The organism is Bremerella sp. JC817, from assembly GCF_040718835.1.
GTDB lineage: Bacteria > Planctomycetota > Planctomycetia > Pirellulales > Pirellulaceae > Bremerella.
The window spans coordinates 57,672-173,014 of record NZ_JBFEFG010000266.1 but is presented as its reverse complement, the minus strand read 5'-3'; the positions used below and the strand labels follow the sequence as shown (position 1 = coordinate 173,014).

Genomic DNA, 115,343 nt, shown 5'->3' with positions numbered 1-115,343 from the left:
GGCGCCGTGCTGCCCTCCAATTCACCAGGGGTGCATACCCTGTGGATCCCGGCCGTCGCGCTTCAACTTGGTCTGGTTCTGAAACCAGGTGGAAAGGAGCCATGGACGCCGTACCGGATTTTCTCTGCCATGGTCGAAGCAGGTTTGCCTGCGGAAGCCTTCAGTTTGTACCCTGGTGCCGGTGGCGATGTCGGCTCGGCGTTGCTTTCTTCGGTCGACCGCTCGATGGTTTTCGGTGGCCAGCAGACAATCGATCAATACGCCGGCAACCCAAAGGTTCAGCCACACGGTCCTGGCTTCAGCAAGATCCTGCTGGGGGACGACGTCGTGGACGATTGGCCGCAGTATCTCGACCTGATGGTGCAGAGCGTGTTCGCGAATAGCGGCCGAAGCTGCATCAATGCATCGGGCATCTGGGCTTCTCGCCATACCAAGGAAATCGCTCAGGCCATCGCCGAAAAGATCGGCCCGACCGAGATCAAAGATCCAACCGACGACGAAGCGTCGCTCGCCGCGTTCACGATGCCAGGCATGGCTCCGGCCGTCTGGAGCATGATTGAATCGGACCTGGCTGAAGATGGCGTCACCGATTACACCGCACCCTACGGCGATCGTCTCGTTCAGATGGAACGCTGCGATTACTTGAAGCCGATGGTCATCCACGCTGAAAACCCTGAGAAGCAGGTCGCCTCGAAGGAATACATGTTCCCCTTCGTGTCGGTCGTCGAATGCCCTCAGGAAGAGATGATCAAGAAGATAGGCTACTCGCTCATCTGCACCGCGATCACGGCGGACGAAAAGTTCGCTCGTGATCTGGTCAACGCGACACACATCGACCGATTGAACATCGGCCCGATTCCAACGCACAAGGTTGACTGGCTGCAGCCACACGAGGGGAACATCATCGAGTTCCTGTTCCGCAGCCGAGCCTATCAGGCCGCTCCGGTTCAAGTCGCGGCAACGTAGATCGACAATTGGCCTCTTGCCTCGGTCGATGAGCCTATTCCGCCTGTCGACCGTAGTAAGAGGGAGCGCGGGCGGAAAGTTCACCCCCTCATCCTTCCCCTCCCCTACGCGGACGTTGGCGAGGGAACCGGTTTGAAACAGGATCTCGAGGCATGATTCCATTCGACTTCCAGCCACGCACACGGATTGTGTTTGGTCCGGATAGCCTTCAGCAACTCGGCCCGTTGGCTCGCGAGCTTGGCGCATCGACCGCCCTGGTGGTCAGCGATCCAGGCGTGATTCATGCCGGACACACCCAGAAGGGTCTCGACTGCCTGGAAGAGGCCGGCGTGCAAGCCGTGCTATTCGATGGCGTTCAAGAGAACCCCAGTACGGTCAATGTCGCCGCCGGTGTCGCCTTCGCCAAGGAGCACAAACCTGACCTGATTGTGGGCTTGGGGGGCGGCAGTGCGATGGACTGTGCCAAGGGTATCAACTTTCTGCTGACCAACGGCGGAGAGATGAAGGACTACTGGGGCGTCGGCAAAGCGACCCAGGAAATGCTGCCGATGATCGCCGTTCCGACCACGGCGGGAACCGGAAGCGAAGCTCAATCGTTTGCCCTGATCACCGATGCGGAAACGCACGTGAAGATGGCTTGCGGCGACAAGAAAGCGGCGTGCCGAATTGCCCTGCTCGACCCTCAGCTCACGATCACGCAGCCTCGGACTGTGACCGCGCTCACCGGGATCGATGCGATTAGCCACGCCCTGGAAACGTTCGTCACCAAGAAGCGGAACGAAGTCAGCCTCGCCTTCAGCCGAGAAGCCTGGCGACTGCTGGCCGCGAACTATACCAAGGTTCTAGCCGAACCAGAAAACCTGGAAGCTCGTGGAGCCATGCAGCTGGGAGCCTGCTTCGCCGGGATGGCCATCGAGAACTCGATGCTGGGTGCCGCCCATGCGTTGGCCAATCCGTTGACAGCCCACTATGGCATCGTCCATGGTCAGGCCGTCGCCGTCATGTTGCCTTCGGTGATTCGTTACAACGGCGAAGCCTTCAACGTGATGTACCGCGACTTGTTGTCGGTTCCGGTCGATGTGCCGGGGTATCCCTCCATCGAACAGGGGGCGTACGGTTTGGCAGATCTGGTGCAATCGTGGGTCGATCAGGCAGGGCTGGCAACCAATTTGGGTCAACTGTCGATCAATGGCGAGAAACTCGCAGCCATGTCGACCGATGCCGCCAAGCAATGGACCGGGCACTTTAACCCGCGTGAAGTCGATGCCGGAGAGTTTTCGAAGCTATACCAGGCGGCCATGCATTAACGAGCCAAAGTGTGCCTTCGGCCACGTCCCTGAGTAGAATAGGGGCAACCGTATTCCATGTTCCTCCTTCCCAAGGCCATTTCCATGAACCGCATTTGGATGCCAGCGATTGCCGCTTTCGGTTGCATGTTGCTCGCAGTTGCCGATGCCCGCGCGGACTGGCCTTTGTATCGTGGCGATCCGCTCGCCCAGGGTGTTGCTAAAGAAGCCCTGCCGGACGACCTGGAAGTGAAATGGGAGTTCACCGTCCCGGACGGAGCGTTCGAGGCGACACCGATCGTCGAAGCCGGAATCGTTTACATCGGCGACCTCGATGGCCGCGTCTATGCCTTGAACCTGAAAGATGGCTCGAAAGTTTGGACCTACGAAGGCAACGTCGATCAGTTGTCTGGTTTCATGGGTTCGCCTGCGTTCCGCGACGGGCGAATCTATGTCGGCGACATCGATGGTGTGCTGCACTGCCTCGATGCAAAGACGGGCGAGAAGCTCTGGGAGTTCGCCGCTGGTCTCGAAATCAACGGCAGTGTGAACTTCTACAAAGACAAGATCTTGATTGGCTCGCAAGACGCCAATCTTTATTGCCTGAACCTGGATGGCAAGCTGGCCTGGAAGGTTCAAATCGACGATCAGATCCGCTGCATGCCGACCGTGGTCGAGAACCGCGGTTTTGTCGCTGGCTGCGACAGCAAGTTGCACGTGATCGATCTTGATAAAGGTGAAGCGATCGGCGCGGTTCCGATCGACGGCCCAACCGGGTCGGCTCCGGCTGTTCGCGGCGACGTTGCTTACTTCGGTACCGAAGCAGGCTCGTTCTTCGCGATCGACTGGAAAGAGCTGAAGGTTCTGTGGCAGTATCAAGATCCACGTAACCGTCAGCAGATTCGTACCAGTGCCGCAGTTTTGCCCGACCAGGTACTGTTCGGATCGTTCAGCAAGAACCTGGTTTCGCTCGACCTTGAAACCGGTAAAGAACAATGGACCTTCAAGGCCCGCGGCAAGATCAACAGTTCCCCGGTCGTTGCCGGCAAACGCGTTTACTTCGGCTCGGCCGATAGCCGCGTGCGTGCGGTCGACCTGGCCAGTGGCGAGGAAGTCTGGCAATACGAAGCCGCCAGCGGATTCCCAGCCGGCCCAGCGGTTTCAGACGACTGCTTGTTGATCGCCACCGAGCGAGGTGTGGTTTACTGCTTCGGTAAGAAGAGTTAGCTATGCCCTTCGTCGAAGTTCCCTTGTACACGATTCGTTAGAAACACCCTTTCGCTAAAGCCAGCCAACGGCAAGTTTCCCTTAGCAGAAAGCAAGACAGATTCATGGCGACCGAGTCCACCAAGACCGAAGTCGGTAGTTATTTCATCTCGAACTATCCTCCCTTCTCGCAGTGGAGCGAAGACTACGCGGACGATCTGAACACCGCGATGCACTCGGCCCCGCGCGAAGGGGTGCCATTGGGCTTGTACCTACACGTTCCTTTCTGCCGGAAGCGTTGCAAGTTCTGCTATTTCCGCGTCTACACCGACAAGAATGCCAACGAAGTCGAAACGTACGTCTCGGCCTTGGTGAAAGAAATCGAACTGGTTAGCCAGACCGAAGCGATGGGGGGACGACCTTTCCGCTTCGTTTACTTTGGTGGCGGTACCCCGTCGTTCCTCAGTCCGAAGCAGTTGAAGCGATTGGAAGATCGCCTGCGAACGAGCATCAGTTGGGATCAAGCGGAAGAAGTTACTTTCGAGTGCGAACCAGGTACGCTGCGTGAATCAAAAGTCAAAGCCCTGCGCGATATGGGCGTGACTCGCTTGAGCCTGGGTGTCGAAAACTTCTTCGATCACATCCTGGAAGAGAATGGCCGTGCTCACCTTTCCAAGGAAGTTTATACCGCTTGGGAATGGATCGAAGCCGCCAACTTCCCCAACGTCAACATCGACCTGATCGCCGGCATGGTGGGCGAAACGTGGGATACCTGGAAAGAGAATATCCGCAAGGTGCTCGAGTTCTCGCCAGAAAGCGTGACCATCTACCAAATGGAATTGCCGTTCAACACGGTCTATTCGCAAGACATCCTGGGCAACAAGATCGAAACGCCTGTCGCCGATTGGCCGATGAAGCGGGCCTGGGTCAGCTATGCCTTCGACGAACTGGCCAAGGCTGGCTACAGTGTTTCCAGCGCGTACACCATGGTCAAAGACCCAAGCAAGGTAAACTTCAGCTACCGCGACAATCTGTTCGGTGGCAGCGACTTGCTGGCGACTGGTGTGGCCAGCTTCGGCCATATCAGTGGTGTTCACTACCAGAACAAGACCGAGTGGGGCGACTACACCAGCTCGCTGTTGGAACACAACGAACTGCCGCTCAAACGTGCCTATCGTCCGACCCCAGAACAGTTGCTGATTCGTGAAACGATCTTGCTGATGAAGCGAGGTTACCTCGAAGCCGATTACTTCCGTCAGAAGTTCGGGGTCGAGATCTTGGATAAGTGGTCCGACATCTGGAAGCAGTACCAGGAAGAAGGTCTGCTGACGGTCGATGGCGACCGAATCGACTTGACTCGCGACGGTTTGTTGCGGGCCGACGGTTTGCTGCCGCCATTCTTCGAACCCCAATTCCAGGGCGTGCGATACACCTAATGAGCGACTCTCTGGTCTTCATGATGGGGAAATTTGAAGCCAAATTCCCCACCGATCGGCAGTACACAAAGAACCACTGCTGGGCCATCCCCAGTGGAAATGGCTATCAGTTTGGCTTTACGGCTTATGCTGTACGTCTGCTGCAGGATGTCTATTTCCTCGAGTGGCAGGTTGACGAAGGTGCTACAATTGCGGAAGGTCAAGAGATCGGCTTTATCGAAAGTAGTAAGGCCGAAAGCGAGCTCTACCCTCCGATTCCCGGTGTTCTGTCGCGGTTGAACCCCGAGTTGATGAGCGACCCTTCTCGAATTAACGTCGATATGTACGGCGAGGGTTGGCTTTACGAGATCGAGGGAAGTGGCGAAAAGCTGCTCGATCCCGAGCAATATATCGAACACCTCGCGTCGGTCTGGGAAATTACCCAGCGGACCATCAAGGGACAATTGAACGAGTAACCCCATGCCCAAACGTTTGACGGTCGTCGTCAGCCAAGGCCAGAGCAACAATCCCGCCAAGCGCAAGCTGGAGGAGGATATCGTTGCCGCGCTGCTGTTTGAGCCCGGGATCGAAGTCACGATCGTTCCGCATCTGTACGACTTGAAAAACGATGGCCCCGGCATGCTCGGTCTGCAGGCCATCACCACCGACTTCGTCGTGCTGAGCTGGCTGTACGAACGCGCCACGCGTTGGACGCTCGATCGCAACAACATCCGCGGCAAGGCAGGTACTTCTCTGCTGGTACACGAGTCGGACGAAGATGAAGACGACCTCCTCGATGAGCCAGAGGACAGCGACAAGCTGCGTGTTCTCGATAGCCGACCGATTCCCAACCGGATGATCTACTGCGTCGACCTGCGAGTCTCGAACAAGCTCGAAGATTACGTCGACGAAGTGAAGCGAATTCATCGGGAAATCTCGACCCAAGTCGTCGAACTGGGCGGCCTCGGCGGGTCCCCTTCCCCCACGCCACAACAGTTGGCACGGGTCGCCAATCCGACCAACGACACGGCGCTGAAAGAAGGTGGCGAACTCGAAAAGCCGATCGATATCATCGAGCCGCTGCGAATCGAGGAAGATGCCAAACGTCGCTGGTATCCGGTCATCGATTACAGCCGTTGCACGAACTGCATGGAGTGCATCGACTTCTGCTTGTTCGGTGTTTATGGCGTCGATGGAGTCGAGACCATTCTGGTCGAGATGCCGGACAACTGCCGTAAAGGTTGCCCTGCGTGCAGCCGTGTCTGCCCAGAGAATGCCATCATCTTCCCACAGCACAAAACGCCAACCATCGCCGGCAGCGATGAAGTGGCAGGCGGTGGCCTGAAGATCGATCTGTCGCAACTCTTTGGCAAGCCGAAGGAAGACGACAAGTCGATCGATACGGCCGTTCGCGAACGAGACGAACAACTACTGCTCGCCGGTCGAGAAGCGGTCGGCACCAACGTTGGCGTGCCGAAACGCCAGGCCGACAACGACGATCGCGAGAAAGACGAACTCGACAATCTGATCGACGCCGTCGACGAACTCGATATCTAAACTCGGCCCCTGCAAGCTGTTTCGCGGCCCCACCACTCTGCGCAAGGAACCAAGCTCAGAATTCCTCCGAGCTTGGCCGTTTATTCAGAGCATTCCCAGGGAAACCTCGGAGGCATTTCCGATCCCACCCGATACTTGCTGGTTCGAACTGCCGGTCGCCACGGCCATCCGTCATATGCTGAACCTCAGCTTTTGTGTGCTATTCAACAGACTCGCGAAGCCGAATGACGGGTGCAATGTACCAATAAGTAGATATTGGACGAGCGCGGGCATCTTATTGCCCTCTTGAAAGAAGACGACCTTTCAGTTCAACTTTAAACTGGAAACGGGCAAGCAGAAGCTGGCAGTTGCTAGTTGCGGTAGTCGTTGTGGCATGCCGAGCACGACGCTTTCACCTTCTTGAGCGTGGCCGTTGCCTCGCTCTTTTGGCCAGCTTCGATTTGCTGCTTCAGCGACTTGGCCAGGTCCTCGGACGCGGCGAGCATCTTGCGAAACTTCGCGTCGTACTGATCTTCGTTCAACAGTCGACGCGTCTCGTATAAGCCTTCTTGTAGCAGCAGTGCCTGCTGTGCCGGTGCCAGATCTGCGTGCTCGGCGGGAGCTTCCCAGCCGGCCTGATCGCACAGCACGAGGCTATCGTAGATTCGATCGAGCTTGGCCATCGCCGCGGCGACCGATTCGACTTCTGCGACTTCCACCAGCATCGGCAGCGGAGTCGACTCAGGGATCGGCTGGAACTGGGTGATCTCTTTCCAAAGCCCACCATAGTCGGAACTTGTCCCGGCGCTCCGCATGAAGTCGAGGGCCTGGTTCTCGGTCAGTTCTTCCGCTTCATAGCAGGCAACCGCCGCGGCGGCGGGCCCGCGATGTTTGCCATGGTGGCAATGGAAGAAGATCTTATCCTGCTGGAAGTCATTCATCACTCGCTTTAATGCGGCCTGGGCATCGTCGGAGATGCCGTCGTAACCGATCGGCACATGAACGTAACGCATTCCATATTTGCGAGCGGTCTCAACATCGGGGATCGCCCCATCCACCGAGACAATCACATTGATGCCCAATTCCTTGAGCGTCTTGAAACCTTCTTCGCCATGTGGCTGACTTCCGCTGACGACATGCGGTGTGACCTTCAGCACGTTATCGATGCCGGGCATATGTTCGCCATGCGGTAGCTTCGATGGATCTTGAGCCCACAGATTGCTGGCGACGAAGAAAAGCAGAAGAGAGACAGCCAAACGCATCAAATCATTTCCAACAAGCGAAGAGCAGGCCCGGCAGTGGCATCACGAATCGAGCTATGCCGGTCATCGCCTGCGAACGCTCTCAGTCTAGTAAGAGCGTTGGCGTGAAGCAAACCAAAGAGGCAGCGTTCACAACACGACGTCATGCCGGTGGAAGCAACCGCAAGATTAGTTCGGCGCGTCGACTTTCAACTGCACAAGGTTCGCCGGAGCCGCCGACGCATCGGCACCTTCGGCCGGAATGGTGGGCTGCCAGTTTTCCATTTGAAAATGCTTCGTGTAGGCACCGTAGTCATGGAAGGCGTATTTCTTCAACAGCCAATAAACCCAGCTTTTCTCAGGGATCTCGTTGCCGGGATTGTACTGCGATGGATTCGACTTCAGCGCGTCGAGTTCCTCGTACGCTTCTTTGCGGACCGTGGTGTCTTTCGCTTCATGCCCTTTGGCGAAGTCGGAAAGCAAATCAGGTCGTTCGAGAATGATGCAGCCGCGCGTATTCTTCGCGGCCAGTTCGCGGAAGTCGCGTAGGTACTCCGACTCATTGAAGACCTGACGCAACGGTCGTTCGTCGTGGATCGATTCCTTAGCGAACTGAATCACCGGGCAAGGTTCGATATCGCCATACGGGCTGATATGATGCGTGAAGCCAGTCGCGGCCGGGCACAACGCGTTGCCGTCGGCATCGTGATACGCGTCAATGATCGCAATCGGTTTCTTGACACGCATTTCGACCACAAACTTGCGGACCGCCAACTGCTGCTGCGGCGTAAGAGCGAGGTCTGGGTTCGGCACCGGACCGACCACGCGGTAACCGTGGTACCAGCAATAAAACACGCCCATCTCGATCAGCCGATCGATCCATTCCTCCCGCAGCAGATCGTCAAAATTCGATTGGCACAAGCTGGTACACACGCCGGTCAACAGCTTGTTGTTGACGCAGTTGTGGATCCCTTCCATCGACTTGCTGTAAACGCCGCCGCGGCCACGACGGACATCGCTGATGATCTCGGTACCTTCGATACTGATCAGCGGCGTCACGTTGCCCAGCTTGCGGAGCTCTTTGGCGACTTCGTCGGTGATGAAGTGCCCGTTGGTGAAGACCTGGAAGTAAGCGTCCTGATGCCGGCGGAAGATCTCCAGAATGTCGGCATGCATGAATGGTTCGCCGCCGAGGATCCCGAAGAACGCGTTCCCCATCGCCTTGGCTTCGTTCAGCATCCGATCCATCGCGTCGAGATCGATCTTCGACTGCTTGGCCGAAACATCGACCCAGCATCCCTGGCATCGCAAGTTACAGCTATTGATAACCGAGATGTAGAGGAACGGAGGAAAGAACTCGCCCCGCTTCAGGCGAGCCTTGTGCTTTTGAACCGATCGCAATCCCTTGAATCCCATCAGCCACATGAACTTGGCGACGAGTCGTTTGTCGGTTTCCAGGAGAGCTCGTTTCGCGAGGCGGAGATACATGCAGGTACCTTGGGAGGTTCGGTCGGTGACTGGCAGCGTATTATTCTAACCGACTGGACGGTAAAAGTCAGCGGAAAGGGTCGATCGGATGGACACCCCGCGCCCTCCCATTTAGTATGCACAGACCAGCTTACGACCTCTGTGAAGCCGAAATTGACTCTGCATGATCGATCCTGCCCGTGTCCGACATTGCTATGAACTAGCCAAGCAAGACTTGCTCAGCGAGCGAGATCCTTCGGGGCACTGGATCGGTGAACTCTCGACCTCCGCCCTTTCGACCGCCACAGCCGTCAGTGCGTTGCAGTTAGCCCTGATCAACGGCTCGGCATCCAGCAATGCTGATGCGTCACTCATTCGCGGGGGTGTCGATTACCTGCTGGCGAACCAAAACAGTGATGGCGGCTGGGGTGATACGGACCTCAGTTACTCGAATATTGCCACCACAATGCTGGCGGTCGCGGCCCTCACTTTGACGGGCGATGCCGAGAAACACCCAAGTGTCCTGTCGGCAGCCAAGGCGTACATCGACAAGAAAGGTGGGATTCCCGGATTGCGTGCTCGCTACGGGAAAGACAAAACATTCGCGGTCCCCATTCTGACCAACTATGCCTTGGCGCGGCTGGTCAGTTGGAAGAAGGTTTCGCCCCTCCCATTCGAAGCGGCCGTTTTCCCACAATCGTTTTACAAGTTCATCAAGCTGCCGGTCGTCAGCTACGCGATCCCTGCCCTGGTCGGCATCGGCCAGGCCAAGTTCTATCACGATAAACCTTGGAACCCGCTGATCCGCGGCATTCGCTCGGCCGCCTTCAAGCCAGCGGCAAAAGTGCTGACGAAGATGCAGCCGGAAAGTGGCGGTTACCTGGAAGCGATCCCGCTGACCAGCTTCGTCGTGATGAGCCTCGCCGCGACCGGTCGGGCCAACAGCGAAGTCGCCCAGAATGGCTTGCGGTTCATTCGCGATTCGGTCCGACCTGACGGCAGTTGGCCGATCGATACCAATCTGGCGACCTGGGTTACGACCCTTTCGATCAACGCTCTTTCGGTGCTGGACGACGACAACAGCCATCTCACGCCGGAATGCCTGGACTGGCTGCTCGCGTGCCAGACCAAGACGATTCACCCCTTCACTGGAGCCGCCCCAGGGGCTTGGGGCTGGACCGATTTAAGTGGCAGCGTTCCCGATGCCGACGACACGCCAGGAGCCTTGCTGGCCCTCAAATATTTTTACGAGCGTGGCGACTGCGACGACGCGACCAAAGAGCAAATCTTGCAGGCAGCCCGCAACGGATGTCGCTGGCTGATGGATCTTCAAAACAGCGACGGCGGCTGGCCCACCTTCTGCAAAGGCTGGGGCACTCAACCATTCGATCGCAGCGGCAGCGACATCACCGCCCACGCAATGCGCGGACTGGCGGCGTGGGCGAGCGATCTGCCCGAAGCGCAGCGGCGACTAGCCAAAGGTCAAAAGTACCTGGCCCAGATGCAGCACCACGACGCATGGCTGCCGCTGTGGTTTGGTAACCAGGATCGAACCGAAGAAGACAATCCGATCTACGGCACCGTGAAGGTGCTGAACTACTTCCGCGATATCGCTGCTTCCCCGGTCAATATTGGCGAATCAGATCGCCAAGCCGCAACAAAGGCTCTCAAATGGCTTGCGAGCCAGCAGAACCCCGACGGTGGTTTTGGTGGCGGAAAGGCGATTTCTGATCGCACCCAGGGGCAGTACGAGAGCAGCGTCGAAGAGACGGCGCTGGCCATTGAGGGCTTGCTCTGCGACAATAAGGGAACGGAAAACAGCCCTGCCTGGGAAAATGCGGTCGATTGGTTATGCCGTCGAGTGGAAGAAAATTCCCATGTCGAATGTTCTCCAATTGGTTTTTACTTCTCTAAGCTGTGGTATTATGAAAAGCTCTACCCGCGAATCATGACGGTCAGTGCTCTGGCCCATGCTTGTCGAGCGATAGAATCTTCAGTGCGCGAAAATCCCACCAGCGTCAGCGGAAACAGAGACTGAGATAACTAGCGTTGCCTATGCCTTCCCACTCCCAGCCTGAATCGGACCGCGGCGACAAGAAGCGCGTTTCCCGTCGTCGCAAAACGGCTCATTTGAAGCAAGTTCCCGATCGTCTTGCCCTGCGCGAAGAGATCCGTGATCGCTGCTACCAGATTTGCGAGAACCTCGACAAATCACGTCCTCTCTCCAAGGACGAAATGGAGCAGCTGACCCGGGCCCTGCTGCAAGAGATGAACCTGCCCGAGTCCTATATTGGCTGGACGATGGTGATGATGACCTCCGCCTTCTGGCGTGACCAGGTCTCCGCGATTCCGCCTGAACGTCGCCTCTTCCTGCTGCCTCACTGCTTGAAGCATGCCGAAGGGTGCCCGGCCGAATACGACCAGTTCGGTCTCGACTGCAAAACATGTGGCGCATGTAGCATCGCCGATTATCGGGGTCAGGCCGAAGAGCTTGGCTACCGCGTGCTCGTCGCGGAAGGTTCTCCGATCGTGATGAAGATCCTGGTCAGCGGCTATGTCGACGCCGTGGTCGGGGTCGCCTGCTTGAACGTGCTGGAAAAGGCGTTCGACAAGATCTTGCTGGCCGGCATTCCCTGCATGGCGGTTCCGTTGCATTCAAGCGATTGCCGAAACACGTCGGTCGACGAGAAGTGGGTCTTCGACATGATCCACCTGCCGCATCGTGAACCTCAGCAGAAAACGGCGACCTATGTTCATCTGATGCGTGCCGCTCAGGACATGTTCGCGCCGCAGAACTTGAACCGTTTGATTGCCCCGCAGCGACAAACGCCCGAGACCGCCGAAGCGAACCTTATCGACCTGCCAAACCTCGATCCGATTGCCGCGACTGAGCGTCTGGCGATCGACTTCGTCGGACGTGGCGGTAAGTACTCGCGGCCTTTCACCACGCTGGCCGTTTACGATGCGTTAACCGGCGGACATGGGACTACTGCCGAAGGTGCGGCCCATGTCGCGGACTATTCCGACTCCGTCAAACGCGCGGCCCTGGCGATTGAAACATTCCACAAGGCCTCGCTCGTTCACGACGATATCGAAGACGACGACGAGTTCCGCTATGGCGAGCCAACCGTGCATCGCCAGTTTGGTGTTTCCACCGGGATCAACCTGGGCGACTACATGATCGGTCTCGGCTATCGCCTGGTCAGCCGCGAAATCAAAACGTTGGGCGCGGAAGTGGTGGCGAAGATTGTCGATCAACTGGCCGAAGCTCACATGCGTTTGTCCGAAGGGCAAGGCGCCGAACTGATGTGGCGTGACTCGACCAGCAAAGAGTTGACTCCGATCGACGCCCTGAAAATATATGCCCTGAAGACTTCGCCGGCGTTCGAGGCAGCCTTGCACTGCGGTATCGCTTTGGCTCAAACCAAAGACGATTACCGCGATCAGATGCGCAAGTTTGCCCGGCACGTGGGGGTCGCTTTCCAGATCTTGAACGACCTGAAGGACTGGTTCGGAGACTCCGACAACAAGCTTTCCGCCGGCAACGACATCATCGGCGGACGACCGACCGTGCTGTGGGCCCTGGCACTGCAAAGCCTGAAAGAAGATCGCAAAAACGAACTCATTCAAATTGCGAACGATCCAGACCTGACCGCGACCGCCAAGATCCAGCGAGTGCGAACCCTTTACCTCGAAGGAGGCGTTTTCGATGCCGCAGAGCAGCTCGTAGAAAAATATCGAGCAAAAGCGGAAGAAATCGCCGATGAAATCGAACCGGAAGCCTTCCGACGATTGTTGTATTATCTGGTGGATTCCATTCTGGAAACCGCTGATGATCACAAGCCGACGATTGTCATCCCGACAACTTCGTTGGAATTCCCGATAGCCGCGCCAACTTCGTAGCCCCACCGTTCGACCAGTCTGTTGGCCACCTCAAGTGACTTCCCTTTTCATGAAAAAGGATTTGATGTGGATCCCTGTCGCCATACGATGCCTGAGCTTAGCGAACTGATTGCCCTGTTCTACGATCGGGCAGAAGAACTGGGGCAATTTGAAGAGGTCTCGGCCCAGCAGACCCCGCCCCCTTTCCATCAGTTGCTGGCTCATAACGAGCACATGACCGTCACCGTCGAGCAGTTTCATGGCTGCAACGTCGACGTGAAGGTGCTCGAAAAACGAACCGACGGCCAGTATTACTCGCGGAAGATTTTGCTCACGCGGCAAAGCGACGGCAAGGTCGTTCAGTACGGAATCGTTCGCTTGAACTGCGAGTTCCTCGATGACGAACCGGCCAACGAAATCAAAAGCGAACGCATTCCACTGGGACGTGTCCTGATCGAGCACAACGTCTTGCGAGAAGTACAGCTGACTTGCCTCTGGCACGTTCAGCCCGCAGGCGAACTGCAAGAGTTGCTGGCCCTCGAGCCGAACGAAACCGTTTATGGTCGAACGGCTTTGATCTATTGCAACGGCGAGCCTGCCGTCGAACTGCTGGAAATCGTCACGCGCGACTAAGCCACCGGCTTTCGCAGCGATTGCAGTTTTTCTGAGACTCCCTTCCAGGCGACATCCTGGGGGAGGCAACCCTCTTGTGCGGCCAAAGCCGATGTAACGCCGGCCGCTTCTCCCATGGCGACCGCGTTGCCAGTCACTCGATAGCTGGCATGCGCGAAGAAGTCGCCACTGATGCAGCGTCCGGCCATCATCAACCCATCGACATCGGCGGCAATCAATGCCCGCAGCGGAATGTCGAACGGCTTTGCTTTCACGCCCCCAGAACCGTAAGCCGCTTTCTTGTTCGCTTCCTTAGTCGCGGCATGAATATCGACACTGAATTCGCTACGGCAGATCGCATCTTCATGCCGAGCCCCTAGCCGAACGTCATCGACCGTCACGAAGTAGCGTCCCTTGATGCGGCGACCATCTCGCACGCCGATCTGCTCGGCTGTCGTTACGAGGCGACAATCGCTCCACGCTCCGCCCAGGTTCTTCAGTCCTTGGCAGATTTCGTACAACTCGCGACGTGAACGAATCGTCGCGGCGGTGACTTCCGCGGCATCGAACGGGCGGACCCCATACTCGTGATTCATCATCACCGCGGCAACACTTCCCCCCATGTACCATAGCGTTGGCTTAGCATAGGAAGGATCGTGACCTGCTTTCTGAATGAATGCCCGGAACTCGTCTTTGGTCTGGCCACCCTTCAAACGATCGAACTGCTGCAAGGCTTCCGGACTGGCGGTGATGATTCCCATCATCGACATCGGCTGGCAAGGACAATCCTGATCGCGTCCGAATTCCCAACCGCAGCCTGCCAAGGCGCCGACATCGCCATCGCCGGTCGTATCGACAACCGTATGGGCCCGCCACGCCTGACGACCTGACTTCGACTCGGTGATCACGCCACGCACACGATTCGAGGCATCTTTCTCGACCGCCACGATCCGCGTGTGATACTGGACCTTGATCTTGTTTTCGTCGCACATCTGTTCGAGCAGCACTTTCATGCTCTCGATGTCGTAGATGTAGTTCTTCGGACCGCTCGGGCGAAAGGCGTCCATCTCTTCGAGACGCCGCGGAAGCTCGGCATTCAAACCAGGCTTCTCGGCATCCATCACGTATGAAAGCATCCCACTGGTCCACACACCCCCGAGACAGCCATGGGCCTCCAGGATCTGCACCGAAGCACCGGTTCGGGCCGCGCTGATGGCGGTTGCAATCCCAGCAGGTCCACCACCACAAACGATAACGTCGGTGGTGCCCGCGACCGCTGTCGTTCGCTCTGGTTCGGTTACTTGTCCTGGCGTCTCCGCTTGGCGGTCGGCAGCATGAAGCGCAGTCGGCAGCAAAACACCGGAAACAGAAGCAGCCAAGAGCTGACGACGGGAAAGCGAATTCGACATGAGGAGCCTCGCGGAAAGGTCGGTAGGAGCAGGAGCAGACTTGTTAGGAAGGAATTGCAAAAACGCTGTGTTTTTAGTGTACCACCACCAGCGTGATTTCTCCAATGAAACCTGTGAAGCAAGGAACGATTCGATACCCCGCGAAAAGTTACTGCATCTCGTATGGCATCGCGCGAAAGAGACGTTTAGAATAGGCCCAATAGTTGTTCAACCAACTGTCTTTTCAACGTGTTTTGCCCGCCCCACTCAAGCTCGAAGGCCGCAAACCCATGAGATACATGGTCTGGCTACTGGTTGTAGCCCTTATCATTCTCCGCCAGGACCTCTGGCTCTGGGACAATGGCACCTTGGTGTTCGGATTCATGCCGATCACGCTGCTGTGGCAAGCCGGCATTTCCATCGGTGCTGCCATCGTCTGGTTTCTGGCCACTATTTTCGCCTGGCCAACCGACTTGATTGAAGAAGCAGAAAAGCAAGCGGAGGGAGGCGAGTAATGGTTCCATTGATTGTCATCTGTGTTTATCTCGCCCTGCTATTGGGTTTGGGGATCTTCGCGAGCACCTTGTTTCGCGGTTCCAGTAAAGACTACATGCTGGCCAGTCATTCGATTGGACCGTTCCTATTGTTGATGAGCCTGTTCGGCACCACGATGACCGCGTTCGCCCTGGTCGGTTCGACCGGCGAAGCGTATGCGGAAGGTGTTGGCGTGTATGGTTTGCTGGCTTCTTCCAGCGGTATCATCCACTCGCTTTGCTTCTTTGTGCTGGGCATCAAACTGTGGTCGCTTGGTAAGAAGTATGGCTACACGACGCAGATTCAATACTTCCGCGATCGCCTCCAGAGCGACAAGATCGGCATCCTGATGTTCCCGATCCTGGTCGGTCTGGTCGTTCCTTACCTTCTGATCGGCGTGATGTCGTCCGGCACCGTCGTTAGCGCGGTGACCCAGGGCGCATTCCGCAACGATTTTTTCGCCACCCACGATTACGGCGTTCCGCCGGCACTGGGCAGTTTGGTGATTTCGATCGTTGTGCTGGTCTATGTTTTCTTCGGCGGTATGCGAGGAACAGCCTGGGCCAACGCATTCCAAACGATGGTCTTCATGGTGCTGGGTATCATCACCTTCTGGATCATTTCGAGCGAGCTGGGCGGGCTGCAAGCGGCTTCCCAAGCAGTCGCCGAAAAGCATCCATCGAAGCTCATCCGCGACGTCGCCCAGCAAGATCTGGACACCTACGAGTCGGACCTCGCCAAATGGCGTTCGCTGGCGGAATACAACTACGCCGCCAACGAAACAGGCACGTTGAAGCTGACCGACGAGCAGAAACAAGAAGCCGAGGCTGCCTACAAAGGGTCGAAGATTGGCAACTGGAAGGCTCGTGCGGAAGCCACCTTCGCTGCTAAGAACAACCTGCTGAACCTGTCGACCTTGGACAAAAACAAGGCGTACGTGATGCAGGACGACCGCTTCATGCCGGAAGAAGTTCCTTCTTCCTGGAGCGTGGCGATTCTGTCGGGTGAAGAACTGAATCATGTTCCTCGCAACGAAGCCGCCTCGGAGCGTGCATTCACCGACGAGACCTATAGCAAGAACATCGGCCACCCCGATGACGACCTCGACCCGAACGATCCGAGCAAGGGCAAGAAGTGGACTCGCAAGCGTGCGGAAGGCGTTTACAAGGCTACCAAATGGTCGCCTGAGAAGCCTCACGGCATGCACTACCTCGAGTTCATCTCGTACATGTTCGTTCCGCTGTCGGTCGGCATGTTCCCGCACTTGTTCCAGCACTGGCTGACCGCCAAAAGTGCTTCCAGCTTCAAGCTGCCAGTGGTGCTGCACCCGCTGTTTATTGCAATCGTCTGGATTCCTTGCGTGCTGGTCGGTGTCTGGGCGACGTCCGCCATGAACGGCCCTGCCCCGATGATTCCTCCGCACTTCAACCAAAATGCGGTGCTCTCGAAGATGGTGAGCGACATGAGTACGCCGCTACTCTCTGGGCTGCTGATCGCAGGCGTGTTGGCGGCAATCATGTCGTCGCTCGACAGCCAGTTCCTTTGCATCGGTACCATGTTCACCGAAGACATCGTGGTCCATTACGGCGGCAAAGATCGTTTCACCGACAAGCAAGTCGTGATCATTGCTCGCTGCTTCATCATCGCGATCGTGGCGGTGACGTACGGACTCAGTTTGCTAGAACCGCGAAGTGTGTTCTCTCTCGGCGTTTGGACATTCGCTGGGTTCTCGAGCATGTTCCCGCTAGTCTTCGCTTCGCTTTACTGGAAGCGGCTGACCAAGCCAGGGGCTTACGCTTGTGTGATCTCGGCGTTCGCGATGTGGTGCTACTTCTTCTACGACTCGGACTTTGCCGGCAACACCCAGTACACGGTGTTTCACATGAACCCAGCCGCAACGATGGTGATTGGCTCGGCCATCGCCATGGTGCTGGTTTCGCTGGTTACCCGACCACCAAGTGAAGAGCATCTGAAACGCTTCTTCCCCGAGAAGAGCTAAACCTCAGGCCGACGCTTTATGACCACCCATTACCAGCGAGAACGCCTGTCTGACTTTCAGAGTCGGGCAGCGTTCTCGCTCGGTAATCTTTCTCAGCATACCGGTGGTTACGGCCGATATCTTCCGATTCATCCGTTTGCCGATGACGCCGACCTTCTAGCGGAACTCGATCTCACTCCCGCCGATTGCCGCAATGTCGATGCCTGGTGGGAACTTCACGAAGACGCCTGCCTGATTCAGGCGTATACATTCGGTCATGTCACGCCGGCAGCCCCAGGCCTTTATGCCTATCGCCAGAAAGCTCCGCCCCACTTCGTCACGCTGATCGTGGTGCTGGAATGCCAGTCGATCGATCGTGCCATGCTGGAGCAGACCATGGCACGCATTGCGAAACTTGGCTTCCCGAGCGATCCAATGTTTGAGCTCTCGCCGGGCAGCGCCCCGATTCGGATCGAGGCGTTTTAGCGGTCGATGGCTAGACGCGACTCACGGTCATGTTGTCGCGATGGATGATTTCGTCGTAGGGATGAACTCCGAGAATCCCTTCGATCTGATCGCTGCGGCTTCCGAGAATCTGCCCCACTTCTTCCGAAGTATAATTGGTCAGCCCCCGAGCGATCTCTTGCCCTTGGGCATTGCAGACGCGGACAACGTCCCCTTTGCCAAACGAACCGCGAACTTCGGTCACGCCGATCGGCAGCAGGCTCTTACCCTTTTCACCCAGGGCACGCGCGGCGCCATCGTCGACCATCAGATCGCCGCGAGGTTGAACCGAATAGCCAATCCAACGCTTGCGAGGCGTAACGGCTTTGCCTTGAGCCAGGAACAGCGTGCCGATCTCTTCACCAGCGATCAATTTAGTCAGTACGTCCGGGATTCGCCCCGAGGCAATGATCATGTTCTCGCCGGTCGAGGTCACCATGCGAGCCGCTTCCAGCTTGCTGGCCATGCCCCCCTTCGAGTGACCGGTCTTCTTGTCGCGGGCAAACGAAAGAACTTCTTCGTCCAGCTTCGGCACCACCGACAGCAGCTTCGATTCGGACAGTTCCGGCGAACCGTTGTACAAACCCTGCACGTCCGAAAGCAAAATCAGCAAAGGGGCACGAATCAAATTCGTAACGCGTGCGGCCAAGCGATCGTTGTCGCCGAAGGTGAGCATCAGTTCTTCGACCGCCACGGTGTCGTTCTCGTTGATGATCGGAATGGCACCGAAGTCGAGCACGCTCAGCAGTGTGTTGCGAATGTTCAAGTAGCGCGTGCGATCGTCGAGATCTTCAGCGGTCAGCAGCACTTGGGCCGCATGCCGACCGTTATCACGCAGGGCCCGGTCGTAGATCTCGATCAACTTGGCCTGACCGACGGCGGCGACGGCCTGCAGCCGAGCAAGGTCGGTCGGCCGCTTGGTGAGCCCCAGCTGGCTCATCCCGGCCCCGACAGCCCCACTTGAAACCAGCACGACCCGGCGACCCGTTGCCGCAAGTTCGGCTAACTGCCTACCCAGTTGGGTGATTTGGTCTTCGTTTAAGACTCCCTGATCGGTCGTCAGGACGCGCGTCCCAACTTTGACGACGATGGTATGAGCGGAAGTCGTGATTTCCTGCCGCAGCAAGTCGGTCATAGTGGCGAGGTTTCAAGGAAAAAATGAGAGGGCCAGTACGGATATCTTAGAGCCTGACGGTCAGCTTGCCATGGGGGATTGCCGCTAGAGCCCCTGAGAGACCGCCTGACGTAAGTTCAGGCCATAAAGTCGTTGGTAGCGGTGCCATCGGTCATAAATCAGCACCCATCGTGATGGGGGAATCCGAGAGTTCGAATAGTTGACGGTTGAGGATTCAAGGATGCGTCTTTACAATATCTTCGTGCTTGCTGTTTCCGGCCCACGCCCCTCTCGCATCCCAGTGAGGTTGCGAGTCTCTGCAAACTCGGCAGGATTGAACTGAGATTCTATGAGTGAACTCTTCCACGAATGTGGTATCGCGGCGATCTATCACCTTCCTGGCCTTGGAGAAAGCCCTCTCTGCCCTGATCAAGGACCGGAAGAAGTTTCGCGAATCATGCCGCGAATGCTTTTGGATATCCAGAATCGAGGGCAATTGGCGGCTGGCTTCACGACCTTCAATCCCACACGAAACCAACTGATCACGACTCACCGAGACATCGGTACCGTCCAGGAAGTGTTTCGATTGTCGCATCGCGGCAAGAGCGAGTCGCTGATGCGGGAATTCGCGGGCCGTGCTGCCATCGGACACGTTCGCTATGCGACCTGTGGCCAGGACGACAAAAGCTACGCTCAGCCTTTCGAGCGGCACCATCTGGTGAAGCACAAGTGGTTCAGCTTCGCATTCAACGGGCAGTTGTCGAACTATAGCGAGCTTCGCGACCGTCTGCTGGCTGACGACGATCATCACCTGAGCCGCGAAACCGACACCGAAATCATCATGCACGAGATCAGCCGGGAAATGACCGGCGAGAAACGAATCTCGATGCTCGAAGCCTTGCGTCGTGCCGCCCCCCGTTTCGATGGGGCCTACAGCATGGTCATGCTGAACGCCTATGGCGAGATGCTGGTCGCTCGTGATCCTTACGGCATCAAGCCGCTGTGCTACGCCGTCCAGGGATCGCTGTTTGCCGCCGCGAGCGAAAGTGTCGCCCTGATCAACATTGGCTTCGAAGAAGACGAAATCAAAAACGTCGAGCCAGGCCACGCAGTCACAATCACTGATGGTAAGGTCGAAGTTCACGAGTTCATCGAACCAAAGAGAACGGCTCACTGTTTCTTCGAGTGGATCTACTTCGCCAACGTCGCCAGTACGCTCGACGGGCAAAGTGTCTACGTCAGTCGAACCAACCTGGGCGAAGAACTGGCGGCCATCGAACAGGAACGAAACGAGATTCCACTCGACGATGGCGATACGATCGTTGTCCCGGTGCCGGACACCAGCAAGGCAGCTGCCGACGCGATGGCTTTCAAGCTGGGCATTCCTTCCCGCGAAGGCCTCATCCGCAATCGCTACTCCGGCCGAACCTTCATCGAAAGCGGCAGCAAACGCCGTCGGGCCGCGGAAATCAAATACACGCCGCTGCGAGAAGTCCTGGAAGGCAAGCGCATCTTTCTGGTGGAAGACTCGATCGTGCGTAGCACCACGATGAAGGTGCTGATCAATCGTCTGCGGGAACGAGGCGGTGCCAAGGAAATCCACGTACGCGTCGCATGCCCGCCGATTATCGCTCCGTGTTTCTACGGCATCGACATGTCGACGATCAGCGAGTTGTTCGCTCCCAAGTTCATGGGAGACAGCTATTTGCTGACTGAAGAGATGCAAGACGCCATGGCCGAGCAACTCGGTGCGGACTCGCTGCGGTACTTGCCGGTCGATTCGATCGCTCGAGCGGTCAACTTCCCTGGCGACAAGCTTTGCCAGGCCTGCATTACCGGCGAATATCCAACGCCAGGTGGCGAACGCCTTTACCAGATCGCCCTGGAATCGAAGGACGAAGTCGTCGAAGAAGGCAGCCGAACCTACGAACGCCGCCAGGAAGAACACGCCGCGACTTCGACCGGTGCCTAACGCATTGCGTTAGCAACACGCTGACAAACCAAGAGCCCAGGCCGTCGATCGACCTGGGCTCTTGTTGTTTCGAATGAGAACGGGTGGCAGTCGCTAAGCGACTGGTTCCTGCTTCACAAACTGGCTGCGGAAGACATCCATCTCGTTCTTCCGCATGCGTCGCTCGAAGTGGGTTCGATAGTCGAGGTCGTGTTCGGCTGGCGATTCGTCGACGTCGATCGGTCCTTGAAGCTTCGTCACCTTGTGCAGGGACTCGACCGCCATCTCGAAGTAATCGAGCACGTCGGTCCAGAAATGCAGCTTGCCACCAACTCGCAGCACACGTTCGATCTGCTGACAGAATTCTTCGTTCATCAACCGCCGACGGTGATGCCGAGCCTTCCACCAGGGATCTGGAAAGTACACGTGGACCGCTTCCAAAGATTCGGCCGGAATCGTTTCGCGGAAGATCTTCTGCCCATCGCCATGGAACATGACGGCGTTGGTCCGCCCTTCCTTGGCCAGCTTGTAGCCTGCGAAGCGAGCATACTTGAAGGCGATTTCGATTCCCAGGAAGTTGTGCCCCGGCGTCATGCCCGAGGCATTCTTCATGAACAAACCCTTGCCGGTCCCCACTTCCACTTCCAGCGGTTGCTGCACTGGAAAGTAAGACTGCAGGTCTGGCTGCGTCTCGAGCGCCTCTGGCGTGAAAAAGTGCTTCGAGAAATCGACGTCAGGATTCAGTTTCGGAAGTGCTTTACGGCCCATGACAATTCGTGAAATAAGGGTCTAAAAACGGAACTCGTCGCGCTGCCGGGGATCGAACTGGTAAGCTCGCTCTCGGGCCAGAATCGCAGAGTAGGTTGTATCAGGAATAATGCGGGAAAGCAGAGCCATCACGGCCATGCCAAACAGGAAACCGCCGATATGTGCCCACCAGGCGACACCGGCGTCCATTCCCAAGTGCAGTGCGCCGATGCCTTCGATCACCTGCCAGCCAATCCAAATGCCCAGCACCGCAATCGCCGGTAAATCGACCGTCATGAAGATGATAATCAAGAACAGGACGCAGTGGATATGTGCTCGTGGGTATGTCACCGCATAGGCTCCCAGCGTCACGGCAACCGCTCCGCTGGCCCCCACGGTCGGAAGCAGCGCACTAATCCCACTGACTGCCGCCCAGTGAGCCAACGCCGCACACACGCCACCGAACAAATAAAACAACAAGTACGGCACATGCCCCAGGCGATCTTCGACGTTGTTGCCAAAGATCCACAGGAACCACATGTTGCCCAGCAGATGGGCAAAACCAGCGTGGAGGAACATCGACGTAAAGATCGTGGTCGTCACCGCCGACAAATTGGCCGACAAGTTCACACGCGTTTCGACGCCACTTTGCTCGAGCACTTCTCGGGCCTCGGGGGAATCCCCCAGAAGGTCACGCAGATCGAGATCGATTGCAGGGCCACCTTGCACTGCCGATGTAAACCGGGCCGGCACGAAGCCGTAGCGAGTGAACGCCAGGTTATGCTCGACCGGATCGAGCCCCAGCATCGCCAGAAAGATAATGCTGTTCACCACGATCAAGCCGACGGTCACGATCGGCCAGCGGCGCGTCGGATTTTCGTCGATCAGCGGGAACAGCATGGGGATTTACCAGCGGAGATTCGGCTAAGCAGTCGAGGCCGCACCCCAGCGTGTGCTAGATCGCATCCGGAAGTGGAATGCCCCGAATCACCCCTTCGGCCACCATCGTGGTACCGACGAAGCTCTGGAAGTTGCAAACCAGCATGCGGTTCGGACGGTAGCGAGTCTGCTTCAGAATGCAAACCAGGCGATCGCCCGGGCGGACGATGCCACGGAACTTAACTTCATCCAGTCCGCCAAAACCCATCCGCTTGCCTGGCATCAGATCGTGCGTGACGACATACCAGGTACTGACCTGGGCTGCCATTTCGCACATCAGTACGCCCGGCATCAGCGGCATACCCGGCATGTGCCCCCGTACCCAGAACGCATCTTCGGCGATATCGAGGTAGCCAGCGCAGATGCCCGCTTCCCCGTCGTCGTAAACGATGCCGGAGAGCTGTTCCATCTCGTAGCGTTGAGGATTCGTCTTGCGCACCCCTTCGAGGTCTGCAACTACGTTATCGAAATCGATCGACGCAGGATCGAGAATCAAGTCTTCTCGCGCCACCGTGAATCCTTCAACTACCGATAAGGAACAATTGGACTTTGCCAAAACAAACCGACCCGTTCATCCGGGCCGGCAACAGCGAACTTGTCGATCAAGACGATTAGGTCTTGATACCCTTACGCTTGTTCTTGCGAGCCTTCGCATTCGCAGGACGGGCACCGTGATTGGCTTTCTTCAGCTTACGATGTGGCTTGGCCATGGTTCGATTACCTTATGCAGGGTATTTCAGTGAATATTTCAGAGCGAACCGTAGGGTCCGCGCCGGATTGTGAAGCACAATCTATTCAGTATAGCGATTTAGGGACGGTCGAAAAGCCCTAATGGGTTTCGCAGCGGACGGCAAGACGGGATTAGACAATCCCCCGCAAGCTATTAAACAGCAACAACTTAGCGTCCGTGAAACGTTTCGTCGCGGGCTTCTTTCGATTGGGGAGCCTCGCGCGGCGATTCCTTCAAGGGGTTCGATTTCGGCTCGTCCGGGATGGAAGAGAGCTTTCGCCCCCGAGGCCGTTCACGCGGCTTGGCAGGCTCGTCATCGACTTCTGGCACTGTTTTGCGGAAATAGGCCACCAGCTTTAGCAGACACGGCAGCACCACCAACGAGGTAAACAAACAGCAGGCCACCCCGATGGTCAGCACCCGGCCGAGGCTGGCCAAACCGCGATGCTCGGCCAGCATCAGCGCTCCGAAACCAATCATCGTGGTCAACGACGTGATGATCACCCCGGTCGCGGTCGAAGCCCCCAGCAGGTATCCCTTCCCTTGCCGGCGGAAGTCGTGCACCACGTGGACGCCGTCGTCGATGCCGATCCCCAGGATCAGCGGTAACACGATCATATTGGCAGGGTTCAACGGAATGTCGGCGAACCCCTGAATCCCAAACAGCATCAGCATCCCGAACGCCACCGGCGTCAACGCCAGCAAGGTATGCGTCAGGCTGCGGAAGTCGATCAACAGAATGATCATCACCGCGATCAGCGAGTAGATCGCCGCATGGATGTAGCTCAATTGCATCTGCCGCGAAGCGTGGAATGTCTGCAGCGGCTGGCCGGTCACCTTCGGATCGACCGATTCGACCTGGCGAACGAACCCTTCCAAGGCATCCATATCCCAGATACTGGCATTGGGATAGATTCGCAGCAAAAGCTGGTTGTTCTTCCCAACGAAACGGGTGACCAAGGCCTCGGGCAAATCGCTCGCCGTGGGAGGATCCGGGTTCGAGATCGCCGCCAGCGAGTGAAGCCACTGCAACAGTTCGCCTGCGTTTCGTTGCTGGAACTGCGAGATGATCGCTCGGTACTTCGGCTCCGGCATCCCTCGCAGCAGTTCGCGAATCTGAGCGATCCGACGATAGGTATGCTGCGACGATGGTTCGTCCGGGGAAAGCAGTCGCTGCGAGTCGGCCAACACCTGGCCCAGGTGAGCGGCTTGTGGGACCGAGATGTTCGGGACGTTTTCAGGAATTTGCTGCAAACGATGATTCAGGTCGCCAATGATTTCGAGCTTTTGCGGCGAGCTGTCGGGCATCAGCGAGGCAATTTCTTCGACGCGATTCACCGTCGGCAAGGCCTCGAATTCCTTCTTTCGCTCGAGCAGCGTCTCGCGATCTTCGGCGATCGACAACGCAAACCAGACGCTACGATCGGTATCGCTCAGCAGCTTCTCTTCCCACTGAACGCTTTCAAGCCCCTTCGGTTGCAGGTTCAACAGGTTGTGATCGTAGCGCAGCTTCGGCACGCCTACGGCAATCAGGCCGATCCCAATCAGCGAGACGAGCAAAGTCATCTTCGGCGTCTTCAGCAGAGGCAATACCCACCAGTCGAGATGTAGCGGTTTGGGTAGCTGAAAACGGCTGCGATGGCGATCGGCCAGGTGAATCGAGGCCGGCAGCACCGTCATCGAGGCGACCAGGCAAACCAGCAGACCACCGCCGGCAATGATGCCCAGTTCGGCGACACCCGTGAAGTCGGTAAGCGAAGCGGTAAAGAACGCGACCGCGGTGGTTAAACCACCAGTGACGATCCCAGGACCAATGTCTCGGGCCGTCTGCACGAGGGCTTCGCCGGTCTTCTTATCTTCGGCTTCCTTCAAGTAGCGAGCCACGTAGTGCACGCCGAAGTCGATCCCAAGACCAATCAGGATCACGCCGAACGAGACGCTCAAGATATTCAAATGCCCGACGAAAAGCGTGGCGAAGCCAACCGACATGGCAATGCCGATCAACAGCGCGACCACCGCCAGCAGCGGATGCCGGAGGCCACCGAACGAGGCCATGAACAGGAAAGCGACCCCCACCAGGCTGATGACACTGGCCTGGGTCATGTCGACCTGGCTGCGTTCCATTTCGTCGTTTTCCATGACGGGAAGTCCGGTCAGCCCGAACTTCAGTCGTGGGTATTTCTTCTGGAAGCGATCGAGGATCGAACGCAGTTCAGCGATCGCCTCTTTGCCCTGGGCCAGCTCGGACTGGTTTTTCACGAGCCGCAATAAGATCAGACCAAGCTGGCCTTCGTTCGCCAGAAAGTAGTCGGAGTCGATCTGGCTCATCGCGCTCAACGAGTCGTTCGGCGGAACGAGCATCGAGCCTTGGGCTTCCCCCTGCCCCATCGCGGCCAGGAGATTGCTGGCCAGCTTGTCGAGTTGTTGCCGGGCATTCTCCGCCATCATCTGAGCCTGGGGGGCTTCCGGCTGTCGCGAAGCAAAGAGAAGCTGCTGATTCAGATCGTACGCCATCTGGGCGACGCTGATTGAATCCCATTGTCCCTGCATCAGCGGCCACATGCGATGCAACTGCTGGTCGATCTTGGACAGATCGGCTTCCGGCAGGAAGTGGAGCCCTTTCTCGCGAACCTTGCTCAGGCCTCGCTCGTGCAGCACGGCATAGAACGACTGGTTCTCGGCCGAGAGCTGGGTGTAAAGATCTTCCAAAGCCGGCACGATTTCTTCACGGCCCGGACCTTCAATGATGACCACGACATCGTCATCAGCGCTGAACTGGTCGAGGTATTCGCGCCAGAGCCGGTTGAAACTGCTGTGCTTGTTGATCAGATCGAGGCGACTTGTTTTGAAGCCGAGATGATTGGTGGCGTAGAAAACGCACGACCCCGCGACGAGGAAAGCCACCAGCAGCACCACGATCGGATACCGCACAACAAGACGCGTGCCCCAAGCCAACGGCTTGGACATCAGCGACTGTTCGTCGGACGTTTCAGTATGAGAAGGCATATGCCTGATTGGCAGCGTGCCTCGTAACGATGCACGTCCACCCGCTTTATTTACGTAGGGAAATGGTCAGGGGTCGCGGAATCTTACGCAAACCGATAATCGGCGCTAAGAGCGAAGGAGAGAATCGATGCCTGCTAGCACTAGCAGTGCCAGCACGACGGCAACAAGCGGTCGGTCACTTCCCTGAAAGCCCGACCGCGCAGTTCGCCGGCCCAAAGACCGGCCAGCGGCTAACTAAGGCCAAACCACTTCGAGATCGAAGGGCCGCTGAAAGAATCGAGTGCGGACTTCTCGTCCTTGTGAATGTCGATCACTTTGCCGATCTTCATGATCTGGAAAACTTCCAGAATGTTGCCGGTCACATTGCAGACCTTGAACTTGATCTTGGCGTTCTTGCAATTCTTATTCAGCAGGATCAGCTTGCCGATCATGGCCGAAGACATGTATTCGATCGCGCGAAAGTTCAAGATCAGCTTCTTGGCCGTGGCGGCCTCGAGGATCAACTGTTCGAATTCCTTTCCAACGCGATCGATCGCGGTTTCGTCCAGGATAGAAGACTGGATAAACTCGGCAACGACCACATCCTGGACGTCGCGAACTTTGAGGTAATGGTATTTGATCGCCATTGCGTGGGCTTTCTAGATATCGAGCGATGATAACGAATCGAAATATGGGAATCCCTAGGGGTATAGATAAGAACCGCCCGTGAGGTCCAAAGAGCTAGCCCTCTCCAGATTTACCGATTATCCCTGTCTCTTCCGGGAAAGCAAAGCATAATCTGAGTGGCCAATCGCTTTATGGCCCGATCGGAGGGGTCCGAGCCGTCCGAATCCATAAAATCAATCCCCCGACGGTCGCCGCCAGGGCACAGCCAGCCAGCCCCAAATAGGCCGACTGTAAATCGGAGTTCTCACCCACCAATCCGGCGGCGAGCGCTCCGATACCATTTCCCATGGCAAACGAGACACCGTAGCAAAGACTTCGGCGAGATCGCGGCGTGTATTTAGCAATCAAGCTATTAAATACTGGCTGATGCATAAAAAAGGTCATCACCCAGGCCGCCACGCACCACCACTTCCACTCGGGCGAAGCAAAACTCATCCCGATTAAGAATGGGATCGTCCCGGCGCAGATGATTGTGAGTTGCAGTTCCAATCGATGGGGCTTCGCGATCTGCCCGGCCATGAACTGGCCGAAGCACCCCAAAATCAGCGAGCTGGCCGCCAAAACGTTCCCGCCAATCTCACCTTCGGTATGAAACCCCAGAACCTGGGCATCCGACAGAAAGCGAGGCAGAAAGCTCATCACGCCGTGGTATGAAAGGCCAATGCAGCTCGAAATGACCAGCAGTACCCCGAAGCTTCCCCATTGCCCCTGATCTTCCGCAGTGGGCTGGCCGGAACGCGTGAAGACTCGCTCGGGCGATTGAAGAGTCAGATAGACGAACACGGCCCCGATCGAAAACGACATCGCCGCGAGCACGCCATAGAAGACCTGCCACGAGTGCGTCAGCGAAAGAACCGCGGCGGCGATCAGCGGGACACCACCAATCCCCAGCGAACCAAACACGCCATGCCATCCCAACACCTTGGGCAGTGTCTGCGGGGTTGTTTCATGGGATAGAAGCGCCAGGCCGGCCGGATGATAGATGCTTCCCATCACCCCCATGAAGAACATCGAGACGAACAGCATCGACAGCCCGGGCAAAGAAATTGCCATAAGGCAGGTCACGCCGCCACCGATCAGGTAGAGGGCCAGCATCCGCTTGGCACCGATGTGGTCGACCAGCCAACCGGCGATCAGCGCTCCGACACCCCATGGGAAGCGCCAGACGGTTTGCAACCAGCCAGTGGTCGCAGGACCAACGTCGTACTGGGTAGCAATCGACTGCTCGACACAGGGGAGCGAACCTTCCAGCACATGCACCATGGCATGCGCGGCACAGACCGCCAGGACTAGAACCAGGAACGTACTTCCGACACGCTTCACCCGGCGCTAACCTCTGCCAGGCGAGCCAGCGTCTTTTCCGCGGCTCCGCTATCGATGGCAATTTCAGCCAATCGAGCGCACTCGCTTAACGAATCGTTCTTGCCAATGGTCCACAAAGCTGCGGCAGCGTTGACCACCACAATGTCGCGTGCCCCGCCCTTCTCGCCCGCGAGAACTCGGCGAATCATCGCCGCACTTTCTTCGGGTCCATCGACCAGCATATCCTCTTTGCCGCGACGCTCGATGCCGAACTCTTCCGGCTGCCATACAATCTGTACCAGACCGGCCGGGGTAGCGATGGTAACGTCGGTCGCGTCGCTGATCGTCACTTCGTCCATGCCATCGCGGCCGGTGACAAAGACCGCCTTGGTCGTCCCTAACTTGTGCAGGGCACTCGCCAGCAGTTCGCGGTATTCCGGACGACCGACCCCAAGCAGTTGGTAAGGAGCATTGGCCGGATTGCAGAGCGGGCCAAGCAGATTGAAAATTGTTGGCACACCAAGGCTCTTGCGCACGCCAGCCACGTGCTTCATCGAGCCATGCATCAGCGGGGCGAAACAGAAGCAGATGTCGACTTCCGCCAAGCAGCGTTCGATGGTCGCCACATCGGCTTCGATATTCACGCCAAGTCGCGAAAGCACGTCAGCACTACCCGACTTGCTGGTCACGCTGCGGTTGCCATGCTTGGCAACCGGCACCCCAGCCGCGGCAATCACCAGGGCAGTGGCGGTACTGATATTGAAGGTCCCGCTCCGGTCCCCCCCGGTTCCACAGGTATCGATGAAGTCGGCGACCGGAGCCTTGATTTGAACCATGTGGTTCCGCATGGCGGTTGCCGCGCCGGCGATTTCGTCGACGCAGGGCCCCTTGTCATTAAGCGCCAACAGCAGCGCGGCGATGTCGTCGTCTCCCCAGGCCCCCTCCATCATCTGGCCAATGGCAGACGCCATTTCTTCCAGTGACAGATCGTTTCCGGCCTGAACTTTCGTGATGACTTCTAATTGCGACAACCGACTCACTCCCAGAGCTTGATTCTGATGCCCGACACAAACCGGCTTATTTTAGTCGCCAACGCCCCTGGGTCCTACCCACGATGCATCTGCCGCTGGAAGACGAAACTTGCTATAACAACAGGGGATATCGATCGATCTTGGCTCATCGACGCTTGCCGGTTGGCTTTACAGGATCGAGAACCCCACGGGGCACCCGATTTGGTCCAGGGATTCCGCTTTAAAAAAGGTTAGCCCAACCGACCCGGCGTATGCCACCCAAGTTCGTTGCACACACCTTGAAGGCCAGGAGGTCCCGCCCATCATGTCCAGGAAGGTAATTATCGATTGCGATCCAGGGATCGACGATGCTGTGGCACTGATGATTGCCCTGTTCGATCCTCGCCTGGACGTCCTTGCGGTAACCTCGACCGCCGGCAACGTTAACGCGGACCAGGCCTTTACCAATCTTCAGGCCCTGATCGAGTGCCTCGATCCCCCGCGTCGCCCTCGTATTGCCATGGGCGCCGGGCCCCGTTCCGCTCCACCGGTCGACTCGACCTTCCTGCATGGCAGTGATGGACTCGGCGAAATCCATCTCGATGTTGCCAAGCTGCATCAAACCCATCCGGCGGAAAAACTGATCGGCGACGAAGTCCGGGCCTATCCCGAAGAAGTAACCATCTTGTGCCTCGGTCCGATGACCAACGTGGCCAACTGTCTGCAGCGCGATCCCCTGTTCGCTTCGCAGGTAGGACAAATTGTCATCATGGGCGGTTCGCTCAGCGGCGTCGGAAACGTCACGCCTTGTGCTGAGTTCAATTGCCACTTCGATGCCGAAAGTGCTCGACGGGTCCTGCACTCGAAGACCACCAAGACCTTGGTCCCGATCGATGTCACCAGCCAGGTAACCTTCGGAATCGACCTGCTCGAAAACATTCCGAAAGGAAATTCGCGCGTCGCAAACCTGCTGAACCAGATTCTGCCTTACTCGTTCCGCTCGCATCGCCGACATCTCGCCCAGGAAGGGATCTGCCTGAACGACGCGGTGGCCCTGGTCGCCCTGCTGCAGCCAGAACTTTTTGAGACCATTCCGCTGGCTTGCGACGTGGAAACGCAAGGTGATTTGACGCTGGGTGCGACCGTGTTCGATCGTCGTATCGTACGGACGTGGACTCCCAACATGGAAGTCGCCAGCACGGTCGATGTGAACAGTGTGAAAGATTGCATCCTCCGCGGCATCATTCAGGCCGCGCGCGAAACAGCCGAGTAATCGCTTACTCGGCTGTTATCGATGCTTGAACGGGAAGGCGATTGCTTAGTTCTCGAACCGGTTTCGAGCAGCGAGGCGAACCGACTTTTCGATGAACTTGCCATCGCGATAGATCTCGACCCGGATGTCTTCATCCAACGGGCAGAGGCTGACAATATTGATCAGTTGCAGGTCGTCTTCCACTTCCTGCCCATAGAACTTGGTGATGATGTCGCCGACCTGGATCTTGGCCGCTTCGGCCGGCGAACCTGCCGTAACACCACTTACCTTGGCTCCGCGAGCGCGGAACAGGCCAATCTTGGCGGCAGCGGCGGCATCAAAATCGGCGTCCATCCGGACACCAAAGAACGCCCGAGCGACCTGACCTTTCTCGATCAGTTGTTCGGCGACGCCCAATGCAGCGTGGATTGGAATCGCGAAGCCGATACCATCATTTCCGCCTGAGTTGCTGGCGATGGCGGTATTCAAACCGATCACTTCTCCGCGAAGATTGATCAGCGGTCCGCCGCTGTTACCAGGATTGATGGCGGCATCGGTCTGAAAGAAGTTCTGGAGCTTCAAGCCCTGACGTCCCAGTTGGAGGTTCCGTCGTCCCACCGCGCTGATGATGCCATAGGTAACCGTCTGGCTTAAACCAAAGGGGCTTCCGACGGCAAAGACCTTTTCGCCGACTTCGACCATCGAGCTGTCGCCCACTTCGGCCGGGATCAAACGTTCGGCAACCACTTCGACCACCGCGACGTCGGTATCGCGATCGGTAAGAACCCGTTTCGCTTTGATCGAGCGGCCATCTTCCAGGTAGATCTGAATGCGTTCCAGCGGAGCCTGGTTGATGACGTGACGATTGGTCATCACGAAGTAGCTGTCGTTATGCTTGAAGATAATGCCCGCCCCCGCTTCATCCACCTCGCTCGAAGCGGAAAAACCATTGCCGGCGGTGGTGGTTTCAATATGGACGATCGACGGGCGAACGAAGCGAACAACCTTCTTCAGGTGGTTCAGCTCGCGCTGCAGCATGTCGGCTTCCGCCAGGATTTCGTCTCGCATCGCCGATCGATCGGAATCGAACTGGGCCAGGTCTTGCCCGGCGACGGCGGTACTGATCAGCAAGAGTAGCGAGAGAGAGAACAAAGGTCGCATAGCATCGATACCAAAACCGGGGGAGTTGTGGTGATGCGAACCATCATGGCACGCACCTCACTACTTAGATCGTGCTAGCACCATGGGTGATAAAAGAAAAACGGGACGAGTTTTACCTCGTCCCGTGGAAAGTATGCGGGTTGTGACGACCGTGCGTTAGTTAACGGCTTGCGTGTCGTCGGTCTGGGCCCAGCTCACGCCATCAGGGCCGAGCTCTTCCAGTTCGCGCTGGCACTTGATGCACAGCGTGGCATAAGGAAGGGCCTGCAGACGGGCAATCGGGATCGAGGTTGTACAACCTTCGCATTCACCGTACTTGCCTTCTTTGATTCGCTCCAGAGCGGTGTCGATGCTGGCAAGTTCGCGACTTTCGACTTCGGCCAACTGCGAACTGAGTTCGTCCTGAACCGAATCGAGAGCAAAGTCGACGACGTCACCTGAGGTCTGCTCGAGTTCTTTCAACAGACTCAAGTCCCCAGCGAGGGCCTTGCGGAGCGCATCTCGACGACGAAGGAGAATCTCCTTCATTTTGCTGATAAACTCGTCTCTTGACCGTGCCATGTTGTCACCTTGAGAGCAGGAAAGTCGTATTTTTAGCGATTCGTTTCGCCCCTGCCTAGTATTTGAATGGACCGCATATTTCGCGATGAAATCCGAAACCGTCGGCCCCCCTGATCGGCGGGCAAACTCTACCTTTGTCTGACGTAACGAAACTATAGTACGCTGCCAGGATAGTTACGAATAAAAATTTCCACAGATTACGGATACCCATACCCGTTATAGAAATTACCCTAACTTAAACTGACATAGCAACTTATCAACTGCCGCAGTGCAGCTTGCAATTCCGACAGCCCCTTCGGAAGCCCCTCTGTTTTTCATCTTAAGACACTTTCCTCTTGCGAAAACCAGGTTGACACGCTTAACGCGAGCTTTCTGCGGCGCAATCCGATCATCGACATTTTCTGGGTAAAACCCTATCCAATTTGCATGGGTGAGCTCTTTTTGACCCTGCAAAAGTACCGCGGAAGAACTTTGACCGCCGGGCGCCTGTGACCTATATCCCTTAGCGAAATAGGCGATTACCTACGGGCAGCTTGGATAGGTGTGCGCCAGATAGCAGGCTTTGATATGGCCTTGTCCCGTTGGTGATCTCCACGAAATCGAAATATTGCTATGGTCCAAAACAACCTCGCCCCCCCTTCCAAACGCGACTCCAAGCTCTTGGGGAAGACCAGCACTCCGTTGGTCCTGAAGGTGGAAGGTACGGAACGTGACGGTCAGATCATCCGTGTCCATGCGCCCAAGTGCCTGGTCGGGTCAGGCGAAGACTGCCAACTGCGTCTGATCGCGGCCGACGTTCAGCCGAAGCACTGCGTCATCTATCGCGGACCGACCGGGATGGTCGTCAAATCGTGGACCCGCGACACGCGTGTGAACGGCACGACCATTTCCGAAGCCTGGCTCCGAATTGGCGATCAACTGAGTCTGGGCAGCTTGAGCTTTCAGGTTCTGGCCGATCAGCTTAACGAAACAACCACGCCGGCCGAGGCCGCGCTACCGATCAGCCAGTCGCATAAAGCACTCCGCCGCCGCTCGAATCGCCGGATTCGCAACCTGTTGGATATGGTTCGCCAGCAGAAAGACTCGTTCCAGTCGCTGCAGGCAAAGTTCGACGAAGCCCAGAACCTGGTCGATTCGTTGCTCGCTCGCGAGTCGGAAACCGAACAAACTTCGCTTTTGCAAAACGAACAGCTTCGGGCCGATCGCCGTCAGTTACGCCTGACCAAACACAATCGCGTTCGCGGATTGCTGTCGCAGGTCCGAGAACTGACGCAAGGCAATGGCAAGCTGCAAGCCGAACTGCGTGAGCAACTCGAGATCAAGCAAAACCAGCTCAACGAACTTCGCCAGCAATTGGCGGCGTCGGACGATGCCACCGAAGCGGAACGCTCGCAGCAGCGTCGCCTGGAAGCCGATCTGGCCGAAGCGAAGCAGATGATTGGGCATCTCAAAGAACAAGCGACCGAGTTGACCGCTCGCGAAGATCAATTGCGTGGCCAGTGGCAATTGTCGCGGAAGCACGCCAATGCCCGCGTCAAATCGATCCTCGCTCACCTGCGTCAGACACGCGAACAAATCGCTCAAGCATCGGAAGACGAAGAAGATGGCAATGGTGCCGTGTCGCGTCTGACCGAGCTTCGCCTGGCTTACGATGAAGCTTCGCGCGAACTGCAAGAGAATCGGAGCTCGCTGAAAGAAGCCGAAAGCGAACTCGCCTGGTCGCAGGAAGAACTGCAGGACCGCGAAGGTCAGGTCCAAGAGCTGAACAGCAAAATTGCCGAAATGGAACTGCAGTTGGCGAAAGCGCAACAGGCCTGCGAACACGCGGAGAATCAGGAAGAGACTTCCCAGTTCGAAGGCGAAGTCACCCAGTTGCAGCAACAACTGGAAGACGCCTCGCTCCGCGGCGACAACCTGCAGAGGCAACTGGATGAACTGCGTCAACAGAACCAGGAACTTCACGAGACAATCGTTCAGCAGAAGCAAATCGAAGCCGACTGGAAAGATCAACTCGAAGAGGCTCGCCAGCAGTGTCTTGCGATTCGTCGCCAATTGGAAGAAGAACGTCGTAACGCGTCCAGCCCGCATTCGGCGGACGAAGCGCACACGCACGAAGAGCAAGAAGAAGCGGCGATGGATCACCTTCGTTCGATGGGGATCTTGCGTGAAACGCCAAGTCACGACGAGTTCGAGCGGCCGGATCCTCAGCCATCGCGTGATGAACGAAAAATCGATCCGAAGACCGGCCTGACCAGTTATCCAAACTTCCAATTTCCTGAAGAGGACGAACTGGAAGAGTCGGATGACGAGCCAGCCTACGCTCCCCCTCAACCTCCTAAGCAGGTAGCTCACTCCGACGACGACGTCTCGATCGATGACTACATGCAAAGCTTGCTCGCGCGAATGCGAGCCAAGCATTCCGGCGAACCGGAATCGCATTCAAAAGTCGAAGCCCAAAAGAAGTCGGAGACAAAGCATGTACCGGTGGAAGAAAGGGTCGAAGAAGACGTTTCGCTGATCACCAGTGAAGAGTTCATTCCTTCGCGATCCGCTCCGGAACAAACGTCCGACATTCGTCGCCTGCGCGAACTGGCCAACGAACAAGCCAAGGCCGCCATCGACTCCGCCACACTCAACCGCTGGGAATTGCTGTGCAAATCGAAGCTGGCCGTTTCGCTGGTCGCTTTGATGGCCGGACTGTTCTTGAACTACCTATCGCCAAGCTACCTCAGCACGGCATTCGCCGGAGCATGCCTGGCCTATGTGGTGACCGTTTTCTGGTGGCTGCAATCGGCAGTCATCTACCAGCACGTGAAGAAACATCGCCGCGACCGAATGGAAAAACGACTGAGCGACGAAATCGTGTCGTCGCACGAGTTGGCCCATCATGGCGAGTTCCAACTTCCGTCAGCGCCAACGAAAGAAGACCACGCAACCTGACGCGAAGCGATCCTTCAAAACTGAAAGCCGCCCATCGAGGCGGCTTTTTTGTTGGGGCTTTCGAGCGAATCCAGCGTTCGCCAAACTAGGTTCCGCGGGCGAAGCCAAACCATTCGATCTGCTTTCGCTGGCACAACTGCAACTGATGCTCTTCCGCCCAAGGCTGCAGCCATACGCCGATCGTTTCAAGTTGCTGCTGCTCGATCCCTTGCGGCATGACGAACACTCGGCTGCGATCGAGTTGCGGCAATCGGTCGAGGTAGGCCAGCACTTCGTCGCAATCAGGCTGCCGATCGATCACGAACTTCAACTGATAAGGGAACTCGTCGAGAAGCCGGCGAACGACATCGATCTGGTCGCGAGTCTGTTCGTGACGACGGTGCCACCGCGGATGCTCGTCTGGGTTGGGCGCCGAATTGGAAAGCTTCGGGCTGATCGACATCAAGTCGCATGGCAGCGGCAAGTGAAGCGTGCCGGCCGTTTCGATGGTGATGTGCCGCCCTGAGTGACGAATCCCCTCGCACAGCGGAATCATTTCCGCGAACAGCATTGGCTCGCCACCTGTCAGCACGACATGGTCGACATGTAGCAGTTCGATCCGACCGAGGATCTCAGCCACGGAAAGGTCTTCCCCTTCCGGGTTCCAGGAAGCATGGGGCGTATCGCAGAACCAACAGCGCAGATTGCAGCCACTGGCCCGGACGAAGGTACTGGGCACTCCGGTGAGCAGCCCTTCCCCTTGGATCGATCGATAGATTTCAGCAATACGCACGCAAACTAACCGAGACGCAACTCTGCTTGGGGCCGACTTTCCCTTTCAGGATGCTCTGACCGCGAGATATACGAAGCTTCGCCAGGCCCCTGGTACGATGCCGGTGCCTGGCGAGAATCTCTCAGAATACCCATAAAGAGCCCCCAGCGCAGGTCGAGTTCGGCAGACCGTAGGCGGAATTGATGAATTTCCGCGCGAAATCGGCCAGGAAACGGCCGTTTGACAACCGGCTCTAGCCTTCGCTGGGATTTGCCCCCAAAATAGCAGTTTACCAATCAGCCAGGAGTTGAGACCGTGTCAGAAGAGAATCGCGGGCTTCTCGAAACCTTCGAGAACCAGCACCCCCAACGAGACTACGAAATCGAAATCAGCGTGCCTGAGTTCACCTCGGTCTGTCCGAAGACTGGTCAGCCCGATTTCGGCACGATCACCATCACGTATATCCCGGAAGCATTGTGCGTCGAGCTGAAAAGCCTGAAGATGTACATGCAGGCCTACCGCAATCAGGGGATCTTCTACGAAAACGTAACCAACGTGATCCTGAACGACCTGGTAAGCTGCCTCGAACCACGCTGGATGCAGATTCGAGCCGAGTTCACGCCGCGTGGCGGTATCAGTTCGACAATCACGGTCGAGCACTACAGCGAAACGCCACCAGATGAACTGACCGTCATCTAGGTGAATGGCAAATCCTGGCCCTTGCTTGTCCATCGGGAGAACACCATGAAACACGCGAATCGCAGTTGTCGAATGTGGATCCTCTCGATGGCCTGCTTGCTGGTCGGTTGCCAACAAACGTCTCCACAACAAAACTACGCCACCGAAGCGTTGGGCCTGACCAGCGAACTGACCGAAAGCGGCATGCGCTGGGGCCAAGAGATGCGCCCCTGGTTCGAGGGAGAAAAGGTCGACATCGAGTCGGCCAAACGTGCTCATGAAAAAGCGTTGCAAGATGTCAAAAATGTGCGGCGGAAAATCAACACGCTGACCGTTCCGAGCGACCCAGACTCGCAAGCGTTCGCTCAGAAGCTGCAAGCTTATCTCGACTGGCAAGTCGAACTATTCGATACCGAGTTTCGCTCGTATTGCGAGGCAGCCGAGCAGGAAAACCCAGGCTCGCCAGAAACTCGACAAGAGATCGCCATGCGTTTGACGTCAGTTTATCAAGACGAACTGCAACGCAAACAGCAACTCTCGGCAGCCGTTCGGAAACTGGGCCTGAACATCAGCCCATAATTGCCTGATTTTAGCCCTACAGCGATGCGTTCGGCACACGATGTCAGGCGACATCATCTTCCCTCAGGGCTCTTGCGACATGCCGACGGGGCATTCACAATACGACTTGCCGTATAAAAAGCATTAACGCCCTAGAGAATCTTTACGCGACACGAGCTGGAATAGCGCCATGACTGCCAAGCCCCAAGTTATTTTGACCGGTTTCGCTGACGAATCTGCCAACCAGAAGACCGCCGAACAGCAGTTCAGTGCCTTCGCAGCGCTCGGTCTGGAATACTACAGCATCCGCTTCATCGACGTCGGCAATGGCATCAAGAATGTCATGGACCTGACCAAGGCAGAGATCTCGAAGCTGCGAACGATGGAAGGCGAGTATGGCCTGAACGTTTCGTCGCTCGGTTCTCCGATCGGTAAGGTCAAGCTGCAGGATGTCGAAGACGGTACCAAGAACCGCTACGTTCCGTTCGAGAAGTACCTGGCCAAAGACGTGAACAAGGCCTGCGAACTGGCGCATGCATTCGAGACCAAGCTGATCCGCGGCTTCTCGTTCTATCACCCGAAGGGAACCGATCCGAAAGACCACATCTCGCAGGCCGTCGATCAACTCGGCCAGATTGCCGAAGCTTGCCATCGCAGCGACCTAACCTTCGGTCTGGAAGTGGAAGCGAACCTGATCGGTCAGAACGGCGACATCCTGGCCGAGATTCACAAGAAGGTGAATCACCCAGCGATGATGCTGATCTTCGACGCCGGCAACCTTGTTTGCCAGGGCTACACGCCAGACGAAGTGTATGACCAGTACATCGCCATGAAGCCAGGCATGGGCTGGATGCACGTCAAAGATTACAAGATCACCAAGCCAGTCGGCGAAAAGGGTCACATTGACGAAGACGCTCTGAAGAACTTCGTTCCTTCCGACCTGGGCGACAGTGCTTACGAACGCATCATGCGTGACTTCGCTTCGTCGATTCCGAAGCTCGAAAAGAAGCTGAAGAAGCGTGGCATCCCAGGTGTGTTCGTCGACCTCGAACCACACGTCAAAGGTGGCGGTCAGTTCGGTGGTTTCAGCGGACCAGACGGTTTCGGCGTGGCTCTGCGTGGCTTCTGCCGCGTGCTCGATTTCGCTGGAGTCGATTACCACCTTCGCGATTTCGACGACATCATCGCTGCCCGTGGTTTTTAGTTCGCGATGCTTTGCGAAGTTTGACAACTCACGAAGACAGGTTCCCCGGGAGCCTGTCTTTTTTTTCAGCAGCAGAAAGGGCCTGGAATGTCTCGCGAGCGAATCACGATTGGTGGCTGTCCGAAGTGCGGATCGGATCTGCTGACTTGCCAGCACAATCACTTCCAGAATGATGAACTCGAAATTCATTCGTGGGAGCACAAGTGCCCCGACTGTGGCTTTCGGCAAACGGAAGCGTTCCGCAGCGACGACGAAGACGAACCATTCGATCCGGCGGAAGCGAGCCATTGCCCCTTCTGTCAGCGCGTCGCCAGCGATTCGCCAGAGGGCTAGTTCTTGAGCGTTCGACTAAGTAGCCAACCGCCAATCGCCAGCAACGCAACATTGCCTAGCCAGACCGCGCTGGCAGGCCACTGGCCATCTTTCGCCCGATCGACCCCCAGGGCCATCAGCGGGTAATACAGCAGCAACACCGGTAAGAATGCTGCAAAGAAGCTGGTGATGAAATCGCTGCTACGTTGGCGGATCGCCAGGGGAATTCCCAGCATTGCAAAGAACAGACAGCTAAAGCCATTCGCCCAGCGACGATGGGGCTCGGTCTTGAGACGATTGATCTGCGAGGCAGACCAGTTCTTTTCCTTCGACCAATAGATCCACGTCGGATCGTCCTCGGCGGGTGCCTGACCGGTCACCAGGCAGGCCGCTCCTTTCGCAGCTAAGACCTGGGCGACCTGGCGATGATAAGTCGCCATCTTCTCGCGCCAGTAGGGAAGGCGTCGCATCGGTTGATGCGACGCATCCCGAATCCCTTCCACCGCAGTCGCGTCGTCCAGTGGAATCGAGGTAACGAACTGCCCTGGATGCTCGAATCGTTTTCCTTCCGGTCCAGTTGAATTGATGCAACTGTCGGTCAGCGTTACCACGACCCGTTTGTTTTCAGGATCGGACTTTAGCTTGGCACTCGTGGCCGAGATAGTCACCATGCCCTGTTCACCAGGATTGTTAATCGAGATCTCAGGGCGTATCAGCAGATCCCCTTCGACATCACGGACGAGAATCGAAAACTGATCGCTGTGGAACGACTTCTTGGTATTCAGCACTCCATAGACGATTTCGTCGATCGATTGCATGACGACTCGTCGCAGTCCAAGGTGCCCCCACGAAACGGCCACGTCGTTTAGCCAGACACAAAACAGAGACAGCACCAGGGCAATGAACAAGCCCGGTGCAATCAACGACATCGGCGAGATTCCTGCCGCTTTGATCGCGTTGAACTCGTTGCTAGCACTCATCCGTCCATAAACATTGCAGACGGCGAACAGCATCGTGCCGGGGATGGCGAATCGCAGAGCGTTGGGCAGCAGATAGGGAATCGCTTTGAGCAGCGGAACGAGCCCGAGCCCTTCTTTGACCGCCTGTTGCCCGAGACCGATGAACAGCAGCAGCCCAGTCAGCGAGCAGAGGGCCAGTAAAAAGACCTTTACCAGCTCTTCGACGACATAGCGTTGTAGTATACCCATCGCGATCGAAATCCATTTCGATCCGGTCCCGACACCATGCCGGGGTAAGAATCGGCCCATACTGTAGCAATATTGGCCAAATGGGAAAACGACAATCGCCGGCGGAAGCCCGTACGCGTCGCGAAAGCCTTTACGTCAGGTCGACGCGAGAATCGTCTTCCAGAGGGTTCTTCGACCCTTTCTGCCCTCGAATCTGCGACATCAGCGAGCCGATCGACATCAGGAAGTGCTTCGAGGAACTGTAGTATTCCCCTTTCTTCATCTCGCTGTCTGCTCGTTCGCCCAGTTGTCGAACGCTCTCCCAGTCGATTGTCCATTGATTCGACTCGGCCGCGTCGCAAAGCTCGTCGTACATGATCTTGAGATTCAGGGACGTATTCGAGTCAGCCTGACAGGTGGTCTCGGAGTAAGGACCTTTGCCAAAGCGAAACCGCTTCTTGACCGGCAGTGGAACCAGTTCGCCGGTGAACTTGTAGACCAGTGATAGGATGGTGACCATCACACCGACCAGGGCCGAGGCCAACGCGTACAACGGCTGCTCCAGGAAATGAGCCAGTCCGGCTCCGGCGAACAGCAGGAAGATTGCCAGCAGCAAAGTCCGGGGGATCTTCCGCACCTGACGTTCGACCGGCGGAGGGGGAAGGTCTTCTTCTTCGATCAGCGGATCGTTCTTACACGGATCGTTCACCAACTTCTCGTCGGTTACCTTCGCCACGATCACCGTAATATTGTCCGGGCCGCCCCGTAGGTTGGCGAGGTCGATCATCAGTTGGGCAGCTTTGGGGGGATCGAGCGAGTGCAGGATCAAGGCGATCTCTTGGTCGGTCACCGGTCCCGAGGCACCATCGCTGCACATCATGAACGTATCCCCCACTTCCAGAGGAAATGCTCCTTCCAGGTCGACTTCGACTTCAGGCGAAGGGCCCAGCGAACGGGTAATGACGTTCTTCGGAATCGCCGCGTAGACGTCCGACGAGTATTCCTTGCCGGCGGTGGCCGCTTTGATTTCCCATGCCATGCTGTGATCGAACGTCAACTGCTCGAGCTTGTCGCCACGCAGGCGATAGATCCGGCTGTCCCCCACGTGCCCGAGCACGGCCCCTTGGGGAAGCAGAAGCAAGCAACTGCAGGTCGTTCCCATCTTATGGAACGCCGCGTTGGACTCGCCTCGGCGGTTGATGATCATGTTGGCTTCTTCGATGGCCGAAGTGAGGGCCATCGCAGGCTTCTTGTCGAGATACTTCTTGTAGAGATGCCGGACCTGCTCGACCGCGATTTCGCTAGCAAGTTCGCCGGCGGCGTGGGCCCCCATGCCATCAGCAACGATAAACAGGTGACCGCGTCGCTGCCAGTCTTCCCAGGTTTGCGAGAGTGCCACCCCGAAGTGGTCTTGATTGTTGGATCGGCGCATACCGATGTCGCTCATGGCGGCGACATGGAGACATCCGGCCCAGTCATGCTTTTCACTCTGGGGCATACCAGCAGAAACCTACTCGATTCTCGTTTGATGGGGTCAAATCCACGAGATCCGTCGCGCAACACAGGTCGGCGACGTTCCTAGTCTTCCCTAGATTCTTCGACGCCGCGTGGGACAAGCCTGCACTAACGTCAACAAAGTTGTTTAAGGAGCCTTCGATAATAAACGCCGCCGCTAGCTGGGGCAACTTGGCAATGGATAAGGAATTATGGATTTCTAAGCGGAAACGATCCACCCTCACTACGGATTCGCAACTACCCGAAATTTTCTGCGCTGGTGGTCGGAAAATGGCCTGGGGAAAGCTATCTGGCCATGGATTTAAGAGATCGCTATACTCCCGCCCCACAACTTCCCCACGATTCAGGATAGCTCATGGGGCCATTTTTCCCACTAAATACGACCGTTTTTCGACACATCGGTGTGCTGGCATTGCTAATTGCGATTCTTGCCTCGCCTGGCTGTGTGCGCCGGCGATTCAGCGTTCGGACCAATCCGCCTGGGGCCGTGCTGTACGTCGATAATCAGGAAATTGGCGTCACGCCGGTAGCGACCGACTATACCTATTACGGGACACGTGAAATCCGTCTGGAAAAGGACGGGTACGAACCAGTCGTCCAATTGCACGAATTCAAGACACCTTGGTATCAGTACCCAGGACTCGACTTCGTGAGTGAGAACCTCGTCCCTTGGGAAATTCGTGACCAGCGCGAGCTCGATTTCGAGATGGTTCCCCTCCGAATCATTCCACCAGAGGAACTACGTGCCCGGGCCGAACAGCTGCGAGCCAACGCTCAAGCTGGCTACATGACGCCCCTCGCTCCACCGCAGCAAGCTCCGGTCCCATCGATGGTTGTCCCACCAACCTCGCAACGCGTTCCCTACTGGGAGCAACCAGGGCAAACGTTGCCACCCCCAGCCGAGCAAGTTCCGCCACCAAGTTCTGGCATGAACAGCTTGCCTTCCGGTGGCTACGAACTGCCGCCACTCCCCTCGTCTGGCTACTAACCGGCTTGAAGTTGACGGCATAACATCGAACCAACCTCGTCAGCCAGGGCTCAGCACCCTGGCTTTCTTCATGCTAGGACTCAGCCGCGGCCAGTCCCCTGCCCTCTGGTGTCCGAGATCCGAGGCGGTGAGATCCAAGAGAAGCGGGTCTGCCCGCTTCTCGTTGAAGTGCAACGTCAGATGCCGATGCGTGACGCTTGCAAGATAGGCAATCCATCTCCTAGGCCATGGATTGCCGCCGCCAGAGTTCGAATCAGGCTTATTTGATGCCAGACTGATTGCGGTTCAGAGCACCCTTCACGCCGATGCGACCTGGGTCGCGGGCGATCTTGTCGACAAACACGCGGGCATCTTCCACGATCGGACGCAGCCGAACCGAGAGTTCCCGAATGTTGGCTGCCGCATCGTTCAGGTTCTGATACAGATGCGGATCATTGATCAGTTGGCCCAGCGAGCCTTCCGATTCATTGACCTTCCGCCCGAACTGAGCGAGTTGCGCTACCAGGATGTTGAGGTTCTCGGTGCTGTTCTCGAGGTTGGCGACCAACTGTTCGCCACGTTCACCCAATGGCTCGGTAAAGCCTTCCAGGTTCTCGAGATTGCGATCGGCCCGACTTGCGACGACACGCAGTTGGTCGATCAGCTTACGCGACTCCTGAATGGTAACCGGCAAGCCTTCGAGGGCTTCTTTCAACTGATTGTTCAACTGCTGATCGCCCACCAGGTTCTGCACCCCGGCCAAAGCTGAGTCAAACCGATCGAGGGCACCTTCGGTTTTCCCCATGATGCGCCCTACCTGATCGTCGTTTTCTTCGATCAAGCGATTCGCGTTGGCGGCGAAGCGACTGACATTGCTGCCGGCATCTTCCAAGGTCGCGATCGCGGAAAGCAACGAGTCTTCCAGATTGACCAGCACCTTCAGCGGATTCGAGGCAACCGAACCGTTGATCTTGGCTCCGTCCGGCAGTGGCTGATTGGGCAGCCCTGGTCGATCGGTCGGCACAAATTCAAGCGCTGCGTCGCCGAGCAACGATTCCGACACGATGCGGCAAACTTCGTTCTCGTGCGGCATGTATTCTTGTTCGACCTTCAAGGTGACCAGCACCTTGCGATCGTCTTGCAGTTTGACATTGCTGACGCGGCCGATCAGGATCCCGCTGGTTCGTACCGGCGTATCGATCGTCACGCCCGGTGCCGTATCGAAGACAACGTAGACCGTTTCTTTATCCGACAAGAACTGCGGCTGCTCGCCCAGCAAAAAGAAGAGGATCCCGGTCAGCAGCATTGCCACCAGCATCACAAATCCGACTCGAAATTGGAGTACGCGGTCGTCCATGACACTTGCTCACTTCGGCTAGTCGCCGATGAAGGCTCCCATTTCTTCGATACGTTGGCCCGCTTCTCCCCGGACGAATTGAATCACGCGTTGATCGGAACAATCTTCGACATCTTCCGGCCGTCCGTCGTACAAGATCTGCGGTTCGGCTTCTTTCAGCCGCGTGGCCGGATACATCATGATCATCCGGTCGGCGACCTTTTGGGCCGTTCGCATGTCGTGCGTCACGACGATACTGGTCACCGGATACTTGCTGCGGGTTCGCAAAATCAACTCGTTAATCACGTCGCTCATGATCGGATCGAGACCGGTGGTTGGTTCGTCGTACAACACGACGTCTGGCTTCAAGACCAGTGCCCGAGCCAAGCCCACTCGTTTTCTCATCCCGCCAGAGAGTTCCGCCGGCTTCTTCCAAACCACCGACTCTGGCAAACCAACTTCACGCAAACGGTTAAATACAATCTCGCGGATCTCGGACAGCGGTTTGTTGGTGTGCTGCTTCAAAGGAAACGCCACGTTCTGACCGATGGTCATGCTGTCGAACAGAGCCGCATTCTGGAATACGAATCCAAATCGAATTCGTTCCTGGGTCATCTGCTTATCGTTCAATGTATTGATGTCGCGGCCATCGAAGATCACTTCGCCTTGAGTTGGCTGGATCAATCCGATCAGCGACTTCAGAAGCACCGTCTTGCCGCAACCACTCTCGCCGATCAGGGCCAACGTTTGCCCGCGAGGAATGCTGAGGCCAATGTCGCGCAGCACGGTTTGCCCGCCGAACTGAACGAGCAGGTCGTTCACTTCGATCAAGGGTTGGGCATCGTCGGCTTCGAGGCGGGCATGCATCATTTAGCCACCTCCAATCGAAACCATCTGGTCTGGCCAAAGCGTCATGTAAACGCGCTCGAGGCCAATGTTCAGCACCAGGTCGATGATCAGGATCATCACGAACGAATACACAAAGGCCGCCGTCGCCGCTTTGCCGACCCCTTCCGCACCGGCGGTGCAGTAGAAGCCTTGATGACAACTGACCAGCGCGATCACGCCGCCGAAGAAGATGCTTTTGAACAGCCCGCAGAAGATATCCCACGAGCCGACGAAGATCTGCGAGTTGTACAGGTAAAAGTGCTTGTCGATACCGATGATGATGACGCTATAGAAGTAGCCGCCGACGAACCCCATAAAGTCCGCCATCACGGTTAATGCCGGTATCAATAACAGCATTGCCAGAACGCGTGGTACCACCAGGTAATGGATCGGGTTGGCCCCCATCGAGGTCAATGCATCGATCTGCTCGGTAACGCGCATCGTGCCCAGTTCAGCCGCCATCGCGCTACCGACTCGGCCTGCCAGCATCGTGGCTGCCAGCACCGGACCTAGTTCGCGGACGAGCGACATGTTGATCACGGCACCGAGGCGGGTTTCGAGCCCCAGCTCGCGGAACTGGTAATAGCTTTGCACTGCCAGAACCATCCCAATGAAGGTACCGGTCAGGGCAACTACCGGCAGGCTCATCACGCCGACCTGGTAGAAGCTAGGCAGCAAGGTTTCTCGTTTCGGCAAGCGACCGAACGTCCACAGAATCGTCCGCCACGCGAACAGCGTCAACTCGCCAATCGAGGTGACACAATCGATCGCTACACCACCCCAATCAGCCAGCCAGTTGAACATGGCCAATTGAAGGGCGGCCAGCGCCGAATCTGGTTCGTGCTGCTGATCGTCGTTCGAGTTGGGAACTGTCCCGGATGCCAAAACCGCGTCTCTTTCCGTGCTAGCAAGCAATGCGCAGCTATTCCGTGCCGCGTCGTCATCTTCTTCATCGTCGTTACCACCCCCGAACCTTCAGTAAGTTGTAACGATTAGAGAAAATATTCGCACGTAGACGCTGGTAAATGTGCTAGCAGGCCGAAGCCCAGTCGGGCTCAGATCGCGACGTCGTCCAGGGCCAGTTCGTCCGACATCTTCGGGCGAAAGATCATCGTGATCTCGTTGCCGACGTCGTTGAAGGCGACTTCATCCATGAACGTCTTGATGAGAAACAAACCTCGTCCGCTCGGTCGGGTGAGCTGAGCGGGATCGTCGGGGTCGAAGTACTGCTGCCCGACATCGAACCCATCACCTTCGTCCCGAATCACAAAGCGGACTTCATCGCGGCGACAGGTCAGCGTGAAGTGGACAACGCGATCTTTGAACGGGGCGATTTCCTGGCGGCGATGGGCCTCGAGATAGAACCGCTCGGGATCGGCCGCCCACAGGTCCGATTCCAACTGCAAGTTGCCGTGGAACATCGCATTGCGAAACGCTTCGTCCAAAGCAACGCCCAGTCGCACCAGTTCGTTTTCCGAGACATGGCGAAACTTCTGCAGGTAATTCTGCACGTGGCCGGTGACTGCTCCGATCAGGTTGGCATCGTTGGCCAGCGTGAACTGCGAGGTGGTCTCGTTCCAGCACTCGTCGAAACGACGAGCCATCCGATCGTGATGTGCCGACGAAAGAACATGAATCAGCGTCGACGCCAGTTTGTGGATCAGATCTTTCTTCGGGACGAAACTGGAGGCTCCGTTTCGCAGGGCTTCCGCGGCGATCTCTTCGCTACCGTGGGCGGTCATCAGCACGCAAGGAATGAAGGGGTAATCGACCTGCATTGTCTTCACCAGAGCGAGACCATCCATGCCTGGCATTCGCAGGTCGGTCAGCACGACGTCGGGGTCTTCGCCGGCAATCATCTCGAGGGCTTCTTCACCACTTTCGGCGAAGTGAACCGTCAAGTTGCCGCAGTTGTTCTTCTGCAGAACGCCCCCGACCAGCGCACGGTCTACGGCCGTGTCGTCGACGACAAGGATCGTGATTTCGTCGTACCCCGAAACGAAGATTCCTCCGCTGCGAGGCTGGGCTGTTTGATCAGAAAAAATTGGCACGGTCTCCGCCAACAGCTTGTCTTTCCATTCAAAGTGGCGACATCATGAGCCCGCGCCTGTCGAAAAGAAAGAGGCGTCAAGGCTAAGCTGCTAAGGCTATCGTTGACCGATGCAAGCTATGTTCAGAGTGTGTAAATTTCCGATGAATCCAGCTTAGAACGAGACACTGGCGCGGATCAGGAACGTGTCGGAGGGCTTGAACTTCGAGCCATCCGACTCGTATTCCAATTCCCGGCCAAAGACGTAACCAGCTTCAACCGAGGGACTAAAGCCGCCTGGGTTGCGACGTTCCCAACCCAGCAGCAGGCGAAAGTCGCGAAGCGTCAGCTGATCGCTGGTTCCGTTGCGGTCGACCCCGTACGTACCGCCGCCGAACTCGCCGGCAACATAGGCCCAATTTTCGCCGAGGTTTGGGAACCATTGCAGGCGGTGGGCGATCCGTGGTCGAGGTACCGACGCTTCAATCAGCCAATTGTCGTTCGGTTTCCAGGTGAAGCCAACGGCGGGCAAGATCGGTATGTCGTCGCGACCGGTCGCCGCGATCCCCAACTGCCACGAGAACTTCTCAGAACGCTTCCAGTTGTACATCCCAAATGCGTTGAACTGAAACGCATCACTGGCATCGGAATGGCCATCGGTCGCGAAGGTTGGCGAGATTCCGATCACCAGCTGAGAACCGTTTTCAAATGGCTTGATAAAACCGAGGCTCAGCGATCCTCGATACAAATCCGACGGCAGATCGAAACCGCTGGGCCCATCTAGTGCATTCCAACTGAATCCTGGCGTAAGGCTTCCGTACATGCCACCCCAGATTGGCAACGGGGCCATAAAGCTGGCGGACGTATCGATCGAGGTAATCCCCAGACCATCTTCGCCACCGCCACCCAGGTACGTGAACGTCGCCGCTCCTTTACGTGGAACCAGCAGTTGCCAGATGCCGGAACTGACAACCGACGGCGGAGCGTAGTTGCTGGGGACTTCCGTTTCGATATAGGGCCCACCTTCTTGCACTTCGATTTCGCCTTCGGCTGGACGGTACCCAACTGGCTCAGCTTGTGGCTGGCCATTGCCTTGAGCAAACACCGACGAAGTCGAGGCCATCGTCAGGCAGCAGAAGAGGATTGTGCGAATGGTCATGTGGGGCTCGTTCGTCGTTGTTGGCTTAGGGAATGTCCCCGAATGCAAGTGGATTTGCATCTCCGTGGGCCTGGGTTGCCATCGCTTTCCAAATCGCCACCTCCCAGAGATGGCCTGCTAGCAGACATGGTATCGGCACACGGATGGGGCCTTCTACGAAATCGGCACAGATCAGATCAAGGTGAAATCCAAGGAATTGGATCACAATCACTATCCCTGAGCTGCAGTTATCTGCCTGAACTGCGCATATCCCCTCTGGATAACATACCGCCGCTAGAATTCATGAAATGCGGGATTTTCGGCTATGAGACAAATTGACTCACAATTGGGACGGCGGATGCCTCCCGGCGACAGAGTGTGACCTAAGCTTTTCGCGTGCTATCGCAGGATGGCATACCCACCCGAAATCAACCACTTCCTCGCAAAGGCTCTACACCATGTGCAACTCGCAACCCACTTCGCGACGCACCTTCGTCCAAAACGTAGCCATGGCAGCTGGCGCGGTCAGTTTGAGCCCGTTTGCTTCGCTGGCCGGTGCCGCCGAACCAACCGACCGTGATCCGAATGCCATCCTCGAGCAGTTAGTTGCCGGCAATCAGCGTTTTGTCGAAGGGAAGACCAAGGTTCCACCACGTACGCCAGAAGAATTTGCCCGCCATGCTCAAGGCCAGGCCCCTCCAGCGATCATCCTGGGCTGTGCCGATTCGCGTGTTCCGCCAGAAATTGTCTTCGATCAACCGATCGGCGGACTGTTCGTCTTGCGTGTCGCCGGCAACATCGTCGGTTCCGGTCCAATCCTGCTGGGTAGCGTCGAATTCGCCGTCGCCGAACTGGGTGCGAGCGTGGTCGTGGTGATGGGTCACAGCTCGTGTGGTGCCTGCCGTGCGGCGATCGACCACATCGATAACAACGACGCCCTGCCCGGGGCAATCGAAGGCATGGTCGATTACATCCGCCCTGTCGTTCGCGAAGTGAAGGGCAAGCCAGGCGACAAACTGGTCAACGTGACCAAGGCCAACGCACTCTATAACGCCAAGAAGCTGGCCAAGACCGGCGAGATTCTGCCGGGCTTCGTCGAAAGCGGCAAGGTCAAGATGGTCGGTGCTTACTACGACCTGGCCAGTGGCAAAGTCGAATTCCTCGGCTAAGCCTCGCCGGCCGCTGATATCTGAAAAACAACGAAGTTGGGAACCGCTAGGCTGGTTCCCAATTTCGCATATTGCGATGCAAAATGTCGCACTCCAGATACTCTTCGCCATACGGTTTGAATCCGTACTTCGCATAGAAGCCGATCTTATCGACTTGGGCATGCAGAAAGACTTTCGTCCGTCCCTGGGCGGCCAGATCTTTCATCACAAAGTCGCACAAGCGCCCCCCGACCCCGCTGCCACGCAGCGATCGACGCACCGCAAACCGCGATAGTCGCGACTCTTCTTCGTACCGCAGCACGCGTGTTGTGGCGACAACACATCCCTCGCAGACCACTACGTAATGATCGGCAGTCGGATCGTGGATGTCGTATTCCTCGGAGTCTGGGACGTTCTGTTCCACCACGAACACTTCGCGCCGCAGCGCCATCGCCAGGTTAGCAAGGTCGCTAAAGAAAGGAACTCGCAGAATGATCTCGCTGGGCAAAACGTTGACCCTCCTCAGCACACCGTATCGTTGTCTTCTCGAACGATTCAGTGTAACGCCAAGTGGCCCCGCAGACAGCCTGCGGTCGGGCTACTTCGTCAGCTCCAGGTTGACCAGATTGCTGCCGGCCTCGACCTCACTGGTCAGCTCGCTGGTGGTTGGTCGACTGTATTTCTCTGGCAGCAAATGCTTGCGAGTCACTGATTTCGCCGACGCATTCGGATTGTAGTTGGGATCGTCTTCGGTCAACGAACCTCCCTCGGCCGCTTCCCGCTTCACCACAGTTATGGTGTAGCTGCCAGGCTCGGTACCGCCAGGGATCTTCGACGAACTGAGGTGATAGACACCTTCCGCATTCGTTTTTCCGACCGCGGCAAAGCCCGACCTCGATCGAAAGGTCACCGTGGCACCTTCGACCGGGCCACCATCGTACGTAACGGTTCCTTCCACGGCGGCGGCACCAGAGGGAAGGCTATTCGCATTGCAACCAATCAGGGCAATCGCGACGATAAACATCCAACGGGATGCGGAGAGAATGGAAGTGTGCATGGTGAGCCCTTGGGGAAAGATTCCATCGGATACCCTGGCAAGCCGAGCACTCGCCAGGGCATGAATAAGACCGCTGTGAAGAAGCTTAAGAACCGGTGTTAGTCTCACCGCCCGCTTTGCTTCCCAGGGCACCCCAGACCCCGTAAGGGCTTTGACCTCCAGTCGATTCGGCCAGGCTCAAGTCGCCCGTGTCGATCGTTTCAGCAACAAAGTGGGTCGAACCATCGGCTCGCAGCGTCATCACCCCGCCAGGATGATTGCTGTTGGGCGAGATCAACGACGTCACGCTGTCGCCACTGCCGTTGCTTCCTTCGACACACGCTGGCGAGTTCGGCGGCAACACAGTATGGAAACCGGCTCGCTCGGCCTGACCGTCAGCAAACCACCAGCCACCACGCCCCTTCACCGAACCTGCATCCAGGTAGAAACGGCCGTCCGACTCGGCCAGGCAGTTCAGTGGGCTGGTCGAAAGATCGCTCACGCCGGTGGTCACACCTTGCGTCACGGGAATCTGCCCGCCACGCGTGCCCAGGTCGAACTCGTTCACTTTGCGTTCGCTCATAGCGATCGTGTTGCTGGTGCCGTCGGTGATGTCGCGGAACGAGCTTCCATCGCGCTTGGCAAACAAACCTCGCACGCGCGTCGCATTGATCGTGTTGGCAATCGAGTCGCCCAGACTGAAGCGGTAGTTGAACGTATTGCGTCGCGACCCGCTGTAGTTGTCGGAAGGACAGCTATAGGCGACCGGGGCGACTTCCCACGGACCCCAGACTTCCCAGGTATTGCCGCCATAAGGAGGCTTCGTCGAGTCGCCCGACGAGATGGCATCGAACATGGCGTTTTGCTCGATGAACGGCAGCAGCGGAATCAAACCGTTCAAACGCCCATTATTCTGCGTCGAACCTGAGGTCGTCCCCGTCGCGCGTGGCACGAAACTGCCATGAGTGTCGTGGTAGTTATGCAGCGCCAGGCCAATTTGCTTCAGATTGTTCGAGCAATGCATACGTCGGGCCGCTTCACGAGCTTGCTGGACGGCGGGCAAAAGCAAGGCAATGAGAACGCCGATGATCGCGATGACGACCAGTAATTCAACGAGAGTAAACGCAGTTCGAGCCTGTCGCATGGATGGATTTCCTGAAGGCGGGGTGATCGGGGGGGGACTGGCGACGAAGAAATAAATCAGAATTACTTAGAATCTTGTCGCATTCCAATCTTAGCCTTCCATTGGACTGACTCAAGCATAAATGCCGCAATATAGGTAGCTAATCTGCACTAATCCCATTTTTGGCGATTTTCATTGGGAAGGATCGCAGCGTGCCCCCCACGTCGCGGCAAAGAATCGCAGCGATTGCCGATTTCCTTTGCAGACTAAGGATCCGCACCGCTACTGCCGGGGGAAGCGGCCCCAAGTGAACACTTAGGCGAGGGCTGACTTCAACTGGGCAACAACCGCCCCTGGGTCGCTTGCCTTGGCAACGCATCCCGAAACAGCAATCCGTTTGATACCGGCCTCGGCGACCTGCGCGGCGTTGGTGGGATCGATGCCGCCAATCGCGAACCCTGGCAAGGTAATATGGGCGGCGATCTCGCGAATCAGATCGAGACCTGGGAACTGCTCGAATGACTTCGTCGTGCTCGGAAAGGTGGGGCCGATGCCGATATAGTCGGCTCCGTCGCGCACCGCTTGCTGAGCCTGGGCGAGAGAATGGGTCGAAACACCGACAAGCTTGCCGGTTCCCAACACGGAACGAACCTGACTGACGGTCAATTCTTCCTGCCCAACGTGCACACCATCGGCCCCGGTCACTTTCGCCAGGTCGGCGCGATCGTTGAAGATCATCTTGGTCGCGGTGTTCGCCGTTCGCTTTCGCAGTAATTCGCCTCGCGCGACTAACGTTCGGTCGTCAATCGATTTATCGCGAAGCTGAATCACATCGACGCCGGCGTCGACCAACGCCCCTGTTAAACGATCGAATGCATCAACACTCGCTTGCCCATCGATCAAAACGTAGACCGATGGTTCCGCAAACTGACTGGCTGCGGTGATGGTGGTCAGCACCATCTTCTCGAGCGAGTACGAAAGATAACGAGCCCGCTCGAACGAAGCGGCCGCATTGCCATCGATCAGCTTGGCATGTTCTTCCAGGCTGCGAAGTGCTTGTTGCAATCGCTTGAAGTTCGCCGTCAGCAAGTCGCTCCAATCGTGACGGGCATGCTCGAGTTTGCCTTGAATCGTCGTGCCGACATCGCCGAAGGTGTCGCGTGATTGAATCGATGCCAGGCGATCGAACTTCTGGAGGGTACTGTCTAGCTCGTGCCGCAGCGATTTAAGCTCCGCCGTGAGGAAGCGATCGTTCTGCCCATAGCGGACGAAGTCTTCGATGACACGCAAACCTTCGCTAGCTCGATTGGCAGCCGCGTCGAGCGTTCTTCCAAGCGAAATGTCCATCGATGGTGGTAAGCCGCGATCGTTCGGATTGTGGGAGTCGGACATGAAATTGCCGATCGTAGGGATTATTCAGGTCGAGCTAGCAGTGTCGTTTATGCTGGTTTTTGGGCCGATCCAGCGAGCTTCTTTCGTAGAATGACCGGCTGGTAACGATTGCCGGATGAACCCAGTTTATCTAAGTGAAAGCACTCTGCCGACTTACCTTGCTCCACCATGTTTCTGAAGTTACAATTCCCCGGCGTTTCCTAGCGGGGGAGTGCGTGATCTCACAGCTGCTTACCGCACCATCAGGAATAGTAAGGATGCTATCAACGCCATGGATTACCTGCCTGTGGCCTGGGCTCAGCGAGCTTTGGGTACGTGGGCGCTGGACTGGGCTGGTCTGGGCTCTAGGATTCACGTTGCTATTGAATGCGGCGTTGGTTTCCAAAGGAGTCTGGCCGGAGCTAGGAAACGTCTGGATCCGTAGCGGACTCTGGTATTTGGCCCTTGGCTTCTGGCTAACGAATAGTGTTTGGATGGGGATCCGAATTGCCTCGGGCAGCTTGGATGCCATCGATACCTCGATCGACCAGCTCTACCAAAGCGCCCAGACTGCCTATTTAAAAGGTCAGTGGTACCAAGCCGAGGCAGTTTTATTGAGGCTACTCCGGCGCGAGCCGGGCGACGCAGAGGCGCTGCTCATGCTGGCAACGCTTAAGCGACATACGAAGCAATACGACGAAGCGCGAGAGGCCCTCGACAAGCTCGAGCGACTTGATGCCAGCCGACGCTGGTGGTTTGAAATCCACCGCGAGAAGCAGCTTCTGACAGAAAGAGAAGAAGCGGAAACGGAAGCCCAAGCCACGTCATCCAAGACGAAGGCAGACAACCTGGGTGAACAAAACGCGGAGAGAGGCGGACCCAGCCTACCGGAAGCCGCGTAATTGTGAGACAACATAGAGTTGGTAGGACAGTAGGTGATGCAGTCGCCAACTCGATATGAGGACGGATGACCATGTACGAACGATTTACAGATCGTGCTCGCAAGGTGATGCAGCTGGCCAATCAAGAGGCTCAGCGGTTCAACCATGAATATATCGGAACCGAGCACATCCTCTTGGGACTGATCAAAGAGGGTAGCGGTGTCGCTGCCAACGTTTTGAAGACGTTGGAAGTTGACCTGCGGAAGATTCGACTCGAAGTCGAAAAGCTCGTCCAGTCTGGTCCCGACATGGTGACCATGGGCAAGCTTCCGCAAACCCCGCGGGCCAAGAAAGTCATCGAATACTCGATGGAAGAGGCTCGCAATCTGAACCATAACTACGTCGGCACCGAGCATATCTTGCTGGGCCTGCTCCGCGAACAAGAAGGCGTCGCCGCCCAGGTTCTGATGAACCTTGGCCTGAAGCTGGAAGACGTTCGCGAAGAAGTCCTCAACTTGCTTGGCCACGGCATGGAAGGTGACAGCAGCCGAGAAGGCCGCGGCGAACCAGGCGGAGTTTCCGACCCAGGTGGTGCTTCGGGCAAAGGCAGCAAGAGCAAGACCCCTGCCCTGGACAGCTTTGGTCGCGACCTGACCGAACTGGCCAAGCAAGGCAAGCTTGATCCTGTCATCGGCCGCCAACGCGAAATCGAACGAGCCATTCAGGTTCTTTGCCGCCGTACCAAGAACAACCCGGTTCTGCTGGGTGAAGCTGGTGTCGGTAAGACCGCCATCGTCGAAGGCTTCGCACAGCGAGTCATCGACGGCGACGTGCCAGAACTGTTGGCCGAAAAGCGAATCGTCGTGCTCGACCTGGCGATGATGGTCGCTGGTACCAAGTACCGCGGTCAGTTTGAAGAACGTATCAAGGCCGTGATGAACGAAGTTCGTCGTGCCAAGAATACGATCCTCTTCATCGACGAGCTTCACACCCTGGTGGGTGCCGGTGGTGCAGAAGGTGCGATCGACGCCGCCAACGTGTTGAAGCCAGCATTGGCTCGTGGCGAAATCCAGTGCATCGGTGCGACCACCCTCGACGAGTACCGCAAGTACATCGAAAAGGACGCCGCCCTGGCCCGTCGTTTCCAAGAGATCCAGGTCGATCCTGCCTCGAAGGAAGAAACGGCCGAGATCCTCAAGGGTCTGCGCGATCGTTACGAAGAACATCACAACGTTCAGATCACCGACGACGCCATTGTTGCCGCGGCCGAATACTCGGATCGCTACATCACCGGTCGTTGCTTGCCGGATAAGGCCATCGACGTGATCGACGAAGCTGGTGCTCGCGTGCGGCTTCGCGTGATGACTCGTCCGCCAGATCTCAAAGAGATCGACGAAGAAGTCGAAACACTCAATCGCAAGAAAGAGCAGGCCGTTGCCGACCAAGACTTCGAAAAGGCTGCTTCGCTCCGCGATCAGGCCGACAAGCTGAAGAAAAAGAAAGAAGACATCGTCAAAGAATGGCAGGCCAAGAGCCGCCAGAAAGATGGCGTTGTCGACGAAGAAGTCATCGCTGAAGTTGTCAGCAAGATGACCGGCATTCCGCTGACCCGTATGTCGACCGAAGACAGCATGCGGCTGATGCAGATGGAAGCCGAGCTGCATAAGAAGGTCATCAGCCAGGACGACGCCATCAAGGCAGTCTCGAAGGCTGTCCGCCGTAGCCGTAGCGGTCTGAAAGATCCGAAGCGCCCAACCGGCTGCTTCGTCTTCGCAGGTCCAACCGGTGTCGGTAAGACCTTGCTGGCCAAGGCCCTCGCCGAATTCATGTTCGGTGATGCCGACGCCCTGATTCAAATCGACATGTCCGAGTACATGGAGAAGCACAACGTCAGCCGTCTGATCGGTGCCCCTCCCGGATACGTTGGTTACGAAGAAGGTGGTCAGCTGACCGAAAAGATCCGACGTCGTCCGTACGCCGTGGTCCTGCTCGATGAAATCGAAAAGGCTCACCCGGACGTCTTCAACATGCTGCTTCAAGTGATGGAAGAAGGCCGCTTGACCGATAGCTTCGGTCGTAACGTCGACTTCCGGAACGTGATCTTGATCATGACCACCAATGCCGGTGCGTCGGCGATCAAGAACGAATCGGCTTTCGGTTTCCAGGCTCCCGACGAAGGTGCCGAGTACGAAAGCATGAAGCACCGTGTCCAGGAAGAAATCGCCAAGGTGTTCCGACCGGAATTTATCAACCGTGTCGACCAGACGATCATCTTCCATCACCTGACCAAGGACGACCTGAAGGAAGTGATCGACCTGGAACTGTCGAAGGTTCGCGAACGTCTGGAAGAACGAGGCTACAACCTGGTTCTGACCGACGCCGCCAAAGAGCTGATCATCAAACGCAGCCATCAGTCGGACAAAGACCAAGACTTTGGTGCTCGTCCGCTGCGTCGTGCGATCGAAAACTCGATCGAAGATCCGCTCTCGGAAGAACTGCTCAAGGGCGAGTTCCAAGGCATGGATACGATCACGGTCGACGCGATCATGAACGACGAAGGCAAAGCTGTTCGCCTCGACTTCAAAGGCTCGCTCCAGCAGCCTGAAGCCGAAGAAACCGTCGGTGCCGGTAGCGGTGGCGAAGGTGAATCGAGCGAAGAAGCTTAGTCGCGGATCGTTCGGAATCTGAAAAACGAAAAGCCCTGCGTTGCACGACGCAGGGCTTTTTTTGTGCCTACAACCTAAGACAAGCTGTCACCGGCATGGCCTTCACGGGCGAACGTTGAACGGCCCGATGGTGTCATTTCCCCTTAGTTTTCGGGCGTTTCTTCCGAAGATGAAATCGATTTTATCTTCGCTTCAGGGGCAGTTTAAGTTGGCCGCTTACCTTGAAAGCACACACGATCAATTACCGTGCTTTGAAGGAGAAAGCCATGTTCCAATTAATTCCTGTCGTGCATGCCATCGCTTTTGCTACCGGGGCCATTCTGATCCTGCTGAGCGCGATGTCGGTATCACATTCGTCCGCCAAACCAGCGCGACACCAATCGCTGACAGGCCAGCTGTTCAGCAAAGAGCTATAATCGACTACGGCTGTGCCGCTTTTAATTCAGCTTCGAGGAAAACTCGCGTGCGTGGTAGATCGTCGTTAAGATAGCCAACGGCAGATATTGCTCATCAGAACAAGACCTGATCACGCATGACCTCGAATAACCCATTTCAGTCGCCGACACCTACTGCCGAGCCTGGCCCCAAGGGGAATAGCTCGCGTCAGTCGGCATTGGTCTCGCTTCGCTTGGCGATCGTCATGCTGACCGCGGCAGGCCTGGTGAACTATCACGCGTACGATGCGATGGCCATAGGGCCGCACGTCGCGGTTTACGGCCTGATCATCATAATGCGTGTCTTTCAACTGGTGCTGATTGGCTTGCTGGTCATCGGTTGCTGGCTATTGTTATTGCCGACGCTGGAAGTGATCGCAGAACGCCTCAGAAGCTGGTTTGCGAAGCATGTCGACGCGGAGACATGGAACGACGCCCTTTACCGCAGCCTCGCCCCAGCGGCGATCCTGGCCCTGCCAGGAAGCATCTTGTGGATCGTCTGGGTGATCGGCTTCTATTACCTGAAGGCACCGTTCCTGCTGATCTCGTACGCCGTCGGAATTCCGGCCCATCTCTTGGCGGCGTGCATCTACGTGCCGCTTCTGTATCGCTGGTATCATCTCTGGCGAAACCAGCCAGCCCCGTCCGAGAGCGCTTCGGTCAGCTAACGGAAAGAACGACTCAGGGACGGCTCACTCGTTCGACGAGTCCAGCAAAATCCCTCGCAGACCTAGCAGACCAGACATATTGTGCTGGATGTAATCGATCCGCACTTCCCATTCTTCGAGCCCGCGACGAAAGCCGCCCCAGGCCTGTTCCGGGCATGGCAGAAAGATTGCATTGTCAGGCGTCACCTGGCAACGCTGCTGAAACGAAGCCATCCGCTTCAAAGCCGCCAGGTACTCAGCCGTATCAAGCTGCTTGAACTGTGCCAGGCGAATCATGGCGGCCATCGCTTCGGCTCGGCATCCGGTCGGCGTCGAACGAGGTGGATCGTAGAACGAGCCAATCCAGTCATCGTAGGCGGCTTCCTTCTTCTGCAGTGCGCAAATCGAATTCGCAATTCGCTGGGCATGCTTCAGAAACTTCGGTTCGTCCGTTTGTGGAGCCATTTCTTCCAGCCCCATCAACAGCCAGTGATCGTGCGGCAAGTCGGCATCCGACTTATCAGCGTCGCGGACATCGATCAGCCAGTTGGTGCCACGCTTGGCCGTTTCGAGCCAAGGTCCCTTCGGATCGACCTTCGCCAGGCGAGCCAATGCCAAGATCGCTTCGCCCGGGTAATAGATCGATTCGTGCGGAAACGGATCAGGCTCGCCGTAGTAGTACTGCGAGATGAAGTGCCCATCCGGCTCTTGCAGAAAGACAAGAAAGCGAGCGTAAGCCCGGGCCTCGTCCAGAATCTGCTCGTCGCCGGTCACCTCGTATTCACGCAGTAGCGACAACACCATTAGCGCGGCCCCTCCGAGCTTCGCGCCTTCGTCTGGTTCAACGATGGCGAGGAAGTCGGCAGCCTTATCTTTTTCGAGTGGTCCGCTTGTGTGGTTCTTCCGCAAGTAATCGATCGCCCGCCGGGCACCTTCCAGATAGATCTGCGACTTTGGCAGCTTGCCGGTGGTCCGCATCGACTCGTCATTGACTGCCTTCTGCAGTTCGAGCATCGCGATGCAGGTTCCGGCGTGTCGCAGCAAGTTGTAGTCGTCGTTATTACGGTTCAGCTCTGGTTCGTAGCTGTAGTCGAACATTCCGTTCAGCTTCATGTGCCGCATCAGGAAGTCGCCGCCTGCCTTGGCAGCAGCCAGCAGTTCTTCCGGAGAAGTCCCCAATGTGCGGCGATTGCCGAAGTAAAGCTCAACGGGCGAACCATCTTCCGCTTCGATCCAGCTTTGATAGTCGTACGGCCGAACGCCGCTCGTCAGCGATTCCGCGTCGTGATCCCCTGCCCCATCGAGAAAACCAGCAGGCATGAACAAGACCGAGTCTTTCGCGAACCAAGGACCATACGGCAAAGCCGCCACCCGTAGCGGATGGGGATTATCGATCTTGGCCGGATCGGTTTCGGTAGTGGCGATGTCGATCCGCAATCGGCCGGCGGCCAGTTCGGCAAAAGTGGCTTTCGATCGCAAGTCGTCGGCCGCTGCTATCGCTGCCTTCTCAACACTCTTCGCGTGCCCAATGCCCATCAAGGCTGGCAGCGTCGGTCGCGTTAAAGCCAGGAAGACGATGGTCTGCGGCTCGGTGTCGGAATCTGCTGGTTCCGAAGCAACGTCGCCGGAGGTGATCTCCGACAAACGCTCCCGGGCCATCTTTAGCAATGTGCCTGCCTGGGCCGAGCGATCGTTCGGTGCGGAATCAGCCTCCGCCGAGGCCCAATTGGCCAGAAACGAGACAAGCACCAGGGAACCGATTCCCATCCACCAGGCAGTACGATTTCGCATGTTGAAGGTCACTTTCCTGCTTGCTGGCAGCTGATGATCGGCCGCGGGCTTGCTTCGGAAATATCGCGTTATTGAAGTGATAAAGACGTATCCACCTGACTGTAGGTTTCCCCACTGTCGGCACGTCCGTCGGCGATCGATTGCCGGGAGAATGGCCCCAGTCCTAGGCCAGTATAAGCCTCACAATCGTTACGATCGCTACCAGAATCGCTCGAACGACGTCGCATCCCTGGCCAGAACCGACTTGCGCTCTTCGAAAAAGAAATCGCATCGAGATCCCTTGGACCTCGATGCGATTGGGTAGTTTGCCGGCGTGAAAGGTCTCAACGCCAGGTTATGGCAGAGCGACCGTCTTCAGGACGGTTGGCTGACCTTCGGCCTGGGTGATGATGACGGCCGACTTGTCATTCAGCTTGTCGAGCTGGACAACACCTTTCCAATCCTCGATGGTTTCGTACTGCTGACCAGCAACGCCACCACCACGGACTGGCTCGGTGAGACCATCTTCGCGTTCGATGTCTTCGGTGCTGACCTTCATCACGCCACGAGCACTGTTGGCCAACAACAGATACTGCTTGCCACTCTTTTCGTAAACGATCATGTCGAGCGGACGATTGCGGTTACCCAGCTCGGCGACGGTGGTGCCGCGATACGCTTTTTCCTGTGGCTTGGTGACAGCCGACAGTGGGAACTTGACCAGAGGCGTGCAGGTGAAGCCGGCCAACAGGTGAGGTTCGCCATTGATGGTGAAAGGCACGAAGACCCGAGCGACGGCGTCGTCTTCATAGCGACCATGGGCCGCATGATAGATTTCGATTGGCATCGCCACGCCAGATTCCTGGAACGGATAGGCAACCGAGTGGACGGCGGCCGAGGCTTCGCCGGTGGTACGACCGGTCACGATGACCTGGTTGTCGACATAGGCCAGGTCGGTGATCGATTCGTCACGTGGATTGCCACGACGACGCCCTTCACCCACTACCTTGTCCTCCGGAGCGTTGGTCAGCGTGGCGGTTGCTCGCGAAACCTTATCCAGCGCCACTGGCGTCAGCTTGTCCCCATCGACGCGGAAGATCTTGCCTTGGCCGCCCTGCGATGCGGAAAGGTAGATCACGCCGGTATCGGGATTCACGGCCAGGTCGGCAACTTGAATGTCGTCAGGAATGGTCAGCGACAAGTTGCTGGGGGTTTCAACCTTCTGGCTGTCGACCTTGATCGCGACCAGCGTCGCGGCCTTGGGGTCGCCGACAATCAGCACATTATCAGGGGCGAAAGCCAACGGGCCAGCCGATTTCAAATTTACTTCGCCCATCGAGAAACCGGGCAAATCAATCGCATAAACAGCACTGGCACAAAGCGTGATCGCTACACTGCATGCCGCAACCAACGACGAACGTCGCATGAGCATCTCCTAGTTCGGATATAGACGGGGGGACGGACAGATCCTAAATCCGCGCAACCTCTAGTTGAACGGGTCGCCGGAAGAGATGCAAGGAGATTCGCCGCCGTCCTTCCCAGAACAACCGCGAATGCATCGACCGGCGGTGATTCGTTTGCCGAACAAGCTGGATAGAAACTAGCCTTCGGCGTCGCTCGAGAACGTACCGACCAGTTCGCCCTGGGTCACGGTGAACGAAAGGTTGGCGTCTTCCATACTTGCCGCCGGGACCAGTTGCTCGTCGACTTGTTCCAGCAAGATTCGGATGCCAGCTTCGTCGGTCACCTTGGCCTGGACCAGAAACAAGTTGCCCGCGACGGTGCCATCGGCTAGGAAATGAAGATCGAGCATCCCCATCTCTTCGCCGATCAAGTCTTGCAGCAGAAAGCGTTCCGAGCTGGCGGTGCGGAAGATACGGATGAACTTTGCATTCATGGGGAAATTGCCTTTACCAGAACGATTCTTTTTTGGTCAGTTTCTTTGTGGGCTTCTTCTTAGGTGCTTCGTCGGCCGCATCTTCCGCCGTCTCGTCGCCACCAAACCATTGGTTCCACAGCCCCGAGAGCGACTTGGTCGACTTGTAATACCGAGCCCCAGTCCCAGGCACGCTGGCTGAAACATACTTCCGGCCATTGGAACTCATGCCGGCTCGCAGGCCTTTCATGCCAAAAGAAAAGCCGACGCCTGACTTGCTCAAGTTAATGCGCAGCGGTCCGAACGTGTACGACTTGCGAAATGAAAACCCCATGACGAGTTCTCCTGGAACGATCGACGATGCCAGCATGCCACGCTTGTCAGCATAGCCCGATCACAACGTGGTCACAATCACCGCGATATGCGGGCCACAAACAGGAAACGAAGTTGCCTTTTTCCAGCGAACAAGAGAGGATGTCGCTACGCCGCTTCCTTCTATTTGGCCGTGAACAACGCGAGAGAACTTCGATGCGATTTTCTACTTCCTGGCTGGGGTTCGTGATCTTTGGGGCCTGCCTCGTATCGACCGTCTCGACCAGCATGGCAGAAGAAACGCCTGCCGAGCCCAAGCTAAGCGTCCGATCGCAGTTTACGTTCGGCGTCATGGGGGCCAGCCGGCCGAGCAAGTTCCTTCACGAAGAGACCATCTACGTGCGGAACGAAGTCCAAGGCGTCACCATCGATCCCAAGACCAGGCAGTGCAGCCTGACGCTCGACTTCACGGTTCAAGACTCGGACCGCACCGAGATCAAGCGAATGACCCAGCACGAAAAGAAGCAGTTGCCAATGGGTGGCGGCTACTTCACCGGAGCACTCTTCTTCAAGATTCCGGAGTTGAGGAAAGGAAGCTACATCCTCGAAATCCGCGTGCAAGATAATCTCTCGAAGGCGACCGCGAAGATCGACCTTCCGTTCGAGGTCGCGGCAATCGATGCCTTCGGCGCAAAGAATGTGCTGCTCACCCAGGACCGTCAGAAACGAATCTTCACCAATAGTTACTGCTCGACCGGCGAGTCGATATACCTTCATGCCGACATCGTGAATTACGAAGCCCGCGAAGGCCAGGTCGATCTGATGTTCGAGATCAAACTGGTCGACGAAGCTGGTACGACGATCGTCGAGAAGAGCTACACGGAACAGAGACAACCGCCTCAGTCACGATTCGGCGAAGCGAAGGTTGCCTACACCCTCAATGCCGAGGTCTTCACTTCCCGGCCTGGGAAGTTTCATATCGTTCTGATCGCTCACGATCTGTTGGCTGGCACTTACGACCAGGTCCAAGTGCCGCTTTTCGTCAGCGATCCCTTTCAGGATTTTGCCGCACCCTAACCACATCACTGCGAAGTTTCACCTGAAATGTCGCAGCCATCTTTTCTGCCATCAGGGAGGACTCTCATGCTTTGCCATCGAGCCGCCGGTACCGTTTTGATCTTCGCGTACTTCTTCCCGCTCGCCGCGATCAAGGCGGAGGAAAAACCAGCAGACGCTGACAAACCTTGGGCTCAATTCGATTGCCGATTTGCAGCCGGTCCCTGGAAGCAAGCTCCGGCAACCAACCAATTTGAAAGAGGTCAATCGTTCGAGTTGATCTACCGAGTCGCGATCGATCCAGCCGCATCCCAGGCAAAATTAGCGAACGTCGTCGTTAGCGAATGCATTTCCTATGAGGCAGGAGGGACCTTGATGTGCTGTTTCAACGAAGAGATGGGCGATTCGCTGATGAATGGCGAAGATGCCACGGTTCGCACCAGGACTTTCTCGACTAATGACATTCCGCAGGGAAAATATGTGATGTCGGTTAGCTGCACCGATCTGGTGACGGAGAAATCGATCGTCCGAGATCTTCCCTTCGAGGTGATCGCAAGCCGCCCACAGCCTGATACTCTTGTACGCATCTACTCGAAAAACAATCGCCTTGTTTTTATGGCCGGCGACACGATTACCCTCGATGGACATGTAAAAACAATCCGACCCACAATCGATCCACCAGGCATCCTCTGCCGACGGACTTCTCAAGATCTGGAAACCGGCAAAGAAGTCGTTTGGGAAACCAACAACGAAGCGTGGCACCTTTACCGATCCTTTGATGATTACATTGATAAGGATGGCAAAAAGCTCGTTGAGCAGAATATGGGTCTCTTGATCAATACCGTTTTGAACCAGCCGGGGAAGTTTAAAATCACCTGGGAAGTTATCGATCCTGTGTACAAGAATAGCGACAAGCTCACCCTGACGATCGTCGTCCTCGATCCATTTGCGGGCGAAATGTTACCCCAAAATACAGCCGTGGGTGGCCAGAACTAGGCAAGACGCTAGGTTTACCACCGGCGTGTGGTTTGCTATTTTGGCAGTTTCCCCCTGGCGTAAATCGCCACACGAAATCTTTTCGTACCCACTTTGACCCCCTGTTGCCAGGAAACCCTCATGGCCTACGAAGTAACTCTGATCACCGGCGATGGTACCGGTCCCGAATTGGCGGAAGCTGCCCGCAAGTGCGTCGATGCGACTGGCGTCGAAATCAACTGGGATGTCCAGGAAGCCGGCATCGACGTGATGGAAAAGACCGGAACCCCGATCCCGGACTCGACCATCGAAAGCGTTCGCCGCACCCGCTGTGCTTTGAAGGCTCCGATCACGACGCCAGTCGGTACTGGCTTCCGTAGCATCAACGTCTACCTGCGTCAGGAACTGGGCTTGTTTGCTTGCATTCGTCCTTGCAAGTACTACCCCGGTGTTCGCAGCTACTTCAGCGAAGTCGGCGTCGACATCGTCATCGTTCGCGAAAACACCGAAGACCTCTACGCCGGTGTCGAATTCGAGAAGGGCAAGCCTGAGACCGAAAAGCTGATCGACTTCATCAACGGTCTTCCTTCGGATCGCAAGATCAAGACCAAGGCTGACGAAACAGGCGTCTCGATCAAGCCGATCAGTGTCAGCGGCACCGAACGGATCGTTCGTTGTGCGTTTGAATACGCTCAGAAGAACGGCCGCAAGAAGGTGACCGCCGTTCACAAGGCGAACATCATGAAATACTCGGACGGCTTGTACCTGGCCACGGCCACCGAAGTCGCCAAGGACTATCCAGACATCGAGTTCGAAGAACGTATCGTCGACAACATGTGCATGCAGCTGGTGCAGAAGCCAGAACTGTACGACGTGATCGTTCTGCCGAACCTGTACGGCGATATCCTCAGCGATCTGGGTGCCGGTCTGGTCGGCGGTCTGGGTGTCGCCCCCGGTGCCAACATTGGTCCTGAAGGCGCCGTGTTCGAAGCGACCCATGGTTCGGCTCCGAAGTACAAGGGCCAGAACAAGGTCAACCCAACTGCGTTGATCCTGTCCGGCATGCTGATGCTTCAGCACATGGGCGAAGTCGACGCTGCCAAGCGTTTGGAACAAGCCGTTGCCGACGTCATCAAGGAAGGCAAGGACGTGACCTACGACCTGAAGCCAAACCGTGACGATCCAACCGCGGTTGGTACCCAGGAAATGGCTGCCGCCATCTGTGCCAAGCTGCAAGGCTAAGCCTCGCTCGCTTGCGGAATTCACGAAAGGGACAGACCACTATGGTTTGTCCCTTTCTTATTGGTACATCCAACGATTGAATCGATCGCCCATGCTCACTGCCCGAGACTTCAAGCAAATCGTCAGTGGTCGCCGAAAAGGAATCGGCGCGTCGCTACTGCGTGGCCTTATGTGGGGCACATCGCTGGTCTACGGCATTGGTGTCGGCATCCGCAATCGCCAGTTCGATACCGGGTCGAAGCCGGCCGAATCGGTCGACGTTCCCGTGATCAGTGTCGGCAACTTAACCTTGGGCGGCACCGGCAAGACGCCGATGGTAGCCTGGATAGCTCGCTGGTTTCGTGAACGTGGCATTCGCGTGACACTCATCAGCCGAGGCTACGGCGCCGAAGAAGGTTCGCAGAACGACGAGGCAAAGGAACTGGAAGAACTGCTGCCTGACGTTCCGCATCTGCAGAATCCCGATCGCGTCGCCGCTGCCAAAGTCGCTTCCGAAGAACTCGCCGCTCAGGTTCTGCTGCTCGACGATGCCTTCCAACATCGCCGCATTGCCCGCGATCTCGACATCGTCTTGATCGATGCCACTGAACCGTTCGGGCATGGCTACCTGTTTCCACGTGGCACCCTTCGCGAACCGGTCCAGGCCCTCTACCGCGCGAGCTTGATCGTGATTACCCGGGGTGACATGGTCTCGGCCGAAGAACTTCAAGCCATCAAAGACAAGATCCACTCGATGGAAGTGACCGCGCCGATCGTTGACATGCGGCATTGCCCCAGCACGCTTCGCTGCGCCAGCGGCAAGACCGAACCGATCGATCACCTGCAAGGAAAGAAGGTTCTCGCCTTCTGCGGTATCGGCAACCCAGGCGGTTTCCGGCATACGCTGACCGACGCCGGCATGGAAGTGGTCGAGCTGCGTGAGTTCGACGACCACCACGACTACGATCGGGCCGATATCAACTCGCTGGAGCACTGGGCGATTCAAAACGACGAGGTCGCCGCGGTCGTTTGCACGCACAAAGACCTGGTGAAGATCGGACTCGACCGCTTCATGGACAAGCCGCTCTGGGCGCTGACGATCGAAGCCCAAATCGTCGAAGGCCAGGACAAACTCGAGACGCTGCTCGAAGCCCTGCTCGCCAAGATCCCGGAAGACCCTTACGCCGACTTCTAACGCACGTCTTGCAAGTGGAAGGCCGAGTTCGCCGATAACAGCTGCGGTTCGCCATCTTGCAGCTTGATGAGCGTGACGCCGCAGTTATCGAGATGAATCATGCGCATGTACTTCAGCGGCGTCTTGTACAGCGAAGCGATCATCACGCGAATCACGATGTAGTGAGCCACCACCAGGATACGCTTGCCGAGGTTGTCGTGTAGCAACTGCGTTAGCTTGGGGACCGCTCGGTTGGCGACGTCGGTGGCCGATTCGCCCCCTGGATAAGGATAGATTGAAGGATCGTCCAGATGCTTGCGGTACTCTTCCGGCTCGGTCTTCTCGATGTCGTGCCAGTCACGATTCAACCAACGACCGACATCCGCTTCGATGATCTCTGGCACGGTGACAATCGAATGATCTGGTGCGATGATGCCGGCCGTTTCCTGGGCTCGCTTCATCGGACTCGAATAGACCGCATCGAACGGATACCCGCTGAGGAACTCGCCGGTCGCAGCCGCCTGACGGCGACCGATGTCGGCTAAAGGTCCATCGACGCCATTTCCTTGCAGGATGCTCGGGCAATTCAAATTGAACTCGGTCGCCCCATGACGAACCAGGAACATCCAACAGGTATCAGCAGAGATTTCGTTGCTCATGGTGTCTCTTGAAAACAGGCATCCGCGGAAACAGAGTCTTTCGGAATCAGTTCGATTTCGACCAGTTGATCGACCAAAGTCTTCCATCGCTCGGCGGTCATTTGTCCGAAGGTGGGCTGATCGACGATGGTCAACTTTCGAATCGCTTTGGCTCCAAAGTCTAGCACGCCGGCGGTTAACTCAGGGTTGAGCGATTGCAAATGTTCGTTCGTTTTGCGAGGTTCGTTCAGATAAGTTTGCCAGCCCTTGAGTGTGGCCCGCGTCATCGCGGCAACCAGCTCCGCATCTTCCTTGGCTAACTTATCCGACGTGATCAACAAACTGGCGTAAGGGTTGTAGCCGATGGCCCGGATCGGCAACACACGCACGTTTGCCCCTTCTTCTTTTGCCAGAAACGGTTCGCTGAATTCGTACGCCTGCTGAGCGAAGTTCTTGTCGCGCAGAAATGCCGCGATGCTGCCGTCGTAAGGAACGATCCGCACTTTAGTCAGCGGCACATGTTTTTTCAGATACTCGGAAAAGGCCCGACCACTGCTCATCGCCAGGGTGACATTTTTCAACTCTTCCAGCGTCTTGATACCGGACTCTTCGTGTACCAGAAAGCAGCGAGGACTCTGATCGATCGCGGCGAAGGTCGCCACGACATTGGCTCCCTGGGCTCGCCCAAGCGGGACCTGGTCAGCGGTGGCGACACCAAACGAGACCGCCCCGCGTGCCACTTGCTGAATCACCGGTGAGCCAGGACCGCCGGGGATGATCTCAACATCGAGGCCTTCTTCTTCGTAGAAGCCATTCAGCTTGGCAGCATAAAACCCACCATGCTCGGCCTCCGGAAACCAGTTCAAAGCCAACTGAACTTTGCGCAGCCCCACTGTTTTTTTGCCGCCGGCACTTGGCGAATCGGCAGACTCGCTTCCACAGCCTGTCGCCAGCATCAGCAGACAACCAACCATCAGGGCAATCGCGTAACGTGACACGTTTAACCTTCCCAAACCCAGCGCCGCAGAAACAAGCGGCCCAGAACTGTAACCGAGGTGAAAACAACGACGCCCAACAGCGTACTGCAAATCGTACCGGCAAACAGACTCGCGGTGCTAATCTGATTTTGGGAAACGAGAATGAAATAGCCGAGCCCTTGGTGCCCGCTCGAATGCCCGGCAAAGAACTCGCCCACAATCGCTCCGACGACTGCCAGCCCAGCACTCGTTTTCATGCCGGTTAACAAATAGCGAATTGCCCCAGGGAACTGCAGCTTCCACAGAATCTGCCAGCGGCTCGCCTTGTTCAGCCGAAACAAGTCGAGCAAACCGCGATCGACCGCGATCAGCCCGGTCGTGGTACTCGTGATGATCGGAAAGAGCGAGATCATCGTCGTCACCACGATCACGCTCAACGCACCATAGCCACAGATCGCAATCACCAGCGGAGCTACCGCCACGATCGGGACCGTTTGAAAGAAGATCGCGTACGGATAACCACTCTGCCGAATGATCGCCGATTGCGAAAACAACAGCGAAACTGCCACGCCCAGCACGACCGAAATGGCAAACCCACTAACGGCGACCATTCCGGTTCGCAGCGTGTAACCGAGCAAGGCTTCTTTCTTTTGCCACATCGTGCGAGCCACTTCGCCAGGTCCCGGCAAAATGTAAGGCTCCAGCCCGCTGACTCGGATAATCACTTCCCACAGGATGATGGTCACCACCAACACCAGCAGCGGCAGCACGATCGTCCGCCAACTGAAACGATCTTCACTCATACCAGCGTGACTCCCGCGAGCTTCGCAATGACCTCTCCGCAGAAACGGGCGAAGTCGGGGTCGTTTCGGAGTTGCGTTTTGCGAGGGTATTCAAACGGAACTTCGAGGTCCGCCACAATTCGTCCTGGCCGAGCATGCATCACCAGAATGCGTTGACTCAAGAACACCGCCTCGGGAACGTTGTGGGTAACGAACAAGCTGGTCCAATTTTGCTGATGCCAAAGGTCGAGCAGTTGTTCGTTCAGTTGATTGCGTAGCAAGTCGTCGAGCGCCGCGAATGGTTCATCCAGCAGCAAGACGTTCGGCTGGGTAACCATGGCTCGGGCCAACGAGACCCGCATTCGCATCCCGCCCGAAAGCATCCGGGGGAACTTTCGAAAGTCCTCTTTCCGTAGCCCGACCATTTCGATCGCCTGGTCGATTGTCCGCCGCTGCTCTGCGGTGACTGGCCCCCGCAGTTCCAATGGAAGACGAACGTTCTCTTGAGCGGTCCGCCAGAGGATGAGGTTGGCATCCTGGAAAACGAACGCACACTGGCTGTGCTTGGAATCGCTGAGCGTCACTTCGCCTTGCGTTGGCTCATCGAGCCCTGCCACCATCCGCAGTAGCGTCGATTTCCCGCAGCCTGAAGGCCCCACCAGCGAGACGAATTGCCCGGCCGGGATGTCGAGCTGATCGATGGCGACGACCACCGACTCCGGCGTAAATTGCTTCTCAATGTCGCGAAACTGAATTGCGGACACAGGTGTTCAACTTTGCAGACTAGTTAGTTTTTTTCTACCAAAATTCAACTCTGTTGCTATAGAAGCTGGCACTCCCCGTTTTACCGAGGAAGCAGCCTTTGACTGACCCAACCATACCAACTGGGGGAACCCCCATAACGGCCGAATAAATCTTTACTTCAACGACGTCCCTTCATACGATTACTAATTGAGCCTTCCTGGCAGCGCGGCTTCAACCCCCTCCGAATAAACCGAGTCGCGTTCCCACCACCCCCACAAACTACCTCTGCCAAGTTTCTCTCATGCCGTGAGTTTAGCACTCTCTGCCATGGGCCGTCCCCAATACTTGGTTCCTGCCTGACGAAACTTATGCACCGAATCTCTACCCTCGCTTTGTTTGCTTCGCTGATTGCTATCAGCGCCAGCGACGCTGCCGAGACGAAATCGCAAGTGCCCGACTTCGCGAAGATCCAACCGATCCTCGAAAGCTACTGCTACGACTGCCACGGATATGGATCCGATGAAGGGGGCGTCACGCTCGATCATCTCGAGACAATGACTCCGCAAGAACGCGAATCGGCCCAGAAGACCTGGTTGGCCGTTTGGCGTAACCTGCGTGCCCAGACCATGCCGCCAGCCGACGAAAAGCAGCCGACTCAAGAGGAATCGGAAATGGTCGGTCGTTGGATTGAGTCACAAGTCTTCAAACTCGACCCTGCCAAGCCAGACCCAGGCCGCGTGACGATCCGTCGGTTGAACCGCGACGAGTATCGCTACACGATCGAAGACCTGTTCGGCTATCGCTTCAATGTTAACGAATCGTTCCCGCCAGACGATACCGGCTATGGGTTCGATACCATCGGCGACGTCCTTTCGATCTCGCCACTGATGACCGAGAAATACTTCGACGCCGCCCAGGAAATCGTCAAAGCGGTGGTCCTGGTCGACAAGAAGCCTGAGTGGAAGTACAAGCGGATCTTCATGGACGGTCCTCCGCCGGAAGATGCCGAGCAGCAAAAGGCTTACGCCCGCAAGATCTTGAAGCATTACGGCTCGAAAGCGTTCCGTCGTCCGATCGACGAAGGGACCCTCGACCGCCTGGTCGCGATCCAGCAGCACATCAGCTCGCTGGAAGGCCAATCGTTCGAGTACAGCGTTGCTCAGGCGATGGCGGCGATGCTGATTTCGCCTCAGTTCCTCTTCCGTGCCGAGATCCAACCAGAACCAAACAACCCAGGCGAGATCGTCCCGATCGATCAGTACAGCCTGGCTTCGCGACTTTCCTACTTCCTGTGGTGTTCGCTGCCTGACGACGAGCTCACGAAGCTTGCCGCCGAAGGGAAGCTTCGCGAGAACCTGCATGCCCAGGTCGATCGCATGCTCGACGATCCGAAGTCGGAACGCTTCACCACCCGCTTCGTCGGTCAGTGGCTTCAGGCCCAGGACGTCGAAGCGATCAGCATCGACGCCCGCCGAGCCTTGGGCGTGAAGGACCTGGGCGATGCTAACCGCGTCTTCAGCCGGACCGTTCGCCAGGCGATGCGGAAAGAAACGGAAATGCTGTTTGAGTACATCCTGAAGGAAGACCGTCCCGCGACCGAACTGCTGACCGCCGACTATACGTTCCTCAACAAACCACTCGCCAAGTTCTATGGTCTGGAAGAAATCAAAGGCCTGGAAGATGGCAAGCTGAAGAAAGTCACTTTGCCGAAGGACAGCAAGCGTGGCGGGATTCTGACCCAGGGCACGTTCCTGGTGGTCAGCTCGAACCCGACGCGGACTTCACCGGTAAAGCGTGGCTTGTTCGTGCTCGACAACATCCTGGGGACGCCACCACCCCCTGCTCCGCCGAATGTTCCCGCCCTGGAAGCCATTCGCCAAAGGGGAAAGAAGCTGACGATGCGGGAACAGATGGAACTGCACCGAAGCGAAGCCCTGTGCAATTCGTGCCACTCGCGCATGGATCCACTCGGGCTGGCCTTGGAAAAGTACAGCTACATCGGCCAATACCGCGACAGCGACGACGGCCAACCGATCGAAACCAGTGGCAAGCTGATGACCGGCGAGAAGTTCTCGGACGTTCAGCAGCTTTCCCAGGTCTTGGCCAGCGAACGAAAAATCGATTTTTACCGCTGTTTGACCGAAAAACTCCTCACCTTTGCCTTGGGCCGGGGTTTGGAGTATTACGACACGCCTACCGTCGATTCGATTGTCGATCAGATGCAATCCAACGACGGCAAGCTTCGTCAGATGCTCCACACCTTGGTTGATAGTGCCCCCTTCCAGAAGCGTCGCGGTGACGGCAGCCTGCTGTCGTCGGCCGAATGACCCTGCCAGCACCCACGCGCCAAAAAGGAATTGATGCCATGACTATGCAATCCACTCGCCGCCATTTCCTCAGGGGACTCGGTTTGGCTGTGGCTTTGCCTGCGATGGAAAGCTTGATGCCGAACATCGCTCAGGCCGCCAGCAAGCCGGCAACCACCGCCGCTGGTGATCCCCTACGCTCCGCCTTTCTGTATGTGCCTAATGGCGTGAACGTCTCGAAGTGGTTCCCTGAAGGAACCGGCAGCCAGTACAAGCTGAACGAGACCATGCAGCCACTTCAAAACCTGCGAAGCGACTTCCAGGTCTTAAGCGGACTGGCTCACACGCACGGCTTTGCCAATGGCGACGGCGCCGGCGACCATGCCCGCGCCCACTCGACCTTCTTGACCGGGGCTCGCCCGAAGAAGACCGCCGGGGCCGATATTCAGGTGGGCGTTTCGATCGACCAGGAAATGGCCAAGCATCTTGGCAGCACGACCCGACTTCCATCGCTCGAGCTTTCGTGCGACGGAGCTCGTAAATCGGGCGCTTGCGACTCAGGCTATTCATGTGCCTACCAGTTCAATCTGTCGTGGCGTACCGAAAATACCCCAATGACCGCCGAGTCGAACCCACGTCTGGTGTTCGAACGTCTCTTCGGTCGTGGCACCGGGGACGAGCGTCAAAAGAACTTCGATCGCCGTATGTCGGAACGCCGCTCGGTGCTCGACTTCGTGATGACCGAAACGAAGTCGATGTCGTCGAAGCTGGGCCGTAATGACGTGCACAAGCTGGACGAATACCTGACCGGCGTTCGCGAAATTGAAAAGCGAATCGAAAACGCCGAGCATTTCCGCGACCTTCCGCAGGTCGAGATGGAAGCTCCCTCGGGCATCCCGAAGGATTACGCTCAGCACATCCGTTTGATGTTCGACCTGTTGGCCCTGTCGTTCCAGACCGACTCGACCCGCGTCGCTTCGTTCATGCTGGCTCACGACGGCAGCAATCGCAACTTCAAGGAAATCGGCGTTTCGGAAGGGCATCACAGCCTCTCGCATCACCAGAACAAGCCAGAAACCCTGGAGAAGATCGCCAAGGTCGACAAGTTCTATGTCAGCCACCTGGCCTACTTCCTCGAGAAGCTGAAGAGCCTGAAAGATCCTTCGGGTGCCTCGATCCTGGACAACTCGATGATTGTTTACGGTAGCGGCCTGTGCGACGGCAACCGCCACAACCACGACAACCTGCCGCTGATCCTGGCTGGTAAGGGTGGCGGGGCGCTGCAGACGGATCGCCACATCCAACTGGAAGCAAAACAGCGTACGCCAATGGCAAACCTGTTTGTCTCGATGATGGACAAGATGGGCATTCAAGATCCTGATTTCGGCGACTCGACCGGCTCGCTCGATATCATCTAAGAGCCGAACGCATCGAACTCGATGGATTCATAAGTGCCGCTGGCCCCGCTAGCGGCACTTTTTTTATCGACCGTGGTCGTCAATCTGATGAATCGTCCCACATCGGCCTTGTAAATTTTGCAAAACAGTTGATACACTCTTCCTCGCGCACCAAATGCCTATGGGATGCGTAAAGGATCGACCGGCACCGATTGATGGCCGGTCTCTGATGCTTCTGCGACAAGGAGGTCGCGGTGCTCAACCGACGTCCACTCAAGCATAAATTGATGATTGGCAGCGGCTTGCTGCTGGGACTGGTTCTCGCCTTATTCGCGGTTACCATCACCGGCGGTCTGTCGTACCGGCAAGTGGCGCGCGACATTAGTGCCCGCTCGGCCGAGCTTCCGCTGGCAATCGACTTCTCGCTAACGGTGACCGAGCTTCGTCACACGCTGAACCAGGCGAAACACTCCAAACGCTTCGGCTTCCACGACACGCAGCTCGATCTGACCCTCATCCGCGAAGACTTCCGCACCAAGTTCCTCTCGGTGCAAGAGGCCCTTCGTCGTTACGAAGAGCAGCTTAACCGCAGCTTTGCCGGTGACAGCGATATCGGCGACGACTCGGACGAACGAAACACAATCGGCGAGATCCATGGCTCGCTGCATAAGCTGGACGACATCTACCAGAACGCCGACTGGTTCTTAAACGAGATCAAGAACGAAGAACTCTCCGGTGAAGTCGATCACCTGCACATGCTGGCTAAGAAGCTGCCTAGTTTTCTGATCGAAGACATGCAGCAGCTTAAAGATGAAGTCCGTGGCCAATACCGCCTTTGGATTTCCGCTTCAGCCGTGGTGATGGCCCTAACGGTTTTTGCGATTGTCTTCGCCGGCTATGCCAGTTGGCGCTGGCTGTTCAGTCCACTTCGCACGCTGATGGATGGCTCGCGACGGGTTGCCAACGGCGACTTCGATCACCGCATCCAACTCGACGGCCACGCTGAGCTGGCGATCCTGGCGGATGCGATGAATGCCATGACGCACCGTTTCCAGGCGATCGAGTCGAACCTGAACGATCAGGTTCAAGACCGCACACGCCAGGTCGTGCGGAGCGAACAGCTTGCCAGCGTTGGCTTCCTGGCTGCTGGCGTCGCCCACGAAATCAACAACCCGCTCGCTTCGATTGCTTTCTGTGCCGAGTCGCTACGCTCGCGCATCAATGAAGGCATCGACGATTCGGATAACGAAACGACCCATTTCCGGGATTGCGACGTAACCGTATTGCAGACCTACCTCGGAATGATTGAGGAAGAGGCCTTTCGCTGCAAGGAGATTACTGAACGTTTGCTCGACTTCTCGCGTCTGGGAGATGTCGAGAAGACGGAAACTGACGTTCGCGATTTGGTGCAAGGCGTGATCGACATGGTCCGGCACCTGGGCAAGTATCGCGAAAAGAATTTGATCTTCGAGGACGACCAGGTCGCCCTCGCACCGGTCAATGGACCGGAAATCAAGCAAGTGGTTCTTAACCTGATTACCAACGCACTCGACAGCATCGACCCAGGCGGAACCGTCCTGGTGAAGATCAGCGAAGATCGAGAGCAGGTGAAAGTCACGGTGAAAGATGATGGCTGCGGCATGACCGATGAAGTCCGTCGCCACTTGTTTGAACCGTTTTTTACCCGCCGCCGGGATGGCCAAGGGACAGGACTGGGGCTCTCCATTTCGTATCGTATCGTGAGTGATCACGGTGGTCATATCGATGCATGGAGCGAAGGGCCAGGCCTCGGAAGTGAGTTTAGTTTTACGCTGCCATGCAGGGAAGCAAGTAAGCGCAATGAGCGAAGACACCAAGCAGCCTGAATCGCTGAAGATTCTGTTTGCCGACGATGAGAAGTCTCTCCAGAAGCTGATGAGCCTAGAGCTCCCTCGGCTGGGACACACGGTCACGGTTTGCCCTGACGGCATTACCGCGATCGCTGCGTTGGAGAAAGAAGACTTCGACTGCATCCTGGTCGATCTCGATATGCCTGGCAAAAGCGGTATCGACGTGATTGAAAAGGCGAAGGAATTTTCGCCCGAGACCGAAGCCATCATTCTGACCGGCAAATCGTCGACCGAGAGCGCGATCGCCGCGGTCCGCTTCAAGGTCTATGCCTATCTCACCAAGCCTTGCCGCTTGATGGAACTGAAGACCTTGCTGGAAGGGGTTGCCAAGAAACGTGAGCAAGATCGCAAGATCAAGGCGCTCACCAGCCGGCTCGACCGCATCGAAGGCAAGTCGAAGCTGATCGGCGACTCGGGAGCGATGGAGGTCGTCAACAAGATGATCGCCAAGGTCGCGCCGTCGAACTCGGCCGTGCTGATTCGTGGCGAAACGGGCACCGGTAAAGAACTGGTTGCCAAAGCCATTCACGATCAAAGCCTGCGGCATTCCCAGCCATTCGTGGCGGTCAACTGTGGGGCATTGCCTGAGAATCTGATCGAAAGCGAACTGTTCGGCCATCGCAAGGGCGCGTTCACCGGGGCGGAAGAAACTCGGATCGGCCTGTTCGAGGTCGCTCATGGCGGCTCGCTGTTTCTCGACGAAATCGGCGAGTTGCCCAAGTCTCTGCAAGCGAAGCTGTTGCGTGTGCTCGAAACGGGCGAGATCCGCCGCGTGGGTGAAAACAGCTCGATCAAGGTCGATGTCCGCATCATCAGCGCGACCCACCGTCACCTGGAAGACATGGTTCGCGAGGGCGATTTCCGCGAAGACTTGATGTTCCGCATCAACACCTTCGAAATTCAGTTGCCGCCTCTGCGAGAACGCACGGAAGACATTCCGCTGCTGGCCGAGCACATCAGTCGCCGGTTCTGGCCAACGATCCCGATGACGCATACCGTCTTTGCGACCGAGACCATCCATGCCCTGAAGTCGCACTCGTGGCCAGGCAATGTTCGCGAGCTGGCGAATGTGGTCGAACATGCGACGATTTTGTGCGAAGAGCTGCCGATCCAACCGCAGCATTTGCCTCGCCGCTTCAACGAACAGGCCACCGTCGGTCCGCCGCAACTGCGAGCGGTTATGGGGCCGATGTCGCTTCGTGAACTGGAAATGCAAGCCATTCACGAAGCACTTGATCGACACGAAGGCAACAAGCCACAAGCGGCCGAAGAACTCGGCATCAGCCTGAAGACGCTTTACAACAAGCTGAACCAGGCCACCGCCAGCGAAAAGTCGGCCTAAGCCATTCGGTAGGTCCGTAAAAACATTGAGGCCAGACGTGATTCACGCTGGCCTCTTTTATTTTCTTGGCGTTGGTCCACCCATCGATCAGGTGCAAGTCTCTTAGAACTTACGCACGACCCCGATCACCACGCCCCGTACCTTGGCGTTCTTCACGTAGATGGGTTCCATGGTGCTGTTCGCCGGCTGCAAGCGGATACGGTTCTTTTCGGGGAACCAATACTTGAGCGTCGCTTCGCCGTCGTCGGTTTCTGCCACGACGATATCGCCGGTCCGAGCCGAATCTTGCTGCTTCACCACGACGTAGTCCCCGTCGTCGATGTGCGCTTCGGTCATCGAATCGCCTGAGACTTCCAACACAAAGTGGTCGTGGCGATTAAACATCGTGCCAAAGTCGACCCGATCGGTCTGGCTGATTGCTTCATGCAGAACACCGGCGGCAATCCGCCCTGCCAAAGGCAAACCAACTTCTTCTTCGACTTCGGCTCGCAGTTGGATGGCCCTCGACATGTTCTTTTCACGCGAGATAAGCCCTTTGCGTTCCAGGGCTTTTAGATGACAGACCACGCCGTTGGGCGAGCTGATCTCGAACTGTTCGCCGATTTCCCGAACGGTCGGTCCGTAGCCGCGAGACTGGATCTTGTCGCGAATGAAGAGAAAGACGTCTTTTTGTCGCTTGGTGAGAGCATCGGTTGCCGACTGCGAACTTGCCATGTTCAGGGATCCTGATCCGTCGCGCTAATTCCCCTTCCAGCATGGAAAGGCGATGTCGGAATTAGAGCCTAGCCCCCCGCTGTACATATGTCAACTCCTATAAGGCGCACCGTCTGGCGATTTTTTTGCCTCACCCCCAAACATGACGTAGGGTTCAATTGCCTTCTTCCCGTGAATCCGGGGCACCTTGCGCAATGGATTCCTCACGTCCCCCTTTTCTGGTCGATCCTTCCGCTCACAGGATAGGTGCCATGCTCCCCAAAATCGTACGCTTTCTTCGCTCGGAAGATGGCCCGACTTCGGTCGAATACGCCATCCTGCTGGCGATGATCTTGATGGCCGTTATCGGCTCGATCACCTTCATTGGTACGCTTACCAAAGACAGCTTCAATTACTCGAAGACAGAAATCGAACGCACCTTCCCAGATCTGGGCATCTAAGAAAAAAGGTGACCCCGATTTCGCTCGAGGCCACCTCTATTTGATTCTCTGGGTCGAAGCCAGTTTCGCTTACAAAGGCTGTCCATTCCAGCGAACGAACGCTTCCATCGCGAAGTACTCGGGCAGGCCAATCTTGTTGTACGAATCTGCCGTACCCATATTTCGGTCTTCGGCTCGTTCCCAGAACTCTCGTGGGTCGGTCCCAGGGAATAACGCACTGTCTTTTTGGCTTTCGTGCATGAAGATCGCCTGACGCTTCTTCAGCATGTCGGTTGGCGACAGCGGAACGCAGATCTCGATTTCGTGCAGTGGGTATTCCTGCCACGCTCCGCGATACAGCAAAGCTTCGGGCCGCCTCCCAGTTTCCGCCTCGATCTCGAGCAATGCGTTGAAGATCGCCATCGCACAAACGCGGTGCGTTCCGTGTGGATCGGACAGGTCGCCCGCGATGTAGACCTGATCGGGTTGAACCTTCATGATCAGCTCTTTCACGATCCGAACGTCTTCAGGCCCCAGAGGATTCTTGGCTACCTTACCGGTCTGATAGAACGGGAGATCAAGGAAGTGCAAATGCTCTTCCTGGCAGCCTGCCTTCAAGGCTCCGGCAATCGCTTCGCTGCGGCGAATCAAGCCTTTGATCGTCAACACAGCGTCGATATCTGGCTCGCCAGGTGGCTTCTTTTTGAGCGACTCGGAAACCTGCTGCTCGACTTCGGCCGACTTCTGCTGGTCGATTCCGAACAGGCGGTTGTACTGCGTGACGAAATCGGCGAAACGCTGAGCATCGTGGTCAAATACCGCGATATTACCGCTGGTCATGTAAGCGACGTGAGCCTCGTGACCATCGTCAACCAGGCGAATCAACGTGCCACCCATGCTGATCACGTCGTCGTCCGGGTGGGGACTGAAGCAGATCGCTTTCTTCTTTTCTTTCCCGGCCGGATGGTACTCGATGGTATCCATCATCCAGCGGAACACGCGGTGCGCCAGGCTGGGCGCCGGACCATGGTGACGCAGCAACTGGTGCAAGTTGAACTTGCGGAAGTCGTCGTCGTCGAGCTTCAGCAAGGCCTTGCCGGTCTGTTCGCACAGCCACAGCACGGCTCGCTTGATCATCGTTTGGTCCCATTCGACCGGACCTTCGGTCCACGGCGTCGAGAACGCCGTCAACTTGCTAGCCGCAGCCGAGTCGACAAAGAACGCCGTGTCGCGATGTTCCTGCAGGATGGTCGCCGGCACGCGATTCGAGATCGGACCTTCGATCGTTTCACGAATGATCGATGCTTTGCCCTGGCCCAACGCCATCAGCAAGATCTTGCGAGCCTCGAGGATCGTACCGATCCCCATGGTGATGGCCTGGTGTGGGACATTTTCTTCGTGGAAGAAGTCGGACGCAGCTCCGCGACGGGTGATCGGGTCGAGCGTGCAGAGTCGCGTGCGGCTGTTGCGGATACTGAACGGCTCGTTAAAGCCGATGTGTCCGTTCGAGCCAATCCCCAACAGCATCAGGTCGATGCCACCTGCTTCGCGAATCTTGTTCTCGAAGTCTTCGCAATAGGCATCAACCTCGTCTAAGGGGATGGTGCCATCAGGGATGTGAATATTCTCCGACGGAATATTTACGTGCTGAAAGAAAACCTCGTGCATCGTGCGGTGATAACTTTGCAGTTGGTCAGGCTTCAAGCCGTAATACTCGTCCAGGTTGAAGGTAATGACGTTGGACAAGTCCAACCCTTCCTCCTGATGCATGCGAACCAGTTCTCGATAGACCCCCATGGGTGTGGAACCGGTTGGAAGCCCGAGCACGGCAGTGGCTTTTTGAGCCTGTCGTTCGCGAATAATTGCGGCGACGATTTCAGCGACGTGGCGAGAGAGGGCTTCGCTGGTGGAAAAAACAGAGCAAGGCAGAGCGGTTGACTGGATCGACATCACAGGTCGATCAGCGGTTCGTTCAGTCATGATTCTCGTTGTTCAGGTTGTAGGAAAACGAAGGTGTCACCCCCGTTTGAGTAAAAATCTCGAACCGAATCGGCAAGTATGAACGATCGCGCCTGGGTTGAATAGGTAGCCCGTCACCGGCGAATCGGAATTCGATGCAAAAAAGCTACAATCCGCGGGACTTATTTAGGGAGACTCCTGGCGAAACCCTACTATATTTGAAGAAGTCGAAAAATTTCGTTTTCGTCTTGGCTCATCCCCTACTACCAAGGCGACTGTTTCGGCTCAAGCCTTTTCACCAAAACGAGTTCCTCAAGCCCACCTCAATCAAATGCCGTGCGCCAATCGCTTTCTCACTTTTGTTACCAGTTTTTTGGCCCTTTGGGTCGGACTGGGCGTTGTCTCGGCCGCTGAAACTCAGGCTCCCGAGGATCGGCTTCAGATCCTGTTCCTGGGGGACAATGGCCACCACCAACCGGCGAAACGATTTGTCGAACTTCAGCCGGCGATGGAAGCCCGCGGAATCGATCTGAAGTACACCGATTCCCTGGCAGATATCACGCCAGAAACACTTGCAAAATTTGACGGGTTGATGATCTACGCCAACACCGAGCGTATCGATCCAGCAACCGAGGCTGCCTTGATTCAGTATGTCGAAGATGGTCACGGCCTGATTCCGCTGCACTGTGCTTCGTACTGCTTCTTGAACTCGCCGAAGTACATTGCCTTGGTGGGTGCCCAGTTCAAGAGCCACGGCACCGGCACCTTCCGCACCAAGATCGCCGAAGCCCAGCATCCGCTGATGAAGGGTTTTGAAGGGTTTGAAAGCTGGGACGAAACCTACGTCCATACCAAGCACAACGAAAAGAACCGCACCGTGCTCACCTATCGCATGGGCGATCACGAACAAGAGCCGTGGACCTGGGTTCGCGAGCAAGGTAAAGGCCGCGTCTTCTATACCGCTTGGGGTCACGATCAACGTACTTGGACCAACCCTGGTTTCCTGAACCTGGTCGAACGCGGCGTTCGCTGGGCTGTCGGTAGCGATCCGAGTGTTGTGCCTGCCTTCCCTCCGAAAGTCGAAGGACTGGTGACTGCCTTCGATCGTCCGATGGAAGTGCCGAAAGCCCAGAAGCCCAACACCGACGTCAAACCATTTGACTACGTTGACGTCGGCGCCAAGATTCCGAACTACACTGCCGGTGCCAACTGGGGCACGCAAGCCCAACCGCTGAACCTGATGCAGAAGCCTCTGACTCCCGAAGAATCGGAAAAGCACTTGGTGCTTCCAGAAGGCTTCGAAGCGAAGTTGTTCGCGTCGGAAGAAATCTTCGACGGTGGCAAGCCGATCGCTATGACCTGGGACGCTAAGGGGCGTCTCTGGATGTGTATGACGCTCGACTATCCCAACGAACTACACACCTCTGGCCCAGGCCGCGACCGAATCGTCGTTTGCGAAGACACCGATGGCGACCTGAAGGCGGACAAGGTCACGACCTTCGCCGAGGGTCTCAGCATTCCGACTTCGATCGCCTTCCACGACGGCGGCGTGATCGTGCAGAACGGCCGCGAAACGCTGTGGCTCAAAGACACCAACGGCGACGACGTGGCCGATGAAAAGAAGGTGATGTTCACCGGATGGAATATGGGTGACACCCACGGCGGTGTGAGCAACTTCCAGTATGGTCACGACAACTGGATCTGGGGCATGCAGGGGTACAACGACTCGCACCCTGTCGTGCAAGGAGTCGAACAGCCTGGCTTCCGCAACGGCTTCTTCCGCTTCAAGCCCGATGGCAGCAAGCTGGAATTCATCCGCTCGACCAACAACAACACCTGGGGCCTCGGCATCAGCGAAGAAGGTATCATCTTCGGTTCGACCGCCAACCACTGCCCTAGCGTCTACATGCCAATCCCGAACCGCTACTACGAAAAGGTTCGTGGCTGGACGGCTCGCCTGGTGCTGGACTCGATGGCCGATAGCCACAAGTTCGATCCAATCACCGACAAGGTGCGTCAGGTTGATCATCACGGTGGCTATACTGCCGGTGCCGGTCACTCGCTGTATACGGCTCGTAACTACCCAGAACCTTTCTGGAATCGCGTCGCGTTCGTCAACGGACCGACAGGTCACTTGACCGGTGCGTTTGTTATCTCGCGAGATGGCAGCGACTTCCATTCGACCAGCCCATTCAACCTGGTTGCTTCGGACGACGAATGGACCGCTCCGATTCAAAGCGAGGTCGGCCCGGATGGCAACGTCTGGGTGCTAGACTGGTACAACTACATCATACAGCACAACCCTACGCCGCATGGCTTCCAAACGGGGAAAGGCGCCGCATACGAAACCGATCTGCGTGACAAGCGTCATGGTCGCATCTACCGCATTGTTTACACCGGTGAAGGTGCCCGTCCCGATCAGCCCTGGCTAAAAGACCTGACCAAGGCGAGCCCGGAAGAACTGGTCGCCACGCTGAAGAGCGATAACCTGTTGTGGCGTCGTCACGCCCAACAGATCTTGGTGGAACGTGCCAATCTGGATGTCGTGCCTGGTCTGATCGCCTTACTGCAAGACGACACGATGGACGACATCGGTTTGAACGTCGGTGCGATTCACGCTCTGTGGACGCTCGATGGTCTGGGTGCGCTGGAAGATCCGAACAGCGATGCCACCAAGGCGGTTTACGCTGCCCTGCAGCACACCGCCCCAGGCGTTCGTCGCAATGCCGTTCAGGTTCTGCCGAACGCCGCCGAAAGCACCGCCGCGATCTTGAAGAGTGGCGTGCTGAACGACGTCGATCCTCAGGTTCGCCTGATGACCTTGCTCGCCCTGGCCGACCTTCCAGCCAGCGATGCCGCAGCCGCCGATATCCTGGCGATGATTTCGCTGCCTGTGAACGCTCAAGACCGCTGGATCCCAGACGCCGCGACCTCGGCCTCGGCCAACCAGGGAGCCAGCTTCCTAAAGGCAGTCGCCAAAGTCGACAAGATCGCTCCGGAAACGCAGCGTTTAGTGGCAATTGTCACGGAACATTATGCCCGCGGAGGCCCGGTCGATTCGATCGCCGAGTTGCTGCCGGCAGTCGATCAAGCCCAGCCAGAAGTTGCCGACGCGATCGTCAGCGGCCTGGCCAAGGGTTGGCCCAAAGATGCGAAGCCGAAAGTCACGGATCAACTGGACGAGTCATTGGCCAGCCTCGCTAAGAAGCTGCCAAACTCGACCCGTGGTCAGTTGATCCGAATGGCGGTCAGTTGGGGCAGCGACCGCCTGACTTCGCAGCTTCAAGACCTGGTTGATAGCTCGCTCGAGAGCATCGAGTCAGGCGAACTGAACGCTCGCCAGACGCAGCAACTCGCCAAGGAGATCATCGAGCTGAACGTGAAGATGGATCCACCGGTTGAAGCGAAACTGCTAGACACAGTCGGCCCTCAAACGTCGGCCGAAGTGACCCAGGCCATCCTGCTCGCTTTGAAGTCGAGCGAAAACGATTCGCTGGGTGGGTACCTTCTGGATATCCTTCCGACGCTGACCCCGTCTGCCCGTAAGGATGCCATTGGCGTGATGCTGGGACGGCCAGCTTGGACCATCGACCTGCTGTCGGCCCTCGACAAAGGTTCGATCCAATTGAACGAATTGGCACTCGACCAGCGTCAGTCGCTGGCCCAGCATCCTGACAAAGAACTGCGTAAGAAAGCCGAAGCGTTGTTCGCTCGCGGGGGTGCATTGCCAAGTGCTGACCGCCAGAAGGTGATCAAGGAACTGTGGGCCACCACCGAAGCGAAAGGCGATCCAGCCGCTGGCAAACTGGTCTTCAAGCGTGAATGCTCGAAGTGCCATATCCATAGTGGCGAAGGCTCGAAGATCGGCCCTGACCTGACCGGAATGGCCGTTCATCCGAAGTCGCAGTTGCTGACGGAAATCCTCGATCCAAACCGCAGCGTCGAATCGAACTACCGCACCTACATGGTCGCCACTCTCGACGGCCGCGTGCTGAGTGGTTTGCTTGCTTCGGAAAGCCGGACCGCAATCGAACTGGTCGATGCCGAAGGCAAGCAGCAATCGATCCTGCGAGAAGACATCGAAGAACTTCGTGGCACTCCGCAGTCGCTGATGCCGGTTGGTTTCGAGAAGCAGATCAAGCCGGAAGAGTTCGTCGACCTGCTCGCCTTCCTGACCAACCGCGGCAAGTTCGTGCCGATCCCGCTCGACAAGGTCGCCACGGCGGTCAGCACCGAGGGGATGTTCATCTCGAAGGACTCGCCAATCGAAACGTTGGCCTTCGATACCTGGGAACCGAAGACCTTTGAAGGAGTCCCGTTCCAGCTGATCGATCCTCAAGGAACGAGCAAGCCGAACGTGATCCTGCTCAATGGTCCGTCCGGGTACCTGCCACCCAAGATGCCGAAGGAAGTCTCGCTGCCCTGCAACATGCCGGTCAAAGCGATCCATATCCTGGGTGGTGTCGCCGGCTGGGCCTCGCCTTACGGCGAAAAGGGTTCGACCTCGATGATCGTCCGGATCACGTACGAAGATGGCACGACCGAAGACCATCCGCTGCGAAATGGCATCGAGATCGCGGACTACATCCGCCGGGTCGACGTGCCGGAGTCGAAGTTCGCCTTCGACCTGAATGGTCGCCAGGTCCGCTACCTCGCGGTGAGCCCAAAGGAAGCCAAACCGGTTAAATCGATCGATCTGGTGAAAGGAACCGACTCGACCGCCCCGGTCGTCATGGCCGTGACCGTCGAAGCTGCTGAGTAACCTAAGTTGTTACTATAGCGAATGTTTCAGCAAATCCCCCGTAGTCGATCGCTGGTCGCACGGGGGATTTTTCGTTCGCAAGATCCCCAGTACGGCCAATCGCAGCCAAAGGCCGCTTCGATTCTGGCATTGGGGGTTGCGATATCGGGTGAGCACCTATAAAATCTTGGGTTTCCACTCGACAGAAATTCCAGGTTAAGGGCACCAGCGGCCCGTAAACCTCTTAGTCATATCGAGTTTGGCCGCGTCAGCATGCGGCTCAAAGTACGCCCGAAAGAGAATTATGAGACCAGCCAACCGCTCTAAAGCCCGCAAGCGTGCCAAGACCAAGGCCCGTGTATCCAAGAAGGATCCGATTTTCGTCGATGGCAAACGTCCACGTCCCATGTTTGTGGACTACAAGGACGTGGAGCTGCTGAAGAAGCTGACCAACCGTCATGGCCGTATCGTCGGTCGCCGTAAGAGCGGCTGCACCGCAGTGAGCCAGCACGCGGTTACCCAGGCGATCAAGCGTGCCCGCTTCATGGCACTGCTGGCCTACGTCAAGGACTAGTTCTCGATACCGAGAACCCTTGCCAGGCAATTCAGCCACGGCTAACAAATCAAATAAGCCTGCTTTTTCGCGAAAGCAGGCTTTTTCTATGCGCTTCCCCCATTGGCCTCGTATTGATTCACGCCTCGAACTGCCAACAATGGGGCAAGGAGTACTTCATGTCGCAAACGTTTCAGACCACTCGCCGCGTCGAATTTCGAGATACCGACGCCGCCGGGATCGTGCACTTCTCGGCGTTCCTCTTCTACATGGAACAGGTCGAGCACGAATTCCTACGTTCGCTGAGCCTCAGTGTGCATCATCCGCTGGACGAGTACTCGATGAGCTGGCCACGCGTTTCGGTCCAATGCGACTACAAAGGCCCCGCCAAGTTTGAAGAAGTGCTCGATGCCTCGTTGGCCGTTACCCGTCTCGGCTCGCGTAGCGTGACCTATCGCACCCGATTCCACCGCGACTCGGTCCTGCTGGCCGAAGGCTCGATCACGGCAGTCTGCTGCCAGGTTCAACCAGGACTGCCGCCCAAGAGCATGGACATTCCGGAGTGGTTCAAAGAGAAGCTGCTGCCGTTCGTCGACTCGTCTGCCTCTACTTAGAACTGACCGCATGTTTTCCTACCACGAACAACTCACTCTGCGACTGGCCGCCGGCCTGGGCGAAGTGGACGAAGCGACTCGCACTCGGCATAGCCGTTTCTTACTTGGCAAGCAGCAGCCCGATGGCGGATTCGCTGGCCGAGAAGGAGCGAGCGACCTTTACTACACCAGCTTCGGCCTGCGAAGCCTCGCGATCCTGGGCGAACTGCATGGAAGCGTCGCCGAACGTGCCGCCGCGTTCCTGAAGACACGCCTGGCCGGCCATGAATCGGTCGTCGACTTCATGTCGCTCATTTACAGTGCCAAGCTGCTGGAAACGGCCGCCGGTATCGATATCTTTGCCGATGCCTCCGCCGACTGGCGACGTAGCGTGGCCGATACGCTCAACGCGCTTCGCCGCGACGATGGTGGCTATGCCAAAGGCCCCGAAGGGATGGCCAGCAGCACCTACCATACGTTTCTGGTGCTGCTCTGCCTGCAACTGATTCAGCAACCGATTCAACAGCCCGAGTCGATGGTCACGTTTCTGCTGTCGCAAGAATCGGACGAAGGTGGCTTCCGCGAGATCCGAGCGAGCAAACGCGCCGGCACCAATCCGACCGCCGCCGCGATCGGAGCTCTGCGCATCCTCGATAGCCTGACCGAAGAAATCATCGACGGCACGCTCGACTTCCTGGTCGATATGCAGAACGACGAAGGAGGCTTGCGAGCCAACACGCGGATTCCGATTGCCGACGTGCTGAGCACCTTCACCGGGATGCTGACTCTGACCGACCTGGAAGGCCTCGACGAGATCGATCAGAACGACGCCCTCACGTACGTTCGCAGTCTGGAACAAGACAACGGCGGCTTCTTCGGAGCGGCCTGGGACGAGGTTGCAGACGTCGAATACACCTTCTATGGTTTGGGCAGCCTCGCACTGCTGCACGTACCTAGTCACTTCACCTTGGATTAATCGATCATGGCGGACCTCGTAATCGAGCACCTGGCGAAGGAGTACCCGACCCGGGCCGAATCGCTTAAGGTGCTGCAAGACATCTCGCTCTCGCTTTCCTCGGGTGAAAGTGCCGCAATCCTCGGCCCCAGCGGCTGTGGCAAGAGCACCCTGCTCTACTGCATTGGCACCCTCGAAGCACCTTCGTCCGGCAAGGTAACCCTCGACGGGCAAGATCCGTTCGCCCTTAACGAGACTGCCCTGGCCCGCTTTCGCAGCGAGAACATCGGCTTCATCTTTCAGGATCATCATCTGCTGCCGCAGTTGACCGTGCTCGAGAATGTCCTCGTTCCCACGCTGGCCGAAGGAAGCGCTTCGCCGCAGCAGATCGAACGTGCCAAGATGCTGATCGAACGCGTCGGTCTCAGTCAACGCATCGAACATCGCTCGGCGGAACTCTCCGGCGGTGAACGCCAACGCGTCGCGGTCGCTCGCAGCTTGATCCACCAACCCAAGCTGCTGCTGGCGGACGAACCGACCGGTAACCTCGATAAAACCAACGCCGAATCGATTGGCAACTTGCTGCTGGAACTGCAGAAGGAAGAAGGCTCGATCCTGCTGGTGGTCACCCACAGCCAGGAACTCGCCACGATCTTCCAGCGGCAATACATGCTCGACGACGGAAAGTTGCAGTCGCAAAGTTCCGTCCAACCCTCCTAACGCCAAGAGAGGCCTTTCCGATGAATCGTTGGCGTCTGGTTGTTCGCAGTACCTGGCAATTCTGGCAAACCAATCTGGCCGTGCTTTTGGGCGTGGCCGCCGCGACTGCGGTGCTGACTGGTGCGCTGATTATTGGCGATTCGGTTCGTGGCAGCCTTCGCGATCTGGCGTTGTCTCGCCTCGGATCGATTCATGAAATCTTGCTGGCCGACCGCTTCTTCCGCCCGGAGATCGCTCAGCAAATCACCGCCGAAAACGCCAGCACCACCGCGGTGCCGATTGTTTTGATGCAAGGCACATTGCAAACGGTTGCCCCTAAACCTGGCGATCCCACCAAGGTCGCTGGAAACCTTGCCGTGCTGGGGATCGATGAAGCGTTCTGGCAACTGGGCGAGGTCCCTGGCTGGAAGCCGATCCCGCTGGCTCGCGACGAGATCATCCTCAACCAACCACTCGCCGACGAACTGATGGTTCAAGCAGGCGACCTGGTCACGCTGCGTTTGCCTGGCGGCAACGATGTTCCTGCCGACAGTCCCCTGGGCCGCAAGACTGCTGAAACGCAAAGCCTTCCTCGCCTGACCGTCAAAGCGGTGATTCCGGCCGAAGGTCTCGGTCGTTTCGGGATGCACCCTACGCAGCAGTTGCCAATGAATGCGTTCGCATCGCGAGAAGCATTGCAGTCTGCTTTGCAGCAAGACGATCGCGTCAACGCCGTGCTGATTAGCCATCCTGACAAGATCACGGTCGATCTTTCCAAACTGGAACTATCGCTCGCCGATTACAACTTTGAACTCGCCCAGGTCGAGCAGCAGTTCAAGCCGGCCGACGGCGACGAAGAAACGATCTACGACTACTGGCAACTCACCAGCAGCCGCATGATCTTCGGCAAGACCGCCTCGCAGACTTTGCAGGAAGCGTTCCCCAATCAAGCCGAAACGACACTGACCTACCTCGCCACATCGATTGGCAAGGGAGACCTCCCGAGCGAAACCGATCCAGGCTCGATTCCTTACTCCACGGTTACGGCTCTCGACTTTAGCAAACTTGCCTACCCACTGCTCGACCAGGATGGCAAGCCGATCGCTCAAGTTGGCGAAGACGAAGTCGTGTTGAACTCGTGGGCTGCTAGTCGCCTGGATGCGAAGGTAGGCGACACGATCTACCTGCAATACTTCGAGCCAGAAAGCTCGCATGGCGTTGCCAAAGAAACCGGCCATACGTTTCGCCTCGCCGCGATCACGCCGCTAACCGAGCCAACCCAGCCATTCCGACGCCGTCGTCCGCCGGTCTTCGACCAGACCCCGACCACGGCCAACGATCCCGACTACACGCCAGTGGTCGAAGGGATTACCGATCAAGATTCGATCGACGACTGGGATCCTCCGTTTCCGTACGATAACTCACGCATCGGCCGCGAAGACGAAGACTATTGGGACAACTATCGCACGACTCCGAAGCTGTTTATGCCGCTGGCAACCGGACAAAAGCTGTGGGGCAGCCGCTTTGGCGAAGTCACAGCGATCCGCTTCCCAGGCAGCAAGTACGAAGAAGCCGATCTGCAGGCAAAGGTCGAAGCAGCCCTGGCACCGAAGCGAGACGAACTCGGGTTCCGTGTGCTGACCGTTCGCGCCGACGCCCTCCGAGCAGCCAGCGGAACGACACCATTCAATGTGCTGTTCATGGGCTTCTCGATGTTCATTATTGCCTCGGCGCTGATGCTCGTCTCGCTGCTCTTTCGCCTCGGTCTGGAACAACGGAGCCGACAAATCGGTTTGCTTCAGGCGATCGGTTTGAATCGCAAAGTTACCCAGGGGATGCTCATGCGAGAGGCTGGTTTGGTTTCGCTGGCTGGCAGTGTCGCTGGGGTTCTGATTGGCATTGGCTATGCCTGGCTGATGCTGGTCGGACTACGAACCTGGTGGCTGGGCGCCGTCGTCACGCCATTCCTCGAACTGCATCTCGATAACCCAACGAGCTTGATCATCGGCCTGGTGAGCGGAACACTCGTCTGCCTGCTGACCATTTATATGGGGATGCGTGGGCTGAAGAAGCTTTCAATTCGAGGACTGTTGCAAGGCTCGACCACTGATACGCAGCAAACCTACGGCAAGCGAAGTCGCTGGGCACTTTGGGCCGGAATCGCCGCGGCCTTCGGTGCTGTGGGCCTGTCGGTTCTCGCGACGGGTCTTGGTGGCGAAGCCCAAGCCGGTGCATTCTTCGGTTCAGGTGCCATGGTTTTGACTGCTTGCTTGATGCTGCTATGGCACGCCCTGCGAGGCGGACTTGGCTCAGGCAACTCCATTAGCTTTTCACTGGGGCAACTCTCGCTGAGCAATGCCGCCCGAAACCCTGGCCGCAGCACATTGACCGTTGGGTTGATTGGCTCGGCAGCGTTCTTGATCGTTGCGATCGGTGCCTTTCGACTCGCCCCCACCGATCGCGGTGCTGGCGGCATGAACCTGATCGCCGAAAGTTCGCAGCCCCTTTATCACAATCTCAATACTGTCGAAGGTCGCATCGACACGGGCTTCAGCGAGAAAGAAGAAGCGGTCCTCGCTGGCTCGACGGTGCTTTCGCTGCGGGTTCAACCAGGCGACGACGCAAGCTGCTTGAACCTTTATCAATCCAATAGTCCCCGTGTCCTGGGCGTTACCCCGGGGATGGTCGACTACTACGATCAGGCCGACGTCACGTCATTCGAGTGGGCAGGCTCGGCAGCGACGGATGAAACGGAACGAAAGAACCCGTGGCACGTGCTCGATCAAGTTGCCGACGCCGAAGATACTCCGATTCCGGTCGTGCTCGATAAGAACACGGCGATGTATGCCTTGCACTTATACAGTGGCGTCGGCGAGCAGTTCACCACCACTGACGACGACGGCCGGGAAACGAAATACATCGTTGCCGGGCTGCTTTCCAACAGTATCTTCCAAGGCAACCTGCTGGTCAGCGAAGCCAACTTCCTGGACCGCTACCCCGATGTCAGTGGTTACGAGATGTTCCTGATTCGCACACCGGAAGGGAAGCAAACCGAGGTCGCGCAGACGTTGGAAACGCGTCTGGCAGACCAAGGCTTCGATACGGTTTCTGCCGAACAGCAACTCACCAGTTTGCTGGCGGTTCAAAATACCTACCTGTCCACCTTCCAAAGTCTGGGAGCCCTCGGCCTTTTATTGGGAACGTTCGGGCTGGCTGCTGTTCAACTGCGAACGATCCTGGAACGTCGCTCGGAACTGGCTCTGTTGCGGGCCGCCGGTTTCGCGGGCGGTCGACTTCAATCGCTGGTCATGCGCGAGACAATGGTCTTGCTGCTGGGCGGCTTGTTGACCGGGGTAATCTCGGCCCTGGTCACGGTCGTGCCGCACATGCTGTTTGGCGATGCCTCGGTGCCGATCGTTTCCCTGGGGGGCATGCTGGGAACGATTTTGATTGTGGGAATCCTCAGCAGTAACCTGGCCGTGCGATCTGCCCTGAAGGGCGATATCGTCCCCGCCCTACGAGGAAGCTGATTCCGCTTCCCAGGCCCATCAACATCTCGCCAACAACCGTTTGCCTCGTTAGAATGGCGAAAAGTCGTTCTAACAAGTATTTTGACGCTCCCCCTCGGACCAACCCTGGAGATTACCTTTCCATGTCGCACTTCCTACTCATTATCGCTGGTATCGCGCTCACGGCGTTGTCTTGGGGTAGCTATGGCCCAGTGCTGCATGAAGGGCAACATCACCTGGGTAACGATCGCATTAAGCCACTGATCTGCGTCGGCCTGGCTTACCTGGTGATCGCTGTGATTTTGCCGAGTGCGTTTTTGCTCGCTCAAGGCAAGTTCACCACCGATTGGACCTTCACTGGTTTCTCGTGGAGCTTCGCCGCCGGCACCGCAGGGACCTTCGGTGCGTTCGGCATCATCCTGGCACTGACCAATGGTGGTAAGCCATGGATTGTGATGCCGTTGGTGTTTGGCTTCGCACCGATCGTCACCACCATCATTTCGCTGGCCACGAAGAACCTGTGGGCCCAAGCCAGCCCGATCTTCTATGCCGGGATCATCCTGGTGGTCGCCGGTGCGGTTACCGTGCTGGTTTTCGCTCCGAAGGGAGCTCCACCGGTGAAGACCGATCATGCCGCGAAGGCAGTCAAGTCGGCCGAGCCTGGCAATACGCCGCCAGCCGCCGAAGATCACTCGGAAACCAAGTAGGCCATCTCAGGAAATAGCTCCCGATGACCGATTCGGTACTCAGCCCGCAATCCCAGATGGAGGCCATCGACTTGCAGATGGCCCATCTGTGGATGGTGCGCACGTTTCTGAAACATGCCGAAGAAACGGAAGAGGACGACGAACTGCAAGAAGTCGCCCGAACGCTGTACGACTATATGCTGGCCCTTGGCCCCGCGGCCCAAGCCGGCGATACGACAGCCTATTTAAAACAGGCCAAGAAGAAGTTCAGCAAGCTTCGCAAAGCTGGCGAACTGTTCGAGGAAATCCAGCCAGAGATCTCGGACCACACCAACTTCAAAATGGCAGTAATCAGTTGCCGACAGGTGATTCAGCAGGTCGAAGCGATTTTGAACGCTAGCACTTCGTCCGCCTCGTAGCCGGTTCTCTATTTGCCCCGCTATCAATTCTCGATATAACAGAGGCCCGATGGTCTCTGCCCCGGCACCCCAAGGATGGGATTTGCCCGGCGATTTACGAACAAAATGCCGCGTCAAGGAAGACGAGCCGTGAGCCTCCCCCCGCTCTTGCAAGCGTTCAAATCGATGCGTCCCGCCAAGGTTCTGGTCCTGGGGGATATGATCCTGGACCGCTATACCTACGGCAACGCCCAACGAATCAGCCAGGAATCGCCGGTCATCGTTCTGCATGCCGACGATCAGGAACTGCGTCTGGGTGGCGCGGCCAACGTCTGCAATATGCTGCGTGGCCTCGACTGTCATGTGGTCGCCGCTGGCGTGCATGGACGTGACGAATCAGGCACCCAGATGATCGAGCTCGCCCAGAAGTCGGGCATCGATACCCGTTTAATTGCCTGCGATGCTTCGCGGCCCACCACGCTCAAAGAACGATTCGTCGGCCGAGCCGGCTCGCGTCATCCGAGCCAGATCTTGCGTGTCGACCACGAAAAGACCGAAGCCATCGGCGATTGGCTGGTCGAGAAGATCTATTCCGGCATCGAAAATCAGATCGAAGACTTCGACGTCATTCTGATTTCCGACTATGCCAAGGGGGTCTGCACACCCAAGCTTCTGCAGAAGGTGATTGCCCTCGCCAACGAACACAACATTCCTACGCTGGTCGATCCAATGCGTGGGCACGACTACGAACGCTATCGCGGGGCCACACTGCTAAAAGCGAACCGCATCGAGACCGAACTGGCGACCGGCGTTTCGCTGAAGACCGTTCCGGATGCCGCTGCCGCTGGTAGCCAGCTTTGCCAACAACTCGATCTGCAAGACGTGATCGTTACGCTCGATCGCGACGGCATGGCATTGGTCAATCGCGATGGCAGTTCATGCCACTTCCCGACCCAAGCCCGCAGCGTGTACGACATCACCGGTGCCGGCGACATGGTCCTGGCGATGCTGGGGGCCTGCATTGGCAGTGGCCTCGATCGCGAGAACTCGGTTCGCTTGTCGAACGTGGCCGCTGGACTCGAAGTTGAAAAATCAGGCGTCGCGGTAATTCCGCTGGCCGAGATCGAAGCCGAACTTCGCACCGACCTGCTGCCAGGCCAAAAGAAGATTGTTACGCATGCTCAAATCGCCGCGATTGCCGAAGAGCATCGTCGCCGCGGCGAGAAGATCGTCTTCACCAATGGTTGCTTCGACCTGCTTCACTTTGGCCACGTGACGAACCTGACCGAAGCCTCGAAGATGGGCGAAGTGCTGGTCGTTGGCTTGAATAGCGACGACAGCGTCTCGAAGCTGAAAGGTCCGACCCGGCCAATCATCAGCGAAACCGAACGCTCGGCGATGCTGGCCGCGTTGTCATGCGTCGACTACGTGGTCGTCTTTGGCGAAGACACGCCGTACGACTTAATCAAAGCGGTTCGCCCTGACGTGCTGGTCAAAGGTGGCCACTATATCCCGGAAGAAATCCCAGGCTACGACATCTTGCAGCAGTACGGTGGTGAGATTCGTCTGGTCGATATTGTTGGTGGTTTTTCGACGACCGACATCATTCAAAAGGTTGCCGCGAACGAACCCATTCGTCGCACGGCCGCCTAAGGACAGCTCATGCCTGGTATCCGAAATATCGCAGTCGTTCTTCCCAACTGGATTGGCGACGTCGTCATGGCTACGCCCACGCTGCGTGCCATTCGCCAAGGCCTGACACGTGGCGATCGCCTGGTCGGGATCATGCGTCCCTACGTGGCCAAGGTATTGGAAGGCACGGACTTCCTCGACGATACCATCCTGTGGGCCAAGAAGGCGGACGATCCGAAGCAACGCTTCTGGAGCGTTGTAAAGCGGTTTCGACAGCAACGTTTCGATCAGGCTATTTTGCTACCCAACTCGCTGAGCTCGGCCGGTCTTGCCTGGCTGGGTGGCGCGAAAGAACGTGTCGGTTACCGCCGCTACGGCCGAGGTCCTTTGCTGACGCATAGCCTTCTTCCGCCGGCCGTCGATGGTAAACGCGTCCCTATTTCCGCGGTCGATTACTACGTCGCGCTCGCAGAACTAGCTGGCTATGAAGTTCGATCGCGAAACTGCGAACTCGGCACCACGCCGCAAGATGATTCGACCGCTCGCAAGATTTGGCGAGACTTCCACTTCTTCGATCGACGAGTGATCGTCTTCAATACTGGCGGCGCGTACGGCGGAGCGAAACATTGGCCGGTGGAATATTATCAACAGCTTGCCAAGCGTCTGGTTGCCGACAAAAGAAATGCCGTGCTGATGATTTGTGGCCCCAGCGAACGCGAAGCGGTCGCGGCCATCGAACGGGAAGTGAACCATCCGGCGGTCCGTAGCCTGGCCGCACACACGCCCACGATTGGTTTAAGCAAGGCCGTGATTCGTCATGCCTCGCTGATGATCACCACCGATTCAGGCCCTCGCCATTTCGCAGCAGCGTTCAATGTTCCTTCAGTGGCGATCTTCGGTCCGACCGATCCGCGATGGGCCGAGAACTACAACCCGAACGAATTGATTCTTTCAGCCGGTGCCGAGTGCAGCCCCTGCGCTAAGCGAGAGTGCCCTTTGAAGCACCATCGCTGCATGCGAGACCTGGCAGTCGATCACGTACTGAACGCGGCGACGCGTCAGCTAGACTGGCAAACCGATCGTTCTCAGGCCGCTTAGTTGGCTGGCTCGTCGACACGCAGATCGTTTCGCACGTCGACTTCGCTATCGATGGAACGGACCACTTCCTGCGCGATCTGCTTCTGATAGAAGGAAGTCACATCCCCCCGTAAGCAAACCGTATTGTCCTCAAGTTCCACAACGATGAAGCGGAGGCGGGGGATTGAACTTGCGGCCAGAGCCGTGGCCACGCGCGAGCGTATATCTTTCATCGAGGAACTGATCATCCGTAAATCCTCATGCGACCATTCCATGGGCAGGGATACCCTGGGCAGGCGAAAAAAAGAGAGAAGCGTGAATCGATCGCTGCAGCAAATCCGTCGCGCTGAGTTCCTCAAAGGCAGCGATCCACCCCATTAGTTGTAGGACTAGGGCAAGAAATGGTCAAGCTATTCCGCCGGGATCTTCCCCACTCGGCGCAAATGAGCAATGACCTGATCAGCTAACTTCGCGACGGTGAAATCACCACCCTGCAAATGCACTTCTGGATTGACCGGATTCTCGTACGGGTCGTCGATGCCAGTCATCCCTTTCAACAAGCCAGCGCGAGCCTTCTTATAAAGCCCCTTCGGATCTCGCTGCTCGCAGACATCCAGCGGCGTATCGACGTAGACCTCGATGAAGTCACCACTGCTTCCGCTCCCCTCGACAATCCGACGGACTTGCAGGCGATCGAGGCGATAGGGACTGACAAACGCGGTCAGCACCAATACCCCAGCCTGGCAGAACAAGTTGGAAACCTCGCCAATCCGGCGAATGTTCTCGGAACGATCTTCAGCGCCGAACCCCAAGCCAAAGCGTTTCGCCAGATGGGGCGGATATTTCTTCTCGAGGATCTCGGGGCTCGCGTTCAACCCATGCCGTACATTATCGCCATCCAGCAGAAAGGTATGGATGCCCATCGCATTCAACTTGCCATCGACTGCGTTGGCCACGGTACTTTTGCCGCTACCACTCAGCCCAGTAAACCAAATCACACCGCCACCATGTCCGTTCAGCTTTTCTCGATCGGCTCGGGAAACGTGGTGATCGTGCCAGGTGATTTCAACTTTTTCCATGGATGCGTCACGATTGGGGGGAGATGGGAAAGCTAGAGCCAGATTCGTCCTGACTCTTCAGGAGTAAACGCTCATTCCTCGATTCTAGCAAGTTCGCACAAATTCGCAGACAGCACGTTGCTCGGGCAACTCCAAACCAGGAAGAACAATGCTTCGCGGCACCACCGTCCCACGGGATGATTTGCCATGTAGCCTGCCCCTTTGGCAGAGCTGAGGGCGGCTTGGGTAATCCGCAGAACAAGGCTGTTCGCTCGCGATCGAATCTGAAGCGGGTCGCATTGATCGTCGCCAGAAGCGGCCGCAATCAAATCGTTCTTCAGCGACTCGAGTTCTGCCTCGAAGTGCTCGGTGGGTTCGGCGAACTCGACCCGTTTCTCGCGTTGCTCGGCCAGAAAACGATACGCTGCCAGAGAAAGCCCCACGGCAAGTGTCGATGTTTCCAGGCCCCCGGTGTTGGCACCCTTTCCTTTTTTCATGACGTCTTCACGCGGTCCATCCAAGACCCATTCGGTCGGGCAGAAGACTTGTTCGAACTGAACCGGTCCGGTCTGGCTCGCAGAAAGTCCAACCAGCTCGGCCGGGTCCCCCAATTTGATCCCAATCCCTTTCGCTGGAATCGCCATCAGCAACTGCCGACCATCTTCCAGCGTGGCACCGATGACTAAAGTGTCCGCCTTCTTGGCACCAGTCACCCAAGGGCTGAAACCATCCAGCACGAAGCCTCCATCGACTTCCTTGGCCAGTAAAGCGGGCTTACCAAGATGCTGCCGACTGGTGGTCAGGTGCGAGATACCCACGGTTGCGAACGTTTTACCGGAAAGCAGCCCCGGCAGCAGCATCCGCTTGAGACCGCTGTTCTCGCTGCTGGCGATTCGCCGACACGCCCCTGTTCGCTGCGTAATGACGAAGGTTGTCGTGAGACAGCCGGCCGACAACTCGAGGTATCCGCGGACAACATCCTCGGGCGACCACCCGAGACCGCCATCCTCTTGAGCGACGAACCAGCGGAAGACACCCATGCGTGCACAAATTTGTAGCTGCTCGTGGGGCCAGTCATGGGCCGTAGGCAGGAAATTGGCTAATTGACGTAGCTGCGCGCAAAGTGCCTCAAGATTAGGTGAATTGGGTGTGATGATTTCGTTAGACGACATTTGATAGTTCCCCTCGTTCACGGCTAAGACAGCAATGCTGGCAGCTTGGCACCCAGTTTGCTTCGAGAAAGTTTCTTCCCGATCATTGCTCACTTCATCATTTCAATCGCCCCCACAATAACAAGTTAGCCGTCGTTAAGGATGGTGCTTCTGGAAAGAAATCACGCCCAAGTCGTCGGTTAACGCACGCATAAAACTCCTGTTCATTGGTGGGTGATCGCCGCCCAACGCTTAGTCCCTGAGAGGCATCCGTCAGGCCCACAACTCTATCACGCAAATTCGTACCCTGCTGTTCCGCTCATGGACGCATCGTTTTAGCCTAAGCGATGCCGTCTCGATTTGACTTGGCAATGCCTTATTGGTTAATCCCTTAGTGCGACGCGAACCGCGTCGTTGGCAATGCATCAGGAGGATGGTAAAGGCTGCTCCCTGTTCAAGTTGGCCTTCCCACAGAATCGACTCTCGCCGTAAGCTACGCCAAGCTGGCAAGCTGCGAAGAGAATGATGGATCACGAACGATGGAATTCGGATGCTGGCATCGATTTCCTCCGATAAAGACTCCTTTGCAATCGCATGCAGGGGTCGCGTGTTGGTTTTCAACTCGCTACATTGCCAGTGTGCATCGAACCTGAAGACCTTGTATTTTCATACCCGTTAGGTGACCGCGATGAGCCAGGCTGAAATGACAAGAACTGAAGACGAAAACGTAACGGCACCTGTCGAACTCTCCGCTGAAAAGTTGCACGAGAAGTGCATGGCATTGGCCAACAACTTGTGGTGGACTTGGCAGCCCGACGTCTTCAACTTGTTCCGCGATCTCGACCCGATCCGTTGGCGTCAACTCGACCACAACCCGATCGCTCTGCTACGAGAATTTACGCCAGACCGGCTGGAAACACGTGTCGCCGAAATGGTGCTCTACAGCCGTATCAACCACGCCTATCGTCGGTTGAAGGAATACATGTCCAGCAGCACGCCATGGGCCGATACCCATGCCGGCGTGCTCGGATCGAAGCCGGTCGCTTACTTCTCGGCCGAATTCGGTATCCACGAATCGATTCAGATCTACTCAGGCGGTCTCGGCGTTTTGTCGGGCGACCATATCAAGAGTGCCAGTGGCCTGGGCGTGCCGCTGGTGGCGATCGGCCTCTTCTACGATCAGGGCTACTTCAAGCAGCACCTGAACGAAGAAGGCTATCAGATGGAAGAGTATCAAGACACCAAAGTCGAGAACCTTCCGATGAAGCATGCCGTCGATCCTGAAGGCAAGCCGATCACCGTCACCGTCGAACTGAAGGGTGGCAAGCTGCTGGCCAAGGTTTGGCAGATGAACGTCGGTCGCGTGCCACTGTTCCTGCTGGATTGCGATGTCGATGGCAACAGCCCGGAAGATCGCGAACTGACCAGCCGTCTGTATGGTGGCGACGAACGTACCCGTATCCGTCAGGAAATGGTGCTCGGCGTTGGTGGTATCAAGGCTTTGAAGGCATTGGGCATCACCCCTGGCGTGTATCACCTGAACGAAGGCCACAGCGCATTCGCCACGCTAGAAGCCGTTCGAGATCACATGCACGAAGATGGCATGAGCTTCGACGACGCACTTCGCGAAGTTGCCAAGCGAACGGTCTTCACCACGCACACTCCGGTTCCAGCCGGTCACGACCGCTTCGACGCCGGGCTGATCGAAGAACACCTCGGACACCTCCGAGAGTCGATCAGCATCTCGCACGAGCAGTTGATGGGCTTGGGCCGTGTCGACACCAACAATCAGCACGAAACGTTCTGCATGACGGTGCTCGGCTTGAAGGCTTCGCGTCGTGCCAACGCCGTGAGCCAACTGCACGGACACGTTTCCCGCAGCATGTGGGCTCACCTCTGGCCATGGCGTGTCGAAGAAGAAATTCCGATCGGGCACATCACCAACGGCGTTCACATTCCATCGTGGATCGCCTGGCAGATGCAACAGCTTTACGATCGCCACTTCCCAAGTGGTTGGTATCACCACATGGGCGAGCCAGATGCCTGGCAGTTCATCCATGAAGTCGATCCTGGCGAACTGTGGGAAACCCACGCCACGCTGAAGAACCTGCTGCTGCAGTTCGTTCGTCGTCGTATCTCGCGCCAGTGTCGTCGCCGAGGTGAAAGCGATGATGCAGTGGAACGAGCACGAACCGTGCTGGATCCGAACGTCCTGACGATCGGGTTCGCACGTCGTTTCGCCACTTACAAACGAGCCGACTTGTTCATGACCGACGTCGATCGCCTTGTCGAAATGATGAGCGATCCCAAGCGTCCGGTTCAGTTCATCTTCGCTGGTAAGGCTCACCCGAAAGACGAGCCAGGCAAGGCGAAGATCAAGAAGATCCAGAACCTGCGTCACGATCCGCAGTTCCGCGACAAAATTGTCTTCATTGAAGACTACGACATCAACGTTTGCCGCCACATGATTCAAGGTGTCGACGTTTGGTTGAACAACCCACGTCAGCCTCTGGAAGCTTCGGGTACCTCGGGCCAAAAGGTCGTCCTCAACGGCGGCTTGAACTGCTCGATCCTCGACGGTTGGTGGGCGGAAGCTTACGACGGCCGTAACGGCTTCGCCATCGGTACCGGTCGTACCCACACCGATACCGCCAAGCAGGATGCCCGTGACGCCGAGGACCTTTACAAGGTGCTCGAAAACGAAGTCATTCCGCTGTACTACGACCGCGACGTCGATGGTCTGCCACGCGACTGGATCAAACGCATGATGTACAGCATCAGCACCCTGGCCTGGCGATTCAGCGCACACCGCATGGTCGCCGACTACACCAAGCTGTGCTACGTGCCAGCGGCCGGTGGTCTCAGCAGCCAGATGCCTACCTAGTCATCTGCCCTGAAAAGCTTGTGTGAACAACGAAAAGGACCTGGATTCCAGGTCCTTTTTTTATTGCGCGAAAAAGGGATGACGCTTGCATCAATTCATCGGAATTCGACCTGACACGGCCCATCTCGCTTGCCATAATAGATGCTTCCGGCTGGCAACTTACCCCCCAACGGCTCCGACATAGAGCTGGGGCGAGGGGCCATCCGGCGTGGTGAACCCGCACGCCACATCCTTCATCAGCACCACGATTTGTCTCATTTATTTATCCTCTCGATCTCTTGCGATTGGGGCATGGTGAGCCTTATGACTTTCGAACATCGGAAACGGGCCTGGTTGCTTATCCCTCTCTTGCTCCTGCTAGGACTCCCATGTCTGGCAGAAGCTGGCAAATTCAAAGTGGGGGATGTCGTCCAGGTATGGGACGACTTCGGGAAAGAATGGAATAACGGCACCGTCACCGGCGTCAATCGCCGAGGCGAGCTTCAGATCGAAACAGCCAGGTTTGGCAGCCTGCGACGCGAAGTCTACAATCCGCGCGCGGTTCGTTTCGCTTACGAAGATGGTGCGATTGGTCCGGCTCGCAACTGGACCGATGCCACCGGTTCGTTCAAAGTGATGGCCGCTCCGCTGGGCGTTTACGGCGATACGCTGAAGATCCGCAAAGAAGATATGACCGAGTTGGAAGTTCCGATCTCGAAGCTAAGCGAATCGGACCAGAGTTATATCGAACGGATGCGCCGCGAACTGGGTGGCGCTGCCGCGCCGACCCCTGAAAACCTGCCGATGGAAAACTACGGCGACGTTGAAGGGGCTCGCTTCGCTTTGGCGTTGCAGGCCAACGGTGGACGCATCGCGCTGCTGCCAGATCCGATCCCACCTTACCTTCAACTCAAAGAAGGGGGCACCGCTTTCGGTCGCATTGGCGATGGCTTCGATGGCGAAGAGTTCGGCGTGATCATTCCGGTGGGTGGACCAGAATCGCTGGTGCTCGCCTCGGGTGAATGCCATCCGCGCTGGTCGCACAGTAAAGTCGACCCTTTCACGCGACTGCTCTGGGTTTCGATCGCCGACCGCAAGATCATCAACCAGCAGAAGCTGCCACCCGACGAGTACGTGCTGGACTATCATCCACCTTCGCATCGCCTGTTGACCTACAGCTTTGTCGACGGCGGCAACGCCAACAACGACAAGAAGATTGCTCTGGCGATCTGGGAAGTGCTGCCCACCGACGAGATCGTTAAACCGGTCGCCCGTTGGGAGGCTTATCCCGACGAACGAAGCTGGGACAATCCTTGGGCCAAAATTATTGACGGCCAGATCGTGCTGCAGCGTTGGAACAAGTCAGAATATGTTGCCTGGAACGTTGACGAAAAATCGATCGCATATCGCCTTCGCCAGGAATCGCGAAGTGACTCGCTTCCGTCGTTCAGCGGTGGTAAGCGTTATGCGTTTCTGCCCGATCAAAGCAGTATCCGCGTATTCGACCCAACGACCGGCGTCATGCTGACGTCGCTTCCCGCACCGAACGGAGCCAAAGCAGTCGCCATTAGCGAAGATGGCAAGCGTGCCGCCGTGCTCGATCGCAACCAGCTGGCCGTGTGGGATCTGACCGACGCCAACAGCGAGCCAACCTATTACCACGCCGACGACATCGGCCGGGCCTGGGTCGACAGCATGTTCTGGCTGGGGACCGACAAGCTGATGGTGAAGACGAATCGCGAGATGCTGCTGTTCAGTATTCCGCAGCGAGTAGTCGTCTGGAGCTACCAGTTCGAGCACACCACCAAACATGGCAACGGGGAACGTCCGCTGGTGCACGTGGTGAACGACCACCTCGTGTATGGTGCCTCGGTTCGCGATAACAACCGTAATGAAGGTCTCGCCGTTGGTAACGTCAAACTGCCTGGCCCGAAGGTGGCCGAAGTGTTCGGTGCCATCGACCGGGAAGACCTGGAAGTCATCAAGCCAGGCGAGCATGTCCGTCTGGAAGTTCGCTGCGGCGACGACTTGAATCGCGACGTTTATTTTAGCCTGGTCGAGAAGATCGAGAAGAACAATTGGATCCTCGACAACGACAATCCAACCGTGGTCATGTACGCCGATATGAAGCGGGGTAAGACCCAGTCGGCCACCTACGAAATCGTCGATCACTTCAACCGATCCCAAGGAACCGAGTCGGTCACGTACACCCCCAACGAGTATTCACTTAAATTGGTACGTGGTCCAGAAGTGCTTTGGAGCAGCGGCATGGGTGGGGGTTTGCCCGATCGCTTCACGATCTTTGGCGACGCGTCAATTCAAGATATCGTCAACAAGTGGGAAGTCCCCAGCGTTAGTTTCTTCTCGCGGGCCGACATCCCGGCACGCGTGATTCACAAAGACTATCGTCGCGGCCTCGGTACGACCCAGATCACTACGCGCGGTTTAATCCCAGGCGAATTGAAGCCGCCACCCGAACTTTCCGGCGGGGTCGACGGCGAAAAATCGAAGACCGAAAAGAGCGAAGAGGATGCTCCCTGGTCGACGCCAGAGAACACATCGGAAGACGCTCCGTGGTCTGATCCGACGAAGCCTTAACTTCAAACGTCAGATCACACGGATCGCCACAATTGAAAAAGGTTGGCCGCGAGGAACTTCGCAGCCAACCTTTTTTGTTTCTCGTTTCTGTCCGCTCGAAGAGCCATCCTACGTTACGGTTTGACGATCAGTTGGCCGATCCGTTTGCCGGTGTTGTTACCCAGCGTGTGCCAATCGTTGATGTCGGGAAAGCCATCGATGAAGATCTGCATGAACCTTTGCCAGTCGTTGGGATGCAACGTCAGACAACCATCCGAGAACCGAGCACTATAGAAACCATTGTGCACGTTGATTCCGGAAGAGATCGTCTTGCCCGGGTTATCGCTTTTCACCGGGACCGAACTTCGCGCATTCACCAACAGACCTGGCCGAACTCCCTGCTCTTTCACTACCAGGTCGGCTGCGGTTTGCTTCGCTTTGTTGCCACCTTTATGAAAGCCGATATGCAGCGGGTAGGTGCCGTCGATCACGTGCCCTTTGATCGTCATATCGTCGGGCCAGATCGATCCGCGAAAGGTCCCGATAATCCCGCCAGACAAGACAAAGCTCGACTCGTAAGTGCCGCCATACGTTGGTGCCACGCTTCCCTGGCGTTTGGTCTTCTGCGGGAACTTGTTGCCGTGCTGCACGGTCAACGTGATCGCTCCGGCAATCGCTCTCGGTGGTGGAGGCGCGGCGGCACCGACGACGGCGATCATCGCCTTCCAGGTCTTGCCGCCGACGTCGATGCGTTGATCGGCCTGGGCCAGGCCGACGCGGCGAACCTGAAACTGCGTGATCGCCTTGACGGTACTCGACTGAGAAGCGACCCGAGCAATCAAACCGTCGACGCCGCCTGGGTTGAAGGCCGGCACGTTCAGCTTTCGAGCAATATCGGTCAGCATCCGCTGAACCGTTTTCACATCGGTGGCATGGTTTACCGCTCCACTCTCATAACTTCCGACGGACGCGGCGATCTGCCACATAGCATGTTTCCTCAAGCAAGTTGCACCTTCTGGTGACCTGATTAACGTCGCAGGTCTGGTTCGGTTGCTGCGAATCCCAAAAGTTATTCCACTTTTCCAGTGACGCCTTGTCTACGCGGCTTTAACGAGTGAAACACTCACCTCTTTCCGCAGATCGGCCCGCATTTGCCGACGCCAACGAACGCGACAAAGGTGGACAATAAGTTACCACAGCGACCCATTCCCACGACTGGCTGCCTGATCGTCCGGCAGTCTGACCGTTACGAGTGCAATCTTCCACACGCGCACTCAAGAACCAGCAGCGATGTCGCCGATCCCACCAGCATGAATTTTCTGTGCGATCGAGATCGATAATCCGCGTCCTGCGCGTCCATCGCGCGATTCATCCCCGTTGAAAGCGGCTAAGGGAAAGTCGCTGGAACGCTATCAATAACATGGCATGAATATCGGATGAACCTCGCCAGATGGCTTCGAATCGACCACCTGCCAGGACGTAATTGGTGTATTGTTTGCACCTTGTTTCCGCTTTCCTGGAAGAGATCTCGGCTGAAAATTGGCGACCATCGATTCATGGTCCATATTTTCAAGTAGCCCTTGCCCCCGGGACGCTGCAGGAAAGTTCGGAATCGTTTTTGATTCGTCGTTTTTGAGTTCCTAGCCAGAAGTCGGACCCATGGGCCAGTTTCATATCGCCATCACCCATCAGGCCAAGCCAGGTAAAGAAGTCGAATACGAAGCAGCGTTGCGCGAGTTCGCCAAGAAGTCGCTCGACGAGCCAGGCGTATCGGGTGTGTTGCTCCTCGCCCCTGTACCTGGGTCACTCGGCAAAGAGTATGGCATCCTTCGCACGTTCGACAGCCAGGAATCGTGCGATGCCTTCTACCACTCGGAAAGCTACCGAGAGTTCCATCGTCGCACGCGACCGTTGGTGGCCGATGATGCCAAGCGTCATCGGCTGGATGGGCTGGAAGGCTTCTTTCGCGATCCGAAGACCAGTCCACCGCGTTGGAAGATGTTTGTCGTGACCTGGCTGGGCGTCTTTCCGAGTGCCCTGCTCTTCTCGATGACGATCCCGCCGATGATCGGCTTCATGCATGACCTGCTGATCCGTGCGATCGTGAACGTGGCCGTTGTCGCTTCGCTGGCATGGGTGATCATGCCGTTTCTTACGAAGCTGTTCCGCCCATGGCTTTACCCAGACGGACCGAAGCCGGTGATTCAAGACTTCGCCAGCACGCATCGTCCGCTAGGAATTCCTGAGCAAGAAGTGGTTCCTAGCTAGAACCTGCCGAATCCCCTCTCTTGAGCCATTTTGATCATTTGGCACTTTTATCTGTTGCAACACAATACGTTACACCGTACAAATACACACATGAGCAGCAAACAAGACAACACGCGAAACGGATTGGCCAGCGAGATCGGCAAGCGAACTTCGTTCAACTGCCCTCGCCAGGAAGCCTATCTGAACCTGATGCGAACGCATGCCCTGCTTTCAACTCAGGTTTCGCGACTGCTCAAAGAGCACGGCCTGACCGACCCGCAATACAATGCCCTCCGCATTCTGCGTGGCGAAGGAAAGCCGATGCAAACCTATCAGATCGCGGAACGGATGATCTCGCTGCAGACGGACATCTCTCGGCTAGTCGAACGCATGGTGACTGCCGGGCTCGTCGATCGCAATCGCAGCGAAGACGATCGCCGAGTCGTGTGGGTCTCGCTCACCGAGAAGGGACAATCGACGCTCCAAGAGCTCGATGCTCCTATCAATCAACTGCACGATTCGCAATTCCAAGACCTGACAGAAAAGGAACTGAACTCGCTTAGCGAGCTGTTGTTTCGTGCTCGAAAATGACCTCCGGTCTCTCAATTGAATTTTTTTAACTAGATATCTGTTGCAACTCACTTTTCAAACTGAAGGATTTTGAACCATGGCGAACATTCTCGCAAACACCGACGGCGGACTGATCACGGCAGACAACAGCGTGTTGGTCTTCATCGACCACCAACCGCAGATGTCGTTTGGTGTCAGCAGCGGTATCGACCGTCAACTGCTGATGAACAATGTCTTGATGCTGGCCAAGGGTGCCAAAGAGTTTGGTGTCCCGACGATTCTGACGACGGTCGAAACCGAGTCGTTCAGTGGTCCGATGTGGCCGCAACTGCTCGACATCTTCCCGAACCAGCAGCCGATCGAACGCACCGGAATGAACTCGTGGGATACGCCTGCGTTCCGCGAAGCGATCAAGGCGACCGGCAAGAAGAACGTTATCCTCAGCGGATTGTGGACCGAGGTCTGCATTACCTGGCCGACGTTGAACATGCTGGCCGAAGGGTACAACATTTATGTGGTCGAAGACGCTTCGGCCGGAACTTCGCTGGCGGCTCACGAAGCGGCACTTTCCCGCATGGTTCAAGCAGGTGCCGTTCGCATGACCTCGGTCGCAACCGTTCTCGAGTTCCAACGTGACTGGGCCCACCGCGAACATTACGACGCCCTGATGGATATCTTCCGCGAACATGGCGGAGCATACGGTGTGGGGATCGAGTACGCTTACACCATGGTCCACAAAGCTTCGCCGGCCCGCAAAGTTCTGGCCTAGTCCAGCTTTCTTATCAGTGGCCAGGGATCCAAGCACTTCCCTGGCCAGGCGTTGGCGAAACTGTCTTCGCATTCACGGAAAAGGGAAACGCATGAACCGCGTCCATGTTGCCATCACGCACGAAGCCCGTCCTGGTCGAGAAGCGGATTACGAAACCGCCCTCCGAGAGTTCGCTCGCGACTCGCTTCACGAACCAGGCACCGCAGGCGTCCTTCTGTTGGCGCCGGTCCCAGGCTCGGTTGGCTGTGAGTACGGTATCTTGCGTTCCTTTGAAGATCAGGCCTCTTGCGATGCGTTTTATCGCTCGCAGCGTTTTCGCGACTTTCACGAACGCACCAAATCGATGGTGGTGGAAGAAGCGACGCGTCGCAAGATCGACGGGCTCGAGATGTTCTTCCGTGATCCAAAGAAGAGTCCGCCGCGCTGGAAGATGGCCATCATTACCTGGCTGGGCGTCTTTCCCAGTGTGCTGTTCTGGGGCAACGTGCTCCCTCCAGTTCTCGTCAACCTCCACAGCCTGATCGCGACCGCGGTGACAACCATGTTTGTCACGGTCACGTTGGCTTGGGGTGTGATGCCGGTACTGACTCGTTTCTTTGCTCCCTGGCTGCATCCGCCAGTTACTCATATTGGGATATTGGACCATGGCCCCGCAACTGATTCTTCATCACGGTAAGATCACGACGCTCGATCCATCTCAGCCGGAAGTGACCGCCGTGGCGATCTCCGACGGTAAAGTCTCAGCGTTGGGAAGCGATCCAGAGATCCTCCCACTGGCAGACTCTCAGACCAAAGTCATCGACCTGAATCAGCGACGAGTCATTCCCGGTCTGAACGACTCGCACTTGCACGTCATTCGCGCCGGCTTGTATTACAACCTGGAACTTCGCTGGGACGGCGTGCCAACCGTTGCCCAGGCCCTCGAACAACTTCGAGTCCAAGCCGAGAACACGCCGCCGCCTCAATGGGTTCGCATCATCGGTGGATGGAACGAATTTCAATTCGCCGAAGGTCGCATGCCGACCCTCGACGAGATCAACCAGGCCGCCCCTGATACTCCGGTGTTGGTGCTGCACCTTTACGATTCGGCCATGCTCAACAAGGCGGCCCTGCGAGCACTTGGCTTCGACAAAACCACGCCGAATCCACCCGGCGGCTTGATCGCTCGCGACCGTCAAGGCAATCCGACCGGGCTGCTGATTGCCGAGCCGAGCGCGTTGATTCTTTACTCGACGATCGCCAACGCCCCAAAGCTCTCGTACGAAGACCAATTGAATTCTACTCGGCAGTACATGCGCGAGCTCAATCGGTTCGGCGTGACCAGTGCTTCCGACGCAGGCGGTGGCGGGCAGAACTATCCCGATGATTACGCCGTGGTCAGAAAGCTGGATGACGATGGGCATCTGACGCTGCGGATTGCGTATAGCCTGTTTGCCCAGAAACCGGGAGAAGAACTGAACGACTATCGTCGCTGGCTGGGTATGACTCGCCCAGGTGCCGGCAGCGACTTGCTGAAGGTCAACGGCGCCGGCGAGAACCTTGTTTGGAGTGCCGCTGACTTCGAGAACTTCCTCCAGCCGCGTCCTGATCTTCGCCCGACGATGGAACACGAACTGGAAGCGGTCGTTCGTACGCTGGCCGAATCGAATTGGCCTTGGCGAATCCATGCGACCTACGACGAATCGATCGGACGCTTTCTCGACATCTTTGAACGTGTCCATCGCGACACTCCGATCGATCAGTTGCGTTGGTTCATCGATCATGCCGAAACGGTTTCCGATCAGAACCTCGAACGCATCGCGGCCATGGGAGGCGGGATCGCCATCCAGCACCGGATGGCGTACCAAGGCGAGTACTACATTCGCCGCTACGGGACCGAGTCGGTGAAACGAAAGCCGCCGCTTCGCAAGATGTTACAGATGGGGCTGCCAGTCGGCGCAGGGACCGACGGAACTCGTGTGGCGAGTTACCATCCATGGACATGCTTGTGGTGGATGGTGACCTCGAAAACGGTCGGCGGCACGGTCATGCATGACGAAAGTGATCGCCTGTCGCGTGAAGAAGCGTTGCGACTCTACACCGCGGGAAGTGCCTGGTTCAGTCATGACGACGACAAGAAGGGGACCTTGAGCGTTGGTCACTATGGCGACCTGGCCGTGCTGAGCGACGACTACTTTTCAGTCGAAGAGAACGCGATCCGCGGACTTGAAAGTGTGCTGACAGTTGTCGGCGGCAAAGTGGTCTATGGAAACGAAGAGTTCCGTTCTCTGGCTCCGGCCTTGCCAGCGGTCAGTCCCGATTGGTCGCCGGTGGCTCGCTTCGGCGGCTACGACAACTCGCAACCCGCACCGCCACAACATCAACACCAACCGATCATGGCGGCTGATGGCCGAGTCTGGTCGAGCGGTTGTGGCTGCGGCATCTAGTTCTGCAGAGCGGTTTAGCATGAAGCTCACCCCTCCTTACGGGAGTACAGCGACAAGATCCACTCCGCTATCATTGCGATTTCATGGCCGATTTTACCGTTAACTGACAAACAGCCATTGTCCATTCCCAAAGCGGGCATAAACTAAAAATATTCGCGCGAATATCGATTTTTATTGCCACTCCCCAAGGACGTCCCGTCATGCAAAGAAGAGGTTTCACGCTGGTCGAGCTATTGGTGGTGATCGCCATCATTGGTGTGTTGATCGCCTTGCTGCTGCCGGCGGTCCAGCAAGCTCGTGAGGCGGCACGCCGAATGAGCTGCAGCAACAACCTGAAACAGATCGGGTTGGCTCTGCACAACTATCACGACACCTTCAACACGTTCCCACCTTCGTCGATCGCCGGCGCGGCCAACACAGGCGCGCATGGCCCGACCGCCTGGGTTTCGTTGTTGCCTTTCATGGAACAAGGTGCTCTGTTCAACCAGATAAAGACCACCTCGAACAACTTCCGCATGACCTTCTGGCTGGGGTCGACCGGATCGGGTCCGTTGCGGGCGATCTTGAAAGACATCTCGGTCGACGGTTACTGGTGCCCTTCCAGCCCGCTCCCTCGCTTTGAAACGGCTGGTCCTTCCGGCGATACCGTTTCAATCCAGCAGACCGATTACATCTTGATCGCTGGGAGCGACAACCATATCACCACCGATCATGCGGCAACGAACAGTAGCTACATCTCGGATGGTGGCGTGTTCCGTAACTTCGTGGGAACGTCGTTCCGCGACATCACCGACGGCACGTCGAACACGTTCTGCATCGCCGAACAATCAGGCTTCACCACCGACGGCAGCAACAAGACCTTTGATGGTCGCGGTCATCCCGTGAGTGGTTGGTACATGGGTGCCAAGATCACAGCTCGGCCGAATGGCACGGATGGATCGTGGGGCGCGGATACGCGTTGCTGGAACATCACGACGGTTCGACAGGGAATCGGCACGAGCATCATCGGTGGCAATTGGGCCAAGGCCGATGCCTGCAACACGCCGATTCAGTCGGCTCACCCAGGCGGTGCTTTGGTCATTGTGTCGGATGCCTCGATTCGCTTTCTGCCTGAAACGCTGGACGTGAATGTTGGCAAGAACCTGGCCGATCGCGACGACGGCAACGTAGTCCAACTGCCGTAAGGCAATGCGTTTGAACTCGTAAGTGACGCAAGTAGCCGCGTCACTTATGTGGCACTCTTCCCATCACCTCGCCCCCTGCTCTTCCAAGCGAAATCGTCATGTCCAAGTTCCTTCTGCTTGCTTCTGCCTTGTTGTTGATTGCCGGTTGTGGCCCCGCAGGCCCGCACATGGTCACCGTGACGGGCAATGTCACCATGGATGGCAAGCCGGTCCAAGGGGGCTCGATCTCGTTTGAAAACCCAGCGACCGGTTACGCCAGTCGCAGCGACGTCGGCAATGGTACCTATCAGGTTTCGATTCCGACCGGGGAATACCAGGTCGCCGTCGAGCCATCGATGGTCGAAGTTCCTTCCAAGAATCCGAACTCACCACCGATGAAGAAGTACGACAACAGCATCCCAGCCCAGTACCACTCGGTGCGGACATCAGAACTGAAGGCTTCCGTTTCGGACTCACAAACCAGCTTCGACTTCGACCTGAAGAACTAGCTGGAAGAACTCGTCAGCGTGCTGTTGTTCTGCTAGAACAGCCGCATGGCAAAACTATCTCAATACGTTGCGTTCATGCGTGGGCTGAACCTGGGCCGACGCCGGCTTTCGATGGATCAGTTACGCGGTTACTTCGAAGAGCTGGGTTACGACGCGGTCGAGACCTACATCGCCAGTGGCAACGTGATCTTTCAGACGGCTAAGAAGAGCGACGCCAAACTGGCGAGCGAAATCGCTGATCATCTGCAGCACTCACTCGGGTATGAAGTCGACACCTTCGTCCGGACCGCAGCCGAAGTTCGCCAGATCGCTTCGGCCGAGATTTTTCCGCAGCAAAGCGAAGACGGCTGGAGCATGCACGTTTCGTTTCTAGCGAAAGCTTTGGCACCGAAGACAGTCAAAGCTTTGGAGACGATCGAGACGGATGAAGACCTCTTCCGTGTGGTTGGGCGCGAGATCTTCTGGCTACGCTATGGCAAGATGTCCGATTCCGAGGTGTGGAACCTGCCGGAGATGAAAGCCTTGAAACTGCCGAGCAGCACCATGCGGAATATGAACACGGTTCGCAAGCTGAGTGCTAAGTACCTGGCGTAGTTGCTGCCGGCTAAGGCGACAACATCGAAACGGCCTCGGTCACAATTGGTCGGGCCGAGAGATCGAAGAACGAGTCCAGCGTCACCAGCACCAGCATAATGATGCCAACGGCCAACTTGCCGACCGTTCCCATAATGCGTCCGACGAATGCTCCTTTGCCGATCGCCCAGCGTTCTTCGTGTGTCTTCGCGGTGTTGTGTTCCCCAGCCCAAGCACCGCCGAATGCACCTAAGGCGCCACCCAGTAGCGCGCCGATCATCGTTCCGATGACCGGGACAAAGCTCAGCATGATCGCGCCGGTCAAACTTCCGACGAATGCACCCACGAGCGAAAGCACGATCCCCCAGCGACTTCCCCCTTGCTTGGCAGCTCCGGCGGCACCTGCCAGGAACTCGAGCACTTCGCCAAGGATCGCCAACACGGCCATCACGATCACCACGGTCCAACTGACACGCGGGTAATATTCGGCCGGCAGAAAGAAGGCGTAGAGAAAGGTAAACAGCAACAAGATCCAGTTGCCTGGCAGAGTAATCAGGGTCGATACCCAGGCCGTCATATTGGCCAACAGCAATAAGGTAGCGGCAACATAAACCATGGAGACATCCTCGGAACAAAACAACAATGGTGGCGTTATTCTATTCGCGAAAGATGTGCCAGTATCGGGGGGCTAAAAGGAAAAAAACAGGCTGACCTGGTGAAATTCAGGCCAGCCTGTTCGCCCCATGTTGACTTACGGACCGTTCGATTTACGGCATCTTGAATGACCGGCCATCGGCGATGTGTCCCATGCGGGACTGGACTTCGACATCGATGCCATACGCCAGATTGATCACACTGCCGTCACCAAACAATGCGTTGTACCCCCCTGGGTGCGCCGAGCCGTAGGCCACCGTCGAAACGATGGACGGAAGGTCGGGACCGCTAAGCATGTCGGCGCGGCCGATGGTGTCCTGGTCCCAGCCGCAAGCATACCCTTCGTTATCATTCCCAGGATTTTGGCCGATCGTCGAAACCGCCATCCGTTTCTCCCCCACGAACAGCGTCGTCGACGAGCCGTCGGGGATCCCCGAGAAAGTCAACAGGCCAGTGTTTCGAGGACCATCGGGATGCCAGTACTCGGTACGCTTGATGAAGCCATACCCATTAGAGATCGAGCGAAAACCGGCATTGTTCAGGGCGTTGTCGTCCGGGTATTTGCTCGGCAAGATGTTCTTCAGTTCGTGCGGTCGGTCGGAAGCACAGCAGGCGGTGTAATCGTTCTTGCCAACTTCATACATGCCGGAAGGCGCCCCCACGTCGACACTGCGGTAAAGGCTGGGGGTTATGTTACGTGGGGTGGCCGCGGCGGCTCGGCGACTGGGGCAGTAAAAGGTTGGAATCACGGCGCCATAAATCCGAATGCCTCGTTCTTCAACGGTCCCGTGATTGTCGCCCAGGTAGACATTCATCTGATCCAGGTAAGGCAGAATCTGGTACATCCAACCTGCCTCCTGCTTGACGCCCACCTCAGGACTTCCTCCGGTCTGTCCCCAATCGACATTGAAGGTCGGAAAGTGTTGCCACCCACGTCCACCTGCTGGAAAGTGCTGGTGTGTGTCGTGATGATTGTGGATTGCCAGGCCGATCTGACGCATATGGTTGGCACACTGCGTTCGTCGTGCCGCTTCTCGGGCAGATTGCACCGCCGGCAATAACAACGCGACCAACACCCCGATGATGGCGATCACCACCAACAGCTCGACCAGGGTGAAACCTCGATAGTTTTTCATGGAACGACATCCTGAATAGATGATGGTAAGACGAGTTCGACACGATAGAAAAAGGCCGCGGCCACCCTGGGGCGAAGCACGGCCTTTCTAAGTCACTGAAGCTGCCCCGACTCGAATCGCTCACGACTTGGGAGCCTCGGCGAGATCGATTTTCAGGTCTTTCGTGCTGGAGCTAATGTCAAACACAAACGGGGACGAAGTCGGACCATACTTCCCTTTCCAGGCATCGTCGCTGGCCATGCCATCTTTGGACATACTGGTCATACGCACTGCCACGCGGTACTTTCCTGGTGGAATGCCGTTCCCCATGTTGCCGGTAACGGTGAACTTGCCATCTTCCGAAGCGTTCGCACCATGGGCTGCTTCGTCTTTCATCTCGCCCGATTCATCGAGTGGCACAAAGACCAGCGCGACGTTGTTCACTCCTTCTTCGTAATTCGGGACTGGGATTGGTTGGCCGTTCTCGACGACCTGTCCCGATACCGTTACCTGGTTTCCACCGCTGCCACAGCCGCTGAAGATAAGTCCTGCCAGGGCGATCAACGCCATGCTTAGAATGCAATACTTTTGTTTCACGTGATGGTTCCTCACCTTGTGGAATATTCTGGAATCCGCGCACTTCGGACCTTCATGATTTACGGGTCTTTGTACGAACGGCCGTCAGCGACGTGGGACATGCGAACCAGCACCACAACGTCGACACCGTACGGAATCTGTCGAACACTTCCATCCCCGAACAAGGCATTGAATCCGCTGGGATGGGCCGAACCGAACGCGTCGGTGTAAGGAACATTTGGGGCATCTGGCCCTGGCAATCGTCCGGCCAACGCGACCGAGTCGTTGTCCCAGCCACTCACCCAGCCGTTGTCGTCGTTGCCAGGATTCTGGCCGATATAGCCGACCTGCATCCGCTTCTCGCCAATGAAGAGAGTCGTCGACGAACCGTCGGAAATGCCGCTGAAAGTCAACGTGCCAGTCTTACCGCCACTCCAATACTCAGTCCGTTTCGCCCAGCCGTAGCCGTTGCTGATATCGTTAAAGCCGACGTTGTAGAGCGAAGTCGAGTCGTCCGAGAACTGGCTCGGCATGGTGGTGTTCAGCTCTCGCGGACGCGAGTCTCGGCAGCATGCGGTATAGTCCGACTTACCGATCTCGTGCGTGCCGGAAGGGACCGTCATGGCGACGTTTTTGTACTTGCTTTGGCGATACGACTGGGGCGTCGGCGCGGCGGCCCGGCGGCTGGGGCAGTAATAGGTTTGAATCACCGCTTCAGCGATGCGATGGCCTCGTTCTTCGGCCGTGCCGTAATTATCCCCCTGATAAACGTTCATCTGTTCCAGGTAGGGCAAGATCTGATACTGCCATCCCGCTTCCTGCTGGGCACCTACCAATGGACTGCCGTCGACCTGGTCGTGATTGACGTTGAACGTGGGCAAATAGTCCCATCCTCGGCCTGCGGTTGGAAAGAACTTATGAGAGTCGTGGTGGTTGTGAATGGCCAACCCAAGCTGCCGCATCTGGTTGGTACATTGCGCTCGACGTGCTGCCTCTCGGGCCGATTGGACGGCCGGAAGTAACAGGGCGACCAATACACCGATAATGGCGATCACCACCAGGAGTTCGACGAGCGTGAATCCGCTCAGAGACCTTCTACATTTCATAACTCTGTTCCTCTACGAGATATGGAAGAATTAGGAAGACTGCAATTTGGGGTAAGCTGCGCAGCGAGAAACCCGACGAACGCCGAGTCAGAGAAGAAAACCTCAACCTTTGGGGCATGCTACAGCCCCCGTTGAATACAAAGCAAACCACTTTATTTGATTTTATTCAATTTTGCGCTTTACACGAAATATAGGTACACAACTACCCCTCTACGGTGGTTATTGCAGAAAATGCATCAATTACTGCCTATCACTACTTTTGAGAACTATTACGATCATGGGGCAGATATGGCCCATCGCTGATCAGGTTCCGCTAAACCCGTAGACTCGAGTGAATTTCTGGCGGGCAAAATCAGTGCGGATCGATGAAGATTGCCATTGGAAAGATCCTGGGAGAAGCGTGGCTAATTTTCCTCGCCTTGGCGCACTGATATAATCGTCCGCCTCAAAACAGTCCGTCCGGCTGTATCGCGAAGTGCGATTGGCGGCGGTGCAATCTTTCCGTTTTCTGCAGGAGTCGCACACGATGAGCATCAGCGCGTTTATGGAGAAGCATTACCGCCATTTCAACGCTCGCGAGATGCTGGATGCGGCCAAGACTTACAAGTCGATGGTCGATGGAGGTGGCAAGATGTTCATGTCGATCGCCGGTGCCATGAGCACGGCCGAACTGGGCATTTCTCTGGCCGAGATGATCCGTGCCGATAAGGTACACGCCATCAGTTGCACGGCTGCCAACTTCGAAGAAGACTTCTTCAACCTCGTCGCCCACGACGACTACGCGATGTGCACCAACTATCGCGACCTGTCGCCAGAAGACGAGTTCCAGCTTCGTGAAGATGGTTTCAATCGCGTTACCGATACCTGCATTCCGGAAACGGTCATTCGCCACTTCGAGCACAACTTGCTCGAATACTGGAAAGAAGCGGACGAAAAGGGGGAGCAGCACTTCCCGACCGATTATTTCTTCCGTTTGCTGAAGGATGGCAAGCTGCAAGAGCATTACCAGATTCCAGCCGAACATAGCTGGGTGCTGGCCGCCTACGAAAAAGGTATTCCGGTCTTCACGCCCGGTTGGGAAGACTCGACGCTGGGCAACATCTTCGCGGCCCGCGTTTACGATGGCACGTTGTCTTCGCACAACGTCATCCACCCAGGCACACGGATGATGCAAGACCTGGTGAAGTGGTACCTCGAGCACGAAAAGAAGGGCATCGGCTTCTACCAGATCGGTGGTGGTATCGCTGGTGACTTCGCAATCTGTGCCGTTCCGCTGATCCTGCAGGATCTCGAAAAGCGAGACGTGAATCTGTGGAGCTACTTCTGCCAGATCTCGGACTCGACCACTTCGTTTGGTTCGTACAGCGGTGCGGTCCCGAACGAAAAGATCACCTGGTACAAGCTGGGCAAAGACAGTCCGAAGTACATGATCAACTCCGATGCCTCGATCGTCGCTCCGCTGATGTTCTCGTACATCCTCGGTCAGTAAGTCGAACGCAAGCTCGAAGATAAAATGAAAGCTGCCTGGGCGAACGCTCAGGCAGCTTTTTTTCGTGCGCACCATGTTAGCGATGGGACCAAGGTCCGAGCCACGCTCCGCCTGCCAAAGACTGGATGCCACGAAGCTGGACGCGGTCCTGATTCTTGAACGAGACGATCGGGCTCAAACCGATCTGCATCAGGTGTTCAATCTGCGAATCGGTCAGCAGATATTCGCCACAAGGATGAGCGTCGCCATCCGCATTGGGATCGAAGTACAAAGGCAAGTCGGTGAACTGACTGACGGCGGAAGTGTCGAGTTTCCAGCCGCATTCGTTAAAACCTTGCGCGATCGCCGCCAACGCCAGCCAAACGGGGCTCCCCCAGGCCAACTCGGCCTTGCCGGTCGGAGGGACTTCTTCCAAGGCGAACGATTCGACCGGCTTCGTTTTCTTTCCATACGGAAGCCGCCACTGCACGCGTGGCCATAGTCCTGCGATGCTTTGCATCGGCCGTGTTAAACGATTGCGATCCCAGGTTACCTGTTTGACTTCTTCGATCGAGAGCCATTCCTCTTGGTTTCCTTGAAACTCCACGGCCAGCGCCGCGCCCGCTTCCTGGCAGAGATCTCCGAAACGAGACAGTCGAATCAGGTCTTTCTGGTTCGCACTCCACGGAAACAAACAGCCGATCACGCCCCAAGGGGTTGCCCCAGGCGTTTGCCGCGGTCGAGTGATTTGCCGAGCTAGCGCCGTCTCACTCCAATTGGCGTCGTCGAGTTGCGCCTGGAAGCTTTCGGCGGAGGTGTCGAGCACAAAGATCTTCAGCTTGGCATGGGTCTCGACGTGGAACG

The 115,343-nt window shown here is 56.9% G+C and carries 99 protein-coding genes (2 of these 99 cut by a window edge); 55 read left to right on the top strand and 44 right to left on the bottom strand.

The window, feature by feature from the left end; genetic code table 11:
- The 6 genes from AB1L30_RS08100 to AB1L30_RS08075 form a co-directional block, all read left to right on the top strand.
- Positions 1 to 966 carry the 3' portion of an aldehyde dehydrogenase family protein gene (locus tag AB1L30_RS08100; protein ID WP_367012916.1) on the top strand. 477 nt of this gene lie to the left of the window's left edge, so 966 of the gene's 1,443 nt are visible here — the last part of the coding sequence; its start codon lies off the left edge, out of view; the stop codon is at positions 964 to 966.
- 152 nt (positions 967 to 1,118) lie between these two features.
- Positions 1,119 to 2,273 (top strand): iron-containing alcohol dehydrogenase, encoded by a 1,155-nt coding sequence (locus tag AB1L30_RS08095; protein WP_367012915.1) that lies wholly within the window; start codon positions 1,119 to 1,121, stop codon positions 2,271 to 2,273.
- 84 nt (positions 2,274 to 2,357) lie between these two features.
- Positions 2,358 to 3,479 carry a PQQ-binding-like beta-propeller repeat protein gene (locus AB1L30_RS08090; RefSeq protein WP_367012914.1) on the top strand — a complete coding sequence of 374 codons (1,122 nt, stop codon included), beginning with the start codon at positions 2,358 to 2,360 and terminating at the stop codon, positions 3,477 to 3,479.
- 104 nt (positions 3,480 to 3,583) lie between these two features.
- Positions 3,584 to 4,894 (top strand): coproporphyrinogen-III oxidase family protein, encoded by a 1,311-nt coding sequence (locus AB1L30_RS08085; RefSeq protein WP_367012913.1) that lies wholly within the window; start codon positions 3,584 to 3,586, stop codon positions 4,892 to 4,894.
- Complete coding sequence (locus tag AB1L30_RS08080; RefSeq protein ID WP_367012912.1) at positions 4,894 to 5,349, top strand: glycine cleavage system protein H; 456 nt, start codon at positions 4,894 to 4,896, stop codon at positions 5,347 to 5,349. The genes AB1L30_RS08085 and AB1L30_RS08080 overlap by 1 nt, the downstream gene beginning before the upstream one ends.
- A 4-nt stretch (positions 5,350 to 5,353) precedes the next feature.
- Positions 5,354 to 6,430 carry a ferredoxin family protein gene (locus AB1L30_RS08075; RefSeq protein ID WP_367012911.1) on the top strand — a complete coding sequence of 359 codons (1,077 nt, stop codon included), beginning with the start codon at positions 5,354 to 5,356 and terminating at the stop codon, positions 6,428 to 6,430.
- Between the two features lie 350 nt (positions 6,431 to 6,780).
- On the opposite strand, the gene AB1L30_RS08070 is transcribed toward AB1L30_RS08075, so the two are convergent.
- Together AB1L30_RS08070 and AB1L30_RS08065 are read right to left on the bottom strand one after the other, a co-directional pair.
- Positions 6,781 to 7,671, bottom strand: coding sequence for a cytochrome c (locus AB1L30_RS08070; protein ID WP_367012910.1), 891 nt, complete (start codon positions 7,669 to 7,671; stop codon positions 6,781 to 6,783).
- Positions 7,672 to 7,839: 168 nt separating this feature from the next.
- The gene (locus tag AB1L30_RS08065) at positions 7,840 to 9,138 is read right to left on the bottom strand and encodes a radical SAM protein (RefSeq protein WP_367012909.1); all 1,299 of its coding nucleotides are present in this window, start codon (positions 9,136 to 9,138) and stop codon (positions 7,840 to 7,842) included.
- Between the two features lie 163 nt (positions 9,139 to 9,301).
- On the opposite strand from AB1L30_RS08065, the gene AB1L30_RS08060 reads away from it, so the two are divergent.
- From AB1L30_RS08060 to AB1L30_RS08050, 3 genes are all read left to right on the top strand, one after another.
- Entirely contained in the window at positions 9,302 to 11,155 is a 1,854-nt protein-coding gene (locus AB1L30_RS08060; RefSeq protein ID WP_367012908.1) for a prenyltransferase/squalene oxidase repeat-containing protein, read from the top strand.
- A 17-nt stretch (positions 11,156 to 11,172) separates the two neighbouring features.
- On the top strand, positions 11,173 to 13,020 hold the full coding sequence (locus tag AB1L30_RS08055) for a polyprenyl synthetase family protein (protein WP_367012907.1): 1,848 nt from the start codon (positions 11,173 to 11,175) through the stop codon (positions 13,018 to 13,020).
- A gap of 66 nt (positions 13,021 to 13,086) precedes the next feature.
- Positions 13,087 to 13,632: a hypothetical protein gene (locus tag AB1L30_RS08050; RefSeq protein ID WP_367012906.1), complete on the top strand. Its 546-nt coding sequence runs from the start codon at positions 13,087 to 13,089 to the stop codon at positions 13,630 to 13,632.
- Here the strand turns inward: AB1L30_RS08050 and AB1L30_RS08045 are convergent.
- Positions 13,629 to 15,020, bottom strand: a complete 1,392-nt coding sequence (locus AB1L30_RS08045; protein WP_367012905.1) for an FAD-dependent oxidoreductase — start codon at positions 15,018 to 15,020, stop codon at positions 13,629 to 13,631. The two genes, AB1L30_RS08050 and AB1L30_RS08045, sit on opposite strands and share 4 nt — an antisense overlap.
- Positions 15,021 to 15,223: 203 nt before the next feature.
- Between AB1L30_RS08045 and AB1L30_RS08040 the strand changes: the two genes are divergently transcribed.
- The 3 genes from AB1L30_RS08040 to AB1L30_RS08030 are packed head-to-tail and all read left to right on the top strand — an operon-like array spanning position 15,224 to position 17,997.
- Positions 15,224 to 15,514: a DUF3311 domain-containing protein gene (locus AB1L30_RS08040; protein ID WP_367012904.1), complete on the top strand. Its 291-nt coding sequence runs from the start codon at positions 15,224 to 15,226 to the stop codon at positions 15,512 to 15,514.
- Complete coding sequence (locus AB1L30_RS08035) at positions 15,514 to 17,532, top strand: sodium:solute symporter family protein (protein ID WP_367012903.1); 2,019 nt, start codon at positions 15,514 to 15,516, stop codon at positions 17,530 to 17,532. The genes AB1L30_RS08040 and AB1L30_RS08035 overlap by 1 nt, the downstream gene beginning before the upstream one ends.
- A gap of 18 nt (positions 17,533 to 17,550) precedes the next feature.
- Positions 17,551 to 17,997, top strand: coding sequence for a hypothetical protein (locus tag AB1L30_RS08030; protein ID WP_367012901.1), 447 nt, complete (start codon positions 17,551 to 17,553; stop codon positions 17,995 to 17,997).
- A 10-nt stretch (positions 17,998 to 18,007) separates the two neighbouring features.
- Here the strand turns inward: AB1L30_RS08030 and proB are convergent, their stop codons facing one another.
- Positions 18,008 to 19,150: a glutamate 5-kinase gene (gene proB, locus AB1L30_RS08025; RefSeq protein WP_367012900.1), complete on the bottom strand. Its 1,143-nt coding sequence runs from the start codon at positions 19,148 to 19,150 to the stop codon at positions 18,008 to 18,010.
- A gap of 328 nt (positions 19,151 to 19,478) precedes the next feature.
- Between proB and AB1L30_RS08020 the strand changes: the two genes are divergently transcribed.
- Entirely contained in the window at positions 19,479 to 21,101 is a 1,623-nt protein-coding gene (locus AB1L30_RS08020; protein ID WP_367012898.1) for an amidophosphoribosyltransferase, read from the top strand.
- 93 nt (positions 21,102 to 21,194) lie between these two features.
- On the opposite strand, the gene trmB is transcribed toward AB1L30_RS08020, so the two are convergent.
- From trmB to trpD, 7 genes are all read right to left on the bottom strand, one after another.
- Positions 21,195 to 21,848 (bottom strand): tRNA (guanosine(46)-N7)-methyltransferase TrmB, encoded by a 654-nt coding sequence (gene trmB, locus AB1L30_RS08015; RefSeq protein WP_367012897.1) that lies wholly within the window; start codon positions 21,846 to 21,848, stop codon positions 21,195 to 21,197.
- A gap of 21 nt (positions 21,849 to 21,869) precedes the next feature.
- On the bottom strand, positions 21,870 to 22,727 hold the full coding sequence (locus tag AB1L30_RS08010; RefSeq protein ID WP_367012896.1) for a rhomboid family intramembrane serine protease: 858 nt from the start codon (positions 22,725 to 22,727) through the stop codon (positions 21,870 to 21,872).
- A gap of 55 nt (positions 22,728 to 22,782) precedes the next feature.
- Positions 22,783 to 23,277, bottom strand: coding sequence for a beta-hydroxyacyl-ACP dehydratase (locus tag AB1L30_RS08005; protein ID WP_345087646.1), 495 nt, complete (start codon positions 23,275 to 23,277; stop codon positions 22,783 to 22,785).
- A gap of 387 nt (positions 23,278 to 23,664) precedes the next feature.
- Complete coding sequence (locus AB1L30_RS08000) at positions 23,665 to 26,502, bottom strand: MMPL family transporter (RefSeq protein ID WP_367012895.1); 2,838 nt, start codon at positions 26,500 to 26,502, stop codon at positions 23,665 to 23,667.
- A 230-nt stretch (positions 26,503 to 26,732) separates the two neighbouring features.
- The gene (locus AB1L30_RS07995; RefSeq protein ID WP_345087650.1) at positions 26,733 to 27,128 is read right to left on the bottom strand and encodes an STAS domain-containing protein; all 396 of its coding nucleotides are present in this window, start codon (positions 27,126 to 27,128) and stop codon (positions 26,733 to 26,735) included.
- A 169-nt stretch (positions 27,129 to 27,297) separates the two neighbouring features.
- The gene (locus AB1L30_RS07990; protein ID WP_367012894.1) at positions 27,298 to 28,491 is read right to left on the bottom strand and encodes an MFS transporter; all 1,194 of its coding nucleotides are present in this window, start codon (positions 28,489 to 28,491) and stop codon (positions 27,298 to 27,300) included.
- Positions 28,488 to 29,501 carry an anthranilate phosphoribosyltransferase gene (gene trpD, locus AB1L30_RS07985; protein WP_367012893.1) on the bottom strand — a complete coding sequence of 338 codons (1,014 nt, stop codon included), beginning with the start codon at positions 29,499 to 29,501 and terminating at the stop codon, positions 28,488 to 28,490. The genes AB1L30_RS07990 and trpD overlap by 4 nt, the downstream gene beginning before the upstream one ends.
- Positions 29,502 to 29,805: 304 nt before the next feature.
- On the opposite strand from trpD, the gene AB1L30_RS07980 reads away from it, so the two are divergent.
- Positions 29,806 to 30,753 carry a nucleoside hydrolase gene (locus tag AB1L30_RS07980; RefSeq protein WP_345087656.1) on the top strand — a complete coding sequence of 316 codons (948 nt, stop codon included), beginning with the start codon at positions 29,806 to 29,808 and terminating at the stop codon, positions 30,751 to 30,753.
- 45 nt (positions 30,754 to 30,798) lie between these two features.
- Here AB1L30_RS07980 and AB1L30_RS07975 read toward each other — a convergent pair whose 3' ends face one another.
- Both AB1L30_RS07975 and AB1L30_RS07970 read right to left on the bottom strand, forming a co-directional pair.
- Positions 30,799 to 31,893 (bottom strand): trypsin-like peptidase domain-containing protein, encoded by a 1,095-nt coding sequence (locus AB1L30_RS07975; RefSeq protein ID WP_367012892.1) that lies wholly within the window; start codon positions 31,891 to 31,893, stop codon positions 30,799 to 30,801.
- A 156-nt stretch (positions 31,894 to 32,049) separates the two neighbouring features.
- A complete protein-coding gene (locus AB1L30_RS07970) occupies positions 32,050 to 32,454 on the bottom strand; it encodes a TraR/DksA family transcriptional regulator (protein WP_367012891.1) in 405 nt (134 codons plus the stop codon).
- Positions 32,455 to 33,066: 612 nt separating this feature from the next.
- Between AB1L30_RS07970 and AB1L30_RS07965 the strand changes: the two genes are divergently transcribed.
- Positions 33,067 to 35,394 (top strand): FHA domain-containing protein, encoded by a 2,328-nt coding sequence (locus tag AB1L30_RS07965; RefSeq protein ID WP_367012890.1) that lies wholly within the window; start codon positions 33,067 to 33,069, stop codon positions 35,392 to 35,394.
- A gap of 85 nt (positions 35,395 to 35,479) precedes the next feature.
- Here the strand turns inward: AB1L30_RS07965 and AB1L30_RS07960 are convergent, their stop codons facing one another.
- Entirely contained in the window at positions 35,480 to 36,166 is a 687-nt protein-coding gene (locus tag AB1L30_RS07960) for a 7-carboxy-7-deazaguanine synthase QueE (protein ID WP_367012889.1), read from the bottom strand.
- Between the two features lie 294 nt (positions 36,167 to 36,460).
- Between AB1L30_RS07960 and queF the strand changes: the two genes are divergently transcribed.
- The 4 genes from queF (at position 36,461) to AB1L30_RS07940 (ending at position 38,918) form a co-directional block, all read left to right on the top strand.
- Positions 36,461 to 36,844, top strand: coding sequence for a preQ(1) synthase (gene queF, locus AB1L30_RS07955; protein ID WP_367012888.1), 384 nt, complete (start codon positions 36,461 to 36,463; stop codon positions 36,842 to 36,844).
- Between the two features lie 45 nt (positions 36,845 to 36,889).
- Entirely contained in the window at positions 36,890 to 37,402 is a 513-nt protein-coding gene (locus tag AB1L30_RS07950) for a hypothetical protein (RefSeq protein WP_367012887.1), read from the top strand.
- Positions 37,403 to 37,571: 169 nt separating this feature from the next.
- Complete coding sequence (locus AB1L30_RS07945) at positions 37,572 to 38,585, top strand: TIM barrel protein (protein WP_345087669.1); 1,014 nt, start codon at positions 37,572 to 37,574, stop codon at positions 38,583 to 38,585.
- 87 nt (positions 38,586 to 38,672) lie between these two features.
- Positions 38,673 to 38,918, top strand: a complete 246-nt coding sequence (locus AB1L30_RS07940; protein ID WP_367012886.1) for a hypothetical protein — start codon at positions 38,673 to 38,675, stop codon at positions 38,916 to 38,918.
- Here the strand turns inward: AB1L30_RS07940 and AB1L30_RS07935 are convergent.
- Both AB1L30_RS07935 and AB1L30_RS07930 read right to left on the bottom strand, forming a co-directional pair.
- Positions 38,915 to 40,105 (bottom strand): LptF/LptG family permease, encoded by a 1,191-nt coding sequence (locus AB1L30_RS07935; RefSeq protein WP_345087674.1) that lies wholly within the window; start codon positions 40,103 to 40,105, stop codon positions 38,915 to 38,917. The two genes, AB1L30_RS07940 and AB1L30_RS07935, sit on opposite strands and share 4 nt — an antisense overlap.
- A 130-nt stretch (positions 40,106 to 40,235) precedes the next feature.
- On the bottom strand, positions 40,236 to 41,582 hold the full coding sequence (locus AB1L30_RS07930; protein WP_367012885.1) for a protein phosphatase 2C domain-containing protein: 1,347 nt from the start codon (positions 41,580 to 41,582) through the stop codon (positions 40,236 to 40,238).
- Between the two features lie 372 nt (positions 41,583 to 41,954).
- On the opposite strand from AB1L30_RS07930, the gene AB1L30_RS07925 reads away from it, so the two are divergent.
- Positions 41,955 to 42,587: a PEGA domain-containing protein gene (locus AB1L30_RS07925; RefSeq protein ID WP_367012884.1), complete on the top strand. Its 633-nt coding sequence runs from the start codon at positions 41,955 to 41,957 to the stop codon at positions 42,585 to 42,587.
- 259 nt (positions 42,588 to 42,846) lie between these two features.
- On the opposite strand, the gene AB1L30_RS07920 is transcribed toward AB1L30_RS07925, so the two are convergent.
- From AB1L30_RS07920 to AB1L30_RS07900, 5 genes are all read right to left on the bottom strand, one after another.
- Positions 42,847 to 43,923, bottom strand: coding sequence for an MlaD family protein (locus tag AB1L30_RS07920; protein WP_367012883.1), 1,077 nt, complete (start codon positions 43,921 to 43,923; stop codon positions 42,847 to 42,849).
- A gap of 18 nt (positions 43,924 to 43,941) precedes the next feature.
- A complete protein-coding gene (locus tag AB1L30_RS07915) occupies positions 43,942 to 44,769 on the bottom strand; it encodes an ATP-binding cassette domain-containing protein (RefSeq protein ID WP_345090860.1) in 828 nt (275 codons plus the stop codon).
- A gap of 3 nt (positions 44,770 to 44,772) precedes the next feature.
- On the bottom strand, positions 44,773 to 45,594 hold the full coding sequence (locus AB1L30_RS07910; protein WP_345090863.1) for an ABC transporter permease: 822 nt from the start codon (positions 45,592 to 45,594) through the stop codon (positions 44,773 to 44,775).
- 251 nt (positions 45,595 to 45,845) lie between these two features.
- Positions 45,846 to 46,841 (bottom strand): response regulator, encoded by a 996-nt coding sequence (locus tag AB1L30_RS07905; RefSeq protein ID WP_367012882.1) that lies wholly within the window; start codon positions 46,839 to 46,841, stop codon positions 45,846 to 45,848.
- 153 nt (positions 46,842 to 46,994) lie between these two features.
- Positions 46,995 to 47,978: a DUF6268 family outer membrane beta-barrel protein gene (locus AB1L30_RS07900; protein WP_367012881.1), complete on the bottom strand. Its 984-nt coding sequence runs from the start codon at positions 47,976 to 47,978 to the stop codon at positions 46,995 to 46,997.
- 437 nt (positions 47,979 to 48,415) lie between these two features.
- Between AB1L30_RS07900 and AB1L30_RS07895 the strand changes: the two genes are divergently transcribed.
- Positions 48,416 to 49,126: a carbonic anhydrase gene (locus AB1L30_RS07895; RefSeq protein WP_367012879.1), complete on the top strand. Its 711-nt coding sequence runs from the start codon at positions 48,416 to 48,418 to the stop codon at positions 49,124 to 49,126.
- Between the two features lie 46 nt (positions 49,127 to 49,172).
- Here the strand turns inward: AB1L30_RS07895 and AB1L30_RS07890 are convergent, their stop codons facing one another.
- From AB1L30_RS07890 to thiE, 4 genes are all read right to left on the bottom strand, one after another.
- Positions 49,173 to 49,613: a GNAT family N-acetyltransferase gene (locus AB1L30_RS07890; RefSeq protein WP_367012878.1), complete on the bottom strand. Its 441-nt coding sequence runs from the start codon at positions 49,611 to 49,613 to the stop codon at positions 49,173 to 49,175.
- Positions 49,614 to 49,703: 90 nt separating this feature from the next.
- Complete coding sequence (locus AB1L30_RS07885; protein WP_367012877.1) at positions 49,704 to 50,162, bottom strand: carboxypeptidase-like regulatory domain-containing protein; 459 nt, start codon at positions 50,160 to 50,162, stop codon at positions 49,704 to 49,706.
- Positions 50,163 to 50,247: 85 nt separating this feature from the next.
- A complete protein-coding gene (locus tag AB1L30_RS07880; RefSeq protein ID WP_367012876.1) occupies positions 50,248 to 51,285 on the bottom strand; it encodes a DUF1559 domain-containing protein in 1,038 nt (345 codons plus the stop codon).
- 294 nt (positions 51,286 to 51,579) lie between these two features.
- Positions 51,580 to 52,656 (bottom strand): thiamine phosphate synthase, encoded by a 1,077-nt coding sequence (gene thiE, locus AB1L30_RS07875; RefSeq protein ID WP_367012875.1) that lies wholly within the window; start codon positions 52,654 to 52,656, stop codon positions 51,580 to 51,582.
- 257 nt (positions 52,657 to 52,913) lie between these two features.
- On the opposite strand from thiE, the gene AB1L30_RS07870 reads away from it, so the two are divergent.
- The 4 genes from AB1L30_RS07870 to AB1L30_RS07855 all read left to right on the top strand — a co-directional run bounded on the left by AB1L30_RS07870 (position 52,914) and on the right by AB1L30_RS07855 (position 57,284).
- On the top strand, positions 52,914 to 53,537 hold the full coding sequence (locus AB1L30_RS07870) for a tetratricopeptide repeat protein (protein WP_367012874.1): 624 nt from the start codon (positions 52,914 to 52,916) through the stop codon (positions 53,535 to 53,537).
- Between the two features lie 71 nt (positions 53,538 to 53,608).
- Entirely contained in the window at positions 53,609 to 56,182 is a 2,574-nt protein-coding gene (locus AB1L30_RS07865) for an ATP-dependent Clp protease ATP-binding subunit (RefSeq protein ID WP_367012873.1), read from the top strand.
- Between the two features lie 266 nt (positions 56,183 to 56,448).
- Entirely contained in the window at positions 56,449 to 56,598 is a 150-nt protein-coding gene (locus AB1L30_RS07860) for a hypothetical protein (RefSeq protein ID WP_367012872.1), read from the top strand.
- A gap of 116 nt (positions 56,599 to 56,714) precedes the next feature.
- Positions 56,715 to 57,284 (top strand): hypothetical protein, encoded by a 570-nt coding sequence (locus tag AB1L30_RS07855; protein ID WP_367012871.1) that lies wholly within the window; start codon positions 56,715 to 56,717, stop codon positions 57,282 to 57,284.
- 24 nt (positions 57,285 to 57,308) lie between these two features.
- On the opposite strand, the gene AB1L30_RS07850 is transcribed toward AB1L30_RS07855, so the two are convergent.
- From AB1L30_RS07850 to AB1L30_RS07835, 4 genes are all read right to left on the bottom strand, one after another.
- A complete protein-coding gene (locus AB1L30_RS07850) occupies positions 57,309 to 59,054 on the bottom strand; it encodes a hypothetical protein (protein WP_367012870.1) in 1,746 nt (581 codons plus the stop codon).
- Between the two features lie 334 nt (positions 59,055 to 59,388).
- Positions 59,389 to 60,456: a hypothetical protein gene (locus AB1L30_RS07845; RefSeq protein WP_367012869.1), complete on the bottom strand. Its 1,068-nt coding sequence runs from the start codon at positions 60,454 to 60,456 to the stop codon at positions 59,389 to 59,391.
- A gap of 174 nt (positions 60,457 to 60,630) precedes the next feature.
- Positions 60,631 to 60,927 carry a hypothetical protein gene (locus AB1L30_RS07840; RefSeq protein WP_345087709.1) on the bottom strand — a complete coding sequence of 99 codons (297 nt, stop codon included), beginning with the start codon at positions 60,925 to 60,927 and terminating at the stop codon, positions 60,631 to 60,633.
- A gap of 13 nt (positions 60,928 to 60,940) precedes the next feature.
- Positions 60,941 to 61,240, bottom strand: a complete 300-nt coding sequence (locus tag AB1L30_RS07835; protein WP_367012868.1) for a DUF4236 domain-containing protein — start codon at positions 61,238 to 61,240, stop codon at positions 60,941 to 60,943.
- 194 nt (positions 61,241 to 61,434) lie between these two features.
- Between AB1L30_RS07835 and AB1L30_RS07830 the strand changes: the two genes are divergently transcribed.
- The 4 genes from AB1L30_RS07830 (at position 61,435) to lpxK (ending at position 65,665) form a co-directional block, all read left to right on the top strand.
- Entirely contained in the window at positions 61,435 to 62,295 is an 861-nt protein-coding gene (locus AB1L30_RS07830; protein ID WP_367012867.1) for a hypothetical protein, read from the top strand.
- A 96-nt stretch (positions 62,296 to 62,391) separates the two neighbouring features.
- A complete protein-coding gene (locus tag AB1L30_RS07825) occupies positions 62,392 to 63,270 on the top strand; it encodes a hypothetical protein (RefSeq protein WP_367012866.1) in 879 nt (292 codons plus the stop codon).
- 120 nt (positions 63,271 to 63,390) lie between these two features.
- On the top strand, positions 63,391 to 64,491 hold the full coding sequence (locus AB1L30_RS07820; RefSeq protein WP_367012865.1) for an isocitrate/isopropylmalate dehydrogenase family protein: 1,101 nt from the start codon (positions 63,391 to 63,393) through the stop codon (positions 64,489 to 64,491).
- Positions 64,492 to 64,582: 91 nt separating this feature from the next.
- On the top strand, positions 64,583 to 65,665 hold the full coding sequence (gene lpxK / locus AB1L30_RS07815; RefSeq protein WP_367012864.1) for a tetraacyldisaccharide 4'-kinase: 1,083 nt from the start codon (positions 64,583 to 64,585) through the stop codon (positions 65,663 to 65,665).
- Here the strand turns inward: lpxK and AB1L30_RS07810 are convergent.
- From AB1L30_RS07810 to AB1L30_RS07795, 4 genes are read right to left on the bottom strand one after another with little or no spacing between them, the layout of a single operon-like run.
- Complete coding sequence (locus AB1L30_RS07810; RefSeq protein ID WP_345087721.1) at positions 65,662 to 66,303, bottom strand: histidine phosphatase family protein; 642 nt, start codon at positions 66,301 to 66,303, stop codon at positions 65,662 to 65,664. The two genes, lpxK and AB1L30_RS07810, sit on opposite strands and share 4 nt — an antisense overlap.
- The gene (locus AB1L30_RS07805) at positions 66,300 to 67,280 is read right to left on the bottom strand and encodes an ABC transporter substrate-binding protein (protein WP_367012863.1); all 981 of its coding nucleotides are present in this window, start codon (positions 67,278 to 67,280) and stop codon (positions 66,300 to 66,302) included. Before AB1L30_RS07805 ends, AB1L30_RS07810 begins: the two co-directional genes overlap by 4 nt.
- A 2-nt stretch (positions 67,281 to 67,282) precedes the next feature.
- A complete protein-coding gene (locus tag AB1L30_RS07800; RefSeq protein ID WP_367012861.1) occupies positions 67,283 to 68,062 on the bottom strand; it encodes an ABC transporter permease in 780 nt (259 codons plus the stop codon).
- A complete protein-coding gene (locus AB1L30_RS07795) occupies positions 68,059 to 68,805 on the bottom strand; it encodes an ABC transporter ATP-binding protein (RefSeq protein ID WP_367012860.1) in 747 nt (248 codons plus the stop codon). The genes AB1L30_RS07800 and AB1L30_RS07795 overlap by 4 nt, the downstream gene beginning before the upstream one ends.
- A 348-nt stretch (positions 68,806 to 69,153) precedes the next feature.
- Here AB1L30_RS07795 and AB1L30_RS07790 point away from each other — a divergent pair, with 348 nt between their 5' ends.
- The 4 genes from AB1L30_RS07790 to AB1L30_RS07775 all read left to right on the top strand — a co-directional run bounded on the left by AB1L30_RS07790 (position 69,154) and on the right by AB1L30_RS07775 (position 75,719).
- A complete protein-coding gene (locus AB1L30_RS07790) occupies positions 69,154 to 71,112 on the top strand; it encodes a DUF1592 domain-containing protein (protein ID WP_367012859.1) in 1,959 nt (652 codons plus the stop codon).
- Between the two features lie 38 nt (positions 71,113 to 71,150).
- Positions 71,151 to 72,509: a DUF1552 domain-containing protein gene (locus AB1L30_RS07785; RefSeq protein WP_367012858.1), complete on the top strand. Its 1,359-nt coding sequence runs from the start codon at positions 71,151 to 71,153 to the stop codon at positions 72,507 to 72,509.
- Positions 72,510 to 72,742: 233 nt separating this feature from the next.
- Positions 72,743 to 74,353, top strand: a complete 1,611-nt coding sequence (locus AB1L30_RS07780) for a HAMP domain-containing sensor histidine kinase (protein ID WP_367012857.1) — start codon at positions 72,743 to 72,745, stop codon at positions 74,351 to 74,353.
- A gap of 4 nt (positions 74,354 to 74,357) precedes the next feature.
- Complete coding sequence (locus AB1L30_RS07775; RefSeq protein ID WP_367013040.1) at positions 74,358 to 75,719, top strand: sigma-54 dependent transcriptional regulator; 1,362 nt, start codon at positions 74,358 to 74,360, stop codon at positions 75,717 to 75,719.
- A gap of 102 nt (positions 75,720 to 75,821) precedes the next feature.
- Here the strand turns inward: AB1L30_RS07775 and lexA are convergent, their stop codons facing one another.
- Positions 75,822 to 76,433, bottom strand: coding sequence for a transcriptional repressor LexA (lexA, locus tag AB1L30_RS07770; protein ID WP_345087735.1), 612 nt, complete (start codon positions 76,431 to 76,433; stop codon positions 75,822 to 75,824).
- 251 nt (positions 76,434 to 76,684) lie between these two features.
- Between lexA and AB1L30_RS07765 the strand changes: the two genes are divergently transcribed.
- Complete coding sequence (locus tag AB1L30_RS07765; protein ID WP_367012856.1) at positions 76,685 to 76,873, top strand: Flp family type IVb pilin; 189 nt, start codon at positions 76,685 to 76,687, stop codon at positions 76,871 to 76,873.
- Between the two features lie 69 nt (positions 76,874 to 76,942).
- Here the strand turns inward: AB1L30_RS07765 and nagB are convergent, their stop codons facing one another.
- Positions 76,943 to 78,832, bottom strand: coding sequence for a glucosamine-6-phosphate deaminase (gene nagB / locus AB1L30_RS07760; protein WP_367012855.1), 1,890 nt, complete (start codon positions 78,830 to 78,832; stop codon positions 76,943 to 76,945).
- Positions 78,833 to 79,184: 352 nt separating this feature from the next.
- Here nagB and AB1L30_RS07755 point away from each other — a divergent pair, with 352 nt between their 5' ends.
- The 10 genes from AB1L30_RS07755 (at position 79,185) to waaF (ending at position 93,675) form a co-directional block, all read left to right on the top strand.
- Positions 79,185 to 83,573, top strand: coding sequence for a PVC-type heme-binding CxxCH protein (locus AB1L30_RS07755; RefSeq protein ID WP_367012854.1), 4,389 nt, complete (start codon positions 79,185 to 79,187; stop codon positions 83,571 to 83,573).
- A gap of 283 nt (positions 83,574 to 83,856) precedes the next feature.
- The gene (gene rpsR / locus AB1L30_RS07750) at positions 83,857 to 84,126 is read left to right on the top strand and encodes a 30S ribosomal protein S18 (RefSeq protein ID WP_105329446.1); all 270 of its coding nucleotides are present in this window, start codon (positions 83,857 to 83,859) and stop codon (positions 84,124 to 84,126) included.
- Positions 84,127 to 84,284: 158 nt separating this feature from the next.
- Complete coding sequence (locus tag AB1L30_RS07745) at positions 84,285 to 84,719, top strand: thioesterase family protein (RefSeq protein WP_367012853.1); 435 nt, start codon at positions 84,285 to 84,287, stop codon at positions 84,717 to 84,719.
- Positions 84,720 to 84,729: 10 nt separating this feature from the next.
- A complete protein-coding gene (locus AB1L30_RS07740; protein WP_367012852.1) occupies positions 84,730 to 85,674 on the top strand; it encodes a prenyltransferase/squalene oxidase repeat-containing protein in 945 nt (314 codons plus the stop codon).
- A gap of 6 nt (positions 85,675 to 85,680) precedes the next feature.
- Positions 85,681 to 86,373, top strand: a complete 693-nt coding sequence (locus AB1L30_RS07735) for an ABC transporter ATP-binding protein (protein ID WP_367012851.1) — start codon at positions 85,681 to 85,683, stop codon at positions 86,371 to 86,373.
- A 20-nt stretch (positions 86,374 to 86,393) separates the two neighbouring features.
- Positions 86,394 to 89,882, top strand: coding sequence for an FtsX-like permease family protein (locus AB1L30_RS07730; RefSeq protein ID WP_367012850.1), 3,489 nt, complete (start codon positions 86,394 to 86,396; stop codon positions 89,880 to 89,882).
- Positions 89,883 to 90,004: 122 nt separating this feature from the next.
- Positions 90,005 to 90,568 carry a hypothetical protein gene (locus AB1L30_RS07725; protein WP_367012849.1) on the top strand — a complete coding sequence of 188 codons (564 nt, stop codon included), beginning with the start codon at positions 90,005 to 90,007 and terminating at the stop codon, positions 90,566 to 90,568.
- Between the two features lie 23 nt (positions 90,569 to 90,591).
- Positions 90,592 to 90,966, top strand: a complete 375-nt coding sequence (locus AB1L30_RS07720) for an amidohydrolase (RefSeq protein WP_367012848.1) — start codon at positions 90,592 to 90,594, stop codon at positions 90,964 to 90,966.
- A gap of 129 nt (positions 90,967 to 91,095) precedes the next feature.
- Positions 91,096 to 92,598 carry a D-glycero-beta-D-manno-heptose 1-phosphate adenylyltransferase gene (rfaE2, locus tag AB1L30_RS07715; protein WP_367012847.1) on the top strand — a complete coding sequence of 501 codons (1,503 nt, stop codon included), beginning with the start codon at positions 91,096 to 91,098 and terminating at the stop codon, positions 92,596 to 92,598.
- A gap of 9 nt (positions 92,599 to 92,607) precedes the next feature.
- Positions 92,608 to 93,675 carry a lipopolysaccharide heptosyltransferase II gene (gene waaF, locus AB1L30_RS07710; RefSeq protein ID WP_367012846.1) on the top strand — a complete coding sequence of 356 codons (1,068 nt, stop codon included), beginning with the start codon at positions 92,608 to 92,610 and terminating at the stop codon, positions 93,673 to 93,675.
- Here the strand turns inward: waaF and AB1L30_RS07705 are convergent.
- From AB1L30_RS07705 to AB1L30_RS07695, 3 genes are all read right to left on the bottom strand, one after another.
- Positions 93,672 to 93,902 (bottom strand): BON domain-containing protein, encoded by a 231-nt coding sequence (locus tag AB1L30_RS07705; protein ID WP_367012845.1) that lies wholly within the window; start codon positions 93,900 to 93,902, stop codon positions 93,672 to 93,674. The genes waaF and AB1L30_RS07705 overlap by 4 nt on opposite strands.
- A gap of 162 nt (positions 93,903 to 94,064) precedes the next feature.
- Positions 94,065 to 94,733 carry an adenylyl-sulfate kinase gene (gene cysC, locus AB1L30_RS07700; protein WP_367012844.1) on the bottom strand — a complete coding sequence of 223 codons (669 nt, stop codon included), beginning with the start codon at positions 94,731 to 94,733 and terminating at the stop codon, positions 94,065 to 94,067.
- A gap of 71 nt (positions 94,734 to 94,804) precedes the next feature.
- The gene (locus tag AB1L30_RS07695) at positions 94,805 to 95,884 is read right to left on the bottom strand and encodes an acyl-CoA dehydrogenase family protein (RefSeq protein WP_367012843.1); all 1,080 of its coding nucleotides are present in this window, start codon (positions 95,882 to 95,884) and stop codon (positions 94,805 to 94,807) included.
- A 682-nt stretch (positions 95,885 to 96,566) separates the two neighbouring features.
- Here AB1L30_RS07695 and glgP point away from each other — a divergent pair.
- Entirely contained in the window at positions 96,567 to 98,747 is a 2,181-nt protein-coding gene (gene glgP / locus AB1L30_RS07690) for an alpha-glucan family phosphorylase (protein WP_367012842.1), read from the top strand.
- 303 nt (positions 98,748 to 99,050) lie between these two features.
- A complete protein-coding gene (locus tag AB1L30_RS07685; protein WP_367012841.1) occupies positions 99,051 to 101,324 on the top strand; it encodes an SHD1 domain-containing protein in 2,274 nt (757 codons plus the stop codon).
- Between the two features lie 113 nt (positions 101,325 to 101,437).
- Here the strand turns inward: AB1L30_RS07685 and AB1L30_RS07680 are convergent, their stop codons facing one another.
- Positions 101,438 to 102,289, bottom strand: coding sequence for a hypothetical protein (locus AB1L30_RS07680; RefSeq protein ID WP_367012840.1), 852 nt, complete (start codon positions 102,287 to 102,289; stop codon positions 101,438 to 101,440).
- A gap of 673 nt (positions 102,290 to 102,962) precedes the next feature.
- Here AB1L30_RS07680 and AB1L30_RS07675 point away from each other — a divergent pair.
- The 8 genes from AB1L30_RS07675 (at position 102,963) to AB1L30_RS07640 (ending at position 109,581) form a co-directional block, all read left to right on the top strand.
- Positions 102,963 to 103,571 carry an antibiotic biosynthesis monooxygenase gene (locus AB1L30_RS07675; RefSeq protein ID WP_367012839.1) on the top strand — a complete coding sequence of 203 codons (609 nt, stop codon included), beginning with the start codon at positions 102,963 to 102,965 and terminating at the stop codon, positions 103,569 to 103,571.
- Positions 103,572 to 103,661: 90 nt separating this feature from the next.
- On the top strand, positions 103,662 to 104,141 hold the full coding sequence (locus AB1L30_RS07670; protein ID WP_367012838.1) for a MarR family transcriptional regulator: 480 nt from the start codon (positions 103,662 to 103,664) through the stop codon (positions 104,139 to 104,141).
- A gap of 76 nt (positions 104,142 to 104,217) precedes the next feature.
- Complete coding sequence (locus AB1L30_RS07665) at positions 104,218 to 104,889, top strand: hydrolase (RefSeq protein WP_367012837.1); 672 nt, start codon at positions 104,218 to 104,220, stop codon at positions 104,887 to 104,889.
- A gap of 91 nt (positions 104,890 to 104,980) precedes the next feature.
- The gene (locus AB1L30_RS07660) at positions 104,981 to 105,565 is read left to right on the top strand and encodes an antibiotic biosynthesis monooxygenase (protein ID WP_367012836.1); all 585 of its coding nucleotides are present in this window, start codon (positions 104,981 to 104,983) and stop codon (positions 105,563 to 105,565) included.
- On the top strand, positions 105,534 to 107,315 hold the full coding sequence (locus AB1L30_RS07655; protein WP_367012835.1) for an amidohydrolase: 1,782 nt from the start codon (positions 105,534 to 105,536) through the stop codon (positions 107,313 to 107,315). The genes AB1L30_RS07660 and AB1L30_RS07655 overlap by 32 nt, the downstream gene beginning before the upstream one ends.
- Before the next feature lie 200 nt (positions 107,316 to 107,515).
- Complete coding sequence (locus tag AB1L30_RS07650) at positions 107,516 to 108,499, top strand: DUF1559 domain-containing protein (protein ID WP_367012834.1); 984 nt, start codon at positions 107,516 to 107,518, stop codon at positions 108,497 to 108,499.
- A 98-nt stretch (positions 108,500 to 108,597) separates the two neighbouring features.
- Positions 108,598 to 108,987: a hypothetical protein gene (locus tag AB1L30_RS07645; protein WP_367012833.1), complete on the top strand. Its 390-nt coding sequence runs from the start codon at positions 108,598 to 108,600 to the stop codon at positions 108,985 to 108,987.
- A 45-nt stretch (positions 108,988 to 109,032) separates the two neighbouring features.
- Positions 109,033 to 109,581: a DUF1697 domain-containing protein gene (locus AB1L30_RS07640; protein WP_367012832.1), complete on the top strand. Its 549-nt coding sequence runs from the start codon at positions 109,033 to 109,035 to the stop codon at positions 109,579 to 109,581.
- 10 nt (positions 109,582 to 109,591) lie between these two features.
- Here AB1L30_RS07640 and AB1L30_RS07635 read toward each other — a convergent pair whose 3' ends face one another.
- The 4 genes from AB1L30_RS07635 to AB1L30_RS07620 form a co-directional block, all read right to left on the bottom strand.
- On the bottom strand, positions 109,592 to 110,176 hold the full coding sequence (locus tag AB1L30_RS07635; RefSeq protein ID WP_367012831.1) for a DUF456 domain-containing protein: 585 nt from the start codon (positions 110,174 to 110,176) through the stop codon (positions 109,592 to 109,594).
- Between the two features lie 151 nt (positions 110,177 to 110,327).
- Positions 110,328 to 111,350, bottom strand: a complete 1,023-nt coding sequence (locus tag AB1L30_RS07630) for a DUF1559 domain-containing protein (protein ID WP_367012830.1) — start codon at positions 111,348 to 111,350, stop codon at positions 110,328 to 110,330.
- 120 nt (positions 111,351 to 111,470) lie between these two features.
- A complete protein-coding gene (locus AB1L30_RS07625) occupies positions 111,471 to 111,926 on the bottom strand; it encodes a carboxypeptidase-like regulatory domain-containing protein (protein ID WP_367012829.1) in 456 nt (151 codons plus the stop codon).
- 59 nt (positions 111,927 to 111,985) lie between these two features.
- Complete coding sequence (locus AB1L30_RS07620; RefSeq protein WP_367012828.1) at positions 111,986 to 113,011, bottom strand: DUF1559 domain-containing protein; 1,026 nt, start codon at positions 113,009 to 113,011, stop codon at positions 111,986 to 111,988.
- A 526-nt stretch (positions 113,012 to 113,537) separates the two neighbouring features.
- Here AB1L30_RS07620 and AB1L30_RS07615 point away from each other — a divergent pair.
- Complete coding sequence (locus AB1L30_RS07615; protein WP_367012827.1) at positions 113,538 to 114,500, top strand: deoxyhypusine synthase family protein; 963 nt, start codon at positions 113,538 to 113,540, stop codon at positions 114,498 to 114,500.
- 76 nt (positions 114,501 to 114,576) lie between these two features.
- On the opposite strand, the gene AB1L30_RS07610 is transcribed toward AB1L30_RS07615, so the two are convergent.
- A protein-coding gene (locus AB1L30_RS07610) for a type VI secretion system contractile sheath large subunit (protein ID WP_367012826.1) crosses the window boundary here: on the bottom strand, positions 114,577 to 115,343 show its 3' portion. The gene runs 409 nt beyond the window's last position; the window shows 767 of its 1,176 coding nt (coding positions 410–1,176); the start codon falls outside the window, past its right edge — the gene reads right to left on this strand; the stop codon is at positions 114,577 to 114,579.

What these genes read in the sequence shown, in the direction of transcription:
- AB1L30_RS07855 (WP_367012871.1), top strand. Translation starts at nt 56,715, where the DNA reads ATGACCTCGAATAACCCATTTCAGTCGCCGACACCTACTGCCGAGCCT.
- AB1L30_RS07620 (WP_367012828.1), bottom strand. Translation starts at nt 113,011, where the DNA reads ATGAAATGTAGAAGGTCTCTGAGCGGATTCACGCTCGTCGAACTCCTG.
- AB1L30_RS08010 (WP_367012896.1), bottom strand. Translation starts at nt 22,727, where the DNA reads ATGCTGTTCCCGCTGATCGACGAAAATCCGACGCGCCGCTGGCCGATC.
- AB1L30_RS07665 (WP_367012837.1), top strand. Translation starts at nt 104,218, where the DNA reads ATGGCGAACATTCTCGCAAACACCGACGGCGGACTGATCACGGCAGAC.
- AB1L30_RS07840 (WP_345087709.1), bottom strand. Translation starts at nt 60,927, where the DNA reads ATGAATGCAAAGTTCATCCGTATCTTCCGCACCGCCAGCTCGGAACGC.
- trmB (WP_367012897.1), bottom strand. Translation starts at nt 21,848, where the DNA reads ATGGGCCGTAAAGCACTTCCGAAACTGAATCCTGACGTCGATTTCTCG.
- AB1L30_RS08000 (WP_367012895.1), bottom strand. Translation starts at nt 26,502, where the DNA reads ATGCCTTCTCATACTGAAACGTCCGACGAACAGTCGCTGATGTCCAAG.
- AB1L30_RS07640 (WP_367012832.1), top strand. Translation starts at nt 109,033, where the DNA reads ATGGCAAAACTATCTCAATACGTTGCGTTCATGCGTGGGCTGAACCTG.
- AB1L30_RS07725 (WP_367012849.1), top strand. Translation starts at nt 90,005, where the DNA reads ATGTCGCACTTCCTACTCATTATCGCTGGTATCGCGCTCACGGCGTTG.
- thiE (WP_367012875.1), bottom strand. Translation starts at nt 52,656, where the DNA reads ATGTCCGACTCCCACAATCCGAACGATCGCGGCTTACCACCATCGATG.
- AB1L30_RS07615 (WP_367012827.1), top strand. Translation starts at nt 113,538, where the DNA reads ATGAGCATCAGCGCGTTTATGGAGAAGCATTACCGCCATTTCAACGCT.
- AB1L30_RS07980 (WP_345087656.1), top strand. Translation starts at nt 29,806, where the DNA reads ATGTCCAGGAAGGTAATTATCGATTGCGATCCAGGGATCGACGATGCT.
- AB1L30_RS07865 (WP_367012873.1), top strand. Translation starts at nt 53,609, where the DNA reads ATGTACGAACGATTTACAGATCGTGCTCGCAAGGTGATGCAGCTGGCC.
- AB1L30_RS07925 (WP_367012884.1), top strand. Translation starts at nt 41,955, where the DNA reads ATGGGGCCATTTTTCCCACTAAATACGACCGTTTTTCGACACATCGGT.
- rpsR (WP_105329446.1), top strand. Translation starts at nt 83,857, where the DNA reads ATGAGACCAGCCAACCGCTCTAAAGCCCGCAAGCGTGCCAAGACCAAG.
- AB1L30_RS07735 (WP_367012851.1), top strand. Translation starts at nt 85,681, where the DNA reads ATGGCGGACCTCGTAATCGAGCACCTGGCGAAGGAGTACCCGACCCGG.
- AB1L30_RS07880 (WP_367012876.1), bottom strand. Translation starts at nt 51,285, where the DNA reads ATGCGACAGGCTCGAACTGCGTTTACTCTCGTTGAATTACTGGTCGTC.
- AB1L30_RS07995 (WP_345087650.1), bottom strand. Translation starts at nt 27,128, where the DNA reads ATGGCGATCAAATACCATTACCTCAAAGTTCGCGACGTCCAGGATGTG.
- AB1L30_RS08020 (WP_367012898.1), top strand. Translation starts at nt 19,479, where the DNA reads ATGAGTGAACTCTTCCACGAATGTGGTATCGCGGCGATCTATCACCTT.
- AB1L30_RS07680 (WP_367012840.1), bottom strand. Translation starts at nt 102,289, where the DNA reads ATGTGGCAGATCGCCGCGTCCGTCGGAAGTTATGAGAGTGGAGCGGTA.
- AB1L30_RS07900 (WP_367012881.1), bottom strand. Translation starts at nt 47,978, where the DNA reads ATGACCATTCGCACAATCCTCTTCTGCTGCCTGACGATGGCCTCGACT.
- AB1L30_RS07765 (WP_367012856.1), top strand. Translation starts at nt 76,685, where the DNA reads ATGCTCCCCAAAATCGTACGCTTTCTTCGCTCGGAAGATGGCCCGACT.
- AB1L30_RS08035 (WP_367012903.1), top strand. Translation starts at nt 15,514, where the DNA reads ATGGTTCCATTGATTGTCATCTGTGTTTATCTCGCCCTGCTATTGGGT.
- AB1L30_RS07695 (WP_367012843.1), bottom strand. Translation starts at nt 95,884, where the DNA reads ATGTCGTCTAACGAAATCATCACACCCAATTCACCTAATCTTGAGGCA.
- AB1L30_RS07940 (WP_367012886.1), top strand. Translation starts at nt 38,673, where the DNA reads ATGTCTCGCGAGCGAATCACGATTGGTGGCTGTCCGAAGTGCGGATCG.
- waaF (WP_367012846.1), top strand. Translation starts at nt 92,608, where the DNA reads ATGCCTGGTATCCGAAATATCGCAGTCGTTCTTCCCAACTGGATTGGC.
- AB1L30_RS08095 (WP_367012915.1), top strand. Translation starts at nt 1,119, where the DNA reads ATGATTCCATTCGACTTCCAGCCACGCACACGGATTGTGTTTGGTCCG.
- AB1L30_RS07860 (WP_367012872.1), top strand. Translation starts at nt 56,449, where the DNA reads ATGTTCCAATTAATTCCTGTCGTGCATGCCATCGCTTTTGCTACCGGG.
- AB1L30_RS07830 (WP_367012867.1), top strand. Translation starts at nt 61,435, where the DNA reads ATGCGATTTTCTACTTCCTGGCTGGGGTTCGTGATCTTTGGGGCCTGC.
- AB1L30_RS07675 (WP_367012839.1), top strand. Translation starts at nt 102,963, where the DNA reads ATGGGCCAGTTTCATATCGCCATCACCCATCAGGCCAAGCCAGGTAAA.
- AB1L30_RS08030 (WP_367012901.1), top strand. Translation starts at nt 17,551, where the DNA reads ATGACCACCCATTACCAGCGAGAACGCCTGTCTGACTTTCAGAGTCGG.
- AB1L30_RS07745 (WP_367012853.1), top strand. Translation starts at nt 84,285, where the DNA reads ATGTCGCAAACGTTTCAGACCACTCGCCGCGTCGAATTTCGAGATACC.
- AB1L30_RS08070 (WP_367012910.1), bottom strand. Translation starts at nt 7,671, where the DNA reads ATGCGTTTGGCTGTCTCTCTTCTGCTTTTCTTCGTCGCCAGCAATCTG.
- AB1L30_RS07730 (WP_367012850.1), top strand. Translation starts at nt 86,394, where the DNA reads ATGAATCGTTGGCGTCTGGTTGTTCGCAGTACCTGGCAATTCTGGCAA.
- AB1L30_RS08060 (WP_367012908.1), top strand. Translation starts at nt 9,302, where the DNA reads ATGATCGATCCTGCCCGTGTCCGACATTGCTATGAACTAGCCAAGCAA.
- AB1L30_RS07885 (WP_367012877.1), bottom strand. Translation starts at nt 50,162, where the DNA reads ATGCACACTTCCATTCTCTCCGCATCCCGTTGGATGTTTATCGTCGCG.
- AB1L30_RS07920 (WP_367012883.1), bottom strand. Translation starts at nt 43,923, where the DNA reads ATGGACGACCGCGTACTCCAATTTCGAGTCGGATTTGTGATGCTGGTG.
- AB1L30_RS08090 (WP_367012914.1), top strand. Translation starts at nt 2,358, where the DNA reads ATGAACCGCATTTGGATGCCAGCGATTGCCGCTTTCGGTTGCATGTTG.
- AB1L30_RS08065 (WP_367012909.1), bottom strand. Translation starts at nt 9,138, where the DNA reads ATGTATCTCCGCCTCGCGAAACGAGCTCTCCTGGAAACCGACAAACGA.
- AB1L30_RS07895 (WP_367012879.1), top strand. Translation starts at nt 48,416, where the DNA reads ATGTGCAACTCGCAACCCACTTCGCGACGCACCTTCGTCCAAAACGTA.
- AB1L30_RS07935 (WP_345087674.1), bottom strand. Translation starts at nt 40,105, where the DNA reads ATGGGTATACTACAACGCTATGTCGTCGAAGAGCTGGTAAAGGTCTTT.
- AB1L30_RS07630 (WP_367012830.1), bottom strand. Translation starts at nt 111,350, where the DNA reads ATGAAAAACTATCGAGGTTTCACCCTGGTCGAGCTGTTGGTGGTGATC.
- AB1L30_RS07950 (WP_367012887.1), top strand. Translation starts at nt 36,890, where the DNA reads ATGAAACACGCGAATCGCAGTTGTCGAATGTGGATCCTCTCGATGGCC.
- AB1L30_RS08085 (WP_367012913.1), top strand. Translation starts at nt 3,584, where the DNA reads ATGGCGACCGAGTCCACCAAGACCGAAGTCGGTAGTTATTTCATCTCG.
- AB1L30_RS07870 (WP_367012874.1), top strand. Translation starts at nt 52,914, where the DNA reads ATGCTATCAACGCCATGGATTACCTGCCTGTGGCCTGGGCTCAGCGAG.
- AB1L30_RS08055 (WP_367012907.1), top strand. Translation starts at nt 11,173, where the DNA reads ATGCCTTCCCACTCCCAGCCTGAATCGGACCGCGGCGACAAGAAGCGC.
- AB1L30_RS07790 (WP_367012859.1), top strand. Translation starts at nt 69,154, where the DNA reads ATGCACCGAATCTCTACCCTCGCTTTGTTTGCTTCGCTGATTGCTATC.
- AB1L30_RS07635 (WP_367012831.1), bottom strand. Translation starts at nt 110,176, where the DNA reads ATGGTTTATGTTGCCGCTACCTTATTGCTGTTGGCCAATATGACGGCC.
- AB1L30_RS07670 (WP_367012838.1), top strand. Translation starts at nt 103,662, where the DNA reads ATGAGCAGCAAACAAGACAACACGCGAAACGGATTGGCCAGCGAGATC.
- AB1L30_RS07915 (WP_345090860.1), bottom strand. Translation starts at nt 44,769, where the DNA reads ATGCATGCCCGCCTCGAAGCCGACGATGCCCAACCCTTGATCGAAGTG.
- AB1L30_RS07740 (WP_367012852.1), top strand. Translation starts at nt 84,730, where the DNA reads ATGTTTTCCTACCACGAACAACTCACTCTGCGACTGGCCGCCGGCCTG.
- AB1L30_RS07685 (WP_367012841.1), top strand. Translation starts at nt 99,051, where the DNA reads ATGACTTTCGAACATCGGAAACGGGCCTGGTTGCTTATCCCTCTCTTG.
- AB1L30_RS07970 (WP_367012891.1), bottom strand. Translation starts at nt 32,454, where the DNA reads ATGGCACGGTCAAGAGACGAGTTTATCAGCAAAATGAAGGAGATTCTC.
- cysC (WP_367012844.1), bottom strand. Translation starts at nt 94,733, where the DNA reads ATGGAAAAAGTTGAAATCACCTGGCACGATCACCACGTTTCCCGAGCC.
- proB (WP_367012900.1), bottom strand. Translation starts at nt 19,150, where the DNA reads ATGACCGACTTGCTGCGGCAGGAAATCACGACTTCCGCTCATACCATC.
- AB1L30_RS07655 (WP_367012835.1), top strand. Translation starts at nt 105,534, where the DNA reads ATGGCCCCGCAACTGATTCTTCATCACGGTAAGATCACGACGCTCGAT.
- AB1L30_RS07845 (WP_367012869.1), bottom strand. Translation starts at nt 60,456, where the DNA reads ATGCGACGTTCGTCGTTGGTTGCGGCATGCAGTGTAGCGATCACGCTT.
- AB1L30_RS07800 (WP_367012861.1), bottom strand. Translation starts at nt 68,062, where the DNA reads ATGAGTGAAGATCGTTTCAGTTGGCGGACGATCGTGCTGCCGCTGCTG.
- AB1L30_RS07660 (WP_367012836.1), top strand. Translation starts at nt 104,981, where the DNA reads ATGAACCGCGTCCATGTTGCCATCACGCACGAAGCCCGTCCTGGTCGA.
- AB1L30_RS07975 (WP_367012892.1), bottom strand. Translation starts at nt 31,893, where the DNA reads ATGCGACCTTTGTTCTCTCTCTCGCTACTCTTGCTGATCAGTACCGCC.
- lpxK (WP_367012864.1), top strand. Translation starts at nt 64,583, where the DNA reads ATGCTCACTGCCCGAGACTTCAAGCAAATCGTCAGTGGTCGCCGAAAA.
- AB1L30_RS07650 (WP_367012834.1), top strand. Translation starts at nt 107,516, where the DNA reads ATGCAAAGAAGAGGTTTCACGCTGGTCGAGCTATTGGTGGTGATCGCC.
- lexA (WP_345087735.1), bottom strand. Translation starts at nt 76,433, where the DNA reads ATGGCAAGTTCGCAGTCGGCAACCGATGCTCTCACCAAGCGACAAAAA.
- AB1L30_RS07785 (WP_367012858.1), top strand. Translation starts at nt 71,151, where the DNA reads ATGACTATGCAATCCACTCGCCGCCATTTCCTCAGGGGACTCGGTTTG.
- AB1L30_RS07810 (WP_345087721.1), bottom strand. Translation starts at nt 66,303, where the DNA reads ATGAGCAACGAAATCTCTGCTGATACCTGTTGGATGTTCCTGGTTCGT.
- AB1L30_RS08075 (WP_367012911.1), top strand. Translation starts at nt 5,354, where the DNA reads ATGCCCAAACGTTTGACGGTCGTCGTCAGCCAAGGCCAGAGCAACAAT.
- glgP (WP_367012842.1), top strand. Translation starts at nt 96,567, where the DNA reads ATGACAAGAACTGAAGACGAAAACGTAACGGCACCTGTCGAACTCTCC.
- AB1L30_RS08080 (WP_367012912.1), top strand. Translation starts at nt 4,894, where the DNA reads ATGAGCGACTCTCTGGTCTTCATGATGGGGAAATTTGAAGCCAAATTC.
- AB1L30_RS07945 (WP_345087669.1), top strand. Translation starts at nt 37,572, where the DNA reads ATGACTGCCAAGCCCCAAGTTATTTTGACCGGTTTCGCTGACGAATCT.
- AB1L30_RS07910 (WP_345090863.1), bottom strand. Translation starts at nt 45,594, where the DNA reads ATGTTCAACTGGCTGGCTGATTGGGGTGGTGTAGCGATCGATTGTGTC.
- AB1L30_RS07645 (WP_367012833.1), top strand. Translation starts at nt 108,598, where the DNA reads ATGTCCAAGTTCCTTCTGCTTGCTTCTGCCTTGTTGTTGATTGCCGGT.
- AB1L30_RS07850 (WP_367012870.1), bottom strand. Translation starts at nt 59,054, where the DNA reads ATGCGAAATCGTACTGCCTGGTGGATGGGAATCGGTTCCCTGGTGCTT.
- nagB (WP_367012855.1), bottom strand. Translation starts at nt 78,832, where the DNA reads ATGACTGAACGAACCGCTGATCGACCTGTGATGTCGATCCAGTCAACC.
- AB1L30_RS07705 (WP_367012845.1), bottom strand. Translation starts at nt 93,902, where the DNA reads ATGATCAGTTCCTCGATGAAAGATATACGCTCGCGCGTGGCCACGGCT.
- AB1L30_RS07820 (WP_367012865.1), top strand. Translation starts at nt 63,391, where the DNA reads ATGGCCTACGAAGTAACTCTGATCACCGGCGATGGTACCGGTCCCGAA.
- AB1L30_RS07720 (WP_367012848.1), top strand. Translation starts at nt 90,592, where the DNA reads ATGACCGATTCGGTACTCAGCCCGCAATCCCAGATGGAGGCCATCGAC.
- AB1L30_RS07965 (WP_367012890.1), top strand. Translation starts at nt 33,067, where the DNA reads ATGGTCCAAAACAACCTCGCCCCCCCTTCCAAACGCGACTCCAAGCTC.
- AB1L30_RS07835 (WP_367012868.1), bottom strand. Translation starts at nt 61,240, where the DNA reads ATGGGGTTTTCATTTCGCAAGTCGTACACGTTCGGACCGCTGCGCATT.
- AB1L30_RS07930 (WP_367012885.1), bottom strand. Translation starts at nt 41,582, where the DNA reads ATGCCCCAGAGTGAAAAGCATGACTGGGCCGGATGTCTCCATGTCGCC.
- AB1L30_RS08045 (WP_367012905.1), bottom strand. Translation starts at nt 15,020, where the DNA reads ATGTCGAATTCGCTTTCCCGTCGTCAGCTCTTGGCTGCTTCTGTTTCC.